The following is a 113381-nucleotide window of genomic DNA, read 5'->3' as shown; positions in this document are numbered from 1 at the left end:
CACGTGTCGATCGGCATCAGGTGCCGCCGCGCGGCAAAAGCAATGTCCCCTATCGGGTCTTCCTGCACGACGAGACCGGCGAGCTGACGCTGGTCTTCTTCCGCGGCCAGGCGGCATGGCTGGAAAAGCAGCTGCCCATCGATGCGGAGGTGACGGTCAGCGGCAAGATCGACTGGTTCAACGGCCGCGCCTCGATGGTGCATCCCGACTATATCGTCAAAGCGGAGGAGGCCGAAAGCCTGCCGCTCGTCGAGCCGATCTATCCGCTGACGGCGGGGCTTTCGCCGAAAACGCTGCGCAAGATTATCGACGCCGCCCTGCCGCGCTTTCCGGAGATGCCGGAATGGATCGACCTGACGCTGACGCCGAAGCAGGGTCTGCCGTCGATCCGTGACAGCTTTCATATGCTGCACGAGCCGCGCGATCCCGCAGATGTCGATCCACAGGCCCCTGCCCGAAGGCGGCTTGCCTATGACGAATTTCTGGCCGGCCAACTGTCGCTCAGCTTGGTGCGCCAGAGGCTGCGCAAAGTGGCGGGCCAGCCGGTGCATGCCACCGGTGCGGTCAGCAGTAAGATCGTGAAGGCGCTGCCCTTCTCGCTCACGTCAAGCCAGAACGATGCGATCGCCGAGATTCTGAAGGACATGGCCGGTCAGGAGCGGATGCTGCGGCTGCTGCAGGGCGATGTCGGCTCCGGCAAGACGCTGGTGGCGCTGATGGCGATGGCGGCGGTGATCGAGGCCGGCGGCCAGGCCGTGCTGATGGCGCCGACCGAAATCCTGGCGCGGCAGCACCACGCGACAATCTCGAAATTCGCCGCCTCCGCCGGCCTCGGCATCGAAGTGCTGACCGGGCGCACCAAAGGGCGCGAACGCGAAGACATCCTGGAACGCATCGGCTCCGGCGCAGCGCAGATCATCATCGGCACGCATGCGCTATTTCAGGAGAGCGTCAGTTACGCAAACCTGATGCTCGCCGTCGTCGACGAGCAGCACCGTTTCGGCGTTCACCAGCGCCTGCGGCTGACGGCGAAGGGCATCTCGCCGCATATGCTTGTCATGACCGCGACGCCTATCCCTCGCACGCTTGTGCTGGCTGCCTTCGGCGACATGGACGTTTCCAAACTCACCGAGAAGCCGGCCGGCCGCAAGCCGATCCAGACAATCACCGTGCCGATGGAACGAACAGGCGAAATCGTCGGACGGCTGCGGGGGGCGGTCGCTGAAGGCAAGAAGGCGTACTGGATCTGCCCGCTGGTCGAGGAGTCCGAAGAACTAGACCTGATGTCGGCGGAGGAGCGGCATGCGACGCTCGTCTCCGCGCTCGGTCCCGATATCGGCCTCATCCACGGTCGTATGAGCGGCGCGGAGAAGGATGCGGCGATGATGGCCTTCAAGAACGGCGAGACCCGCCTTCTCGTCGCCACCACCGTCGTCGAGGTCGGCGTCGACGTGCCGGATGCGACGATCATGGTGATCGAACATGCCGAACGCTTCGGCCTGGCGCAACTGCATCAGCTGCGAGGCCGCGTCGGGCGCGGCGATGAGGCTTCGACCTGCATCCTGCTCTATAAGGGGCCGCTCGGCGAAACCGGCCATTCCCGGCTTTCGATCATGCGGGAGACGGAGGACGGTTTTCGCATCGCCGAAGAGGATCTGAAGCTGCGCGGCGAAGGCGAATTGCTCGGCACAAGGCAATCCGGCACGCCGGGTTTTCGCATTGCCAGCCTCGAGGCGCATGCCGATCTGCTTGAGATTGCTCGTAAGGATGCGGCCTACCTCATTGAGCGCGATCCGGAACTGACCAGCGAAAGAGGACAGGCGATCCGCACCCTGCTCTATCTCTTCCGCCGAGATGAGGCGATCCGGTTTCTGAGAGCAGGATAAAGCGCGCCACTACGCGCCATGCATGGCGTTATCGCAAAACCGCTAAACACTTTTGGGCGACATGCATCAATCAGCCTTGGAAACCGCCACCGGCTTCGGCCGCGGCAAATGCTTCGGCTTCGGCTCGGACTGAGGGATTTCAGGAGCCACGAGCCCGCCTGAGATCAGGAATTTGGCCGCGTCTTCCGGCGACATGTCGAGCAACACGATCTTCTCGCGCGGCACGAAGACGAGGAAACCGGCGGTCGGCACCGGAGTCGGAGGCAGGAAGACCGCGACCATATCCTGGCCCATGGCGTTGAACTTCGAAGCGATCTCGCCCTTGGCATCGGTGGCCACGAAAACCAGCGCCCAGAGGCCGGGACTGGGATATTCGATGAGGCCGACTTTCTTGAAAGAGTTCGACTGCTCCTTCAGCACCGTTTCGAAAATCTGCTTCACGCTTCTATAGATCGTGCGCACCAGCGGCATGCGCTGGACGACCGATTCGCCGAAACCGACGATGCTCTGGCCGATCAGGTTCTTGCCGAGAAAACCGACAACGGTGATCAGCACGACGGCCGTCAGCAGGCCGAAACCGGGAATGGCGAAATTGAGATAGCTTTCCGGATTCCAGCGCGCCGGAATATAGGGCCTGACCCAGCTGTCCGACCAGTGGATGAAGGTCCAGGTCAGCCAGATGGTAATCGCGATCGGCGCGCAGATGATCAGGCCTGCGAGAAAATTATTCCTCAGCCGGGTCGCGACCGGCATTCTGGGGGTGTTGTCGGTCATCTCTCCTGATGAGCTCCATCTCAGTCGTGGACAGGCCGGAACGCCGGCCTTTCCCCCTTGTCCGCACACCAAAATTGCCAGAATTCGAGGGTGCGCACAATATGTTTCGCAGCGAAGACAGCGGCCTTGCAGGCTTATTCCACTGTTACAGATTTCGCCAGGTTGCGCGGCTGATCGACGTCGGTGCCCATGAAAACGGCAGTGTGATAGGCGAGCAGCTGGATCGGCAGCGAAAAGATCATAGGCGCGATGATTTCGTCGACGACAGGCAGGGTAATCGTTGCCATGGTCGGCATTTTCGAGGCGGCCGCACCCGCGTCGTCGGTGATGAAAATGATGCGGCCGCCGCGGGCTGCGACCTCCTGCATGTTCGAAACGGTCTTTTCGAAGAAGCGGTCGTAAGGGGCAATGACGATGACCGGCATGTTCTCGTCGATCAGCGCTATCGGCCCGTGCTTCAACTCACCGGCGGCATAGCCTTCGGCGTGGATATAGGAAATTTCCTTGAGCTTCAGCGCGCCTTCCATGGCGAGCGGGAAGCTGGTGCCGCGGCCGAGATAGAGCACGTCCCTGCATTTCGACAGTTCACGCGACAGGCTTTCCATCTGCGGCTGGATAAGATTCAGCACCCTGCTCATGATGCGCGGCATCTCGGCGAGATGGCGCACCAGCGCCCTCTCCTCCTCAGCACTCACCGTGCCGCGCGCCTTGCCGGCGCCGATCGCCAGTGACGCCAGCACGGCGAGTTGGCAGGTGAAGGCCTTGGTCGAGGCGACGCCGATTTCGGGACCGGCCATGATCGGGAAGACGGCGTCGGATTCGCGGGCAATCGTCGATTCGCGCACATTGACGACAGCGCCGATCTTCAAGCCGTTGTCGCGGCAATAACGCAGCGATGCCAGCGTATCGGCGGTCTCGCCCGACTGGGAGATGAAGAGTGCGGCCTGCGATGGCGAGAGCGGCATTTCGCGGTAGCGGAATTCGGAGGCGACGTCGATCTCAACAGGCAGGCGGGCATAACGCTCGAACCAGTATTTGCCGACAAGGCCTGCGAGATAGGCGGTGCCGCAGGCCGAAATCGCAAGGCTGCTTGCCGCCTTGAAATCGATCGCGGCGGCATTGGCGCCGATCGTGTTCTCGGCGAAATCCACATAGTGGCTGAGCGCGTGGGAGATCACCTCCGGCTGCTCGTAGATTTCCTTTTCCATGAAATGGCGGTGATTGCCCTTGTCGACGACATAGGCGGTCGCCTGCGAGATCTGGCGGGCTCGTTTGACCGGCTTTCCGGCAAAATCGAGCACGGCGACGCCGTCGCGCGTGATGAGGGCGCAATCGCCGTCGGCCAGATAGGTGATCTCGTTGGTGAAGGGCGAAAGCGCAATCGCATCCGACCCCAGGAACATCTCGCCACGGCCGTAGCCGACGGCAAGCGGCGGGCCTGAGCGGGCGGCCATGATCGTGCCGGGATCGGCCTTGAGCATGACGGCCAGCGCATAGGCGCCGGTCACCCGGTTCAGCATCTTCAACATGGCGGCGCGCGGCTCGAGCCCCTCGCGCAGATATTTCGCCATCAGCTGGGCAACGACTTCGGTATCGGTCTGAGTGTCGAAGACCGCGCCCGCTTCGGTCAGTTCATCGCGAAGCTCGGAGAAATTTTCGATGATGCCGTTATGAACGACGGCCACGCCTTCAACGAAATGCGGATGGGCATTGGTCTCGTTGGGCACGCCGTGTGTTGCCCAGCGCGTATGGGCAATACCGACCGCACCAGGCAACGGTTCGGCGTCGAGGCGCTTTTCCAGATTGAAGAGCTTGCCCTCGGCGCGACGGCGATCCATCACGCCCTCGTGGATGGTAGCGACACCGGCAGAATCATAACCGCGATATTCCAGGCGCTTCAGCGCATCGACCAGGCGCCCGGCGACAGGCTGAGTTCCGACGATCCCCACAATTCCGCACATGCAATATCCCCATAAGGCTTCAATATTGAGGCCAGTCCTAAAGATTTCCGCTTATTTCTCAATCGGCTCCGCGGTCACTTTGAATTTCCGCCGGTTACGCAAAGCGGGCTTAAACCTTGGCCTTCTTCGCCGCCTTTATGGCGAGCGCACGCTCGCGCAACAGCGTCGCGCGGCCGGGCTTGATCTCCTGGCGGGCGCGTCCGAGCGCCAGCGCATCGGCCGGCACGTTGGCGGTGATGACGCTGCCGGAGGCGATATAGGCGCCGTCACCGATCGTCACCGGCGCGACCAGCGAGGAATTGGAGCCGACGAAGGCGTTTTGCCCGATCACCGTTTCGCTCTTGTTGACCCCGTCATAATTGCAGGTGATCGTGCCCGCACCGATGTTGCTGCCGGCACCGACCACGGCATCGCCAATATAAGTCAGATGGTTGACCTTGGCGCCCTCACCGATCCGGCCGTTCTTGACCTCGCAGAAATTGCCGACCTTCGAACCGTTGGCGAGATCGGCACCCGGCCGCAGCCGCGCAAAGGGGCCGACGGTCGCGCCTTCGCTGACATGGGCGCCCTCGATATGCGAGAAGGAGTGGATGATGGCGCCGCTGTCGATCACGGCTCCGGGTCCGAAGACCACGTTCGGCTCAATCAGCGCGTCCTGGGCGATAATGGTGTCGTAGGAGAGGAACACCGTTTCCGGCGCGATCATCGTAACGCCGGCCAGCATCATCTCGCGGCGGCGGCGCTCCTGCCAAAAACGTTCGATGACGGCGAGTTCGGCGCGGTTGTTGCAGCCGGTCATCTCGATTTCAGGAGCGTCGACAGCGGTGACGCGGCCACCGAGCGAACGGGCAATCTCGACGAGATCGGTCAAATAGAATTCGCCCTTGGCATTGGCATTACCGATGAGCGAGAGAAGATCGAGCGCCTTGCGGCCGTTGATCGCCATCAATCCGCTGTTGCACCAGGTCACAGCCCGCTCGGCGTCGGTCGCGTCCTTCTCCTCGCGGATGGCGATGAGTTCGCCGTCCTTGACGAGCAGGCGGCCATAGCCGGTCGGCCGGTCGGTATGAAAACCGATGACGACGATGTCGCTGCCGTCGGCGAGTCCCTGGCGGGCGGCCTTGAGCGGCCCGTCGGTCTGGAGCGGCACGTCGCCATAGGTAACGAGGATGTCGTCATAGCCTCTGGCGATGGCCTCGCGCGCCGCCAGCACCGCATGGCCAGTGCCGAGGCGTTCCTTCTGCAGACAGGCTTCGATGCCGACACCGTCTATGCTTGCGGCCTTTGCCACCTCCTCGGCATTGCGGCCGACGACGAGGGCGACGGAGGAAATGCCGGCGGAGGCGACCGCCTCGACCACATGGGCGATCATCGGACGGCCGGCGACTGGATGCAGCACTTTCGATTTCGAAGATTTCATCCGCGTGCTGTCACCGGCGGCAAGGATGACGGCAAGACAAGTACGTTCCATGATCTGCTCCGCGAATCCGCGTGATGAGGCGGCTTTTCTGCCTCATACTGCATAATTCCTGAAATCGGAAATCCATTTCAGGGTTAGATTGCGGGTGAAATCGGCCCCAGGACAACAGGAGAGCCGTGGGCCGCGAAGGCCTCGTGCACGTGATCGCGGCCATCCACGATCACGACCTCCATCGCACGCCGAGCCGCGGCACTGTCGCCCGAAACGATGGCATCGACGATGCGCATGTGGGTATCGGCGATATTGGCGAACCCGTTCTCGGAGGGCGGCGTGCTGATGCGGAACATGCCGACCAGGGCCGCTTCGATGAGGCTGCCGAGGGTGCGCATGAAAGGATTGTGCGAGGCTTCGGCTATCGCCAGGTGAAAGCGCAGGTCGGCGAGCGCCAGGCTGTCGGCCGTATGCCCGCTGGCCGCCATTTCCTGCGCCAGTTCGCGAAGCGTCTCGATTTCCTCGGTGCTGGCGCGCTCGGCGACGAGACCTGCGGCGAAGGGTTCGACGGCAAGGCGGATATCGTAAAGATGCAGCAGGAATTCTTCCGTCACGCCATTATCGAAGTGCCAGGCGATGATTTCGCTGTCGAACATGTTCCAGAGGGTTTTCTCGGTCACGCGCGTGCCAACCCGCGCCTTGGCGACAACCATGCCCTTGGCTGCGAGCGTCTTCATCGTTTCACGCAAGACGGTGCGCGACACCTTGAAGCGTTGAGCCAGTTCGGTATCGCCGGGCAGGATCGAGCCGACCGGATAGGTGCCGGCGACGATTGCCTTGCCGAGCTCGTCGACCACCTGTGCATGGCTCGTCCGGGTTCGGCGCCCTGTCTTGCGTGCCTCGATGAATTTGTTGCGCAAAGGACCCGCCCCCCTCAGGCATACCTCTTGTTCAGGCTGGAAAGGAACAGGATCGCCTTCTGCATCAGAATAAATGCAAATAGCAGCAGACCAATCAGAATCTTCGTCCACCAGCTCGACAGCGTGCCGTCGAAGGTGATGTAGGTCTGAATGAGTCCCTGGATCAGAATCCCGATCAAGGTTCCCGCCACGAAGCCCGCTCCTCCGGTCAGCAGCGTCCCCCCAATGACCACCGCAGCGATGGCGTCAAGTTCGACGCCAACTGCCGCAAGAGAATATCCTGCAGAGGTGTACAGCGAAAAAACGATTCCGGATAGACCAGCGAGAAAACCCGACAGTGCGTAGATCTGGATCGTCGTGCGGCCGACCGGCACGCCCATCAACCGCGCCGTCTGCGGCCCGCCGCCGAGTGCATAGACGTTGGTACCGAAGCGGGTGCGGTGGGCGATGAAGATGCCGGCGGCAAAGACCAGAAGCATGACAGCGCCGATCAGCGTCAGCCGTCCACCGCCGGGCAGCCGCCAATAGAGGCTCGTCAGCGTGGAATAATAGTCGTGGTTGATCGGAATACTGTCGATCGAGAGCACGAAGGCGATACCGCGCGCCAGGAACATGCCGGCAAGCGTGACGATGAAGGCCGGCATTTCGAGATAGTGGATGATGGCGCCCATGATGGCGCCGAAGGCGGTGGTGATGACGAGGACCAGCGCAAAGGCAAGCAGCGGATGGATCGAGGTGTTCTGCAGGATCACCGCGAGGAACACGCCGGTGAAGGCGATGACCGAACCGATCGACAGATCGATGCCGCCGGAGATGATGACGAAGGTCATGCCGACGGCGGCAATGCCGAGGAAGGCATTGTCGGTCAGAAGATTGCCGATGACGCGCGTCGACAGCATGTTCGGATATTGCAGCGTGCAGCCGGCATAAGCGAGCACGAAGATGACGATGGTCGCAAGCAGCGGCAGATATTTGGAGTTCATTTCGGCTACTCCCTTCCGCCCTGCCGGCGGCTGGCGAAGATGGCGAGCGATTGCACCGCCGGAGACTGAATGACGAGGATCACGATGATAATGACCGCCTTGATGATCAGGTTGAACTCCGGCGGAAATCCGGAGGACAGGATGCCGGTGTTGACCGCCTGGATGATCATTGCGCCGATCAGCGAGCCGACAATGCTGAATCTTCCGCCGAGCAGCGAGTTGCCGCCGACGACGACAGCGAGGATGGCATCAAGCTCCAGCCAGAGACCTGCATTGTTGGCGTCGGCGCCCTTGATGTCGGCCGCGACGATGATACCCGCGATCGAGGCGCAAAGCCCGCTCAGCATATAGACCGCCATCAGCAACACCGGTGTTTGAATGCCGGAAAGCGTGCTGGCGCGGCGATTGATGCCGACAGCCTCGAGCAGCATGCCGAGCGCCGTGCGGCGAACGAGCAGGATGACGAGAAGACCGACGAGCAGCCAGATGACAACGGGCATCGGCAGGAGCGCCATGGAGCCGCTGCCGAAGAAGATCAGGCCGTCATCGTTGAACGTCAGGATCGCGCCCTCGGTGATGAGCTGGGCAATGCCGCGGCCGGCAACCATCAGCACCAGCGTGGCAATGATCGGCTGGATGTTGAGGATCGCCACCAAAAAACCGTTCCAGACGCCGCAGGCAAGCCCGATCGCCAATGTCAGCAAAATCGTGTAGGTCACTGAATTTCCAGACACAATCGACGAAGCTGCAACGGCGCCGCAGATGGCGATGACCGCGCCGACCGACAGGTCGATGCCCTTGGTAGCAATCACCAGCGTCATGCCGATCGCCAACAAGGCCACCGGCGCGCCGCGATTGAGCACGTCGATCAGGCTGCCATAGAGGCGTCCATTTTGAACAACAACATTAAAAAACTGCGGCGACGTTATGAAATTCAACAGAAGAATGACTACGAGTGCGATCAGTTGTGGCGCCAGGCGATAGGCCAGCCCATTGCGAGAGGATTTCATGCATCCTCCTTCTTGTGCTCGGCGGCGGCGATGGCATCGACGATACCGGCTGCGGTGATGCGCTCGCCCGTCAATTCGGCGATATGCTGCCTGTCGCGAAGTACGATGACACGTGAACTATAGGCGACAAGCTCTTCAAGTTCCGAGGAAATTACAATCAATGACATGCCTTCGGCGCAGAGCTGTTCGATGAGCCGGATGATCTCCGCATGGGCGCCGACATCGATGCCGCGGGTTGGCTCGTCGAGGATGAGAAACTTGGGATTGGTTGCCAGCCAGCGGGCGAGGATCGCCTTCTGCTGATTGCCGCCGGAGAGCAGCCGGATCGGCTTTTCACGGTCGGTGGTGCGGATATCGAGCGCTTTGATATAGCGGTCGGCGAGCGCGTTCTGCTCGGCGCGCGACAGCGGCCGGGTCCAGCCGCGGCGAGCCTGCAGCGCCAGCGCGATATTTTCCCTGATCGAAAGGTCGCCGACGATGCCATCGGTCTTGCGGTCCTCCGGGCAGAAGCCGAAACCTTTTTCGATTGCGGCGCGCGGGCTGGAAAGGGTGACGAGCTGGCCGTCGATCGTCGCACTGCCGCTATCGGCATGTTCGACGCCGAAGAGCAGCTCGGCGGTTTCGGTGCGCCCGGAACCAAGCAGCCCTGCCACGCCGACCACCTCGCCGGCGCGCACATCGAGATCGAAGGGCTTGACCTTGCCGCGTTTGCCGTAGCCGGAAAAGCGGTACCGGACCTCGCCCGCCGCGATGCTGCGTTCCCCGACCGCCTCTTCGGCCTGGGCAAGCTCGCGGCCGAGCATCATGGCGATCAGACCCTGGCGCGGCAACTCGGCGGCGTCGCGGGTGCCGACGAGCTTGCCGTTGCGCAGCACGGTGATGCGATCGCTGATCGCATAGACCTGCTCGAGGAAATGGGTGATGAAGACAATGCCGAGGCCACGCTTCTTCAGGTCCTCAATGATGCGAAAGAGCAGCGCCACTTCCTGGTTGTCGAGGCTCGCCGTCGGCTCGTCCAATATCAGCACCTTGCCGGAGAGATCGACGGCACGGGCGATGGCGACGACCTGCTGGACGGCGACGGAGAAACGGGCGAGTTCGGCGGTGACGTCAATATCGATGCCGTAACCGGCGAGCAGTTCGCGCGCCTTGCGGTTCATCGCACGCACGTCGGTCATGCCGAAACGCCTCGGCTGGCGTCCGAGAAAGAGGTTTTCAGCGACACTCAGATTGGCGAGGAGGTTGACCTCCTGATAAACGGTCCCGATACCGAGTTTCTGGGCAGCGAGCGTATTGGCCGGATTGATTTCCAGGCCGTCGAGCATCAGGCTGCCGCCGTCGCGATGATAGGCGCCGGTGATGCACTTGATCAGCGTCGATTTTCCGGCGCCGTTCTCGCCGAGAAGCGCATGAACCTCCCCGCGGCGCAGCGTGAAATCAACCTTATCAAGGGCGACGGCGCCGGGAAAAAACTTGGATATAGCCGAGGCTGCGAGAATATTCTCGTTATTGTGAACCATGAGGGCTGCTGTGTCCTGATATTGCGCCGTGCGCCCGCGCCAAGACCGGGCTGCCGCCCGATCCGGCACCGGCAGTTCCGCACCGGCCCATTGTGGGCCAGTGCGGTTGCAGGTTCAAATCAGTAGCCCTGACCCTTCTTCTCTTCGTAGACCTTCATCGGATTGTCGGCCGGCGTGTAGAGCTTGGACTCGGTCTGGATCCACTTCGGCGGAGCCTTCTTGTCCTTCAGATAGGCTTCGAGCGCGTCGAAGGCAGGACCAGCCATATTCGGCGTCAGTTCGACGGTGGCGTTGGACTCGCCTTCCGACATCGCCTTGAAAATATCCGGCACGGCGTCGATAGAGACGACAAGGATATCCTTGCCGGGCTTCAGGCCGGCTTCCTTGATCGCCTGGATGGCGCCGACGGCCATGTCGTCGTTGTGGGCATAGAGCGCGCAGATGTCCTTGCCGCCATTTTCGGCCTTCAGGAAGCTTTCCATGACTTCCTTGCCCTTGGTGCGGGTGAAGTCACCGGTCTGGCTGCGAACGATCTTGAGGTTGTCGTGGCCGGCAAGAGCTTCTTCGAAGCCCTTCTTGCGGGCGATCGCCGGCGAGGAACCGGTGGTGCCCTGCAGTTCGACGACATTGCACTTCTTGTCGCCGACGGTCTTCACCAGGAAGTCGCCTGCGACCTTGCCTTCATGAACGAGGTCCGAGGTCACGGCCGTCAGGTAAAGATCGTCCGGAGCCTTGATGGTACGGTCGAGAAGGATGACCGGGATCTTGGCTTCCTTGGCTTCCTTCAGAACGTCGTCCCAGCCGGTTTCAACAACCGGAGCGATCAGAATGGCATCAACGCCCTGAGCAATGAAGGAGCGCAATGCCTTGATCTGATTTTCCTGCTTCTGCTGCGCGTCGGCAAACTTCAGATCGATGCCGCGCTTCTTGGCCTGTTCTTTGGTGACAGTGGTTTCAGCCGCACGCCAGCCCGATTCCGAGCCGATCTGCGAGAAGCCGACCGTCAAGCCGCCGGCCGAAGCCGAACCGAACATGCAGGCAGCAAGAACCGTGGCACTCAAAAGTGCAGTCTTCAATTTCATGATATCCTCCCAATGCCGCTCCTTCGCGGCGCAGGGTCAAAAAATCATATAGTATTACTTTTGGCAATCACTTTTTTTAGCGTTCCAGCAGAAAAAAGGGCGCCCGCCAGGACGCCCTTGGAAGTTGCAGAAGCCGGGGGAATTATTGCGCCGGCAGCTTGTCGTCGACACCTTCGACATAGAAGTTCATGCCGAGCAGGGTGGCGTCATCTGCCTTCTCGCCCGCCTTCAGCCACGGCGTGCCGTCCTGCTTGTTGATCGGGCCGGTGAAGGGATGCAACTCGCCCGATTTGATCTTGGCTTCGGTTTCCTCGGCCATCTTCTTCACATCGTCAGGCATGTTGGTGTACGGCGCCATCTTCAGAATGCCGTCCTTTAGGCCGTCCCAGCTCTGTTCCGACTTCCAGGTGCCGTCGAGGAGCGCGTGAACGCGTTTGGAGTAGTAAGCGCCCCAGGTGTCGACGATCGCTGTCAGTTGCGCCTTCGGGCCGGCTGCGATCATGTCGGACGCCTGACCGAAGGCGTGGATGCCGCGTTCTTCGGCAACCTGCATCGGCGCTGTCGTATCGGTGTGCTGCGTCAGGACGTCGACTCCCTGGTCGACCATCGCCTTGGCCGCATCGGCTTCCTTGCCGGGGTCGAACCAGGTGTTGACCCAGATGACCTTCAGCTTGAAGCTCGGATCAATCGACCTAGCGCCCTGCTCGAAGGAGTTGATGCCCATCACCACTTCGGGAATCGGGAACGAAGCGATGTAGGCGGCGCCGTGATTCTTCGAGGTCTTGGCGGCGATCTGGCCGAGGATGTAGCGGCCTTCATAGAATCGCGAGTTGTAGGTCGCGAGATTCGGGCCAGTCTTGTAGCCGGTGCCATGCTCGAACTTGACCTTCGGGAATTTGGCTGCGACCTTAACCGTCGCATCCATGAAGCCGAAGGACGTGGTGAAGATCAGCTTGCAGCCGGAGCGGGCCAGACGTTCGATGGCGCGCTCGGCGTCCGGACCTTCCGGCACGTTTTCGAGATAAGGCGTTTCGATCTTGTCGCCGAATTCGGCCTGGACCTGCTGGCGGCCGAGATCGTGGGCCTGCGAATAGCCGCCATCGGTGTGCGAACCGACATAGACGAAGCAGACCTTCGTCTTCTCCGCGGCCTGAGCGGCGGAGGAAATGCCGATCAGGGCGGCGGCCGAGGCGGCGAGTGCAAATGCGAACTTCTTCATGGTTACCCCTGTTGGTTTGAAGTTATTGCGGAAACCCGTCCTTGTGTCGTTGTCTATCGCTCCGGCACGAAGGCCTTCCCAAGCGATGCGGGCGTGTTGATCAACGTCGTGCGCCGATTATGGGAAATGATGATGAGAACCACAATAGTCGCGGCATAGGGCAGCATCGAAAGGAACTGCGCGGGAATTCCGAGACCGAAGGCCTGCGCGTGCAACTGCAGGATGGTGACCGCGCCGAAGAGATATCCGCCGGCAAAAACCCGCCATGGCCGCCAGGAGGCGAAAACGACAAGCGCCAGGGTGATCCAGCCGCGGCCGGCCGACATGTTCTCCGCCCATTGCGGCGTGTAGACGAGCGAGAGCTGCGCGCCGGCAAGACCGGCGCAGGCGCCGCCGAACATCACCGCCAGGTAACGCGTGCGGATGACACCGATGCCCAGGGCATGGGCCGACGTATGACTGTCGCCGATCGCTCTCAGTTTCAGCCCGGCCCGGCTGCGGAACAGGAACCAGCTGACGCCGATCACAAGTGCAATCGACAGGTAGAAGATCAGATCCTGCCTGAACAGAACATGGCCGATGACGGGAATATCCGACAGGACGGGCATGACGATCTCTTCGAGGCGAATGCCGGGAACGCTGACATAGGGCTCGCCGAGCATGCCCGATGCGCCGAGGCCGAGAAGCGTAAGCGCCAGTCCCGTCGCCACCTGATTGGCCACCAGCGTCAGCGTCAGGAAGGCGAACAGCAGCGAGAACAGCGCACCCGTCGCTATGCCGCAGATGATCCCGACATAAGGCGAGCCCGACGTCTGCGCGCCGGCAAAAGCGGCGACTGCGCCCATAATCATCATGCCTTCGACGCCGAGGTTCAGAACGCCGGAGCGCTCCGTCACCAGTTCGCCAAGCGCGGCGATGACCAGCGGCGTCGAGGCAGTGATAACGGTCAGCAGAATGGCTTCGAAGATGCTCATGCTCCCACGCCCCTGACCCGCGACCAGACGATGCGGAGTTTGTAGTAGATCAGCGTATCGCAGGAGAGCACGAAGAAGAGCAGCAGGCCCTGGAAGACGCGGGTGACCTTGTCGGAGACGCCGAGCGACAGCTGCGCCGCTTCGCCGCCGAGATAGGTCAGCGCCAGCACCAGGCCGGACGCGATGATGCCGAGCGGATTGAGCCGGCCGAGGAAGGCGACGATGATGGCGGTGAAGCCGTAGCCCGGCGAGATGGCGGGCTGCAGGTGGCCGATCGAACCGGAGACCTCAGAGATTCCGGCAAGGCCGGCAAGCGCGCCCGAGAAGAGGAAACTAAACCAGATCATCTTCTTCGACGAGAAGCCGGCAAAGCGCCCTGCCCGCTCCGACTGGCCGAGCACGACGATCTCGAAACCTTTGAGCGTATAGCGCAGCATGAACCAGACGCCGATCGCCGCGATGATGGCAAAGATGAAGGCCCAATGGGCCCGACCCGATTCCTCCCAGATCGCCGGCAGCACCGCTTCCGGCGCGAAATCCCGTGACACCGGGAAGTTGAAGCCCTGCGGATCGCGCCAGGCGCCGCGCACCAGCCAATCGAGGAAGAGCTGGGCAATATAGACCAGCATCAGCGATGTCAGGATTTCGTTGGTGTTGAAATGGGCCTTCAACAGCGCCGGAATGGCGGCAAAAAGTGCGCCGCCCAGCGCGCCGAGCAGCAGCATCAACGGCAGGACGAGAGGCGAATGCCAGTCGTAGAAAACGATCGGCAGATAGGACCCGGTGATGGCGCCGATGGTGAACTGCCCTTCGGCGCCGATGTTCCAATTGTTCGAGCGGTAGCTGACGGCAAGGCCAACGGCGATCAGGATCAGCGGCGCTGCCTTGATCGCCAGTTCGTGCAGCGACCAGACCTCGAGCAGCGGCTCGACAAAGAATGCATCGAGCGCCTCGACCGGATCCTTGCCGAGCATGGCGAACATGATGGCGCCGAAGGCAAGCGTCAGGGCAAGCGCCAGGAGCGGCGAGACGAAAGCAAAGAGCTTCGAGACGTCGGGACGTTTTTCCAGTTCAATGCGCATGGGCAGTCTCCGCGGCAGAACTGCCTTCATGCAGGCCGCCCATCAGCAGGCCGATCTTTTCGCGGGTCAGTTCGCCGGCCGGATAGGGCCGGGAAAGGCGCCCCTCGGAGATGACGGCGATATCGGTTGCCACTTCGAAGATTTCGTCGAGGTCCTGGCTGATGACGACCACGGCGGAGCCGGCCCTTGCAAGATCTACAAGCGCCTGGCGGATGCGGCTTGCCGCTCCCGCATCGACGCCCCAGGTCGGCTGATTAACGACGAGGACGGCCGGCTGGCGGTCGAGCTCGCGGCCGACGATGAATTTCTGCAGATTGCCGCCGGAGAGCGAGCCGGCGGCGGGATCGTCACCGCTCTTGCGGACGTCCATCGCTTCGGAAATGCGCCGCGCCGCAGACTTGACCGCGCCCTGCCTGATGATGCCGAGCACGCCCAGAAAGGCTTTGCGATCCGACTGGCTGCGGGCCAGCACCAGATTGTCGGAAAGCTTCATGGCGGAAACGGCAGCGTGCCCGTGTCGCTCCTCCGGCACGAAACCGGCGCCAAGCAGGCGACGCGCGGTAATGCCCTGAGTGCCCACCGGCTTCTTGCGGATGATGATCGCTTCGGCTGAGGCAACCGGATACTCGCCCGACAGCGCGTCGAACAACTCGCTCTGGCCGTTGCCAGCGACCCCGGCAATTGCGAGGATTTCGCCCGCACGCACCGTCATGGAGACGTCGCGCAGCGGCATGGCAAAGGGCGTGCGCGGGGAAACCGACAGGTTCGAAACGGCAAGCTGCACCTCGCCCCTGTCGCTGCGCTCGGGATGGGTGACCGTCGGCACCTCGCTGCCGACCATCATGCGGGCCAGCGAGGCCGGCGTTTCCTGCCTGGGATCGCAGGCGCCGGTCACCCGGCCATGGCGCAGCACGGTGGCGCGATCGCAGATGCGCTGCACCTCCTCCAGACGGTGGCTGATATAGAGAACCGAACGGCCTTCGGCGCGCAGCTTGAACAGCGTCTCGAACAGCCTGTCGGCCTCCTGCGGCGTCAGCACCGAGGTCGGTTCGTCGAGAATGATCAGCTTCGGGTTCTGCAGCAGCGCCCGGACGATCTCGATGCGCTGGCGCTCTCCGACGGAGAGATCGGCGACATGGGCATGCGGATCGAGCGGCAGGCCGTAGGTGACCGACAGCGCCCTCGCCTCCTCGGCGATACGGTCGATCGGGATGGCGTCATCGAGCGATAGCGCGATGTTTTCGGCCACCGTGAGGGCCTCGAAAAGTGAGAAATGCTGGAAGACCATGCCGATGCCGTGCTTGCGGGCTTCTCCCGGCGAGGCGATGACGACGGGACTGCCTTCCCAAAGGATCTGCCCGTGCGTCGGCTCGAGAACACCGAACAGCATCTTGACCAAGGTGGACTTGCCTGCGCCATTTTCGCCGAGAAGCGCATGAATTTCGCCCGGCGCTATGTCGAGATCGATGTCATTGCAGGCGGCAAAGCCACCGAAGAACTTCGTCAGCTTTTGGACGGATAACAACGCACCGGGATCCGGCACATTCAATGCAGACACGTTCCCCTCATTTCTTCTGCCAACCGGTCCGTTCGGATCTCATGGAATCAGCAGCGTCGTTCCTGTCGTTTTTCTTGCTTCCAGATCCGCGTGAGCCTGCCCAACCTCACGCAGCGGATAGGTTTGGTTGACATTGATACGCACTTTGTTGCTTTGCACAACATCAAATAGCGCCTTTGCACTATCGTCCAATTCCTGACGCGTGGCGATATAGGTGAAGAGCGTCGGGCGCGTCGCAAAGAGCGACCCTTTCTGAGCCAGCATGGCGAGGGTGAAATTCTCGATCGGCCCGGAAGATTGGCCGAAGGAGGCAAAAAGGCCGCGCGTCTTCAGGCAATCGAGCGACTGTGGAAAAGTATCGCGACCGATCGAATCATAGACGACATCGACACCCTTGCCGCCCGTTATCTCGCGGACGCGGCCGACGAAATCCTCGCTCTTGTAGTTGATCACATGGTCGTAGCCGTGGGCGAGTGCCAGCTCGACCTTCTCCTTGGATCCAACCGTGCCGATGACCGTAGCGCCGAGCGCCTTCGCCCACTGGCCCGCGATCAGACCGACTCCGCCGGCTGCGGCATGGAACAGAAGGACGGTCTGAGGGCCGACCTTGAAGGTGCGGTTCAGGAGATATTCGGCGGTCATGCCTTTCAGCATCATCGCTGCCGCCGTTTCGAGCTCGATGCCGTCAGGCACATGCACCAGATGGCGTGCCTCGATATTGCGCTCGGCGCTATAGGCGCCGTCGGCGCTGGCATAGGCGACCCGGTCGCCAGGCCTGAAATCCGTAACACCGGGGCCGACTGCCGTGACGGTGCCGGCGCCCTCCTTGCCGGTGACAAAGGGAAGGTGCGGCACCTTATAGGAGCCGTTGCGAAAGTAGACATCAATGAAGTTGAGGCCGATCGCCGCCTGCCGGATCTGCACCTCGCCTGCCGCCGGCTGGGGAAGATCGATCTCGACATAGTTGAAAACCTCAGGTCCGCCCGTTTGCGAAAATGAAACCGCCTGCGTTTTCGTCATATTGTCTGTCCTTTAAGCTTCGCGTCCAAGGGCGGGGAAAAATTGCAGCACCGCGCCGATGACGTAAAGATAGAGCCCGGTCACAATGAAGAGAATGAGCGCCCATTCCGGCGTTTCGAAATGCATCAGCAGCGAATAGACGCCGAGCGCCGACCACAGGAAAAAGACGCCGAGATTGAGCGGGCGCAGCCTCTTCACTCTGACCGGGTGGAGAAAATTGATCGGGAGGAAGGTCAGCACCACCGATATGGTGACGACGACGAGCGCCGTCGTCGCGCTCGCATCGATGACAAATAGGGTGAAGACGATCATGTTCCAGACGACGGGAAAGCCGGAGAAGAAATACTCGTCGGTCTTCATGCCCATGTCTGCGTAATAGATGGCACTGGAGACGACGATCATGCCGGCGGCGGCGAAGGACCAGGGCTCGCCGATCATGCCGCTCTGGTAGAGCGCGAAGGCCGGCAGGAGCACATAGGTAACGTAATCGATAATATTGTCGAGCGTATCGCCCGACCAGTTCGGCAGCACCTCCTTGACACGCACCTTGCGGGCAATCGGCCCATCGATGCCATCGACCAGTAGAGCCAGACCCAGCCACCAGAACATGTCGATGAAGCGGTGCTCGGCGGCGGCGACCACGCCGAGGAAGGCGAGGAAGGAGCCGGAAGCCGTCAGGATATGAACGGAAAAGGCGCGCATTTCCGCGTAAGGAACACGCTTGTAATTGAAAATCTTCATAACCCCCCGACCGCCTGTCGCGCTCGCCCTGGCAAGCGTGTTTTATCGCCATCATCACCTGACCCTGTTCCTGAATCGGGCTCGACGGCGTAGGTCTTTGTTGTCGCACCGCTTTTGCCGAAATCAGCATCCAATTGCGGCGCGCCGCTCTAATATGCATCCTTTGGCGGGCTTCGCCAGCGGGAAATATGACATTCCCCGCCAACCATTGAATCCTGACAGGGACACGCATATTTCCTTTCATGAGCGCTGCGTGGAATGGAATGCCTTTAATTCCGGCCGGATATGTAATATCTGCCTCGCATCCGATAAGTTCATCCGACGAAACGGGATCCTCTACCGCAATGAACGCGCCTGCAAAGACCGAAGACTTCGCATCGTCCATCCCCGCCGGCGTCTATGCCGAGACGGTGCTCAGCGTGACGCATTACACCGACCGGCTCTTCCGCTTCACGATGACCCGGCCGCAGGGCTTCCGTTTCCGTTCCGGCGAATTCGCGATGATCGGCCTGATGGTCGAGGGCAAACCGGTCTTCCGCGCCTATTCGATCGCCAGCCCCGCCTGGGCCGAAGAACTCGAGTTCTTCTCGATCAAGGTGCCGGACGGTCCGCTGACGTCGCATCTGCAGGCGATCAAGCCGGGCGACCAGGTGCTGATGCGCAAGAAGCCGACGGGCACGCTGGTGCTCGATGCGCTGACGCCTGGCCGCCGCCTCTACATGCTTTCGACGGGAACCGGCGTTGCGCCTTTTGCCAGCCTGATCCGCGATCCCGAGACCTATGAAAAGTTCGAGGAAGTGATCCTCACCCATACGACGCGCGATGTCGCCGAGCTGAAATACGGTTTCGACCTCGTGCATGAGATCCATAATGACGAACTGCTGAAGGAAGTGGTCGGCGACAAGCTCCGTCATTATGCGACTGTTACGCGCGAGGATTTCGAATATCGCGGCCGCATCACCGACCTGATCTCTTCGGGCAAGCTGTTTACCGATCTCGGCGTGCCGCCCCTCGATCCGGCAATCGACCGCGGCATGATCTGCGGCTCCTCGGCCATGCTGAAGGATACCAAGGAACTGCTGGAGAAGGCCGGCCTCAATGAGGGCGCCAACAGCAAGCCCGCCGAATTCGTCATCGAACGGGCCTTCGTCGGCTGACACTCTTTCGACAATCCGATCTGAGAACGGCTCCGGAAACGGGGCCGTTTTTATGCGCGGGCGAGATAGTCGATCAATGCCGCCATCGCCGCATGCGCCTCATCCGGTCTGCCCTGCTGAATGGCCCGAATAGCGCCGACATGCAGCGCGATGGCGCGGTCCATGCGTTCCGGGCTTGCGGTGGAATACCAGAGGCGACGCGAATGGGTCTGCACTGGGCCAAGCGCCGCCATGATGAAGCCGTTCGGGCAGGCATCCTCGAGGATCTCGTCGAAAGCCTTGTCGGCGGCGAAGAAGCCGGCGAGATCGCCCGTGGCGGCGCATTCCTCCATGGCGCGAGCGCAGTCGCCCAGGCGATCGCGCTGTTCGCCGCCCGCATGTTCGGCGACCAATGCCGCAGCAATCGGCTCCAGTTCGCGGCGCACCTGCATGACATTGCCATGATCCTCCGGCGCGATCTCGGCAACCTGCAATCCGACACGTGGCTTCACCAGGATCAGCCCCTGCCAAGCGAGTTTCTGAATCGCCTCGCGCACCGGCGTGCGTCCGTGGCCCGCCATATCGATCAGCTGCTTTTCGGTGACGAGCGCACCGGGTTTCAGCACCAGCGTGACGATCAGATGCTCGAGCGCGAGATAGGCAAGGTGGCTTTGTGACGTCAGCATGCCGATAATTCCGTAGCCCACCTGATATATCACATCCTGGCACGGCGAAGATTCGAAGACAAGGGGATGCCAGACAAGAAGTAAGAACCCAATTCGCAGGTCCGTCCGAACCGCGCGTCGGCCCTTCACTCGTGCCGCAACGCCTCGATCGGATTGAGCTGTGCTGCCCTTCTTGCCGGGAAATAACCGAAAATCATGCCGATCGCCGCTGAGAAGAGGAAGGCGACGGCGACCATCATCGGGCTGAAGACGAAGGGGACTTTCAGGAGGGTGACCGCCACCAGACCGAGGCTCAGGCCGAGCACGATGCCGGTGATGCCGCCGAAGAGCGAGAGCGCCACCGCCTCGACCAGGAACTGAGTGAGCACCTGGTTTTCGAGGGCGCCGATCGCCAGGCGAATGCCGATTTCGCGGGTTCGCTCGGTGACGGAGACGAGCATGATGTTCATGATGCCGATGCCGCCGACGAGGAGGCTGATGGCGGCGACGGCACCGAGCAGGCCGGTCAAGAGCGTCGTCGTGCCGGTCATCGCCTCGGCGATCTGTGTCATGTCGTTGACATTGAAATCGTCCTGGCGGCCGGGAATGATCTTGCGGCGCTCACGCATTAGATTTTCGACATCGGCCTGCACCTTGGCCGTGGAGACGCCGTCGCGCGCCGAAATGATGATCTGCGGCACGTTGCTGTTGCCGCTGATGCGCCGCTGGAACACCTTGACCGGCATGATGACGACGTCATCTTGATCGGTGCCCATCCCGGACTGACCGCGCTTGGCGAGCACGCCGATGACCGGGCAGGAAACCTTGCCGACGCGGATCTGCTGGCCGAGCGGGTCGGCGGCGCCGAAAAGCTGCGAGCGGACCGTCTCGCCGATGATGCAACGGGACTGGCCGCGCTCCTCGGCCGGGGTGAAATTGCGGCCGAGCGCCAGGTTCCAGTCCTGCGCGACGAAATAATCGTTGGTGGTGCCGTAGACGCTGGTCGAATGGTTCTGACCGCCAAAAATCACCGTTGCCGTCGATTGGTTGAGCGGCGCCACCGCCCTCAAGCCGCCGATCTGGTCACGGATGGCGGCGACATCCTTGACGCTGAAGCGTTTGGCCTCGGAGCTCGCCCGGCCGGGACCGAACTGGCCGGGACGGACGAACAGCATGTTGGTGCCGAGCCGCGACAGTTCGGTCGAAACCTGGGCGGTCGTGCCGTTGCCGATCGTCACCAGTGCGATGACGGCGGCAACGCCGATGACGACGCCGAGCACGGTGAGGAACGAACGCAGCATGTTGCGGCTGATGGCGCGCAGCGCGAGCTTCAGCGTCTCAAAGAACATGATCCGCCCTCCTCCGATGCTCGGCCTCCGTCTCCAGCTTGCCGTCGACGAAACGCAGCAGCCGCTCGGCATAGGCGGCGATATCGGGCTCGTGCGTGACCATGACGATGGTGATGCCCTGCTCACGGTTCAGCCGCGTCATCAGATCCATGATCTCGACGCTGGTCTTGGTGTCGAGATTGCCCGTCGGCTCGTCGGCGAGCAGCAGCGCCGGTTCGGTGACGATGGCCCGGGCGATGGCGACGCGCTGCTGCTGGCCGCCCGACAGCTCCTGCGTCTTGTGATGCTCGCGGCCGGAGAGGCCGACCAGCGCCAAGGCCTCGCGCGCCCGTTCCCGCCGCTCGCGCACCGCCATGCCGCGATAGATCAGCGGCAGTTCGACATTCTCGGCCGCCGAGGTGCGCGACAGAAGGTTGAAGCCTTGGAAGACGAAGCCCAGCATGTGGCGGCGCAACAGCGTCAGCTGACCACGGTCGAAGCCGCTGGTCGGAATGCCCTGGAAGATGTAATCGCCCGATGTCGGCACGTCGAGGCAACCGAGAATGTTCATCGCCGTCGACTTGCCGGAGCCAGACGGCCCCATGATCGCGACGAATTCATGGGCATCGATCGCCAGATCGACATGGTCGAGCGCACGGATTGCGGCCTCGCCCGCGCCATAGATCTTCGAGACCTTCTTGAATTCGATCAGCGGCGGGTTTGTCATCCGTCTCTCCGCCTAGTTCGTCCGCACCGTGGCGTCGGTCACCAATGCGTCATTCTCCTTGAGTTCACCGGAGACCACCTGGGTGAACTGGCCGTCCGACGAACCGACCTGAATGACGGCGGGCGTGGAGCGACCGTTGCGCAGCACCCAGACGCGGCGCTGCGCTCCGGTCAACACTTCACCGGAATTGCCGCCGCGCCGGCGTGGCGGCCCAAAAATCCCAAGAATACCGCGGCCGCGCCGTTCTGCCTGCGGCGGGGCATAACGCAGCGCCGCGTTCGGCACCATCAGCGTATCCTTGACGGCCTCGACGGTGATATCGGCGGTCGCGGTCATGCCGGGGCGCAGCAGCAGGTCGGCATTGTCGACCGAGAGGACCGCCTTATAGGTCACCACATTGTTGACCACTTCGGAGGCGAAGCGGATCTGCTCGATCTCGGCGGGGAAGGACCGGTCGGGATAGGCATCAACGGTAAACTTCGCCTTCTGGCCGACGGCGATCTTGCCGACGTCTGCCTCGTCGACATCGACCTGCAGCTCCATCTTCTTCAGATCGCCGGCGATGGTGAAGAGAATGGGCGCCGAAAGCGAGGCGGCGACGGTGGCGCCCGGATTGACGGAACGGGTGAGGATCACGCCGTCGATCGGCGAGACGATCTTTGCCTTGGCGAGATTGACCTCGGCAAGCTGCAGATCGGCCTCCGCGGCCAGCACCTCGGCTTCGTTGATCTGTTTGGCAGCGACGGCGGAATCATATTTGTAGGTGGCGTCGTCGAGGCTCTGCTGTGTGGACACATTGCTCCTGACCAGGCTCTTCAGCCGCTCGAGCGAGGTGCTCGCCGATTCGAGATCGGCATTGGCCTTGGCGACATTCGCCTTGGCCGAATTGACTTTGGCGCGCGAGCTCTTCACATCCGCCTCGAGCTTGTTGGTGTCGAGCAGCGCCAGCACGTCGCCCGCCTTGATGGTGCTGTTATAGTCGACGTTGACGTCACGGACGGTGCCGGAAAGTTCGCTCGAGATGTCAACTTGCTCGGTCGGCTGCACCGAACCGGTGGCGGTGACAAGCACCGTCAGGTCGCCGCGTTTTGCCGGCTGCGTGGTGTAGCTCACCTCGCTTTGCCCCCGGCCGACATAGAAATAGGCGGCAGCTGCGGCGGCAACGAGGATGATCAGCAGAACCAGCAAACGCCCGCGCCAGCGGCCCCGCTTGTTCTGCCTTGCCGACGCGGCAAGTACCGCAGCGAGGTCGGGCGTCCCGCCGGCCTTTGCTCCGGTTTCTTCGCCGCTTACGATTTTGTTCATGTCATCCTCGATCAGTCAGTGGCCGCATCGGCCTGCAATGAAATAATCACACCGCAGATGAACCGGGAATTAGCGTTGCCGCCGAACTGGCACGGAATTGCGGACGGGTGAAATGAAATACTGGTAAGAAAACTCAAGTTTCAGTACCGCGGAGCTTATAGCGCCAAAATCCCCAGCGTTTCGCGCTCCTGACAGGCAGAAATTGCCCACCATCAATCGGGATCCTCGGTAAATTGCCCGGCACCCGGCAGCGGATGCAGCCAGGCTTCGCGCCGCTTGATCCACACTTCATGGTTCGGCTCAAGATCCGTCGGCGGACCGTCGAGAGAGCCGAGGCGGATTTCCACCGTCGCCTCCTGAAGGCAGAAGAGCCTGCTGCCGCAGGCGGGGCAAAAGCTGCGGCCGGCGAATGTGGCAATCTCGCCGCTATGGGAAAATGCCGGTCGGGGCCAAAGCGCAAAGAACACGAAGGCGGAACCACTCGATTTGCGGCAATCAGCGCAGTGGCAGAGGCCTACGCGAAGCGGCTCGCCTTCCACTCGATAGGCGACCGCTCCGCAAAGGCAGCTTCCCGTTCTGATCCTCATTGACGACCGTCAGGAGTCGAGCTTGGTGGGGAGGCCCGGCGGACGGCGCTTTGCCGCCATCAGCAGATCGAGCTCGGTGGCGGAGGGGCCAAACTTGTCATAGAGGCGCTTAGCCTCCTTGTCGTCCAACCGGTATTTTCTGGCAAATTCGCTCATGCTGTAGGGGCGGCCACGCAACACTCTTCGCGCCGGGGTCGCCGTTTTCGGTGCGTCGGTCATGGTTTTCTCCTTTCATCAGCTTCCCTGTAAGTTAGAGCGGCCCATCTATTTGAAAAGACTCGAGCGGCCTCGGCAGGGCCATCAACCGAAGCGGATGCGGCTGATTTTCCTGAAACCTTTTTGCCGAGAGACGGTTTTCGAAGCGAGGCTGCGGGCCGCTGGAGAACATCAGGATTTTTCCGCTTTCTCCCGATGGCCGACGAACTGGCAGGCGAGCTCCCTACCCGCCCGGTCCGCTTCCTCATCCTCATTTTCCGGCGAGATCACGAAATATTAAAATGCGGAACGCATGCGCCGGGGCGAGGTTCTCAACACGAGGTCGACGTGGCCTCAGTTCAAAACCAAGGAGAAACCAAATGGCAAACCAAGGTGGAACCCATGAACAGCACGTCAAGGCTGGGCAGCAGAGTCACAAGAATGACTCCAATACCCGCAGCGCCTCTTCAGGCGGCCGCGACGCGCAGTCCAGCGGAACCCGCGGCGGCAGCCATGAGCAGCATGTAAAGGCTGGTCAACAAAGCCACAAGAACAGCCACTAAAGCTGTCATGACATGAAACTCGGCCCGCGCCCTCCATTCCGGCGCGGGCTTTTTGTTTCAAGTCAAACGCCGGCCGTCCTCGCCGAAAAGGTGCAGAACCTCGGGATCGAGATGGAGCGGCAGGCTGTCGCCGGATTGCATCTTCTGCTGGCCGGCAAAGACGGCGATCAGCTTCTTGCCGGCCGCTTCGGTGTGAACGACGGTTTCAGAACCCAGCTCTTCGACAAGGGTGATCCGCGTGTCCAGCCTGCCTGCGGCGGCTGCATCGGCGAGACTGATGTGTTGTGGCCGTATGCCGAGGCTGACCCTCTCGCCTGCCGGACGCACCTCTCTGGCAATGACGGAAAGACGGTGGCCGCCGACGGTTTCGACTTGCACGAAACCACCCTCGTGACCGACGATCGAGGCTTCCAGAAAATTCATGTGCGGCGCGCCGATGAAGCCGGCGACGAAACGGTTTGCCGGTTTATTGTAGAGTTCCAGGGGTGTTCCCACCTGCTCGATCCTGCCGCCTCTCAGCACGACGATGCGGTTTGCGAGCGTCATCGCCTCGACCTGATCATGGGTGACGTAGATCATCGTCGCCTTCAGGCGAGCGTGGAGCGCGGCGAGTTCGGCACGCATGCTCACCCGGAGCTCGGCGTCAAGATTGGAGAGTGGCTCATCGAGCAGGAAGGCATCCGGCCGGCGCACGATGGCGCGGCCGATCGCGACGCGCTGACGCTGGCCGCCGGAGAGCTGGCCCGGACGCCGCTGCAGAAACGGCTCGATCTCCAGCATGCGGGCGGCATCAGCGATGCGGGCTTCGATCTCGGCCTTGGCCACCTTGGTGTTCTCCAGGCCGAAGGCAAGGTTTTCGCGCACGCTCATATGCGGATAAAGAGCATAGGACTGGAAGACCATGGCAAGGCCGCGGTCGGCCGCACCGATCGCAGTGACGTCCTTGCCGTCGATGGCGACACTGCCGCCTGTGGGCTTGTCGAGTCCGGCGATCAGGCGCAGCAACGTCGATTTTCCACACCCGGACGGGCCGACGAAAGCGACGAACTCGCCGTCATTGACCTCAAGCGAGACATCGCGGATGACCTCGACGGCGCCGAAATTCTTGACGATGTTCCTGAGCTCGAGTCCGCTCATGCACTCTCCTGTTTCATATTATTTCAGCCCCGAGCCGGCGATACCAGTCGTGATGAAGCGCTGCAGAAAGACGAAGATCAGCACAACCGGGATCATCGAGACGACGGTCATGGCGAGGATATAGTGCCATTGCACATTGAGCTCGCCGGCATAGACGTTGAGGCCGACCTGCAGCGTGTAGAGTTCCTTGCGCGACAGCACGATCAGCGGCCAGAGGAAGTCGTTCCAGCGCCAGACCACCGAGAAGATCGCCAGCACCGCCAGCGCCGGGGCCGACAGCGGCAGGATGATGCGCCAGTAGATCTGCCATTCGCTGGCCTTGTCCATGCGCGCGGCGTCGATCAGTTCATCGGGGATCGTCAGCATGTATTGGCGCAGCAGGAAAACGCCCGTCGGGGTGGCGACGGTCGGCAGGATGACGCCCCAGAGGCTGTCGAAGAGGTTCAAGCTGCCGATGACCGAATAGAGCGGTACGACGATGACCGAGAGCGGCACCATCAGCGTCGCCAGGATCATCAGCATGACGGCAGTGCGGCCGGGGAACTGGTATTTCGACAGCGCGAAAGCGGCCATCGAATTGACCAGCAGCGTAATGGCCGTCGCCACCACCGTCACGAAGACCGAGTTGCGCAGGAACAGGAAGAAGTCGAAGCGCTGGAAAGGCTCGGTGTAGTTGTTGGTCGCGAATTCGACCTCACGCACCGGCGTGCGGTCCTTGATATTGACCTTGACGATTTCGCCCGGTTGTTTCGGATCGACCATCTGGCCCATGATACCGATGCGGCGGACTTCGGCGAGCACACGGGTGCTGCCATCCGGCATCGTCACATTATAGAGCGGCAAAGGCTTGTCGTAACCCGGCACCACGGTCTGTTCGGTGACGTAGGGCAGGACGGACGGCGGGAACTCGGCAAGAGCGGCTGGCGTCTTGAACGAGGAGAAGACCAGCCAGATGGCCGGGCCGAACATCAGGATGACGCCCGAGATCAGCCAGATCCAGGTGACCACGTCGGTCCAGTGCCAGCCACGGCCGCGGCGGCGAAGCAGGAAGGTGGCGACGGCGCTCATAGACGTTTGCCCTTCTTCTCGTTGCGGCTGCTTGCGGCGAGCTGGACCAGCGTCAGGATGACGAGCACGATGCCCATCAGGATCGAGGCGGCCGATGCGAGCCCCGGATTGCGCAGCGAACTGGCAAAGCCGGTCTCGTAAATGAACTGGGTGATGTACATGGTGCTGGTGCCGGGCCCGCCGCCGGTGAGCACGAAAACCTCGTCGAAGATCTGCACGGCGCGGATCAGCGCCAGAACCAGGACGACAATGAGGTTCGGCATCAAGAGCGGCAGGGTAATCCGCCGGAAGATGCGGGTGGGGCTCGCCTTGTCCATTGCCGCCGCCTCATAGAGATCCCTCGGGATCGCCTGCAGGCCGGCGAGCAGGATCAGCGCATAAAAGCCCATATGCGCCCAGACCGAAACAAAGACGGCGAAGAAGAAGGCCCAGAAACGATCGCTGAGCCAGGAGAAGGGTTCGAAGCCGAAAGGACTCAGCGCATAGTTCAACAGGCCCTCGCGCTGAAGGATCCACTTCCAGATCAGGCCGACGACCACGGGCGACAGCAGCACCGGAAAGAAGAAGACAGCGCGCCAGAAGCCGCGATTGGAAAGCTCGCGGTTGAGGATCAACGCCGTTGCGAGTGCCGCGACCAGCATTGCCGAGACCTGGAAGACGACGAAGACGGCGGTGTTGCGCACGGCGGCCCAGAAGGTGTCGGCAGCACAAGTCGAGGGGTCGAGATAGGAGCGGCAATCGAAGAGGATGCGGTACTGCTCAGCGCCGACATAAGTCCTGTTCGGCAGGAAGATGGCGCCGCCGCTCGTCGTCGAATAGATGAAGTTGATGACCAGCGGCAGGAGCACGAAGACGGAAAAGATCAGCATGTTAGGCGCCAGGAAGACGCCCGCCATGCCGTTCAGCCCCGTCAGCTTCTGCCAGGCTCGCATCGGGATGTCGATCATCCCCATGGCGAGCCTGACAGGCGCAAGGAGCGCCTGCCGCAGACCGGCTTTCGCCGGTGGTTCGGAAGAAACCGTCTTCTCCGCCATCCGCTCTTCCGTCAGTTGCCGCCGACCTTGGCCTTGATGTCCTCGTCGATGCGGGCATAGGCATCGTCGAGCTTCATTTCGCCGGCGATCACCTGGCTGATGCGGGCAACGATGGCGCTGTAATAGGCGTCCGACCACTTCCAGCCCGGCAGCTTCAGCGCAGCCGGGGCCGTCTGGCCGGCCGATTCAACGAAGGCCTTCAGCGCCGCCTTCACATGCGGATTGTCGGTCTTGAAGTCCACCTGGCCGGCGGCTACGCCCTTATGCGCCGGGATGAACAGGCTGCGCTCGGCGAATTCCTTCTGCACGTCGGCGCTTGCCAGGTAGTCCATCACCTTGGCGACGTCCTTCGGGTTCTTGGTGTATTTGACGGCGACCAGACCGGCGCCGCCCTGCATGCCGCTGCAGGCCACCGTGCCGCACGGGCTTCCGGCCATGACCCAATCGAAACCGTCGCCGATCTTCTGCGCGAAGCCTGAAACCTGCCAGCTGCCGGAATAATAATAGGCGAGACCGCCATTGATGAAGTCGTCGGCGGCAGCGCGATAGGTGCTGCCGGCAGCACTGACCCAGACGTCCTTGTTGACGGTGCCGTCCTCGTTCCACTTGACGAAGCGGCTGAGGAATTCCTTGGCGCCCTGGTCGATGGGCGCCGGCTTGCCGTCGGCGGCGATATAGTTGGCGCCGTAGGAGATGTTAGGGCCGGAGACGCGGTGACCGGAGCGGTCGATCGCCATGGCGAAGACCTTCTGGCTGTCGGCAACCTTCCTGGCCGCCGCCGCCCAGTCGTCCCAGGTTGCCTTCGGGCCGGGAATTTCGACGCCGGCCTGCTCGAACAGCGTCTTGTTGACAAAGCCGCCGGTGAGCGTCAGCTGGGTCATGAAGCCGGTGATGGCGTTCGAGCCGTCGGGACGCATCCAGTCAGCCTGGGCGCCGAAATTCTCGTCCCAATATTTCGCATCGGTGATGAGCGGGCGGAGATCGAGCCAGTGCTGCGACTGCGCCTTCAGATTGGTGACGCGGGCGATATCAGGCCCCTTCCCGGCTTCCAGCTGTACCGGCAGCTGTTCCTTGACGACGTCATAGGAGACTTCATCGAGGATGACGTTGACATCGGGATTGGCCTTGGAGAAGCGCGCCATCAGATCCTTGATCACCTCGCCTTCGCCGCCGTCGGAATACCACATGATGCGCACATCGCCGGCATGGGCGGCAACGGAACTCAAGAGAACCGCAGCAAAGGCCGCGGCGATCGATTTCATTCTGGTCATAGTCTCCTCCTCTTGACCGATGAACTTCTGCATCCGGCCAGGTCCTCCACCTGTCCGGACATGTCATTTACGAAGCAGCGCGCCGCTGCTGCCTGCCCGCTATCTCCAGATGTACCGCGTCTCCTCGCACTGACCAGTCTGACGGCTTGAGAATACGGCCTTCGGCGCGCACGGTGCCGTCCTCTTCGAAGACAACCTGACCATAATCCGGATCGACGATGATCAGTGCACCCTCGTTTTCGCGGCGGGCAGCAAGCGAGGCGAAACGCGACCGCATGCCGTCGAGGCCGTCTTCCCGCCCGAGATCGGAAAGGCGGACGATCCAGCAGCCGTTGCGGCCGGCCAGGCGCAGCTCGACATCCGTCGTCGGGCCGTGTTTCACCGGTTCGAGCACGCCGTTGCCGATCAGCATCGCCAGACCGTTGCCGGAACGGGCAAGCGCCAGCCTGCCGCTGACAAAGGTGTCGTCGAAGGCTTCGAGCGGGAACCAGGCATGGGTGAAATCCGGCTGGCCGTCGTGGATTTCGAAATCGAGAATGGCGAGGTCACGATATTGATGGACGCGCGGCAGCGTTCCGCAGCCGCCCCAGAAACTGGGCCGGCCGTAGCCGAACTGGATGGTTTCGCCGGGATGGTTGATCCAGATCTGCGCTTCCGGCCGCTCGCCCAAACGCAAATGCAACACGGTCTCCTGATAGCCCCAGGCGCCGGGGCGATAATGGGCGATGGTGCCGAGTGCGGTGTCGCGCGTCTTGTAGTGATAGAGGGCGGCGAAACGGTTCTCGCCCTGGGAAAAGGTCCATTCCTGCGCGTCGTCGGACTGGTGCGCCGCGATCGCCGCGAGCTCATCGGGAAAACGCAGGCCGTGATCGCGGATGCAGACGGCCAGCTGCGGCAGTGCGTGGACGCGACGGCCGTACCAGCCGCGGCCCCAGAGCAGCCGAGCAATGGCCGACAGCTCGACCGAGCGGCCCGGGCGCAGCGTGTGTTCGTAGGAGCGGCCCTGGCTGCCGGTCAGCATGCCATGATGGGCCGAACGGGCGACAATTTCCATCAGGCGGACGATGCTGGCGCTCGCCCGGGCGCGGATCGCTTCATCCGGGGCGCAGGCAGCAAGCGCCGTCAGCCCTTTGAGGTCGATTGGGAAATAGGGAACGGAATTCCACTCAGCCATTTCCCAGCGCTCGAAATGATCGAGCCAGGCGCGGACGCGCTCTTCGCCGACCCTCATCTGCTCGGCGCCGGTGCGGCCGGAACGGATGAAGACGGCGTCGGGGAACAGCCTGCCACCGAGATAGGCGGCGGTGTGGAAGAGCAGCGCGTGATTTTCCGAAAAATACCACTGCACGTCGTTGCCGGGCTCGTCCATCCAGTAGCGGTAGCTGAGAACGGCGCGCTCGATCCTCTGCCGCAGATCCTGCGACAGAAGATCGCTCCAGCGCGTGTAGGCAAAGAGCAGCGGCACCAGCACGAAATCAGCGCAATCGTGACAATCGTCGATAACCGGCAGCATCGCCGAGATCATCGCCTCGGTCTCCTCGCCGCCCTGCCCCAAAGCAAGGCGCGCGAAGGCGCAGACCGTATCAGGCTCGGAATGGGCGGCGACCTCGGCAAGCGCCTCGGCGACGCGATCCTCGAGCGCGGCGGCCGCCGGCCCCTGGCGCTGGGGATGGCAGATCTCGACGCCGAGCGTGCGGCCGAGCGAAAGTTTGCCTGTTTTGAACGTGATGCGGAAATGGCGGAAATCGGCGGGCATATCGGCCGAGGTGCCGAGTTCCAGCTTCATCGCCCCCGCTTGCAGCGCGAATTCATAATCGAAGCGCTCGACCGACATGAAGTCGCCTTCGATCTCGACATGACAGTTCAGCGCCACCGGCAGCGGCGCGGGAAACAGGATCGTCACGTCCTCGCCGAGATAGGCGGTGCGGTCGAAGCGCATGCCTTCGAGGATTGCCTCCAGCCCGTCCGCGTCACCGGCGGCGATCGGAACAGGCACCGATGTTTCGACTTCCGGCCCTACGAGATAATCCAGCTGGAAATAGAAGCGGGCGTCGCGTTCGGCGAGATCGTCGAAATAGACGCGGACCTCGTTGAGCCCAGCCGTCAACTCCACTTCAAATGTCTGCTGAGCTTCCAGATTGCGCTGGTAAGGCGCCATAAAACCCTGATCGCGACCGTTGACGAAGAGGATGGCGCCGCCGCAGGTCGACAGGCGCAGCGTGGCCGGTCCCGCTGACTGCGTATCGAGGAAGGTGCGCGCCCAGCAGCCGATGCGTGTCGGGCGAAACCAGAAGCCGGAGAGATCGACGCGCGGCGATGCGAACGGAAGCCACCAGCGGACGGCCTCGAATTCGGCGGCCGGCTGCGGCCTTCTGCCGGAGAAGGATGCCTTGAACTCGGTGCGGCAGGGATATTCATGGGGAATGAAATTCTTCGTCTTGGTGACGAAGAAAAACGGATCCATGTCGCCTTTCATCGGCTGGTCGGCAACGTCGTAGCGCTCCTGCGAGAGAGAGCCGAGCTGCCAGTAGACGATCGGGCTTTTTTTCGCGGTCTTGCGGCGGAGATAGGATTCTTCGGCGGCCATGCTTCAGCCCGCTTGAATCTTGACGCACCGGGCAAAACGCCGACGCATGGAGTTGCCGTCAAACCGCATCTTCAAAGCCTCCCTGCTCTGCCGCCTGTCGCTGACACGTTAATTGTGCATAGCCATTCCGTTTGCGCAATCTGAAAGATTTTTGCATACTTCAAGAGAGACCGAGGAGATGTGATGGCTGCGGAGCAGAAAAAAGGCAGGCGCACACGCCTCGACGACATCGCCGCACGCTGCGGCGTCTCGATCAGCACGGTGTCGCGCGCGCTCGCCGGAGAAAAGGGCGTCAGGCCCGAGATCCGCAAGCTGGTGCTGGAAACGGCGAGCGCTGTCAGTTATGCGCTGCCGGCGAGTGTCGCCGGCAAGAAGGTCATGCTCGTCGCCTCCGGCGCGGCGATGATCGACTATGTCCGCAACCAGTTCACGCTCCACGTGCTGGAGGGATTGAACGCGCGCGCGTCCGCCCTCGGCATCGAAATGGCGATGCGTCCGGTCGCCGACAAGGCCGATGAAACCCGCGTCATCGCCGAGATGCGCAATGATGCAAGTTTCGGCGGCATGCTGATTCTGACGGTCGACGAGGAGGACATGCTGGCGGCCGCCGCCGATCTCGGGAAGCCCGTCGTACTCGTCAACAGCGACGATCCCTATATGCGGCTTTCGAGCGTGACGCCCTGCAACCGCTCGGCAGCCTTCATTGCCGCCGAGCGGTTGATCGGGGCCGGGCATCAACGCATCCTGTTCATGCTGCGGCCAGGACGGCGGACGATCGAGCGGCGCCTGGAGGGCTGGCGCGACGCGCTGCAGCATCATGGACTGACGGCCGATGCCGACCTGGTGCTCGAGGTTGACGACTGGTTGCCGGAACTCGGCGCCGAGGCGATCACCCGTCTCGTCGGCGACAAGGGTCTTTGCTTCACCGCCGTTCTGACGGCGGGCGACAGTCTCGCCAACGGCGCCGTGCGCGGATTGCAGGCGATGGGTTACGCCGTGCCGCAGGATGTCTCCGTCATGGGCATAGACGACCTGCCGCAATCGGCTTTTCTCAATCCGCCGCTGTCGACGGTGCACATCCCGATGCGCGAACTCGGCGCCACCGCGCTCGACCTCTTGCGCGACATGATGCTCGGCCTTGCCTTGCCGCGCCGCCGTGTCGAGCTTGCCTGCCATGTCGTCGAAAGGGGGAGCGTCGCAGCCGTCCGCCATCCGGTTGCCGTGGATCACATCAAGCCAATTGCGTGAGGTATGCCGGTCATGAAATTCCTGGCGATATCCGGTAGCGCCCGCAGAGCCTCGACCAATACGGCCATGCTATATGCTCTCCGGTCGGCTGCCGGGCCGGCGCATACGCTCTCGGTCTATGATCGTGTTGGCGAGCTCCCGATCTTCTCGCCCGATCGCGAACTTCCCGAGCCTCCTTCCGAAGTGGCGGCTCTTGCAAATGCCATCGCGGAGGCGGATGGACTGATCCTGGCGAGCCCCGAATATATCAGGTCAATCCCCGGCGGGCTGAAGAACGCCATCGACTGGCTCATCTCCCGCGACGAAGTGATCGGCAAACCGATCGTGCTTGCGCACGCGTCGCATCGCGGCGATGAGATGCTGCAGCAGCTTCGCACCGTTCTCGCTACGCTGAGCGAGCGCTTCAACGGGCAGCTCTTCCTTCGCTTCCATCTGATGAAGCTTTCCCCGGAAGAAATTGCCGAGCATCTTTCGGCGCCCTGGCATCAGGAGGAGATGCGTCTTTTCCTCGAGGCCTTCGCACGCTATTGCAGCCCAGCCTGAGGCTCGGCTGCGCAACGCCCCGTCAAGCCTCCATGAAGCTCGCCTCGAATAGCTCCTGCGCATAGGCATCATGCGTCGTGCCGGCCTGCAGATCCGCCTTTGTGAGTTCGTCGACGAAACCGCCGTTCTTCATGATCATCACCCGGTCGCACATATGGGCGATCACTGCGAGGTCGTGACTGACGAGCAGATAGGTCAGTCCCTTCTCCTCGCGCTGGTCGGCAAGCAGGTTGAGGATTTCGGCCTGGACGGAGACGTCGAGCGCCGATGTCGGCTCGTCGAGCAGCAAGACGGGCGGCGACAGGATCAGCGCCCGGGCGATCGCCACGCGCTGCCGCTGGCCGCCGGAAAGTTCGTGCGGAAACCGATTGGCGAAGCTTGCCGGCAGACCCACCTGGACCAACGCCCTTTCGACCTTCGACCAGATGTCGGAATGGCGCATGGCGCGCAACGGTTCGGCGAGCGCGGTGCCGATGCGGTGGCGCGGATGCAAGGATCCGTAAGGATCCTGAAACACCATCTGGGCTGAGGTCAGTTCCTCGCGGGAGCGCTTCTTGCCGATCGGCTTGCCGCGCAGCTCGATCTGACCGGTCCAACCGGCCTCCATGCCGGCGAGGCAGCGCAGCACCGTCGATTTGCCGCAGCCGGATTCGCCGACAATGCCGAGCGTCTCGCCATGGCCCACCTGGAAACTAATGCCCTTGACGACATGGTTGCTTGATTTGCCCGACGTGAAGACAACATCGAGGTCACGGACATTGATCATTGCGCCGCCTCCAGATCGAGTTTCGCCCGGTCGAGAACGGCAAGCCGGCGAACCGGATTCTTCGGATCGGGCAGCGCTGCTATCAGCCCGCGCGTATAGGGATGACGGGCCTCTTCAAGGCTGGTCAGCGTTTCGACGATTCTTCCGGCATACATGACGATGATGCGCTCGCAGAACGCCGCGACCATGCGAATGTCATGGCTGATCAGCAGCAGGCCCGAATTGTTTTCGCGCACCAGCTCATCGAGCAGCAGCAGCACGTCCTTTCGCACACTGACATCGAGAGCCGAGGTCGGCTCGTCGGCAATCACGAGCTTCGGCCGCGCCAGCAGCATCATGGCGATCATCACACGCTGGCCCATGCCGCCCGAGATCTGGTGGGGGTAAAGCGCCATGACCCGGTCGGGATCGGTGATACGCACCCGCTCGAGCATGGCGCGAGCCGCATCCTGCGCCGGCTTGCCGCTGAGGCCGAGATGAAGGCGGGCGGCCTCGGCGATCTGCTTGCCGATCGACAGCACCGGATTCAATGAATAGCGCGGATCCTGCATGATCAGCGCGATATCCTTGCCGCGCAGCGCGCCCATCTGGCGCTCGCTTGTTCCCAACAGCGGGCTGCCGGCGAGATCCATTCGCTCGGCAGAAACGATCGCCGCAGGCGGCAAAAGGTGCATGATCGCCCGCCCTGTCGTCGATTTGCCAGAACCGGATTCTCCGACGATCCCGACTCGTTCGCGGCCGACGTCGAAACTGACATTGGAGACGGCGGGCACGGCGCCTCGGCCGAACCGGACATTCAGCGCCTTGACGGAAAGAATGGGCTGGAGATCACGATCTTGCATGGCGGGGATCCAGAATGTCGCGCAGAGCGTCTCCGGCGATGTTGAAGGCAAGGCTCGTCAGCAGGATGGCGATGCCAGGCATGACCGCGACCCACCAGTAATCGAGCATGAACTTGCGGCCGTTGGAAATCATCGCTCCCCATTCCGGCGCCGGCGGCTGGGCCCCAAGGCCGAGAAAGCCGAGCGAGGCCGCTGTCAGGATGATGCCGGCCATGTTGAGGGTCAGTCGGACGATGACCGAGGGAACGCACATGGGGGCGATATAAAGGAGAAGAATGCGGATCGGCGAGGCGCCATAGAGACGGGCGGCAACGACATAGTCGGCGTTTCTGACGACCAGGGCCTCGGCGCGCGCCAGCCGGGCGATCGGTGGCCAGGCGGTGAGCGAGATCGCGATGATCGCGGTGGTCAGGCCGGCGCCGAGCGCCGCAGCAAAGGCAAGCGCCAGGATCAGCGACGGGAAGGAGAGAACGATATCGGTGGCGCGCATAAGCAGCGCATCGACGCGTCCGCCGAAGAAGCCGGCGACTACCCCGATCAAAAGACCGATCGGCCCGACGATGAGAGAGATCGAAAGCACGGTCTGGATGGTGATGCGCGTGCCGAAAATGAGGCGGCTCAGAATGTCGCGGCCGAACTCGTCGGTGCCGGCCGGATGCGCCAGGCTCGGGGGCTGCAGGGCGTCACCGAGCGATTGGATGATCGGGTCGTAAGGCGCCAATAGCGGCGCGAAGATCGCTATCAGGCAAAGCAGGCCGAGGATGACGAAACCGGCAAGGCCAAGCGGCTCGGCAGCCAGTTTGCGGCCGGCCCGCGCAAACGACGCCGCCATGCGGCTCGGCACGCTTGGAGGACGAATCCGGATCTCGCTGCCGATAACATTGCTCATCGGGCTGGGGCTCATCGCGCCGCCTCCCGCATGCGCGGATCAAATATGGCGTAGGCGACGTCGGCGAGGAAGTTCAACAGCATGAAAATGAATCCCACAATGATGGTGCCGGCCACGATGGCGTTCATGTCGCCGATCATCAGCGCATTCGTCATGTATTGGCCGATGCCCGGCCAGGAAAAGACGATCTCCGTCACGACGGCGCCCTCGAGCAATCCGCCGTAGGAAATGGCCAGGATGGTGATCAGCTGCACGGCGATGTTCGGCAGGACATGGCGCCAGATCGTGCCGAAGGGGCTCACACCCTTGGCGCGGGCCGCAATGACGTAATCCTGGCTCAACTGCTCGAGCGTGAAGCTGCGGGTCATGCGCGTGATGTAGGCCATCGCGGCATAGGCGAGAATGATGGCCGGAAGGATGATATGGCCGAGGGCATTCCAGAAGATTTCCGTCTCGCCCTGCAGGAGGCTGTCGACCAACAGCAGCCCGGTCTGCGGCGTGACGAGACCTTCGTAAAACACATCGATCCTGCCTGGCCCGCCGACCCAGTTCAGGCCGGCATAGAAGATGACGAGGCCGACGATGCCGAACCAGAACACCGGGATCGAATGACCGACGAGGGCGACCACGCGGGCGACCTTGTCGATCACGCTGTCGCGAAACAGTGCCGCGACCAGGCCGAGCGGGACACCGACGAAGGTCGAGATGATCACCGCCAGCGTGGCCAGTTCGAACGTCGCCGGAAAGGCCTGGGCGAGGTCCGAGGAGACAGGATTGCCGGTGAGAACGGCCGTACCGAAATCACCATGGGCGAGCCCGTTCAGATAAAGGAAGAACTGCTGATAGATCGGCAGATCGAGACCCAGACGCGTCCGCATCGCGGCATAGGCGGCGGGATCGGCGAGTTCGCCGACGATCGCGCCGACGGGATCCGTGGGCAGGACGCGGCCGATCACGAAGGTCACACAGAGGAGGATGAACAGGCTGACGAGCAGATGCGCCAGGCGTCGGCCAAATTCGGCTACAGAGAGTTCCTTCATGATCGGCTGCCTCGGGAGTATTACTGGGCTTCAGACTTCGTCACGTTCTCGAGACGCGTCAGCTGCGTCGGATGCCCTACATATCCTTTCACCTTGCTCGACAGGACGATCGGCTCGAAGCGTTCGAACATCGGCAGCACCGCTGGCTTCTGTTCGACGAACATCTTCTGCATCTCGACATAGAGCTCGCCACGCTTCTTGGCGTCCGGCTCCATCGATGCCTTGGCCGTCAGAGCCGTCAACTCCGGGATGTCCCAGGCCGAGCGCCAGACGAAGTTGCCGGCATTGTTGGCTTCCTTAGAGTTGTCGGGATTGGAGGAGAACTGCTCCATCGAGCCGAGCACATTCGGCATATAGGCGCTGGTCTGCGGGATCAGCAGATCGAAATCCCTGGCGCGGTGGGCGGCGATGATTTCCGAGCCGTTGCCCTGCTGGATGTCGATCTTGATGCCGACCTGGGCAAGCGATGCCTGGATGGCGGTGGCAAGGTCGATGCGCGGCGTCTGCGCTATCGTCTTCAGCGTCAGCGAGAAGCCGTCCTTGAACCCTGCTTCGGCCAACAACTGCTTGGACTTTTCGACGTCGAGATGCCAGTCGGGGTTCGGGATCGCAGATTCGAAATTCTCCGGGACCGGAACGTTTCTCGCCCGCCCGTAGGGACCCATGATCGTCTTCTCGATGCCCTTATAGTCGATGCCATAGGCAATGGCCTCGCGCACCTTCGGGTTGGACAGGTACTGGTTGCCGGCATTCATCGACAGCACGTAAAAGCCGCCTGTCGGAATGCGCTGGATAGTAAAGCCCTGCTTGTCCTTGAAGGTCGCGAGGTCGGCGGCGGTCATGGCGCTGGCGATATCGATGTCACCGCGTTCGAGCATCAGCCGCTCGACCTGGCTTTCCGGAACATGCCGGACGATGACGCGCTTCATCTTCGGAGCGCCGGTGACATAATCCTTGTTGGCGTCGAGGATCACGAGTTCGTTCGGAGACCAGCGGTTCAGGGTGAATGGGCCGGAACCAGCCGAATGCGTGCGCATCCAAGCATTGCCGTAATCGTTGTCGACGACGTGCTTCTCGACTTCGAGGCTGTCGACGACGCTGGTGGTCGAGGTCGTCAGTCGGTAGAGCAGCATCTCGGCGGTCACCTGGCCGGAAAAATCGATGCGCACCGTCTTGTCGTCGACTGCGGTGACGAGCTTGTCGACATTGGTCTTGTCGTAGCCGACGCGTTTGAGGTTCGCGGCGGCAGCCTGGTCGAGCTTCAGAAGCCGCCCAATTGAATAGACGACGTCCTTCCCCGTCACCGGATTGCCGGAGGCGAAATTGGCCTGGCGCAGCGTGAAGGTGATGCCCTTGTCGTCCACCTTCCAGCTTTCAGCCAGCTGCGGCACGATCTTGCCATCCGGTGTGCTGTTGACCAGACGGTCGTAGAGGTTCGACATGATCTCGACCGCCTTGCCTTCGGTCGCCTGATGCGGATCGAGCGACAGAACCTGTGCCAGCGATGTCCCGATCACCAGCTGGTCCTTCGGCGTTGCGGCATGCGAGAGTGGTGCGGCGATAGTCAGCGCGCTGATGACGGCGCCGACGAACAGGCCTTTCGAAAAATGCTTCATTGTAACTCCTCCCTGGATTACTATAAAAGACATATTATGTCGTCCGTATGTCGTATTATGATTTATCGAAGTCCGATTTGAATTGCAAGACCCGTGCGGAAGACATCAGGCAAAGGAACTGGGGAAACGAGAATGACGACACTTGGCCGGGGCCGGCAAAGACTGGCGCAGCAGGTCATCGACCAATTGCGCGCGCAAATCGAGACGGGGAAATTGCGCGTCGGCGACCAGCTGCCGACCGAGCCGCAGCTCGAATCGACCTTCGGCGTCAGCCGCACCGTCGTGCGCGAGGCCATTGCGGATTTAAGGGCCGCTGGTTTCGTCCGTCCGATCCAGGGCAAAGGCGTGTTCGTCGCGGATCCGAAGGTTCATTCGGTCATGTCGCTGACGCCGGTGGAAATCAAAAGCATTCCGGAAACCCTGGAATTGCTGGAGTTCCGCATGGCTACCGAGGGTGAAGCGGCTGCGATTGCCGCCTATCGCCGCACCGCCGAGCAGGAAGCGGCGATCCGCGAAGCCAACCGCCGGATGGCGCAAATGATCGAAAGCGGACAGCAGACGGTCGAGGCCGATTATGCCTTTCATATGGCGATCGCGGCCGCCACCAACAACCGATTCTATGTCGACGTGCTACGCCATTTCGGCCCGCGCGCCATCCCCCGCGGCCAGTTTCCGACGCTCCCGGAGGCCAACGACCGCGAATATCTGCAAAAGGTCTATGCCGAGCATGTGGAAATCCTGTCGGCGATCGCCGATCAGGACCCCGACCGTGCCCGCCAGGCGATGCGCGCGCATCTGATGGCGAGCCAACGGCGTTATCGGATGCTGGCCGAACAGCAATAGGGCTCGACACCCTCGAAAATTCATATTATGTCATATGACATTGTTGGATTTGGAGAGGTCTCTGATGTATCTTGGAACACAGGTGGCAGCGCGCGACGATGATGATTATCGGATCTTCGCGCAATTGGGGGTGAAGCATATCAGTGCCGACCCGCCGGGACAGCCGAGCAGCTGGACGCTTGCCGATATCGAACGCCATCGCGACAAGGTCGAGAGCTTCGGCCTAATCCTCGACATGATCCAGCTGCCCCTGCCCTCGCAGCCGATCGAGAAGGCCTCCTATCCCGACATCCTGCTTGCCGGGCCTGAGCGTGACCGGCAGATCGATGCCGTTTGCCAGATGATCGAAGATGTCGCAGCGGCCGGCATTCCGGCGGTCAAATACAATCTCAACCTGATCGGCATTCCCCGCACGCCGGATGAACCGGGACGCGGCGGGTCGATGAATGCGAGCTTTCGCTGGGAGAAGACCGATCAGCAGGCTGCGCCCGGCCTTGCCGGCGTGCTCTCCGAAGACGAAAACTGGGAACGGATCGATTATTTCCTCGAACGCGTCGTGCCGGTCGCCGAGAGCAATCGCGTCCGGCTCGCCTGCCATCCGCACGATCCCTATACACCGCCCGGCTATCGCGGCGTCACACGCGTGCTCGGCACGGTGGAAGGGCTGAAGAAATTTGTGCAGATGCGCGAAAACCCCTATCACGGCCTCAATTTCTGCCAGGGCTCGGTTGGCGAGATGCTCGAAAATCCCCGCGAGGAGATCGACGACATCATTCGCTGGTTCGGAGAGCGCAACAAGATTTTCAACGTCCACTTCCGCAATATTCGCGGCGGCAAGCTGTCGTTCATGGAGACCTTCCCCGACGAGGGCGATATGGACATGGTCCGCTCGGCGAGGATCTACAAGGAAGTCGGCTACAAATACATGCTGATGCCAGACCATGTGCCGACCGTCAGCGGCAAGGACCCGTCCGCCACCGCATTTGCCTTTTGTTACGGCTACATCGCGGCACTTCTGCAAGTGCTCGAGAGCGCCTGACACCATCGATTTTCAACACCTAAGGAATAGGACGTGATGATGAACCCGATTGAATTGAAGAAGGCCGTCGGCAGCGGTCTGCTCTCGTTTCCGGTGACGCATTTCAACGATGAACTCAAGTTCGACGAAGCGAAATACCGCCGTCATGTCGAATGGCTCGCCGGCTACGACGCCGCAGCCCTCTTCGCCGCCGGCGGCACCGGCGAATTCTTCTCCCTTAACCCGAGCGAGATCCCGCATGTCGTCAAAGCCGCCAAGGCCTCGGCCGGCAATACGCCGATCATCTCGGGAACCGGGTACGGTACGTCGCTCGCCATCGAGATCGCACAGGCGGCCGAGAAAGCCGGCGCGGACGGATTGCTGCTTCTGCCGCCCTATCTGATGTTTGCCGAGCAGGCCGGTCTGATCGCCCATGTCAAGGCGGTCTGCCAATCGGTCGGCATCGGCGTCATCGTCTATAACCGCGACAATGCCATCCTGACCGCCGATAGCATCGCCCGCCTGACGGAGGAATGCCCGAACCTGATCGGCTTCAAGGACGGCGTCGGCGACGTCGACAAGGTGATCGAGATCACCACACGGCTTGGCGATCGTCTGGTCTATGTCGGCGGCATGCCGACCCACGAGGTCTATGCCCAGGCCTATTTCGCCGCCGGCGTGACGACCTATTCCTCCGCCGTCTTCAACTTCGTGCCTGCGCTCGCCCAGCGCTTCTACGGCGCCCTGCGCATCGGCGATCAGGCGACCGTCAACGAGATCCTGAAGAGCTTCTTCTTCCCCTTCGTCGCCCTGCGCAACCGCAAGAAGGGCTATGCCGTCTCGATCATCAAGGCCGGGCTCCGCGTTCTCGGCCAAAACCCCGGCCCGGTTCGCCCGCCGCTGACGGATCTCACCCCGGAAGAACTAGCGATGCTGGAGAAGATCGTCGAGGCCAACGGCGTCGAACGGATCGCGGCGGAATAATACATCGCGAAATAGGCCGCCGGGGTGGCTCGGCGGCTGTCGGTTCGTGGGAATAGCTGCCCCTCACCCTAACCCTCTCCCCGCTCGCAGGGCGAGGGACGTGCCACACGAGACGTGGCGTGGAACGGAGAGGTCACGGCTTGTCCCTTCTCCCCGCGTGCGGGGAGAAGGTGGCGGCAGCCGGATGAGGGGCCGGTTTCGGCGATCTCCTGGGCTGAAGATTCGCTACAGCGCCACACCAGTGCCGCGGTCGAAAATATGCACCTGGTCGCTGGCGATGCTCGCCTCGAACACGGCGCCGTAGCGGGCGGGGTATTCGCCGTCGACGATCGCCGTCACCTGTTGTCCGGCAAGATCGAAGACCACATGGGTCTGGGCGCCTGTGGGTTCCACCAGCATCGTGCGGCCGGCGAGCGGCGTGCCGGCCGACAGGCCGGGAACGAGATGCTCGGGACGCAGGCCGATAGTGACGGCCTGGCCGCGCCTGACCTTTCGGTCGGGCGCGATGCGGATCGCAGTGCCGTCGTCGAGACGAGCAGCCGGTTCACCGTCTTCGCCATCCACCGTGCCGTCGAGCATATTCATCGCCGGCGAACCGATGAAGGCGGCGACGAAAAGATTGGCCGGCTTCTTGTAAAGTTCGAGCGGTGTACCCGCCTGCTCCACCCTGCCCTGGTTGAGGCACGACGATGCGGTCGGCGAGCGTCATCGCCTCGATCTGGTCGTGGGTGACATAGATCGAGGTGGTCCGAACCTTCTGGTGCAGCGTCTTGATTTCCGAGCGCATTTGCACGCGGAGTTTCGCGTCTAGGTTGGAGAGCGGCTCGTCGAAGAGGAAGACGGCCGGATCGCGCACGATGGCGCGGCCCATGGCGACGCGCTGGCGCTGGCCGCCGGAAAGCTGCGCCGGCTTGCGGTCGAGCAGTTTGGCGAGGTCGAGCATGCGGGCCGCTTCAGCGACGCGGGCCTCGATCTCCGGCTTGGTAACGCCGGCGAGCCTCAGATTGAAACCCATGTTTTCGGCGACCGTCATATGCGGATAAAGCGCATAGGACTGGAAGACCATGGCGATGTTGCGCTCGCGGGGCGTCATGCCGTTGACGACCTTGCCGCCGATGGCGATCTCGCCATCGGTAATCTCCTCGAGGCCAGCGATCATTCTGAGCAGCGTCGATTTTCCGCAGCCGGACGGTCCGACCAGTGCGACGAATTCGCCGTCCTCGATGTGGAGCGAGATGCCGTGGATGACGTCGACGGCGCCGTAGGCCTTGCGGATGTCGTTCAGTTCAACAGATGCCATGATTGCACCTCCAATGGGTCGGCTCAGGACTTCACCGCGCCGGCGGTCAATCCGGCGATGATATGTCTCTGGGCGACGAAGAAGACGATGATGGTGGGAAGGATGGTCAGCGTGATGAAGGCCAGCACCAGCTGCCACTCCGTGCCGAATTCGCCGCGATAGACCATGATGCCGAGCGGCCAGGGATATTTGGATTCGGAGTTCAGCATGATCAGCGGCAGGATGTAGCTGTTCCAACTGCCGACGAAGGAAATGATGCTGACGGTGGCGACGATCGGCCGGGAAAGCGGCAGCGAGATATGCCAAAAGAACTTGAGGTAACCGCAGCCGTCGACGAAGGCCGCCTGAAACAATTCTTCCGGAAGATTGCGGAAATAGTTCCTGAACAGAAGGATGCTCATGCCGAGGCCGAAGGCGACCTGCGGCAGCACCACACCCCAATAGGTATTGAGCAGGCCGAGGTCGCGAATGCGGATGAAGAGCGGCAGGATCGCGGTGGCGGCCGGAAACATCAGCCCGAGCAGGAAATAATTGAGGAGGAAGGACGAGCCGAAGAAGCGGACATGGGCAAAGGCGAAAGCCGCCATCGACGAGACGATCAGCGTCAAAAGCACGGTCAGCGCCGCAATGACGAGCGAATTACCGATCTGCAGCCAATAGCGCTCGCCGAAGAGGATGTCGGTGTAGTTCGCCCATTGCCATTCCGTCGGCAGGCCGAAGGGATTGGTGCGCAGGTCGCCCAGGGTCTTGAAGCCGCCGAGCGCCGTCGTCAGCAGCGGCACCAGCACGATCGCCGCGATCAGACTCAGCGATACGTAGAGATAGATGCGGGTGGATGTCCTCATGCGGATGGAAGAGCTCATATCAGTCATGGCGCATGAAGATCCTTTTGTAACCGAAGGCGAGTGTCACGCAGATGATGAAGAGCACCACGCCGACGGCGCTGCCCAGACCCACCTGCATGCGCATGACACCGTAGGTATAGAGGAAGGTGACCATCGTCTGCGTCGAGTTCGACGGCCCGCCGCCAGTCAGCGGCATGATCATGTCGAAGAGCTGCAGGGAGCCGACGACGGCGAAGAAGATTGAAAGGCGCAGGGTGGAGCCGAGGAGCGGCAGCGTGACGTAGCGGAATTTCTGCCAGCCGGTGGCGCCGTCGATCTCGGCCGCCTCCAGCACGCTCTTGTCGACCGATTGCAGGCCGGCGATGAACAGCATCATGTGGAAGCCGAAATATTTCCAGACGATGACCCCGAGGATGGCATAGATCGCCAGCTCCTTGTCGGCGAGCACGTAAGGATTGGCGAAACCGAAGAAGTTGGAAATGGCGGCAAACAGGCCGTAGTCGCCATCATAGACAAAGCGCCAGATGAGGCCTGCGGCAACATCGGCCAGCACATAGGGCAGGAAGAAGATCAGGCGGTAAGCGACGACACCGGGAATGCGGTGGGCCAGCATGGTGGCCAGCCAGATGGCGAGCGGCACCTGGATGCAGATCGAAATGACGATGATCAGGCCGTTATTGACGAGCGCCTGGGTGAAAGCCGCGTTGCGGAACAGGACCTGGAAATTGCGGAGGGCGATGAACTCCGTCGGCGTGCCATAACCGTTCCACTTATAGAGGCTGTACCAGGCCGCCTCGCCCATCGGCATGATGACGAAGAGCGTGAAGAGCAGCAGCGCCGGCGGCAGAAACAGCAACAGCACGGTCAGGCGGTCGTGGGCGACCGAGCTCTTCCGGTTTGCGGCTCGTCTTGCCGGCCTTGCGGCGCTCGGTGTCGATAGGACTGAGATATTGGCCATGGTTCCTGCTTTCGCATCTCGTCGGCAGCGATGCCGGCGCTCCCGATTGACAGGAGCGCCGGAAGGTTCTGCGGGCGCAGGTTATTGTTCCAGTTCGAAAGCATCCTGGATCATCTGGGCGCCGTCCTTGGAGTTCATCTGTCCGGAGACGATTTCCACCGAGACGTCGTTGACGACACGGCCGACGGCCGCACCGAGATCCTGGTCGAAGAAGTTCTGATGCCAGGTCGAACCCGCAAGCTGTTTGGCCGATTCGGCGAGCAGCGGGTTGACGACACCGTCATCGGCGCCGACGGCAACAGGCAGGAGCATCCCGGCCTTGGCCATGGCCCGCTCGTTGTCCGCATTCGTCAGGAAAGTGAGGAAATCGATCGCTTCCTTGGAGGCCTTTTTGGTGAGCGCCCAGCCGTTCAGGCCACCAAGCGTATCGGTGGGCTTTCCGGCGCCGCCTTCAACCGTCGGGAAGACGAAACGGCCGATATTGTCGGGCGAAAGCCCCTTGCCGTCGCCGGCATTCTTGCGCTGGTTGGCCTCGGTCGCCTCGAAGCCGAGGATCATCGCCGCCTTGCCGTCGCCGAAAACGCCGAGCGTCTGCGGCCAGGTTGCGCCGAGATAGCCGGGCTGGAAAGGTTCGAGCTTGCCGAGCTCGGCGAGATCTTCGCCGGCCTTGATGATGGCCGGATCGAGGAAGCCTTCGCCCTCGCCCTTCTTGGCCGCGTCAAAGACCTTCTGGCCGCCTTCGCGCATGACGAGATAGCTCCAGTAGAAGTGGATCGGCCATTTCTCGCCGCCGCCGCCGGCGATCGGCACGATACCGGCCGCCTTGATCTTCTTCACCGCCTCAAGAAAATCGGTCCAGGTCTTGATGTCTTCGGCCTTGACGCCTGCCTTGGCAAACAGCGCCTTGTTATAGAAGAAGCTCACCAGGCCAACCTTGTAGGGGATCGCCCAGGTCTTGCCGTCGAAGGTCAGGCCGTCGACCGAGGCGGGCGTATAGGCCTTGCGCAGCTTGCCGCCATCGGCATCGAGAGCTGCCGTCACATCCTGCAGCGCGCCGGTCTCGGACTGCTGCTTCAGGACGCCGCCGCCCCAGCTGAAAAAGAAATCCGGGACGTCGTCAGACTGCAGCAGCGTGGGAAGCTTGGCCTTGAAGGCCTCGTTTTCGAGAAACTGCATCTGGATGTCGACGTCGGGATGCTGGGCTTCGTATTTCTTGACGATGTCTTCCCAGGCGGCGACGTTCTTCGGATCGGTTTCAAGATGCAGCCACTTGACCACCGTCGCCGCCGAGGCGGCCCCGGCTCCGGCCAGCAACATGCCGGCTGCCGCGGCCATGGATACAATGCGCCTGCCGCCGAGACCGGCGTTCTTCAGCATGAAATGCATGATCTTCCTCCCAGGGGACCTATCCTCACAATTTTTCCCCAATGCGGATTAATTCAGCGGACCTTGTGCCGGATGTCAACCCAACGCGTTAATTTTTGCCAAATTCGCTTGACAGCCCCGTGGAATTGCCTGCTATTTAATTCGTAACCCGTTATAAATATTGGTTTCAGCCAACCAAACGACTGCCGGCACATTTTCATGAAGACTGCAGATCCAGAATTGATGCGCGCGATCAATCGCTTGAACGTGCTCGATACCATCCGGCGCCATGGCCCGATCTCGCGCATCGAAATCAGCGAGCGGACGGAGCTGTCGACGACAACCGTCTCGGCCATCACCGCGTCGCTGCTCGATGACGGGCTGATCCTGCCGCGGCATGAGGGCGATATCCGCAATGAGGCGGTGCGCGGCAGGCCGCGCGTGGCGCTGGAACTCAATCCCGACGCCGCCCGCGTCGTTGGCGGCAAGATCGCCGCCAGCCGCATGGTGTTCGTCGTCACCAATTTCCGCGGCGACGTGCTGTCGAAGCTGGCTTTGCCGATCCGCATTGACCGGCAGCCGATCGGCGTTATCGCCGACCTCGTCGAGGACGGCGTCCGTCGTTGCGTCGTCGATGCCGGCCTGTCGCTCGAAGATATCGACAGCATCTGCCTCGGCTTTCCCGGCGTCGTCGAGCACCGCACCGGTTACATCAGAAGCAGCCCGATCTTTCGCGACATCAATGTCGATTTCGCCGCCGAGATGTCGACGCGGCTGTCGACGCCGACCATCGTCGAAAGCGACGCCCATGCCATTACGCTCGGCCACCACTGGTTCGGGAAGGCCCGCGATCTTGAGGACATGGTGCTGATTTCGCTGGAACAGACACTCGGTCTCGGCGTACTGCACGGCAACCGCCTGTTCCGCGGCGCCGGCGGCCTCAGCCATAACCTCGGCGATCTTGTCCTCGGCATGGGACCGAACGGCGTGGTGCGGCTCTTCAGCCAGGCCGGCGAAAGCGCTATCCTCGGCGAACATCAGGCCGACGGCCGTTTTGCCGAAGCCATCCGCCTCGGGCGCGGCATGACCCATGCCCAGGCGCTGATCAAGGCCGACGACGACCGGCTGATCGCCTCTGCCATCCGCGCCGGCGAAGCTATCGGATTAACCATCGCCAATATCGTCACGCTGTTTGCGCCGCCGCGGGTCATTCTCGTCGGTTCCAGCCTGGCGCTCGGCGCCCCCTTCTTGAACAGCCTGCGCGACGCCTATGCGCTTGCCATTCCGCCCTCGCTGAGGGGCGTCAGCGAACTCGTCTTCGACGATTCGAGCGATGATTTCTGGGCGCAGGGCGCTGCTGCAGTAGCGCTCTACGAACTCTATGAATCGCCCTGGAGCACCACCGGGCCGGCGCTCTGAGGAGCGCATACTCAAGATCAATGGAGGAATTCATGGACAAAGTCGGTATCGGCATCATCGGATGCGGCAATATTTCGGGCGCCTATCTCACGGCGATGGCATCCTTCCCCATTCTCGACATTCGCGGCGTCGCCGATCTCAACCGGGAACTGGCAGAGGCGAAGGCTGTCGAATTCAACGTGCCCGTCAAGTCCGTCGAGGAACTCCTCGCCGATCCCAAGGTCGAAATCATCGTCAATCTGACCATCCCGAAAGCCCATGTCGCCGTCGCGCTGCAGGCGCTCGATGCCGGCAAGCATACCTATTCGGAAAAGCCGCTCGGGATTAATTTCGCGGAAGGGAAAAAATTGGCGGACGCCGCCAAGGCGAGAAATCTGCGCATCGGCGCGGCGCCCGACACCTTCCTCGGCGGCGGCCACCAGACAGCCCGCGCCCTGATCGACCAAGGTGTCATCGGCCAGCCGGTCGGGGGCTCGGCAAGCTTCATGTGCCCGGGGCATGAGCGCTGGCATCCGAACCCGGCCTTTTTTTACGAAGTCGGCGGCGGGCCGATGCTGGACATGGGTCCCTATTACATCACCGATCTTATCAATCTGCTCGGACCGGTATCGCAGGTCGCCGGCTTTGCGACGACGCCGCGGGCCGAACGGCTGATTACCAGCGAGCCGCGCAATGGCGAGCGAATTCCGGTGCATGTGCCGACCCATGTCGCCGGCATGATGGCTTTTTCCAACGGCGCCGTCGTGCAGATCGTCATGAGCTTCGATGTCGCCGGCCATAAGCATGTGCCGCTCGAAGTCTACGGAACCGAGGGCACGCTTATCGTCCCCGACCCCAACAAGTTCGCCGGCCCTGTCGAATATCTGAAGAAGGGCGGCGCCTTCGAGGACCAGCCGATTATCGCACCCTATGCCGACGGCAATTATCGCTCGCTCGGCGTCGCCGACATGGCGCATGCGATCCGCTCCGACCGTCCGCACCGCGCCAACGGCGACCTTGCGCTGCATGTGCTTGAAGTCATGGAAGCCTTCCATACAGCGTCCGAGACCGGCCGGACGGTGACGATATCAACGGCGGTCGAACGCCCTGCCCCCTTGTCCGATTCGATCGTCGACGGACGGCTGGCGAAATAGTTTCAGGAGGAAAGAGAATGCGTGAAGCACTGATCGTCTGGGGTGGCTGGAGCGGACACGAGCCGCAGGAATGCGCCGAAATCATCAAGACCATGCTCGAGGAAGACGGCTTCAAGGTCTATCTCGAACACGGCACCGAGGCGCTTGCCGACCCTTCGGTCCATGATCTCAGCCTCGTCGTGCCGATCATGACGATGTCGAAGATCGAAAAGGAGGAGGTCAAGAACCTCGCCGCCGCGATCGAAAGCGGCGTCGGCATCGCCGGCTACCATGGCGGCGCCGGCGATGCCTTCCGCGACTCCGTCGACTATCAGTTCATCATCGGCGGCCAGTGGGTGGCCCATCCTGGCAACATCATCGACTACACCGTCAACATCACCCGCCCCGACGATCCGCTGATGGAGGGGATTGCCGACTTCCCCTATAGGTCAGAGCAATATTACATGCATGTCGACCCCTCGAACGAGGTCCTGGCGACGACCAGGTTTAGCGGCGAACACGCCTACTGGATCGACGGCGTCGTCATGCCGGTCGTCTGGAAGCGCAAATACGGCAAAGGGCGCGTGTTCTATTCCTCGCTCGGCCACCAGGCCAAGGAGTTCGACGTGCCCGAGATGAAGACCATCTTCCGCCGCGGCGCCAATTGGGCAGCGCGGTGAGATAAGGCTGTTCGGTTCGTGGGTTTGTCCTGCCCCTCATCCGGCTGCCGCCACCTTCTCCCCGCTTGCGGGGCGAAGGGACCATGCCGCAACCTCCCCATTCCTCTCCGACCTCTCGCGAGGCAGGTCCCCTCGCCCCGTTTACGGGGAGAGGGCTAGGGTGAGGGGCAAGCGGCGATCTCAGCGCAAAATCAACGCCGTACCATAAAGTCCTAATGCAAAAACCGTATGCGCCAGCAGATTGAAACACCGCACCTTCATCGGCTTTGGATGTTTCGAAGCAGCCCAGCCTAGGCCGAGGCCCGGCTGCAGCAGGAACCACCCTGCCCCGACGGTGACGATGCCGAAGATCCAGGCGGGAAGAAATGTCGGTGCGGCGAACCATCCCTCTCCCATGATGAGCGCAAAGATCACCCCATAGAGGATGCCGACGACGTAATGGCTGATCCAGCCGAGAGCGAGTTCATTCGCGTAAGGCGCAGCATCGGCAATGCTGTCATGAAAGACCTTGCCGCGGCCGAGATGCCAGAACCAGCGGCCGACCGGCGCCCAATTGGCGGGCGGCTGACCGAAGAACTTGGCAAGCACAATTGCCCAGAGGTCCATGAGGATGGTTGCGCCGGCGCCGATCGCCAGGCCGCGCCATAAAATATCGAACATCGGGAATCACCGGAGAGCGTTTTGATAGAGGCGCCAGAGAACCATTGCAGAGGCGCTTGCGCAATGGTTTCGGCATGACATTCGCCGAGACATTGCGGCCAAGAGGCGCCGTCGATGGGGCAACTGCTCCATCATCCGCAAAAAGGCATCGGTGCGGCCGCAAATTGATGCTTTTCGCAGGTAGCGTTATTCCCTACTCACTGTCTCGAACGGCAATGAGAGGCGAACGGCAATGACAGTGCCATTTTACTGGAACGAACTGGTCAGCGACGACTTCGCGGGATTGTCTGCGGACACCACGATCGCCATCCTGCCGATCGCCTCGACCGAGCAGCACGGGCCGCATCTACCAGTTGCTACCGACGTCGCTATCGCAACCGGCATGCTTGCCGAGTTGCGGAAGCAGAAGCCCGCCGATCTCGATTGCCTGGTGCTGCCGACGCAGGAAATCGGCAAGGCCAATGAACATATTTACGGGCCGGGAACCCTGTCGCTTGGCGCCGAACTGCTCATTCCGGTTTGGACCGCGATCGGCTCAAAGGTTGCCGAAGCAGGCATCCGCAAAATGGTGATCGTCAATTCGCATGGCGGCAATGTCGATATCATGAGCATCGTCGCGCGCGAGCTGCGCGTGCGCTACGCGATGGCCGTCGTCTCCACGCAATGGGGCCGCTTCGGCCATCCCGAGGGCATGATCGGCGACCATGAGCTGAAATACGGCATCCATGGCGGCGAGGTGGAAACCTCGCTGATGCTCCATTTCCGACCTGATCTGGTGCGAATGGAGAAGGCGCAGAATTTCACCTCCAAGGCGGAATGGATGCGCGACCAATCGAAATACCTTCAGCCGCTGCCGCCGCATTCGCTCGCCTGGATCGCCCACGACCTCAATCCCAACGGCGTCGTCGGCGACGCGTCGCTCGGGACGTCAGAAAAGGGCGAAGCAATCTGCCGCCATCAGGTCAGGGGCTTTATCGAGCTGCTCTACGACCTGAAGCGTTACCCGCTTTCCAATCTCTACTCGAAGTAAGGCGATGCGGTGGCTCACATGGCGGCGGAAGCATAGGCCGCGATGTGACCCTTGGCCTGCAGCTCCTGCACCAGGCCGGCCAGTTCGGCCAGGAGGTACTCGACGAACAGGCTGGTGGCGGAATCAAGCGGCGCACGGGCGCGGGCAAAAAGCTTCATCGGCTGATGGCGCGCATGCGGCTCAGCGATCGGCCGGAAGACCAGTTCGCCCTGCCGGCATTCGGTGATGACGTCGAGCGGGTTCAGGATCGTCAGCCCCGCCCCCGATTTGACCAGTTTCTTCAGCATCTCCGAGGCATTGGTTTCGAGCACCGGTTCTACATGCACGTCGAGGCGCGCCAGGGCCAGATTGATCACGTCGCGCAGGCTGGTCCCCTGCTGCGCCAGCACCAGGCGCTCCTGGACGATATCCGCAAGGTTGATCGGGCCGGGGCCGATCAGATGATGGCCGGGCGGCAGGACCACGCCGATCGGTATGTCGAAATTGCCGAGGGTGCGGATGCCGGGCGTTGCCGGAATATTGAAGCCGAGGCCGATATCGACCTCGCCCGACAAAACAGGATTGACCGTCATCGTGCCGGCGTCGTTGCGCAGTTGCATGAAGACGCGCGGATGTTCCGACTGGAACCGCGCGATGATCTCAGGTAGCGGCCCGGCCGCAAGGCCGACCGTCGTCACCAGCCGGACCTTGCCCGCCTGCTGCATCTTCAGGCTGCGAATGCGTCCCTCCAGCCGTTCGTAATTCTTCAGCACCTCGCGAATATGTTCGATGCAGAGCTCGCCGGCGGCCGTCAGGCGCAGCCCGCGCGGCAGGCGCTCGAACAGCGGCGCACCCATTTCCTCCTCCAGTGCGAGAATTTGCCGGTTGATCGCCGAAGACGCCACATTCAGCCGTGCCGCTGCCTTGCGGATCGAGCCCGATCGCGCGATCTCATTGATATAGAGAAGCTTTCTGGAGTGCAGCATCAGGACCTCGTTGCACAAAAATCAAGCACGCAGCGTAAATTAGGCACAGGCTTTGGGTGAGATGCCGAAAAGGCATCGTTGCGCACGAAATTTGATGCTTTTCAAAGAGCAAAGCAACCGCTCCTATGAAGAAAATCCGACGTCATCGCAGACGCCGAGAACTCCGAAGGGGAACGCTGATCATGCCCAATGTACTGAAGAATACGGTTTCCGCACTCATCGGCCTTGGCGGCATGTTCGCCGCCGCCGTCTCGGCCCATGGCGCCGACAAAGTCAGCTATGGCACGAACTGGCTGGCGCAGGCCGAGCATGGCGGCTTCTACCAGGCCGTGGCCGATGGCACCTATGCCAAATACGGCCTCGACGTCACCATCGTGCAGGGCGGTCCGAACGCCGCCAACAGCGCGCTTCTGATCTCCGGCAAGATCGATTTCTACATGGGTGGGCCGCAGGGCGAGATCTCGGCCGTCGAGCAGGGTATTCCGCTCGTCGATGTCGCGGCAATCTTCCAGAAGGATCCGCAGGTGCTGATTGCACATCCCGATGCCGGCATCGAGAAATTCGAAGATCTCGCGAAGCTCAAGACTCTGTTCCTCGGCAAGGACGGCTATCTCACCTATTTCGAGTGGATGAAGGCGAACTTCAAAGGCTTCAGGGACGAGCAGTTCAAGCCCTACAATTTCAGCCCGGCGCCCTTCCTTGCCGACAAGGATTCGGCACAGCAGGGCTACCTTACCTCGGAACCCTACGAGATCCAGAAGCAGGCCGGATTCGAACCGAAAGTCTTCCTGCTCGCAGACAACGGCTACTCTCCCTATTCGACGATGATCACCACCACGCAAGCGATGATCGACAGTAAGCCGGATGTCGTCCAGCGCTTCGTCGATGCCTCGATCGAAGGCTGGTACCACTATCTCTATGGCGACAACGCGAAGGCCAATGAGCTGATCAAGAAGGACAATCCCGAAATGACGGATGGTCAGATCGCCTACTCCATCGCCAAGATGAAGGAATACGGCATCATTGAATCCGGCGACAGCCTCGACAAGGGCATCGGCTGCCTGACCGAGGCGCATTACAAGGCCTTCTTCGACGAAATGGTAGCGATCAAGGTGTTCAAGCCGGAGACGGATTACACCAAGGCCTTCACGACGAAATTCGTCTGCAAAGGCACCGGAATGGCGATGAAGAAGTAAGCCGCAGACGCCGCCTGCGATCCGCCGCGAACACGGCGGATCACTCCCCTGCATGAACGAGACAGGCAATGCCCCCAGCAGAAGCTCAGGCCCAATCACCGAAAGAGATGCGCAAGCGGCCGCTGGCCGTCATGCAATCGGTTTCCAAAGTCTTCTCCAGCGGAACCGTAGCCCTTTCGAACATGTCGCTGACCGTGGAAAGCGGTGAGTTCATCAGTCTGCTCGGTCCGTCCGGCTGCGGCAAATCCACCGCGCTGCGCATCATTGCCGGCCTCGGCAATGTGACCTCGGGCGCGATCGACTGGCCGAGTTCGCGCATCAACTCCAAGGGTCTCCCTGAGGGCGACATCAGCTTCGTCTTTCAGGAGCCGACGCTGATGCCCTGGAAGACCGTCTTCGATAACGTCCATCTGCCGCTGAAACTGAAACATGTTTCGAAGGCTGCGGCGCACGATCGGATCCTGGAGACGTTGAGCACCGTCGGGCTTCAGGATTTCGCCAGCGCCTATCCGCGCGAACTCTCCGGCGGCATGAAGATGCGTGTGTCGATCGCTCGGGCGCTCGTGACCAGGCCGAAGCTCCTGTTGATGGATGAGCCCTTCGCAGCACTTGATGAGATCACCCGCCAGAGGCTGAACGACGACGTGCTGCGCCTCTGGAAGGTGACCGGCATCACCGTCATCTTCGTCACCCATTCGGTCTTCGAATCCGCCTATCTCTCGAACCGCATCGTCGTGATGAAGGCAAGGCCCGGGCGCGTTCATGCCGACCTGCCGCTGACGACCAGCCTGGAACGCGATGCCCATTACCGCACTTCGGAAGAATACCGCAGAGCTTGCGAGACGGTCTCGCATTCGCTGATCGGGGCGATCAACGCGGTGGAGGACCATCGATGAGTGACGAACCGGCCGCAGCGCCGCTGCTTGTCAAAACCACTGCAAGCGCCCGGAGCCGCGATCTGGCGTTGCGCATCTTGATCCCCCTGCTGGTGATCGCGGCGCTGATCCTGATCTGGTCTGCCTATGTCAGACTGTCCGGCGTGCCGCCCTATATCCTGCCGGGCCCGGCCGCGGTCGCAAATGCCTTCGTGACCGATTGGGGCACGCTTGCCCCTGCCCTCTGGGTCACCACCAAGATCACGCTGGTATCGCTGATGCTGGCGCTCGTCGGCGGCGTCGGTTTTGCGATCTTCCTCGTGCAATCGCGCTGGATAGAACTCGCCTTCTATCCGCTCGCGGTCATTCTTCAAGTCACCCCGATCGTGGCGATCTCGCCGCTGATCCTGATCTATGCGCCGTCGACGCAGGTGGCGCTTCTCATCTGCGCCTTTCTCGTTGCCTTTTTCCCGATCCTTTCGAATATGGTGCAGGGGCTGAAAAGCGTCGACCATAATCTCATCAACCTGTTCGAGCTCTACGGCGCCTCGCGCTGGCAGACGCTGCTCTTTCTCAAGCTGCCGGCCGCCCAACCCTATTTCATGACCGGTCTCAGGATCGGCGGCGGCCTGGCGTTGATTGCAGCCGTCGTCGCCGAGTTTGCCGCGGGCTCGGCGGGCGCCGGCTCTGGCCTCGCCTTCCGGCTCCTCGAAGCGCAATACCGGCTCAATATTCCGCGCCTCTTTGCGGCGCTGCTGATGCTCTCGCTGCTCGGCGTGGCGATCTTCGCCGTAACCTCCTTCATTTCGTGGCTTGCCCTGCACCGCTGGCACGAGAGCAGCCTGAAACGGGAAAACTGATGACCTATTCCTTCATTTCACCGCCCAATGCCGGCCGCTTCGTGCTGAGCAATGCGACTCTGCCTGCAGCTGCCGTCACCGGTTATGACGCACCTGCCGTCGAGGGGCTCGTGCGGGCCGATATCGTCATCGCCGACGGTGTGATTTCCGCCCTGTTGCCGCCCGGCGGAGCGCCCGCCGAAATTGCGAAATCCGACCTCAAGGAAGGCATGGTCTGGCCCTGCTTCGCCGACATGCATACGCATCTCGACAAGGGCCACATCTGGCCGCGCAACGCCAATCCGGACGGCACGTTCCCGGGGGCATTGGAGGCCGTGCGCGCAGACCGCGAGGCAAACTGGTCGGCCGCCGACGTCAAGAAGCGCATGGAGTTCTCCCTGCGCTGCGCCTACGCACACGGCACCAGCCTCATTCGGACCCATCTCGATTCCCTTGCGCCGCAGCACCGCATTTCATTCGAGGTCTTTGCCGAAATGCGCGATGTTTGGAAGGACAGGATCGCCTTACAGGCGGTGGCGCTGTTTCCGATGGAAAACATGGCGGACGCCGCCTATTTCGCCGATCTCGTCACTGTGGTCTGCGAAAAGGGCGGGCTGATCGGCGGCGTCACCCGGATGAGCGGCGATCTCGACAACCAGCTCGACATGTTGTTCAGGGCTGCGGCTGATAATGGCCTCGATGTCGACCTTCATGTCGACGAGACCGACGATCCGGCTGCGGAAACCCTGAAGGCGATCGCGCAAGCCGTGCTGCGCAACCGCTTCGGCGGCAAGGTGACGGCCGGCCATTGCTGCTCGCTCGCCCGCCAGGACGAGGAGACGGCAAAACGCACGGTCGATCTCGTCGCAGAGGCCCGACTCGCCATCGTCTCGCTGCCGATGTGCAACACGTATCTGCAGGACCGCTATTTCGGCCGCACACCGCGCTGGCGCGGCGTCACACTTTTCCACGAACTGGCGGCAGCCGGCGTCGCAACGGCGGTCGCCTCCGACAATACCCGCGACCCCTTTTATGCCTATGGCGATCTCGACCCGGTGGAAGTGTTTCGCGAGGCGGTCCGCATCCTGCATCTCGACCATCCGCTGGATACGGCCGCACGGGTTGTAACCACCTCGCCCGCCGATATTCTCGGCCGACCGGATATGGGACGCATCGCCGTCGGCACTGCAGCTGATCTCGTGCTCTTCAGCGCCAGGCGCTGGAGCGAATTTCTTTCCCGTCCGCAGTCCGACCGCGTCGTCCTTCGACGCGGCAAGGTGATCGACCGCAGCCTGCCGGACTATCGTGAACTCGACAGCGTCGTTGGAGCCTGACATGCCGGATTATCAGACGATCAAAAAGGAACTCGAAGGCATCGCCATAGAAGACAATCCGGCGCTGGTGCGCCAGAAGAGCCGTGATTTCTACTGGTATTCGCCGATCCTGAAGGCGCAGCTCGACAATGTGACGGCCGATCTCGTCGTCACGCCGAAAAACGAAGAAGAGGTCATCCGGACGCTGAAGGTCGCCTTCGCGCATGGCGTGCCGGTCACGCCGCGCGGCGGCGGCACCGGCAATTACGGCCAGGCGATGCCGCTTTCCGGCGGGATCGTGCTGAACCTTGCCGCCATGGACAAGATCAAGGAAATTCATCCCGGCCGGGTGATCTGCGAGCCGGGCATCATCATCGCCCAGCTCGACAAGCAGACCAAAACTCATTCCGGCCAGGAACTGCGGTTCCATCCCTCGACGGCGCAGATGGCGACGGTCGGCGGCTTCATCGCCGGCGGCTCCGGCGGCGTCGGCTCGATCACCTGGGGCGGCTTGCGCGATCTCGGCAATATTCTGCGCCTGCGCGTCGTCACCATGGAGGCCGAGCCGCGCGTGCTCGATCTCACCGGCTGGGATCTGCAAAAGGTCAGCCATGCCTACGGCACCAACGGCGTCATCACCGAGATCGAAATGCCGCTGGCGCCCGCCTATGATTGGGTCGATGTTCTCGTCGGCTATGACGACTTCATGGCCTGCGTGCGCTTCTCCGATGCGCTTGCCAAATGCAACGGCATCCTCGTCAAGGAGATCGCCCCGATCGCCGCACCGATCCCGTACGACTATTTCACCCGCCACAAGCCCTATATCCGCAAGGGGCAGTCGGTGGTGGTGCTGATGATCGCGCCGCATGCGATGGATGCCTTCCTCGCCTTCACCTCGGCCCACAAGGGCGAAGTGATCTTCCGCTCCGACAAGGTCGAGAGCATGAAGGGCATTCCGCATGCCTATGAACTTGCCTGGAACCACACGACGTTGCGGGCGCTGAAGGTCGATCCTGGGTTCACCTACCTGCAGGTCCAGTACCCGGGGCCGGATCACGTGGCCAAGGTCGCCAAGATGGTGGAGATCTTCGGCGACGAAGTTCCGGGGCATCTTGAGTTCATCAAATTCGACGGGCAGATCCAGTGCTCCGGCCTTCCGCTGGTGCGCTATACCACAGAGGAGCGCCTTGAAGAAATCATCCGGATCCACCAGGATCACGGCTGCCCGATCTTCAACCCGCACCGCTACACGCTCGAGGAAGGCGGCATGAAGCGCACCGACAAGGTACAGCTTGCCTTCAAGCACGAAACCGATCCGAAAGGGCTTCTGAATCCCGGCAAGATGATCGCCTGGGAGAACCCGGACTTCGATTTCAATGCCGGCAAGAACTATCTCTTCCCCGGCCTTGCGGGCCTCATGGAGGCCTCATGAGGGTGCTCGTGCTGCATTCGCATCCGGTGGAGGAAAGCTACGGCAAAGCGCTCTATAAGCAGACGCTGGAAAGCCTGCGCAAAGCCGGCCATGAAGTGGACGGATGCGATCTCTACGCCGAGAATTTCGATCCCGTTCTCTCCCGGCATGACCGGCTCGCCTATCACGACTACCCCGACAATATCGCGCTGGTGAAACCCTATGTCGAGCGGCTGAAACGGGCGCAAGGGCTGGTCCTGGTCACGCCGGTTTGGAATTTCGGCTTCCCGGCGATATTGAAAGGTTATTTCGATCGCGTCTGGCTTCCAGGCGTTTCCTTCGAGCTGATCGACGGCAAGGTGGAATCGCGGCTGCGCCATATCGGCAAGCTCGCCGCCGTGCTGACTTATGGCGCGACGCCGTTCCGCGCCTTCGTGGCTGGCAACCCGCCGAGGAAGATCGTCAAGCGCGTGCTGCGAGCGCAGATCAACCCGCTGCGGCCGGTCACCTTTCTTGCCCATTACGACATGAATAATTGTACCGAGGAAACGCGGACACGGTTCCTGCAGAAGGTGAAGAGCGCGATGGAGCGTTTCTGAGCATGCGGAAGGACTGTCCGCCGAAACACCTGGTTCAGGCAGGGATTTCCGATGAAGAAGGTTTTTAACCCGATCTCCGTCCGCCGCCCATTCGGGCATTACAATCACGGGCTGCTGGTGCCTCCGGGCGCCTCCCTGCTCGTGACCTCGGGCCAGCTCGGCATCGCCCCCGACGAGGCGGTACCGGAGGATATCGGCGCACAGGCGGAACTCTGCTTCGAAGCCATCAAGGCAATTCTCGCCGAGGCCGAGATGAGTTTTGCCGACGTTATCCGCATCTCCGCCTTCGTGACGAAGCGAGAGGATTTCCCAGCCTACATGGCCGTGCGTGATCGTTACACGCTCGATCCGAAGCCGGCCTCGACGCTGATCATCGTCGGCGGATTCACCCGCCCGGAATTCCTCGTGGAAGTCGAAGTCACGGCCGCCAAGGTGTTTTGCTGAAGCGAGCCGAACGCCTGCCTCCCCGTCAGTCGCTGCTTCAGTTGCCTGCGCCCGATTGTCTAAAGCGCGTCGCGCTCGTAACGCGGCGTCCAGCCGCGCGCCATGCCGCGGCTCATCAGTCGTTCGGCCAGCGCCAGTTGCCGGCGCAGATGCTTGCAGTCGTCGAGCAGCGAACGGATCGCCGCCTTGGCATCATCGTCATGCCAGGCGAGCACGGCTTCCACTTCCCAAGCATCATCGGGTTCCAACTGATCAGGCTTGGCCTGACGGGATTTCAAAACCGGCCGCATCAGTTCAGCGCCAGCGGCAATTGGACCGGGCGCGGCAGAGGCGGCAGCGGACGGCTGAGTTCCACCTTTTTCTGCCAAGCGGCGCGGCGCTGCTGATCCCGCTCGCGGGCGGCGCGAGAGGCTTCGACGAGGGCAAGGGCGTCGGCGATCACCTGTTCCGCATGTGTCATGACCATCTCCAATGTTCCTGTTTTGTTCTAATTTAGACTTTTAGCTGAAGAAGTCAAGTGCGACGACGAGCGTGTCTTGGAAACGGGAACTAGGATGCGCCGCTGGTCAGAATGCGGCCGCTGGTCAGTCGGCGGCTTCTATGACGGCGATGCCCGCCTCCTGCGCAGCCCTGATGAAGACGGCGCGCACATGATCCGGCGAGAGATCGCCGGTAATCGCATCCAAGCAGGCCTTGACCGCTTCGAAATATTCTTCGCCGTCATCCACCGGCCAGTCACGGAGCAGCGTTCGCGCGGCATCCCACACTGAGTTGATAACGGCATAATGGCCGAGCCCCATGGAGGCCAGGCCTACCGGTCGAAAATTTGCCGTCTGTCTCACTTTGCTACAGCTTTTCCTCATTTCGGCGAGCTAACCGATACTTTGCAATTAGCATGCCGTTGGCAGCGGCCTTCGATCCTTGGCACCATGACCGTGAAAGACACGTCTCTCCCGGCGGGATCCGGCAGGCGACGCTTGAAACGGGAAACGTCTGAAGCTTCTCGAGGGGTTCCGGAACTCTCGCTATCAGCATTAAACGACCGATTATGGTAAATATCAGACTGAACTCATTACACCCACTCATTAAAATGACCAATATCCATGCATATTCTATCGGGCGTGCAGCAACGCGTTGCTTCTCGGAAGCAACGCCTGGCAACGATCAGGCATTGATTGTCCCGAAGGTGGACGGGAATGAATCCAGATCGTACAATGCCATCTCTTGCACGCGGCGGATCTGGGAGGACGCGCGATGCCTATCTTCATGGACCGGCACTACCTCGAAGGAACGTCAGCCGCCGAGGTTGCCCAGGCGCATCGCATGGATATCGACATTCAGGATCGATACGGCGTCAAGTTTCTGACTTATTGGTTCGACGAGCGGCGCGGTACGGCCTTCTGTCTGGTGGATGCGCCCGATGTCGAAACCGTCCACTGCGTACATCGCGAAGCGCACGGTTTCGTCGCTAATGAGGTCGTCGAGGTGGCTCTGTCGGCTGTCGAGGCCTTTCTCGGTCGCATCAATGACCCCGATCCGGCGCCGGGCCAATCCGCGCCGCGGATGGATCCTGGCCACCGGGCGATCCTGTTTACCGATATTGTCGGCTCGACCGAGATGACGGCGCGCCTCGGCGACCGCATGGGGACGGAGCTGGTCAGGGCGCATGACGCGATCGTGCGCCGGTGCCTCGGCAAAAATTCCGGCCGCGAAGTGAAGCACACCGGCGACGGCATCATGGCCGCCTTCGCGGAGACGACCGCAGCCGTCGAATGCGCCATGGCGATCCAGCAGGAATTCCAGCATTACAACGGCAGCAAGGCCGAGCCGATCCATGTTCGCATCGGGCTCGATTGCGGCGAGCCGGTCGAGGACAGCAACGACCTCTTCGGCTCCACAGTGCAGCTCGCAGCCCGCCTCTGCGCGGCCGCAGCCAGTGACCAGATCCTCGTGTCGGAGAATATATTCCGGGAATTTGGCGCCGGCGACCTCTTTGCCCACGCTACGCGCCGGCGCATCAAGGGATTTTCGAAGCCCGTGCTGGTCTTCCGCTGCGATTGGGCGGGTGCCAGCCTTGGCTAAAGCGCGTCGCGACGGGGGCGACGCGCATAGAGCCGGTGAAATCCGCTGAGACTGTTGCGGCATTCCGCGGCGCCGCGGTCGGTTATGACCGAAGATTCGGGACGCGCCGCTTATGACGTGGCAGCACGCCAGCTCAGATCGCCACGAACAGACGTGGCTCTTCAAGCATTGCCGACATTTCGATCGCCCATCCCCTCGAATTTGGGGCCACTGTCGAGCATGCCCGACATCTTCAGAAAACGGCGGAAATTCTCGCGCGCGGCGCTGAGAGGAAATGCCCCCTTGGCGGTATCCCTGCACGCCTTCAGCAGAGTGTCATATGCCAGACCTCGCTTGTCCTGCGGCCACTCATCCAGAAAATCGAAGATTTCGTCGAGACTTGTGATCTCGGCGACGAAATGCTGACGATGAAGAAAAACCGGCTCGAACCGAGCTTCCGACATAGTAACCTCCCATTTATATTACTTTTTTATAGAACAATATTACTGAAAATCGCCGATTTGTTCAAGGCGAAATCGGGATTAGTTCGCTAGAGAACACTATGAACTTCCTTCCATAATCGCAGAATAGCTCGAGCAGATTATCGGGATTGCAGGATCACGAGGGACGATCGCTCGATGATCGAAGCCATTTCCTATCAGATCAGCGTGATCACTCTCGCCGGTCCTCGCATCTGGTTGTATCGGCATGATAGATTGCCGAGACAAACCTCAGGAGAAGCTCGATGCCCCGATTCCTCACCTTGTTCGCGACCAGCGTGATAATCGGCTTGTCCACGCTCACGGCTTCCTGCACCTCGCCCGCAAGGCCGGAGAGGGAGGATTTTCAATATCAGCTGGATACGTCCAGGAACCCGGCCTGTGCGGGCGGTTTCAGACCCGGCAATGCTCGCTCGTGCAGCTATTGAAAGACCGGTTTGCCGATCAGAGGTTTGGCGCATCAGGAGGCCTGGAAACAGCCATTGCCGAGCGGTCGATCTCCTGCATAGCCAACAGAAACATTGGAAACACCGTGAATTCCATGCCGAATAGAGACTTCCTCGAGTTCCACGCGTTGCCGCTGGACACCATCACTGCGATTATCGACAGAGCCGGCCAGCTTGCGAAGCATTGGGCGGACCGCACGATGCCACAGTCGCTGCTGGGCAAGCGAGTTGGTGTTATCGCCGACGACACGGGATGGCGGAACACGGCGGCCTTCGATCTCGGCGTCAAGGCCATGGGCGGCGTCTGCGTGCAACCGCCGATCAGCTTCAACACCCGCGAGGCCACAGCGGACCTTGCGGGCTATCTCGATAACTGGTTCGATCTTCTCGTCGTCAGGACGAAGGAACTCGCTACCTTGCAAGAGCTCGCGGCAGTCATGGATGCGCCTGTCATCAATGCCCGGACAAGACTAAATCATCCATGTGAAACGCTCGGCGATCTCGCCTATATCAAGAGCGTCAGGGGATCACTGGAAGGCCTCAAGGTCGCCGGGATCGCGCCGGATGCCAACATTCTTCGTTCCTGGGTCGAGGCATCGAAATCCATGCCCATCCGCGTCGTCCAAGTCTATCCGGAGCGCTGGCAGGTGACCGATCCCAATCTCCTGAACCAGAATTTCGAAACCAGCCGGGATATCCGGGATGCCCTTGCAGCAGACGTCATCATCACGGACTCGTGGCCGAAAGACGCGAGAGAAAACGAGCTGATCGAGTATCAAGTAACGGCAACGCTCCTCGATAAGGGACAGCGCGACATGATCTTTTTGCCATGCCCGCCAGTCGCAAGAGGGCAGGAAGTAACCGTCGACGCCATGTTGCACCCTGCCTGCCAAAGTTGTCCCGCAAAAGCATTCCTGCTTCACGCCCAGAATGCGCTGATGGAGTGGGCGACATCTTGACGATCGGGGGTTGCGCCTCGACGTGATCCGGCTCGCGACCCTCAGCGCGCACGAATTTTCCCAGTCTTTCAATTGTGTCGTTTTCGCATCACTTTCCGTAGGGTTGTAAATTCCCTCTTGGCAAGGGCGAATTGCTTCGCTACAAAACGCTACCGCTTCAGATCGAACATAAGGGAGGCGTTGAATGACATCAGCAATCATCGAAGCCTTCCCGTGCGGTATGTCCCGACGCTAGGTCATATCCATTCGCGGCTCGCCCCTAGCGCGCGCGATATGCGGTTTTTTCTCCCTTCACAGCCCGATTGATCTGACGGGATCACTTCGTCTTCCGCGTGGCTGCCTTTTAACTCTCGATTTTGAGGACCGGTTTCCGATACCGGCCGGGCTGGTTAAAATGACTCGCAAGAAGCTCGATTTCCGCGCCGACGCCTATCGTCACGTGCTCGGCTTTGTTTTTCATCATTGGCGCCACCGTGCTGTTCTGGTGGGCGTTATCATTGTGTTGGTTGCGGCCAGCACGCTTGCCGAGGTCATGGTGCCGGTGTTTTCGGGCCGGATCGTCGATGCCATTGCCGGCGGTCACGCCGCCGACGGTGCGCTCAGCGCCTTCGTCGTCGTCGTGGTGCTCGGCCTCACCAGTGTCGTGCTGCGCTGGTTCATTTTCGACGGCATTATCCGGCTGACGCTGCGCATCATGGCCGATGTGGCCAATAACGGTTTCCACAAGGTGCAGCGCTTCTCGACCGACTGGCACGCCAACAGCTTTGCCGGTTCGACGGTGCGTAAGATCACTCGCGGGATGTGGGCGCTCGACTTGCTCAACGACGTGCTGCTGGTCGCGCTGCTGCCGTCCCTCGTAATGCTGGTCGGCGCCAGTATGGTGCTCGGCAGCTACTGGCCGGTCATGGGCCTGATCGTGGCTGCAGGGTCGCTGGTCTATATCGGCGTGACTGTAGCGCTTTCCATGGGCTTCGTGTCGCCGGCGGCAAGGCTTGCCAATGCCTGGGACACCAAGCTCGGCGGCGCGCTCGCTGACGCCATCAGCTGCAATTCGGTAGTCAAGGCCTTCGGGGCTGAAAACCGCGAAGAGGCCCGCTTGCGCCACGTGCTGGGCAAATGGGACAGCCGCACGCGGCGGACATGGAAGCGCGGCACCTTGAGCGGCACGATCCAGGGCATCATGATGGTATCCATGCAGGCCGGCATTCTGGGGACGGGCCTGATCATGTGGCGGCAGGGGCTGGCGAGCGCCGGCGACATCACCTTCGTGCTGGCGATGTTCTTCGTTCTGCAAGGCTATCTGCGCAATGTCGGCCAGGACATCCGCAACCTGCAGCGCGCCGTCAACGACATGGAGGAGCTGGTACTGCTCGACAGGATGCCGCTCGGCATCGAGGACAAGCCGCACGCCAAGCCGATCACGATCGGCGCGGGCGAGATCGTCTTCGATCGCGTCACCTTCCAATATGGCGCTCATCCCGACCCGCTTTACGAGGATTTTTCGGTCACCATAAAACCCGGTGAGCGCGTCGGCCTGGTCGGGCATTCGGGCTCGGGCAAGACGACTTTCGTCAAGCTCATCCAGCGCCTCTACGACGTGAACTCGGGCGCCATTCGCATCGACGGCCAGGAAATCGCCGAGGTCAGGCAATCGAGCCTGCGCGGTCAGCTCGCCATCGTGCAGCAGGAGCCCATCCTGTTCCACCGGACGCTTGCGGAAAATATCGCCTACGGCAGGCCGAACGCCTCGCGGCGCGAGATCGAGCAGGCGGCGAAACAGGCCAATGCACACGGCTTCATCATGGACCTGCCCAAGGGCTATGAGACGATGGTCGGCGAACGCGGCGTCAAGCTGTCGGGCGGCGAGCGACAGCGTGTCGCCATCGCCCGCGCCTTCCTGGCTGATGCCCCGATCCTGATCCTCGACGAGGCGACGTCGAGCCTCGACAGCGAAAGCGAGGTGCAGATCCAGCAGGCTATGGAACGGCTGATGGACGGCCGCACGACGCTTGTCATCGCCCATCGGCTGTCCACGGTGCGGGCGCTGGACCGGCTGCTGGTGTTCGACAAGGGCAGAATCGTCGAAGAAGGCGACCACCAGGCGCTGATCCGGCTCAACGGCGGCATCTATCGCCGGCTGTTTGAGCGGCAGGCGCTGGAACTGACCAAGGGCCTGGTGGCATAAACCGCCTTCTCCTTCGATATGTGCCTCAGTTGTGCGCTTAAGCGCCGATGACTACCCTCTCCCCGTTTCAAGGGGAGAGGGAACGTGCAAACGCAGCGTCGAAGTCGGGAGAAGCCGATGCGGGAGGCTCAATGCTCCGCAGCGAAGCCCGCCATCAGCGGATGAGGCTCAGGACAGAGCGAAGATCCTGACCTCTCTGCCGATGCCCTGAAGCTCCGCCATTCGTGAGGCCGATGTGACGCCGCTGTCGCGCAGTATCTCCGAGACATTGGCGTCTTCGACGATCGCCTCGGTCGTCATGATCACATTCGGGTCGGCAAGGCCCTGGACGCGGGAGGCGATATTGACCGTCTGGCCGAAATAATCCTGCCTGTCGTTCAGGTTGACGGCGAGGCAGGGTCCCTCGTGGATGCCGATTTTCAGCAGGAGGTCTTCGCTGCCGTGTTCGGTGTTCAGCCGGCGCATCGCCTCCCGCATCCTGAGCGCCGCCGCCACCGCCCGGTCGGGGCTCGGAAAGGTCGCCATCACCGCATCGCCGATCGTCTTGACGACGGCGCCGGCCTCGGTGGCGACGATCTCGTGAAGGACCCTGAAATGCGCCCGCACCAGATCGAACGCGGCAAGATCGCCGACGCGCTCATAGAGCGCGGTCGAGCCCCTGAGATCGGTGAAGAGGAACGTCAGGCTGGTGATCTTCAGGCGCTGGTCGACGTCGAGTGTATCGGTCCGGTAGATGTCACGGAAACTCTGGTTCGTCAGCAGGCGCTTGGCCGTCAGAAATGGCCGCCTGCGGCCCAGGAGGTCGTGCAGCTCATCGCCGGCAATGCAGACATTCGGCACCACCCGGCGATCGGTGTGGTTCTCGAGGGTGAGCCGCAGGGTGCCGGGACGTAGCGTCACGGTTTCGTTCAGAGCATGCCCGCGGCTGATGACCATCGAGAGGTTCTGGCGTTCGTCGGCGGGTTCCCCCTGCACATCGATGAACTGGGCCGAATGGGTCACCGCATCGAAGATAATGACGAATTGCGCCGGCAACTGCAGCGACACGAAGGCCTTCTCGCCCGGGGCCAGCTCGATCAGTTCCAGCAGGATGCGGTCGAACCTGGCTTCAAGGTCCTCCGGCAGGTCGACGCCGGAGCTGAAGAAAATCTGGCGGTAATATTCGAGAGGCGGCAGCCGGTCTGGCTCGTGGGCGGCAATCCTGCGCACGCGCGGACTGACCGTGAAGGTGACCTCGACCATCTCGTCGAGGGTCGGTTCGTATCCGGCTGCGCAGAGGGCGCAATGATAGGTGTCCTGATTGACCCCCTTGAGGGTTGCGCCGCTGTCAAGGACGCCGCCGCATCCCGGGCAAAGCACGTTCCAGGTCATCTCAAAGGCGCCGATTCGGGCTGCATGCAGAAAGGCGGCGATGGTCTTTTCTTCATCGAGATGATGCTTATCGGCGAAAGCGAGCGCATTGATGCGATTGAGATCGCGATCATGGCCATGCTTCACGACATTTTCGATGCGCTCGACCGTCTCAGGGTCAGCCGCCTGTCGCAGGCTGGCAAAAAGCACGTCCATTTCGCTCATCGGACAAGTCTCTGTGCTGACAATACGGCTCATGACGTCAGTCCAGGAATGATAACACGGGACATTCCCAATAGAAATCGACCGGGCCGGGTGCCGCTCGCCACCGACAGGCCGGGTCCGGCGGCGCCCGAAAACCGGACGGGATCGTCCGTTTTGCAGTTGCGCCACCACCCGCGAAAATCGGTGGATCTCGCGCACAAAAAGCGAGCTTCACCGCCCCCGCTTCCGCTACAGTCACTCGTTTCGGCCTCTCGGGCCTGGTCGCAAAGGAGAAACGATGGATCGTCTCGTCGGCGCGGATGAAGAGGCTGAATCGGCAGATCGAGTTGACGAGGCCGATCGTGCGGCTGGTCTTGCGCGCGATATAACCGCGATCAAGATCGGCGACTGTCTCCTGGGTTACAAGGCCGTGCAGCGCCGAATGCGAGGCGGCCGCTGGAACCATTTCCGCGGCCGGATGCGCGAGATCGAGAAATTGATCCGGCATCGTCATGGCGAGATCGTGCCCGAGGCGGATGACGCCCTGATCTATGTCGAGGTGATCGCCGGTCTTGCCTTTGTCGAGTTCGGGGAAGGCTTTGTCGAGGTGGTTCTCGGCTGGGCGGCGCGGTGGCTGCCGTGGGCTCAAAAAGCCGTGATCGAGGAAATCATCTATGAGCGGACGAGAGTGCGCTTTTCTCCCCTCACCGCCGATGCACTCGGTCACGCCCTGCATCTGAGCTACGCCGAACGCAGCGCGCTCGACATTCGCACCATCGGCGCCTTCGACGTGCCGAAGGCGAAAAGAGCAAAACTGCAGAAGGAAAAGCGGCGCCAGCGCGAACGAAGCCGAAAGGAAGAGCAGCGGCGGGCCGCCGGCGCCGTTTCCAGGGCCGAATATCTCGACAACTCCCTCAGCGCAGCCCGCCCCTGGGAGGCCTTCGGCATCAGCCGCCGCACCTGGGAGCGCCGCGGCAAACCGATGCCGGAGCCAATGCCAGACGGCGCGCCGATTTCGCTGGCCGCTTAGCGCTGCGGCATTTCCCCTATTAGCGAGGCGGCCCGAACCAGGTGCTCATCGCTGCGTCGAGGCCATTCCCGGATCCCTCGCCCACCCATGCCACGTATCCGTCAGGCCGGATCAGCACCGCAGTCGGCGCCGCAACCGCCCCCAGCGCCGGCAGCACCCACGGCCCATCATAGCTGGCCTCGACCAGAGGCACGCGGCTTGACCATGGCCCGGTGTCGAGGCTGCCGCGCGAGGCGAGGTTCAACAGCACCGGTTTCGCCTCTCTCAACAGGGTAAAGAGATGCAAGGGGCCGTCCGGCGTGACCAGATCGAGATCAGGGATGCGGCGGCCGAGCAGCGGATGCCCCTCGCCGAAGTCGTATCGGATGCCAAGTCCGGACATTTCGGCAGCGATCTTCTTGCGCGCCTCCTCCAGCCCAAGCAGTTCCAGCACGACCTCTCTGAGAGCCTCGGTGCGATCATCGGTCCGTTGCAGCGCGACCTGGGCCATCGTCGTGCGCAGCACGCGGGCGGCGACCGGATGGCGCTCCGCGTGATAGGTGTCGAGCAGGGCTTCGGGCGATATGCCCTTCACCACCTGGGCAAGCTTCCAGCCGAGATTGACGGCATCCTGCACACCGGTATTGAGGCCCTGCCCGCCGACCGGCGAATGCACATGCGCGGCATCACCCGCCAGCAGCGCCCTGCCTTTGCGGTAGACCTCCGCCTGGCGCGACATATCGGTGAACCTTGATATCCACTTCAGGCCGTGGATCCCATAATCGGTTCCGCAGGCGGCGATCAGCGCTTGCTTGAGATCGTCAAGCGTCGGCTCGCCTGTGCCCCCGGCAGTCTTTTCCGTGACCATGACATTGATCGGACCTTCGCTGGCGAAGACCACCTTGCCGTCGCGGATTTCATATTCCTCGCGGCCGAAGGCATGCATGCCGAGCGCCGTGCGATGGACGCCGAGCGGCGGCTCTTCCTCCATCTCAGCCTCGGCGAGAATATTGCTGGTCGTCGCGTCCCATCCCGGAAAGGCAATGCCCGCCAGCTTGCGAACCAGGCTGCGGCCGCCATCGCAGCCGACGAGATAGCCTGCGTGCAGCGACGTACCATCGGAGAGTTCGAGGGTGACGCCGGCCTCGTCCTGCTCGAAATCAGTCAGTTCGCGGCCGCGATAGATCGTCACCGGCAGTTCGCCGACCCAGCCGGCGAGGATGCGCTCGATATGCTTCTGCCGCAGGGCCAGCCCATAATTGTGCCGCGTCGGGAAATCGCTGATATCGAGCCGCGTGACCGCAAAGCCAGTGACCTGGGCGATCTGGCCTTCCGCCAGGAACCGATCGACGATGCCGCGCTGGTCGAGAACCTCGAGCGTGCGCGAACTCAGACCGCCGGCACGCGAACCGACGATCTCCTGGTTCTCGCGCCGCTCGACGACGGCGACATCGACACCCGCCAGGGCCAGTTCACCCGCCAGCATCAGCCCCGTCGGCCCTCCTCCCGATATGATGACCGCATGTTCTTTCATCCGTGAACTCCTCTGTTCACACTTCCGAGCGCAAAATCCGCCATAGCGGGCCGACCCGGCGCGTTGACCTTTCCCGATTTCGTGATCCCGGTTCGGGTGCCGATTTCCCCTGTCGCAGGTTGTTCCCCCTATAAATATAAGCTCTCTAATGGTGGGAAGGACTTGCGACAGAATTTCTGCCTTGCTTCCAAAGCCCTGTTGGTTGCCGCTTGCGCGCTGTTTCGCGGTGGAGCGCGGGCGTTGAAACACGACCGGACCGGGTAGGCGCCGGATCCGACAGAGCGCCCATCTTTCACCATTCGTTCCGGAGGACGACCGATCAAAAAGCTGTCGTGACGCCTCTCACTGCGGAGCTGTCGCCTTTTGCGGAATGGTCTCAGTCGCCGGTCGCTCGGACGGATCGGCGGGATGGCCATAGAGCGTATAAACGGCGCCCGCCAGGATGCCGAGGACAAGAAGAACAAGCACATACGACATCATTCCGCGGATGGCCGTTTTCGGTGTTCTGTCCATCAGGGGGACCTCCAAGATAGATCAGGGTCAAAGTCGATGCGGGTGCTTTTGGTTCCGAGAATGAAAGTCTGGGGCGGCCCGTCTGCATTTGCACGGAAGGCGATTCAGATCACCAATCTCGATTCTGATTTGCAGCGCTTGGAAATCCTTCCGATCCGAGGGAAGATCATCCCGCGCTAACCTGGGGGTTCTCATGGAAAATCACGAGCCGTTTCTGCGAGAAGCGATTGCGCTCTCGAAATCCGCGATGGCAAACGGCGACGAACCGTTTGGCTCCGTCCTTGTAAAGGACGGCAAAGTCATCCTGCGCGCCGAAAACAGTGTCTTCACCGGCCACGATATGACAAACCACGCCGAGATGAATCTGGTTAAACTGGCGGCGCGGCACCACGACCCTGCTTTTCTCGCCGACTGCACGCTCTATACCAGCACTGAGCCCTGTGCGATGTGCTCCGGGGCGATCTACTGGTCGGGCATCGGCCGCATGGTGTTTGCGTGCTCGGAAACGCGGCTCGGCGAGATTGCCGGGATCGGGTTGAATGTACCCAGCCGGGCGGTGTTGCAGACCGGAGCGCGTTCCGTCACGGTGGTTGGCCCGACGAACCTCGAAGACGAAGCCGCCGAAGTTCACCAGGAATTCTGGCCGAAGCATCTGGGCAAGGTTTAGGCCCAGGGCTCATTGATTTGCGCCGGAAGATGACGGCGGCTGCGATTCATTTGGACGAAAAGAAGATGTGGGCGCATCTGTTCTGGCGGGTGGCAAGCCGACGCCCATCCTTGACCGTTGCAAAGGCTCGCTCAGCAAAAACACATCACCGATCGCAGCCTCCTTTGGGAGGGAGCGTCGGGGTTCGTGGGCTCGATGAGCGAAGTCAGGAGAACGGGAGCGGCGAAAGATCACCGCCAAACGGAGATCTACCCCGCCACAGTGCCGCCATAGAATTCGGCCCAATCATGGTTGTATAACAAGCGGATGCGAAGAATGAGATTGCTGGTTCTCCTTGCTGCGGCCCTGTTCCTGACAGTGGTGCATGCCCAAGCCCAAGTTTACACGCCGTATGATGGATACGATGAATACGACGGCTATGGCTATGATGAACCTTACAGCCCCTATCCCCCTCCTCCATACTACGAGCCAGAACCTGGTTATCGGGAACCCTTTCCAGAACGTCGGGAACCATCGACGCGCCTTGGCAGAGGAACCATCGTCATCGCCACGCGTGAGCACACCCTAATCTACACGACGTCAGCGGGTGAGCAGTTTGCCTACCCCATCGCCGTCGGCCGCGAAGGCAAACAATGGTACGGAACAACGCGGGTCGTGTCGAAACGACTGCATCCCGAATGGCGCCCAACAGCCAGCATGCGCCAGAAGAACCCAAGGCTCCCGGCAGTGGTGAATCCCGGGCCCGCAAATCCGCTTGGAACTCGCGCGATCTACCTTGCCGACGGACTGCTGCGCATCCATGGCACCAACGATCCCTCCTCCATCGGCACCAATGCATCAAGCGGGTGCTTTCGGATGTACCGCGAGGATGTCGAGGAGCTTTACGATATGGTGCAGCCGGGGACCCGCGTGATCGTCCAGCGGTGACGGAGCCTTCCCGAATTGTTTCATCTGACGTGGGCTTAGGCTCGTCTCACTCCCGGCCACAACACAACCTGTACTATAGCGTACAATCTCGCGAGTGTGTCCTTGTTGCTACAGCCTTTTGTTGAGATGTCGCTATACCCTGTGGTTGCAATCAATGCCATGGGGTACACAAATGAAGTTTACTATCGCCACCGCCTTACTCGCACTTGTCGCCACGACCGCGTTCGCGGCCGATGTCGTTCAGGACGTTCCGACCGCGCCTGTTGCGGCGGCACCCGTCTTCACTTGGTCGGGTCCGTATTTCGGTATCGATGGCGGCGCGGGATGGCTCGACGGTGATTTCAGCGCCGGCGGCCTCAGCGCTTCTGAGGACTTTAACGGTGGTGTCTTCGGCGCATTTGCCGGTTACAACTTCCAGTTCGACAGCATTGTCGTCGGCATCGAGGGCAACCTGGAATACAACTGGAATGAAGAGGAGGCACTGGGGGCAGATGTTGGAACCGATTGGGCGGGCGCTGTTCGCGGTCGTGTCGGTTACGCCTTCGACAAGGCACTCATCTACGGCGCAGCTGGTTGGACTGCCACACGCGGTTACGTCGACGTCCCGGGATTCGACAAGGAAACGGAAACCTTCAACGGCTACACCGTCGGCGCCGGCGTTGACTTTGCCTTTACCAACAACATCTTCGTTCGCGGCGAATATCGCTTCAACGACTTCGGCGAAAAAGATGTCCTGGGTGTTGATGTCGACCTCGACCAGCACGAACTGAAATTCGGCATCGGTGTGAAGTTCTAAAAACAGTCCCTCAGATCGTTAGCATCAGAGCCTCGCCGTGTTTCGGCGGGGCTTTTCAGTGACTCCGAACCAGGTCACGGTTCACGCGGCATATGGGGCTAGACTGTGTAGCAGTGAGCCGCGGCGGTCGGGAAACTCATTACCCTCAGTCGCACTGGCGCCGCTTCGCTTCCGTGTCGGCGCCTTCTCCGAGGGAGTCGTCGGCGCCGTAAATGGAGAAGGAACAGCATGCCGCTGAACGGCGATGCGCTGCTGCCCGCAACAGGAGACGCTATCATCGTGCTGAGCCGTGAGGTTATCGAGAACTAGTCGGCCGAGTCCCAGGCGTGTGAGCCGCCAAGTTCGCCATGCTGTCGCCAAGGCACTCGATGTCGGGGCTTTCGACCGGCTCGTCACTAGCAGCACGCCGTCCTTCACCTCTACAGGTGGCTAGCCCTCCAACCTCACGACCATGTAAGATCGTTTTTATTCATAGTCGTACTCCGTCTTTTTCACGCGTATCCACAAAGAATCTCTAGGTATTTCCTTCGTATTCAAATCAATCCAAAAATCAGAAACCAATTCTTCATTCGAGAACCTGAACATGTCAGACATTTTACCAATCTTATACCATCGGAAACGAGGAGAACTCGTCGCCACAGCGCGAATTGCCTCAATATCGCAGGGCCCCTTGGGTAATTTTTGCTGCAAGCGCTTGCTGTAGCCGGAAATATCTGCCTTCTCTCGTGACATCACTGCGTCGATCGCTGCGATGACGCCTGCCATTTCGTTGTAGCACCTGCCGGGCTCAACTGTTTGGGTCGAGGCGGTCTGCGTCGCCAAGCTCATGTAAAATGCGACAAGGTATTTCGGAACATTGAACATGCATGATCCCTCAAGGCTGGCTAACTGTGAGCGATTGACCTGCGGTCCGCAACGGCTTGAAGGCTGACCAAATTTGCGGAAGGGCACCTTCTTTTGAAGGGGGCGAATAAACCCGCCAAGGCAGGCAGCTCATCTGGAGAATTTTTTTGACGCCGACTAAACATCAGGTGGGCTGTATTCCGAAGGAATAGCGACTGCCCGAAGTCAGTTATCCTCGTGCTGCAGCGGTGATGTAACTTGGATCTGGGATGCCCGTTGCATTTTGACCTCATGACGATTCCAGAGCGCCAGACACAAGGTCGCCACGATGAAGAAAGCGAGCGCTGCCAGATGGATTTTGCCGGTGCGGCGCGCGAAATAGGACGTGGCCTTGGCCTCGACAGCCTGGGCCATGGCCCTATTCCGCCTGTCGCCTTCGAGGAGATGCCGGACTATGCGTCCATGTGACTGATCCTGCGCGCGGAACCGATCATCGTCCTTCGGTTCTGCATTCAACGCATGACGCACAGCGCTAAAGAGCAGGATTACCAGCAACACCCAGAGCATCAGGAAGGACAGGCCAAAAAGCCGTTCGCTGAGGGTGGTCATATCCATCGCAGTCTCCGGGCTACAGAGCGATAATCGCCCCTGCATGATTTCAACCTCGGGCGCAACCGTCACTTCGGGTAACCTAAATAAGCATTCACGCGCCATGCCCATCGGGGATTGATGGATCGCGCAGCGGTCGGAGTTCCCCTTTGCGATCGGCTCCTCAACGCATTAAACCCGGCTTTGTTGGAGCGGAAGCGGCGGCTGGAATCGACCCATTTCTGTCAATCGGAGCTAGTTCGTGGATTCCAGAAAGCTGCCGCTTATCACAACAGAGCGATGCCAGCTCGCTACCGGCGCTGTTCCGAGCCGGACAGCCCCTGCGGCGAGGCAGGTTTTCCGCTTACGGGGCTTATGCCGCACTTGGCCTTGGCAGCTTGCCACGCGCGTTGGACGAAACGGATTTCTGTGGCGATGGTTTCGCGGAACGGATCGGTTTGGTTGAAGTAGTCGCGGTCCAGACCGAGCTTTGCACCGTCTGCATCGCCCTTGTAATAGGTTCCGAACAAATGATCCCAGATCGGGAAATAATTGGCGAAATTCTTGTCGTGATGTTCCCGCACTCGGGAGTGATGGATGAAGTGGTCGCGTGGTGACTGGATCACGTATTTGCCAAACCAGCCATGCCAGGGAATGGCACTGTGCTTGACCAGACCAATGGCGTTAAAGGTGATGGTCACGACGGCGAACTCGGCCGTTGGCAGACCAATAAACAGCGCCGGAACGACCATAATGGCCATGTTTATGGCCTTCTCCAGCGGATGCTCCCGCGACGAAGTCAGCCCGTTGAACTCTTCCGCTGCGTGGTGAAATTCGTGCAGCCGCCATAGCACGGGCAGCCGGTGCATCAACCTATGCTGCCAATAGCTCAAGAAGTCTGTCAGCACTAGGAACAAGAGGACATGTGCCCAGCCTGGCAACCTCCGGCCAAGGTCCAGGTGGGGGGCATCCTGAGCCGCGCGGGTGATGGCATAGGACAGACCAAAAGATGCGAGCGCTGCAAATAGCGTAATCATTCCCGTCGCCTGAAGGACGAAATAGACGATGTCGGTGATTGTGGATTTGCTGCGTTCGAAGAAAACCCGACGGAACCCGGAATTGCCGAACCCCACATAAGTGAGTTCCACCGCGAAAACCGTCAGCACCAGACCAATGGAAATGGCGAAACTGAGCGCCATTGCCTTACCATTCAGATAATAAGTATTGTAAAAAAAGCTTCCAAGCTTGTGCAGGCAGTATTCGACCAGCACCATGGCACTGCTCCAAACACGAACCCGTACAGCTTAGTCCTGACGATGCGCTTTTGGCAGATTGCTCAAAGGACAATCGGGGCGTCCTTTTTATGTATTACCAGTGGTGGAGGTGCAGTCCCGGGAGGCATGCAAGAGGGTAGAGGAGCACTGCGAAAAATTTCAACTGGCCGAAAGGCTCATAATAAAGAACTATCATGACGGGAACAAAAGGCTATGTACGGTTCGATGCGCATTAGCATAGGGATCGAGGGTAAGTTGATGCTGTGTGGGTCACGCTGGCTCCTCGCTGAACTCATCGCCTGCGCCACGCTGACGGCCATCGACGGCGACACGCCAAGCGCGATGGGCAAAACATGCGATTGCTGGGGGGAAGGCGTTCCATTCGTCAGCGGCATCGACACGCCGGAGATCGGGAGCCACGCAAAGTGTCTCAAGGAACGGAAGCTGGCGTTGATTGCCAAGGGGAAGGCTGAAAGAACTTTTGGCTAATTCACCGGCGCGGTGGACCGGACGCCATCGCACCGACCGCTCGTCAGCATCTATCGACCGAATGGAAAGAGATCGGAGCCAAGATGCTCCGGGAGGCATTCGCCCGGACATGGAGCCCCGCTCAACGAAACGATTGGTGTGATTAATCCACGAAATACTTCGTGTTTGCGATCCTGCTTGATCAGGCGCGCTTCAGCCCTACCCTTCGCTTGCCAGGGAAATGAGGCTGTCATGATCCCATCGCCAATAGCACAGGCGCAGAACGTGCTGAATGAAGCCGAAGTGGCCCTTTGCCAGCGGGTCTTCGATCACGTCGTATCGGTGAAGAAGATCACCTCGGACCCGCAGCGCCAGGACCTCGCCTCTCGGATCATTCAGTCCTATCAGCACGGCGTGAAGGATGAGGACAGTTTGTTGAGCCTGCTTATCGATGTTCGATCGTAGAACCGGACCACCGACCCCACACCCCCTTCAATCTTGCCGGTCTTTGATCGTCTGACGGCGGATACCCAAGAAGCCGTTCGTACTCGGCTTCCGGAGCGCCGTAACAACCATCGGCAACATCGAGGAGAATCTGGCGGTCCAAAATCTTGACGTTCCCTCGCGTCGACTTGATGGCGCGCATGCCCTCCAGGATATGCAGATGGTCGGTGACCCCGGATCGCCTCACGCCAAGCATCAACGCCAAAAACTCGTGAGTAACAGGCATATCGTCCACGAGAAGACGGTCATGGCACATAAGCAGCCATCTCGCGAGACGCTGGTGCATGTTGTATCGGCCCGCCGCCAATGCCGAGTAAGCCAGTTGCAGCTCCCGCGTGTGGACATAGCGGAGAAACATTAGACGAGTTGCTTCGTCGCGCAAAAGCCTCAGGAAGCGGCTGGCGGGCAGTTCTAGCCCGACCCCTGAAATCTGCATGAAAGCGCGGTTTGGCATCCGATCGACGCCGAGCACCACCGGATATCCGCTCATCCCCTCGTATCCAATCTGACCTACCTCGATGCCTATCCCGTTCGAAGCCGCGGCCACCATTGAAGCCAGGCCGCTCTCGATAAAACAAACGTGCTCAATGGGTTGATTAGGTTCAACTAACGACCGGCGGGCTGGAAGATCAACACGCTTCAGGTCTGATGCGATAAGATCAAAAGCCTCCTCTGGAAGCCTTCGCAGCAACTTGTTCCTGGTATCTTTCTGCACAATTTTTGTCACAGCGTCGCCTCCGTGTGACTGCGTTGGCATACGTCCTTTGCCGATTCAGGCCATTCGCCCTCCTAAACGCACGAGCGAGGAAATCGATACGGTTGTAATCCAAATTGCTAATATGCTCCACCCAGCGGAACCTGCATGTGAAAACTTGGTTTGGCTACAACTGCGGGGGATGCCAGCTGTGTAGCCAGGCCTGGAAAATGCCTCGTTCTCAGTCGCCAACCTGCAGGTGATTGCCAGACGCGGGAGCGGCTGGAGATGGGGAGTGCAGGCCGTTGTCGACCTACTATTTTCATATCAAACACGCTGATCACGTCGTGACTGATCCAGACGGTGAGACATTCCTGGACTTGGAAGCAGCAAGAGAAGAGGCCGGTGAAGCTCTCAGAGAGCTCGTTGGCAGGGCCATCTTATCCAATCAGAAAGAACTCCCGCAGGCGATCGAGATTCGGGACGCCCATGGTCAACTGGCTGCCGAAGTTCATATCGATGTGGCGATACCCCAGATCGCGCATCGAAACAGAGATCGATAGCGCCGCTATCCCAATTATTAGTTGATCTTCAAGGGAATACCGATTGCGTCTGGAACGGTTTTGCGCCGTCCGTCCGTTGCTATCTCGCCCGCGCCTCAGCCGCGTCAGATTCATCCGCGAGGCGGCGCTTGGCGGCGGCCTCGATCTAAGTCGATCGGCGGCCGAGGAAGCTCCCGTTTCATATTTGAGCGGCTGGTCAGGGCCAATAGGCAACGTCCTGATCGGCGCATTCCTCCGGGCTCAATTCATTCCCCAACTCGCGCCAGTAGATTGGAGCGATCTTGTCGCAGTAGGTCTTGGGGTCCAGCCCGAACGGCCTGCGGCCCGAACGGCAGTGGAACCTTATGCGTTGAAAGAACCGTTCGCAGAATTCCTCTTTGGTCATGCAAATAAACTTCGCGGGGCCGAAGATCGTTTCAACTGAAGGTGCAGCAGCGCGGAACCTACCGGGCGGCCCCACACGCGCGAAGTTCGGCACGGAGCATATTCCCGGCCTTGCCGATGAAACGCGCTGACGGCCCCGTGGGCGGCAAGGCGGAGTATGCGGGCGTCATTGAAACCGATGTCGGCGGCGGTCGCAGCGTTCCAATTTGTAACGGTGCCTTCGACCTTTGGACCGACAGTTTTTCCGGCCGCCGAAGCTATCCGCTTATGTTTCTTGGAGTTTTTTGGTGAGAGCGTCGGGGTTCGAACCCGAGACCTACTGATTAAAAGTCAGTTGCTCTACCGGCTGAGCTACGCTCTCCCTCTCCGCGGGTGTGAGGCACCCCGGCTGGAAGTGGGCGGAACATAGGCAGGTGACCGATTGCGGTCAACCGAAAAATTCGGCTTTTGCAAAGGTGGGGCACATTTCTCTGGCGCGCAAAGGCAGATTTCTCGCCCACGCAAAAAGGTGATTGGCAATCCCGCGCCTGCGACGCTAGGAACGGGACGCATATTGCAGCCGGAGAGAATGCGTGTCGATTGCCGATATTTCCCTGTGGAGCGCGTTGTTGGCAGGGGCGCTTTCCTTTCTTTCGCCCTGCGTGCTGCCCCTCGTTCCGCCCTATCTCTGCTATATGGCCGGCATATCGGTCGAGCAGTTCCGCGGCGGCGGCGCGGTGGCGGTCTCGCCCGATATCAGGCGCGGCGTGCTGTTTTCGGCGCTGCTCTTCACGCTCGGCTTTGCCACCGTCTTCGTGGCGCTCGGCGCCGGCGCTTCGAGCATCGGCATGGCGCTTCGCCAGCATCTCGACCTGCTCTCCAAGCTCGGCGGGCTTGTTATCATCGTCATGGGGCTGAATTTCCTCGGCCTCTTCCGAATCGGTCTGCTCGCCCGCGAGGCGCGCTTCCAGGCCGGCGGCAAGCCGGCGACGCTGACGGGCGCCTATATCATGGGCCTTGCCTTCGCCTTCGGCTGGACACCCTGCATCGGACCGGTACTCGGCGCCATCCTCGGCGTCGCCGCCTCGCGCGAGACGGTCGGCTCCGGCGCCGGGCTGCTGGCCATCTATTCGCTGGGTCTCGCGATCCCCTTCTGGATCGCAGCGGGCTTTTCCGGGGCCTTCATGCGCTTCCTGTCACGTTTCCGCCGCCATCTCGGTACCGTCGAGAAGGTGATGGGCGTCCTCCTGATCCTCACCGGCCTCGCCTTCCTGTTCGGCTGGGTCAGCGATGTGGCGATCTGGTTCCAGCAAACCTTTCCGATCCTGATGCAAATCGGCTAGAAGAGATTCTTCCCCGCCAACCATCCCGCGCAACCGGACTTTTCCTTGGCCGACATCATCAGCCTGCTGCTGCCGTTCTTCGGCCTGATCCTGATCGGTTATGCCGCCGCCAAGGCGACGAAGCAGCCGGCCGAGGCGCTCGGCTGGCTGAACACCTTCATCATTTATGCCGCCCTGCCCGCTTTGTTCTTCAAGCTCGTCTCGCGCACGCCGATCGAAGAACTGACGCGGATCGATTTCATCGTCACCGATATCGCCGCGACCTATGCGGTCTTCATCCTGCTCTTTGTTATCGGTCGTTTCGTGCGTGGCAATCCGCTTGATGAATGCACCATCCAGTCCTTTGCCGGCGCCTATGGCAATATCGGTTATATGGGGCCGGGGCTGGCGCTGCTGGCGCTCGGCGAAGGCGCTGCAGTGCCGGTGGCCCTGATCATCTGCTTCGAGAACGCGCTGCACTTCATCGTGGCGCCGGCACTGATGGCCGCAGCAGGCGACGACAAGCGTTCGGCTGGCCGGCTTGCCGCCGACATTGCCCGCAAGGTGGCGCTGCATCCCTTCATCCTGTCGACCGCGGCAGGTTTTGCCGTCGCCGCCTTCCACATCGATCAGCCGCTGGCGTTACAGCGCCTCGTCGACTACCTCGCCCAGGCGGCCGCGCCCTGTGCGCTGTTCGCCATGGGCGTGACGCTGGCTCTGAGGCCGCTGAAGCGGATTCCGGCGGAGATTTCCTATATTGTGCCGGCGAAGCTGATCCTGCACCCGATTTTGGTTTTTGTGGCGCTGACTGTTATCGGCGGTTTCGAGCCGGTCTGGATCCAGGCGGCCGTGCTGCTCGCCTGCCTGCCGACGGCCACCAATGTCTTCGTCATCGGCCAGCAATATGGCGTCTGGCAAGAGCGTGCCTCGGCGACGATCCTGATCACTACCGTGCTTTCGGTGGCCAGCGTTTCGCTCTGGCTGATCGCGATCCGCTCAGGCCTTCTTCCGCTTCAGCTTTTGCTTTAACGAATCCGGAATATCGCGAAAGCCCCGGCCGGGCTCGATGCCCTCGCGCATGACCAGGTTGCGCAGCGGCGGAATGGCCGAGAGAATATGAAGGCCGGCAGCGCGCAGCATCTGAACGGGGAGGAAATCCGAGAGCAGCGAGCGGTTGAGCAGATCGACGCTCGCCGTGCGCGTCATGATATCGGCGCGGCGACGGCGGTCGAAGCTTTCGCCGGCATCGGCCGGCAGCGGCAATTCCGCCCGGTCGCAGAGGATATCGGTGAGCGCCATGATATCGCGCAGGCTGAGGTTCAGCCCCTGCGCCCCGATCGGCGGGAAAACATGGGCGGCCTCGCCGATCAGCGCGATGCGCCCTTTGCCGAAACGATGAGCCATCATGCCAGAGAGCGGCCAGACCTGCACACCTTCCTCAACGCTCACCTTGCCCAGCATGGACTGCATCTGCGCTTCGACGAGAGAGCCCAGTTCGGCCAGCGGCAGTTCCATGCGGGCGGCCGCCTCGGCGGGATCCTGCACCCAGACAAGGCTGGAGCGGCTACCCGGCAGTGGCACCTGGGTGAAAGGGCCATGTTTGGTGTGGAATTCACTGGAGATATTCTGGTGCGGTAGCGTATGGGCGAAATTCAGCACCATCGCCGATTGCGGGTAGGACCAGTTGCGCACGCCGATACCTGCCGCCTCGCGCAGCTTCGAGCCGCGGCCGTCGGCGCCAACGGCAAAATCGGCCGTCAGCACCTCGCCGCCGGCAAGCGTGAGCGACACTCGCTCGGCGGAGATGTCGATCGACTCGGCCATATCGGTGAAGCGGGTGATATTGCCCTCGCCGGCCGTGGCCGCTTCGAGGATGTCGGTCAGCACCTTATTGGGGAAATTGTAGCCAAAGGCATCAAGACCGACCTCGGCGGCGCGGAAGGTGGTGGTCGGCGCGCGCAGCAGCCTGTCGGTGCCCTCGATGATTCGCATGCTGGTCAGCGGGGCTGCCGCCGACCTCAGTTTTTCCCAGAGCGTCAGGCGATCGAGGAAGCGGATCGACTGATCCATCAACGCCGTGGTGCGCTGGTCCTCCTTTGCCGCAACAGGAGCCACCAGCGCCACGCTGCGGCCGCCGCGGCCAAGCGCAATGGCGGCGATCATGCCGGCGAGCCCGCCACCGATCACCGCGATTTCGAATGTCTTCATGCTATATTCCGCCATCGTAAAACGGCGGACCCGTCGCTTATGCGGCCGGCTTCGCCTGACGGCGCCAACTATAGCCCTTGCCGGCTTCGGCGTCACGCACCGCCGGCTGATAATGATGGGGAATGGCGGGCAGACGGTTTTCTGCAAGCCGCTTCAGCGCCGTGGCATTGGTGACGGCAAAGCTGTCGATGCCGACGCGCAGCATCAGCGGCACCTGATCAATCAGCACGTCGCCGACGGCGCGCAACTCGTTGCCGTAACCGAGCCGCTGGCGCAGCAGCGAGGCATGGCTGAAGGCGCGGCCGTCGTTGAAGGCGGGAAAGGCGACCGCCACGATTGCAAGGCGGTCGAGGTAGGGCTCGAGCCGGCGCACGTCGTCTGCCGGCTTGATCAGCACGCCGAGGCCGACATCATTGCTTTCACCGGCCCTGGCGATCAGTTCGTCGAGGCCGAGCAGCGGCTTCTGCGCGCCTGATGCCTTCACCTCGTCGGTTTCGATCACCCAGGGATCGTTGTCGACAAAACCGGTTTCTCTCCAGATCTTCGTCATCATTCCCTCCTTACGCCGCTTCGGCGGCCGAGCCGTAGAGTGCATCCTTGAAAGGCTGCGGCCCCACGCGGCGATAGGCGGCGAGGAAGGTTTCGGACGGATCGAGACGCAGGCCGAGATAGGTGTCGACGATCGTCTCGATCGCATCCGTCACCCGGTCCGGCTCGAAGCCGCGGCCGATGATTTCGCCGATCGAGGTATGTTCGTCGCCCGAACCGCCTAGCGTGATCTGGTAGAGTTCGGCGCCCTTCTTCTCGACACCGAGCAGGCCGATATGGCCGACATGGTGATGGCCGCAGGCATTGATGCAGCCGGAGATCTTGATCTTCAGTTCGCCGATCTCGGCCTGGCGTTCGGGATTGCCGAAACGGCGGGAGATTTCCTGCGCGACCGGAATGGAGCGCGCATTGGCTAGCGCGCAATAGTCCAGTCCCGGACAGGCAATGATATCGGTGATCAGGCCGGCATTGGCTTCGGCCAAATTGATGGCGACGAGGCCGCGATAGACCGCTTCCAGATCGGCCAGCGCCACATGCGGCAGGATCAGGTTCTGCTCATGGCTCACGCGGATTTCGTCGAAGGCATATTCCTCGGCAAGATCGGCGACCGCATCCATCTGCGTGTCGGTGGCATCGCCCGGGATGCCGCCGATCGGCTTCAGCGAGATCGTCACCATGCCGTAATCGGGGTTCTTGTGCGGCTGCACATTCTGCCGGACCCAGCGGGCGAAAGCCGGATCGGCCTTCTTCCAGCGGGCGAGGTTTTCCCAGCCCTCGGCGCGGGCGGGCAGATCAGGCGGCGCGAAATAGGCGGCGATCGCCTGCACGTCCTTTTCCGGCAGCTTGAGTTCCGTATCCTTCAAGGCCGCGAATTCGGCCTCCACCTGGCGCGTTAGTTCCTCCGCACCGGTCTCATGCACGAGGATCTTGATGCGAGCCTTGTACTTGTTGTCGCGCCTTCCGTGCAGATTGTAAACGCGTACGATCGCCGTGGTGTAGGAGAGCAGGTCTTCCTCGGGCAGGAAGTCGCGGATCAGCTTGGCGATCATCGGCGTGCGGCCCTGGCCACCGCCGACATAGACGGCAAAGCCGATCTCGCCCTTGTCGTTCTTCTTCAGGTGCAGGCCGATATCATGGACCTGAATGGCGGCGCGGTCGCGCTCAGCGCCTGTGACGGCGATCTTGAACTTGCGCGGCAGGAAGGAGAATTCCGGATGAACGGACGACCACTGGCGCAGGATTTCCGCATAGGGCCTGGGATCGGCGATCTCGTCGGCGGCAGCCCCGGCGAAGTGGTCGGCGGTAACGTTTCTGATGCAGTTGCCCGAGGTCTGCAGCGCATGCATCTCGACGCTTGCCAGATCGGCCAGCGCATCGGGAATGTCAGACAGCTTCGGCCAGTTGAACTGCAGGTTCTGGCGCGTGGTGAAGTGGCCATAGCCACGGTCATAGGTGCGGGCGATATGGGCGAGCATGCGCAGCTGGCGCGCGCTCAGCGTGCCGTAGGGAATGGCGATGCGCAGCATATAGGCATGAAGCTGCAGGTAGACGCCGTTCATCAGGCGCAGCGGCTTGAACGCATCCTCGGCCAGCTCGCCGGAAAGGCGGCGCTGAACCTGGTCGCGGAACTGCTCGACGCGCTCGCTGACAAAGGCATGATCAAATTCGTCGTAACGGTACATCGTCTTCCTCAGACTGCAATGAATTCGGGATCGGCAGGAGCGTAGCCCGGTGCGTATTCCATGGTCGGCCCTTGCGCGCGGATGCGCTCGCGAAGGCGAAGCGGCCAGAGAATGCCGTTGGTTTCCTGGACGTCGACGACGGCCACGTCAACGACCTCATTATCGGCATAGGACTTTTTGCCAATGGCTTCCAGTGCTTCGACGGCTTCGTTGTGACGGGCGACAAGCGCCTCCTGCAGCGAGGTCGACCATTTGCCGTTGGCATCCAGCCAGACGGCAATGCCGTCCGTCAGCCGGTTGGCGGTCAGGACCTTGTCACCCATATTCAGCTCCTTGCAAGTTCCTCGAGCCGGGCGTTCTCGCGCATCAGCGGCTCGGACAGTTCGAAATTGGCGCCGGCGACCGCATCGCCGATAATGACCATCACAGGGCCAGTCAGTTCGTTGCGGTGCTGCAGATCGGGCAGATCGGCGAGCGTGCCATGCAGCAGCCGGCGCTCGGTGCGGCTGGCATTCTCGATGACGGCAACAGTGGTCTCCGCGGGAATGCCGGCCTGCATCAGCCGCTCGGCGACCGAGGCGGCAACCGTGCGACCCATGTAAACGGCGATCGTCGCGCCGGAGACGGCGAGGCTTGCCCAATCCGGCAGCACGTCGCCGGTGAGATCGTGGCCTGTCGTGAAGACCAGCGAGGAGGCAACGCCGCGCAGCGTCAGCGGCAACTCGAAATCGGCAGCGGCAGCGAAGGCCGAGGTGATGCCGGGCACGACCTCATAGGTGACGCCGGCGGCGCGCAACGCGGCCATCTCTTCGCCTGCCCGGCCATAGACCAGCGGATCGCCTGACTTGAGGCGGACAACGCGCTTGCCCTGGCGGCCTAGCTCGACGAGCAGTTCATTGATCTCTTCCTGCGACTTCGAATGGCAGCCCTTGCGTTTGCCGACGGAAAGCCGCTCGGCATCGCGGCGGCCCATATCGACGATTGTCTGCGGCACGAGCGCATCATAGACGATGACGTCGGCTTCCATCATCACGCGCTGAGCGCGCAGCGTCAGCAGATCTTCGGCCCCCGGACCGGCGCCGACAAGCCAGACATGGCCGGCGACCTTGTCCATCGAGCGCAGCAACCGGTCGGCGGCATTCTGCGCCTGCGGCAGGTTGCCGTTGGCGACCGCATCGGCAACGGGACCGGAGAAGAAGCGGCGCCAGAAGACGCGGCGAGAAACACCGCGGGGAACCAATTGTTCGACCGCCCTGCGATAGCTTGTCGCCAGACCGGCAAGTCGACCGAGGGAGGGTGAAAGCAGCTGATCGATCTGGGCGCGGATCATCTGCGCCAGAACCGGCCCTGCCCCTTCAGTGCCGATCGCAACGGCGACCGGAGCGCGATTGACGAGCGCCGGCGTGAAGAAATCGCAGTAATCGGGCTGATCGACGGCATTGGCCGGGATTTTCGCGGCACGCGCGGCGTCGACGATGCGGCGATCTTCGGCCTCATCGCCGGTGGCGGCAAAGACCAGGGCCGCACCCTCGACCTGGCCGGCGGAAAAGCTGGCGCGCACCGTCTCGATGCGATTGGCGATCAGGAAAGCATGATAATCGGCTTGCGGCCGGTCGGTATAGGCGACGATCCTTGCCCTTGTGTTCAAGAGCAGCCGCACCTTGGCGAAAGCCTCGTCGCCATTGCCGAAGACAGCCGTCTTCTGGCCTTCCACGCGAAAGAAGGCTGGAAATACCGAAAGCTGCTCAGTCTTGGGAGACATTACCAATCCACTTCGAAGTTGCCAGAATATGCCCGTGATCGACAAGCGATTGAAGGAACAGAAATCCGAAAGCCCCGGCAAGCGCGTATTCTTTTGCTCGCCTCATCGGCGATTTGAGAAAAGTCAACCGTGCTGACGACAACCACCTGTTCCCACTCTCTTTGTTGCGGTGCAGTGTAAAGCCTGTGACAAACAACGTCCACCGGCGTTTGCCGCATTTCGCTCGTGCCGCCAAGACGATAGACTGAAAGAAAAACCGGAGACATCAATGGCTGACAAGACCATCGCCGCCCGCCTGCTATCGGTCATCGAGGACGATATCCTGCCGCTGACTGAACGCGGCGTCTCCTTGGGCAACAAGGTGTTCGGCGCGGCGATCCTGCGCAAATCCGATCTGTCGCTCGTCGTGGCCGAGACCAATAACGAGCTCGACAATCCGCTCTGGCATGGCGAGGTGCATACGCTGAAGCGCTTCTACGAGCTTGGCGACAAGCCGGCGACCAAGGAGCTGATCTTCCTGTCGACGCACGAACCCTGCACCATGTGCATGTCGGCGATCACCTGGGCGGGCTTCGACAATTTCTACTACTTCTTCAGCCACGAGGACTCTCGCGATGCCTTCGCCATTCCGCATGACCTGAAGATCCTGAAGGAAGTCTTCGGGCTTGAACCCGGCGGCTATCGCAGGCAAAACGCCTTCTGGAACAGTTTTGCAATCGCCGATCTGGTCGAGACCGAGGAGGTTTCTCGGAAAACGGCGCTGAAGGCGCAGACCGCCCGCATCAAGGCGCGCTACGACACGCTGTCTTCCACCTATCAATCGTCGAAGAGCGACAACGACATTCCCCTGAACTGAGGCCGCCAACCGAGGCAACATGGAACCTTCGAAAGATATTTCGCGACTGATCGATATCATGGCAGCGCTACGCCATCCCGAGACCGGTTGCCCCTGGGACATCGAGCAGACCTTCGAAACGATCAAGCCCTATACGATCGAGGAAGCCTATGAGGTCTCCGACGCGATCGAGCGCGGCGATATGGACGATCTTTGCGACGAACTCGGCGACCTGCTGCTGCAGGTGGTCTTCCACGCCCGCATGGCCGAGGAAGCCGGCGAATTTTCCTTCGGCGACGTGGTCAACGCCATCACCACCAAAATGATCCGCCGCCACCCGCACGTCTTTGCCCGCTCGGCCGCCGATACACCTGATGCAGTGAAGATCCAATGGGACGAAATCAAGCAGGCCGAAAAACGCGAGCGCGCCGAGCGCCGGGCCAGGCGCGGCATCACCGAGGATTTCAAGGGTGGCTTCCTTGGCTCGGTGCAGCGCAGTTTTCCGGCTCTGACCGAGGCGCTGAAGCTGCAGGAACGCGCCGCCAAAGTCGGCTTCGACTGGTCGGCCCCCGAGCCGATCCTCGACAAGATCGAGGAAGAGATCGGAGAATTACGAGCTGCACTTCGGGAGGGAGACCGGGCAAAGGTCAGCGACGAACTCGGTGACCTGATTTTCGCGGTGGTCAACATAGGACGGCATGTGAAGGCCGATCCGGAACAAGCGCTGCGGGGGACCAACACGAAATTCCGCCGGCGCTTCAATCATATAGAACAGGTTCTTGAAGCGGAAGGCGAGACGCTTGAAGATGCGACGCTGGAGCGGATGGAGGAGATCTGGCAGGCGGCCAAGGCGATCGAGCGGGCTGTTATGGCTGGGGTGGGTGAAGGTTCGCGGGATTTCGGCTGATCGCCGAAATCTGCCCCTCATCCGGCTGCCGCCACCTTCTCCCCGCTCGCGGGGCGAAGGGAGATAGCCGCAACCTCTCGGTTCCTCGCCACCTCTCGCAGGGCACGTCCCCTCGCCCCGTTTACGGGGAGAGGGCTAGGGTGAGGGGCAGCCAATCGGCACACCAACAGCAGTGGCATAGCGCCAGGCGCCAACCTCACCGCTCCCAATCTTCCTTCGCAGGCTTCGGGCCGTTGCCGATGCGGCGTTCGAGTTCGGCGGCCTCGGTTTCCGACAGGCGCAGGTCGAGCGTGATGGAGCCGTCCTCATTGTCCTCGCGGCCATCGACGATCGCGTGGTCGTAAAGCCAGGGCAGCAGCGCCAGCTTGTCGACGGGAAGGCGGATCGTCGTTTCGGTCATCACGCCGGAGAGCCGGCGGCTGATCTCTTCCATGAGCGTGTCGACGCCCTCGCCGCTGACGGCCGAGACCGCGACGACGTTGCTGGCGCCCGCCGCCCTCTGCACCATGGTATCGTGAACCTCAGGCTCCAGCCGGTCGATCTTGTTCCAGACCTCGATCAGCCGCTTCTCCGCTTCGGCCTCGTCAATGCCGAGGTCGCCGAGAATGCGCATCACATCGGAGCTCTGCGCCTGATTGTCGGGATCGGACATGTCGCGGACGTGCAGGATGAGGTCGGCTTCCAGCACCTCTTCCAGGGTGGCACGGAAGGCGGCGACGAGATGGGTCGGGAGGTCCGAGATGAAGCCGACTGTGTCGGACAGAATCACGGTGCGGCCATGCGGCAGCTTCATGCGGCGCAGCGTCGGGTCGAGCGTGGCAAAGAGCATGTCTTCGGCCAGCACGCCGGCGCCGGTAATGCGGTTGAAGAGAGTCGATTTGCCGGCATTGGTGTAACCGACGAGCGCCACGATCGGATGCGGCACCTTGCGTCGCTTCGCCCTGTGCAGCTGGCGGGTGCGCACGACCTGCTCCAGCTCGCGTTCGAGCTTGATGATGCGGTCCTGCAGCAGCCGCCGGTCGGCTTCGATCTGGGTTTCGCCGGGGCCACCCATGAAACCGCCACCGCCGCGCTGGCGTTCGAGGTGGGTCCAGCTGCGGACCAGCCGGCCCTTCTGATAATTCAGATGGGCCAGATCGACCTGCAGCGTGCCTTCCTTGGTGGAGGCGCGGCGCCCGAAGATTTCGAGGATCAGGCCCGTGCGGTCGATAACCTTGGCGTTCCATTCCTTTTCAAGATTGCGCTGCTGTACCGGCGTCAGCGGATGGTCGACGATGACGAGACCGGAATCGCGCTCGTCGAGCAGCGCCTTGATCTCCTCGATCTTGCCGGTGCCGAGCAGCGTCGCCGGTCTCGGATCGTTGACCGGAACGATAGATCCGTTGACGACGTCGAGGTCGATCGCCTGGGCAAGGCCCGTCGCCTCTTCCAGCCGGCTTTCCGGGGTGCGGGTCGAGGCCGATTCGGTCTGGCCGCCGCGGTTGCGCGATTTCAGAACCGGCACGACGACGGTCGCGCGCATATCGTCCCTGTGCTTGGCGACCTCAGGGATGATCGAATCGTTCTTGGTATCGCGTGTCGAAATGACGGCTGATCCTGTTAGGACGCGGCTTCTTCACTCTCGAACATCTGCATCGGCTGACCGGGCATGATCGTCGAGATCGCATGTTTATACACGAGCTGCGAGTGGCCGTCACGGCGAAGCAGAACACAGAAATTATCGAAGGAAGTAACAACGCCGGTGAGTTTCACGCCGTTGATCAGAAAGATTGTCAGGGAAATCTTTTGCTTGCGAACAGTATTGAGAAATAAGTCCTGCAGATTCTGAGAACGTTCCGCCATCGCGCCGCTTCTTTCTTTATTGCCGACCCGAGTTGGCCGGTAGAATATCAATCAACCTCTCCATGCAAGACCGGCAGCACCCTCGTTCCGCCAGTCCAGCAAATCTTGGTATCAAATCGCAATCTTTTCCGCAACGTCGAAAAAGGCTTCGCGGATTTTCTGCGAGACACTGCCCGGATGGCCGTTGGCAATAGGCAGGCCATCGACGGAAACGACCGGAAAACAGATGCTTGTGGCTGCAGTGAGGAAGACCTCGCGGGCCGCGAGCATTTCGGAAACAGAGAAATTCCGCTCTGCGATCGGCAATCCGAGCTTGGCCGCGACATCGATCAAAGTGGTGCGGGTGATGCCCCGCAGGATGCCGTGCTCGGCCGGCCGAGTTATCAGCGTTCCATCCGAATCGACCATCCAGACATTGGTCGCCGCCCCTTCTTTTACCATGCCGTCGCCGTCGACATAGATCGCCTCCTGAGCGCCGGCTTCCTTGGCCTGCTGGCGGGCCATGGCATTCGGCAGCAGGCCGACCGATTTGATGTCAACGCGGTCCCAGCGGTTGTCGGTGACAGTGATCGCCTTGATGCCGTTGGCATTCTTGGCGGCGACGATCTTCGGATCGGTGCTCTTGGCGGTGATGACGAGCGAGGGCGGCGTGCCCTCGGCCGGGAAGACATGGTCGCGGCGGGCGACACCGCGCGTCACCTGCAGGTAGAAGAGCCCGTTGCGGACATGGTTGCGGCGCAGCGTCTCGCGAATAACCTGCGTCAGTGCGGCCCGGCTCATCGGCCAGGCGATGCTGAGTTCCCCAAGCGAACGGTCGAGACGGTTCAGATGGCGGGTAAGGTCGACGATATAGCCGTGGCGAATCTCGCAGACCTCATAGACGCCGTCGGCGAACTGGTAGCCGCGGTCCTCGATATGCACGCTCGCATCGGAATGCTTGACGTAACGGCCATTCACATAAGCGATTCTAGGCATGGGAAACTGATCTTCTGGGAAGCGATAGAGGGATACGGCGCGGCCTCTGCCGCGCCTGCTAGATCAAATAGTCGAGCATGATGTTGCCCGAAAACCGCTGACACTTTTCGGCATCGTGCTCTAGACACCAAGCGATTTCAGCTTGCGGTGCAGCGCGGAGCGCTCCATGCCGACGAACTCGGCAGTGCGCGAGATATTGCCGCCGAAGCGGTTGATCTGGGCGATCAGATAATCCTTCTCGAACATCTCGCGGGCTTCGCGCAGCGGCAGCGTCATGATGTGATAATCGTTCTTGGCCGAAACCTTGGGCAGCATGTCGCCGAGGTCGGTCGGCAGCATGTCGGCGGTGATCGGCGTATCCGGGCCGTCGGTGCGGGCAAGGATCATCAGCCGCTCGATATTGTTGCGCAACTGGCGGATATTACCCGGCCAGTCATGCGCCTGCAGCACCGCCATGGCGTCGTCGCCGATGCGGCGCGGACGAATGCCGGCCTGTTCTGATATCTGGCGCATCAGCTGGTCGACGAGGAAGGGAATGTCCTCGCGCCGCTCGGCAAGTTGCGGCACGCGCACCGGCACGACGGCCAGGCGATGATAGAGATCCTCGCGGAACCAGCCTTCGGCGATGCGGCTTTCGAGATTATAGGCGGTCGAGGAAATGATGCGGACGTCGACCTTGACGCGCTTGGATCCGCCGACCCTCTCGAACTGCTGATCGACGAGCACACGCAGGATCTTGTTCTGGGTCTCGCGCGGCATCTCGCCGACCTCGTCGAGATAGAGGATGCCGCGATGGGCCTCCTCGAGCGCGCCGATCTTGCGCGCCTGGCCGGGCGTGCCCTCGGTGCCGAAGAGCGCCACCTCCATCCGATCGGGCGTGATGTTGGCGGCGTTGAGCGCGACAAACGGGCCGTTGGCGCGGGCCGACTTCTTGTGGATCATTCGCGCTACCAGCTCCTTGCCGGAACCGGACGCGCCGAGGATCATGATGCGGCTGTTGGTCGGCGACACTTTCTCGATCGTCTGGCGCAGCTGCGAGACGGCAACCGAGGTGCCGATCAGCTCCAGGGCGTCGCCAGTGCGCCGCTTCAGCTCGGAAACCTCGCGCTTGAGCTTTGAATTTTCCAGAGCGCGTTCGGCGATCAGGATCAGCCGGTCGGCCTTGAAGGGCTTTTCGATGAAATCGAAAGCGCCGCGCTTGATCGCCGAGACCGCGGTTTCGATGTTGCCGTGGCCTGAGATCATCACGACGGGGAGATCGGGATGACGGGTCTTGATCTCGTCGAGCAGCGACAGGCCGTCGAGCTTGCTGCCCTGCATCCAGATATCGAGGAAGATCAGCCGCGGCACGCGATCTGATATCGCCGCCAGTGCGCTGTCGCTGTCATGGGCCGTGCGTGTCTCATGGCCCTCGTCGGAGAGAATGCCGGAAACGATCTCGCGAATATCGTGCTCGTCATCGACGACGAGAATATCAGAGGCCATAAGCGCTTTCCTTGTCATTGGCTGCGGGAGCGGCGGGCGCTGGCTCCAGGCGTGGCAGATGCACGCGGATCATGGCCCCTCTTCCCCGGTCAAAATCGGCGGGCGCATCGTGCAGCTCGAGCTGCCCGCCATGTTCCTCGATGATCTTCTTGACGATGGCGAGGCCGAGGCCGGTGCCCTTCTCGCGCATCGTCATATAAGGTTCCAGAATGCTGTGGCGGTTTTCCACCGGCAGGCCGCGACCATTGTCGATGACGTCTACGGTGAAACGGTCGCGGGCCGCATCGAGCGCGGCGCGCACGAGGACCTTGCGCTCGTCGCGCTCGTCGCTCGGAACGGCTTCCAGCGATTCCACGGCGTTCTTAATAAGATTGCCGAAAGCCTGGCCGAGCATGCGACTGTCGAACAGGCCCTCCAGCGGCTTATCGCCGAACTCCGAGAGGAAGGTGACGTGATGATTGCCCATCTCGCGCAGGAAGATCGCGTCGCGCAGGATGTCGCGCAGATCGCTCGGCTCCTTGGTCGGCTTCGGCATGCGGGCGAAAGCGGAGAATTCGTCGACCATACGGCCGATATCGCCGACCTGGCGGATGATCGTATCGGTGCACTGATCGAAGACGGTGCGGTCGTCCTGGTTGATCTGCTTGCCGTAGCGGCGCTGAATGCGCTCGGCGGACAGCTGGATCGGCGTCAGCGGATTCTTGATCTCATGGGCAATGCGCCTCGCCACGTCGCCCCAGGCCGTCGAGCGCTGGGCGATGACGAGATCGGTGATATCGTCGAGCGTGATCACGTAGGATTCGCTCATATCGCGCACTTCCTCGCGGGTGACCTGCACGCTCAGCGTTCTCACCGTGCCGCCGCGCACCAGGGCGATCTGCTTGCGGAAATCGCCGCGATGGCGCACCGCCGCCTCGGTCAGCACCTGGTCGACCTCGGGCGCGATGTCGGCCAGCTGTTTGCCGAGCATCTCGTCGGCCGACAGCGACATCAGCGTCTCGGCCGAACTGTTGACGATGGCGATGCGGCGATCCTGTTCGACGCCGATAACGGCGGCGGTAACGCCGGACAAAACCGCTTCGATGAAGCGCCGGCGGTCGTCGACCTCGTCCTTGGCCTCGAGGATCTCGTCGCGCTGGGTGCGGATTTCCGAGATCATCTTGTTGAAGGTGCGCGACAGATTGGCGACGTCGCCATCGACGGCATGCACCGGCACGACGATATCCATATTGCCCGATGCAACGCTGTCGGCCGCGGTGATCAGCAGGCGGATCGGCCGGACGATGCGGTCGGCGACGGCAATTGCCGTCCAGATCGCCGCAAGCAGCACAATCAGCGCGAAGCCGATATAGAGCACGGCGAAGGCGATCTGCAGCGAGAAGCGGTTGGCTTCCATCGAGCGATATTCGGTGGCGTTCTCTTCCATCATGCGCATGGCGCCCATGACCTTGGGATCGACCGCGCGCACCGTATAGAGAAACGTGCCCTGGATGGCGTCAAGCTTGATGATGGCGCCGACGAGGTTGGTGACGCCGGGCGGGATCAGCGTCGGCTGCCCGGCCGCCGCCTTTTGCAACGCGTCCTGCGGAATGGCTGGCAAAGGCTTTTCCGTGGCGATATCAGCCTGGACGACCACCGAACCGTCGCTTTCGACGAGGAAGGCGCCAAGCAGGCCGCGGCCCCTTGCCTGGCGCGTCATCAGTTCGGCGAATCCCGTCCTGTCGAGACTGTAGAGAGCGCGGTTGCGCTCCAGGTCGTTGGCCATGGAGACCGTCTGCCCCTGCAGGTAGCTGGCGTTCTCCATCATATAGGCCTGGCCGATATTGCGCGACGAGCTGACGATCGACTGGGTGCGCAGCGCAAACCAGCGATCGAGGCCGGCATTCAGCGTGATGCTGGCGAAGATGGCGACGAGAATCGCCGGCGTGATCGCGACGATCGAGAAGAGCACGACGATACGGATATGCAGGCGCGCGGCCGCCCGGCCCCGTGTGCGCGCCTTGAGCAGCCTTGCCACCTCGCGGGCGATCAGCGCCAGCAGCGTCAGGACGAAGAAGGAATTGACGATCACCGAAGTGACGACGACATGAGAGGTCGGCGCTATGGGCGTCAGGCCGAGCAGTATGAAGAGTGTAATCGTGGCGCAGAGCAGCGCGCCGCCGGCGAGCACGAGGCCAGGCACGGCGAAAAGGGCGCGGCGATCGGTCACCGTCGTCACCGTCTCGCCCGCCGCCGCCGGCGCTACCCCATCCTGCGTCATTCGGCCTCTCTTCAGACGGCACCCCGCCGTCCCGCCACCCGATCGAAACCAAAGAACGCCGGCTCGGCAGAGCCAGCGTCGGAACGACTCGATCGGGAGCGAAATGTCCAAAACCCTTGCGTGACCTTTAAGCAACGCATTGTGGCGAAAATGCAACGCGGCTTGTCACGTTGTCAAGGCAAGGCACCCGCAGCGTCACAGTTTTGGCGACTCGCCTAGAAGCGACGCGGCCCCTCAGGTTTGTTTCCGGCAATCGCATCGATGCGCTCCAAGACATCGGCCGTGAGCTTGTGCCTGTGCGAAAGCGCCGCGAGATTATCCTGCAGCTGGCTGGCGCGCGAGGCCCCGAGAATAACGGTCGAAACGTGGGGATTGGCGAGGCACCACAAAAGCGCGAGATGGGTGATCGACAAGCCGATCTCGTCGGCGAGTTTTGCGAGTTCGCCGACTTGTCGGAGCTGAGCGCGGCCGGCATCGCTCGACCATCTTTCCTTCAGCCATTCATAGCCGGGCAGGTTCATGCGGCTGTCTGCCGGCACGCCGTTATTGTATTTGCCGGTCAAGACACCTGAGGCGAGCGGCGACCAGATCGTGGTGCCGAGGCCGATCAGGTCGTAGAGCGGGAGATAATCGGCCTCGACCTTCTGGCGTTCGAAGATGTTATATTGCGGTTGCTCCATGGTGGGGGGCGTGATGTGCAGGTCCCGGGCAACGGCGTAGGCTTCGGTCAGCTGCTGGGCGGACCATTCCGACGTTCCCCAATAGAGCACCTTGCCCTGCGCGACGAGATCGTGCATGGCCCGGACCGTTTCCTCGATCGGCGTGTCGATATCAGGGCGGTGGCAGAAATAGAGGTCGAGGTAGTCGACCTGAAGCCGCTTCAGCGCAGCATGGCAGGCATCGGTCACATGCTTGCGCGACAGGCCGCGCTGCGTCGGCTTCTGGCCTCCCCAGAAGACCTTACTGGAGACGATAAAGCTGTCCCGGCTCCAGCCAAGCGACTTAAGCGCCTCGCCCATGACGATCTCCGACTTGCCGCTTTCATAGCCTTCGGCATTGTCGAAGAAGTTCACCCCGTTATCATAGGCAAGCCGCATGAGGTCGACGGCGTCGCCGCCATTCACCTGCTTGCCGAAAGTGACCCATGAGCCGAAGGAGAACTCGCTCACCTTCAAGCCCGATTTTCCCAAACGACGATATTCCATCACGCAGCTCCCGCAGGTTAGAACATGCGCCGACCGTTAACCGAGGCCGGCATCACACGATCGATCGGCGACCGACCGCTCTAATCTATGGCATGAACACCGATATGCGAGCCTGGTGCAACAGTTCCGCTACCGCAGCCGGAAAAATGTCGCCTTGATCAAGGCCAGTGCCTCAGTCGGGCGTGGGTCGGCCCCGAAAAGCGCTCAATGCGGTTTTGATGCCTCCTCGATATGGGCTCTCATTTCCTCAGCCGATTGCGCGCCGGTGAATTTCTTGCCGTTGACGAAGAACGTCGGTGTGCCATCGACTTTGAAGTCTTCCCGCGCCTGAGACGTGAGCTTGCTCAATCCATCGAGGATCGGTTGATCGGAAATCAGCCGGTTGAATGTCGGCTTATCGATACCGGCTGATGCGGCGATATCGCGAAGTTCCTTCTCAATATCGCCGGCCTGAGCAATCTCATCATATTTGGAATAGAAAAGCTTCGTTAGCTCTTGATATTTCGAGCCTTGCTGCCACTCGCACAGCATGAATATCGCCATGTCGACATTGTTGCGAACGAACGGCCTGAAGATCAAACGGGCCTTTCCCCGCTCGACAAACTCTTTCTCGATCTCGGGCGCAACCTGCGTTCGGTAGTCGACGCAATGGGGACAGGTCGGAGACGAATACTCGACAAACGTAACCGGGGCTGAGGCCGAGCCGATCGGGCGATCAATACGGCCGATCGGTTCGAGAAGATCTGCCCCTTGCGAATTTATCGGGAAGAGCGCCATCGCAACAGCAATCGCGGCGACTCCGAGACCTCTGCGCGCTATCTTCGTGGAGAGCACCGAATGTCCTTTCATCATAAACGCGGCAGCAGATACGATTCTCAGTGTTTGAGAATCTGGCCAAGGAACAGCTTCGTCCGCTCGGATCGAGGGGCCGAGAAGAATGCCGCCGGCTCGTTTTGTTCGACGATCTGGCCTTGGTCCATGAAGATCACGCGATTGGCCACGGCCTGAGCAAACCCCATTTCATGCGTGACACAGACCATGGTCATACCGTCTTCCGCGAGCTGGATCATCGTATCGAGAACCTCCTTGATCATCTCCGGATCAAGCGCCGAGGTGGGTTCGTCGAAAAGCATGATCTTGGGATTCATACACAGCGAACGCGCAATCGCGACGCGCTGCTGCTGTCCGCCGGACAGCTGACCCGGATATTTGCGAGCCTGATCCGGAATTTTCACCCGCGTGAGAAAGTGCATGGCAACCTCCTCCGCCTGCTTCCTCGGCATCTTGCGAACCCATACCGGAGCGAGTGTGCAGTTTTCAAGAATTGTGAGGTGCGGGAAGAGATTGAAGTGCTGGAATACCATCCCGACCTCCCGACGCACATTGTCGATATTTTTCAAATCGCTTGTCAGTTCGATACCATCGACGGCAATGCGCCCCTGCTGGTGCTCTTCCAGGCGATTGATACACCGGATCATCGTCGATTTGCCGGAGCCGGACGGGCCGCAGACGACGATACGTTCGCTGCGCCGTACGGTCAGATCGATGTTTCGGAGAACATGAAATGATCCGTACCACTTGTTGAGGCCGCTGATGTCGATTGCGACCGGATTGCGTTCGACACTATTTCGAGCTGCGTTCATCTTCGCCGGCTCCCCTCTTTGTTAACGATGATCGGTCTTAAGCCGATGTTCCAGGTAGACGGAGTAGCGGGACATCCCGAAGCAGCACACGAAGAAAAGTGCACCGACAAAGATGAACAGCTCCCAATAGATTCCCTGCCAGTCTGTCGTTGCCCGGATGGAGTTCGTCAATGCAATCGGATCGAGAAGGCCGATGAAGACGACGAGCGTGGTGTCCTTGAACAGACCGATGAACGTATTGACGATGCTGGGGATTGAAATCTTGAGGGCCTGCGGCATGATGACGAGCCGCTGCGCTTGCCAGTAGTCGAGGCCGAGCGACTCGGCCGCCTCATACTGGCCGCGCGGCAGCGCCGCCAATCCGCCTCTGATGACTTCCGCCATGTATGCCGTTGCAAACAGCGACACCATGATGATCACGCGCAGGATCAGATCGAAATTGGTTCCGGGTGGCAGGAAGTAGTTCAACAGCAGGGAGGCCGTGAAGAGCAGCGTGATGAGCGGCACGCCGCGGACGAACTCGATGAAGATTACGCTCACTGCTCTGATGAAGGGCATGCGCGAGCGGCGGCCAAGCGCAAACAGAATGCCCATCGGGAGCGAAAGGGCGATACCGGTGACGCCGATCACGACGGAGAGCAGGAAGCCCCCCAATTCGTGTGACGGCACAGCGGAAAGCGAGAGCGGGATCGCATTTTCGAGCAGCCTTCCCACAGACGTCGCCGCAACAAGCCACCACAATAGGCAACCCAGAAGGGCCAGGGCTGCCTGAACGCCGGCGTTCAAGCCTTTTGTCGCGTAGCCGATAAGCAGGGCGATAAGGAAACCGGCGTAGACAGAGACCGGGAACCAGACGGAGCCGCCCCAGATCAGGAAGTAAGCCAGCCCAGGAAAAACGATGCTGAACCAAGCCAGCCTTCTGGGAGCACCTGAAAATAGGATCGGCAGAAGGGCAACGAAGAGGAGAAGGAACGCGAGAACCGGGCGCCAGTACATTTGTGCGGGATAGAATCCGAACAGGAGCTGAGGCCAGCGATCACGGATAACACCCCAACAGGCGCCGCCAGAGTCACCGAGGATCTGGCGGCATTCGGTAAGAGAGGTAGCCGACCAGATCGAATTCCTGAGCCAGGGCCCGATCTCGCTGACAAGCCAGAAGATGGTGAATGCCGAGAGGACGGTCAGGCTTGTGTTGATCCAGCCGCTGAACAGGTTCTTTCGCGACCAGCGGATCACGCCCGCTTGGCGTGCCGGTGGCGCCACGGCAGGAAGGATTTCTTGGCGAACAAACGCCACCTCTTGCCGAGCCATCTCATCGCTCCTTCAGTTTGACGCTGTTGTTGAAGACATTCATCACACCGGAGATGGACAGGCTGGCTAGCAGGTAGACGAGCATCATGAGGGTCATTCCCTCCAGCTCTCTTCCGGTCTGATTGATCGTGATGCCGCCGAGCGTCGAGCGAAGGTCCATATATCCCACGGCCAAGCCGAGCGACGTATTCTTCGTGATGTCGAGATACATGGAGATCAGCGGAGGCATGATCACGCGCAGGGCCTGCGGCAGGATGACCAGCCGCATTGTCCGGCCAGGTCTCAGCCCCAAAGCGTGCGCTGCTTCGGACTGGCCCTTGGAGATCGCAAGGATACCGGCGCGGACAATTTCGGCGATGAAAGCGCCGGTATAGATGCTGAGCCCGAGCCACATGGCGATCAGCGCATTCCGCAGCTGAACGCCGCCTTGGAAATTCAGTCCCCGCAGCGCCGGATATTCCCAGTGGAACCCGAGGGTCCAAAGCAGAATGAGCGGCGGCAGGAGAAGTACGGCAATGCTTTTCCACCAGGTTTTCGGCCGCATTCCGGTTTCGCTTTGAACCCGTTGCGCACGGTTCACCAGCGCGCGGTTGAGGAAAAGACAGAGCACGACGACCGCGATAACGGCGAGCAAGCCGACGCTGAGCTGAACAAACCCAAGATCGACGACGCCAAGATCAGCCGCCAAGGCCGGCGACGGGGCGTAGACCCCGCGGTTCGTGACGGCTATTGCACCGAAAATCATGTTTGCCGAGGGATGATCGCCCCGAAACGCGTTCGGCGCAGGCACTGCCTCGGTCATGATTGCACCGAAGACCAAAATCCAGAGGAGTGCCGGGATGTTTCGGAACAGCTCGACGTAAATCGTCATCAGCCGCGCAACGATCCAATTGTTGGAAAGCCTGAGGACGCCGGCAAAAATGCCGATGACCGTGGCCGTCACGCATGACATGGCCGCCAGAATGACCGTGTTCAGAAAGCCGACCAAAGCCGCCCGGGCATGGCTCATCTGGCTGGAATATTCGATCGGGCGTTGATTGATGTCGTAACCGGCAGGAGCCCAAAGGAAGGAAAACGAGTAGTCCTTTCCCATGGCGGCAAGGTTATGAGCGGTATTATCAACCAGCCACGCCACCCCCAGCATCAGGCACATTAGCGCAAAAATCTGGATCGTATAGGAACGGTATCTCCCATCATCGAGCAGCATTCGCAGTCGAAACGGCTCGCTCGGAGCACCAAGATCGGTAGTCACCATTCATTCCTCCGGGGATGACCGCCGCGATCTGTGATCGCGCACACGCTTTGTCGCACCGAACAGGCGCGGGCCCTGGCCCGCGCCTTTGACGTCTCAACGGAATGGCTGGGCGTACTGAAGGCCGCCCTTGTTCCACAGGGCGTTCGGGCCTCGATGCATGGCGATAGGCGTCTTCTCGCCAAGATTGGCCTCGAAGATCTCGCCGTAATTGCCATCAACAGCGATCGCTCGCTTGGCCCATGCACTGTCGAGGCCAAACTGCTTGCCGAGATCGCCCTCGGCGCCCAATATCCGTTTCACTTCCGGGTTGTTGGACGACGTCGCCATCTCATCGACATTCGCCTTGGTAACGCCGAATTCTTCGGCCGCGATCAGGGCGTTCAGTGTCCAATGGACGATATCCGCCCATTGCTCGTCACCTTGGCGAACGATGGGGCCGAGCGGCTCCTTGGAGATCATTTCCGGCAGGATGACATGATCGTCCGAGTTCTTGAAGCTCGAGCGTACGGAGGCCAGGTCGGATGCGTCGCTTGTGTAAACATCGCACGCGCCGGCGATGTACTTCTGTTGTCCCTCAGCGCTCGACTCCACCGGAACGGAATCGTAGGTGATCCCATTGAGCTTGGCGTATTCCGCCAGATTCAACTCCGTCGTCGTGCCGGTCTGGATGCAAATCGTCGCCCCGTTCAAGTCTTTGGCCGAGTTGATGCCGGCGGACTTCGGGACCATGAATGCCTGGCCATCGTAAAAATTCGTCCCGGCGAATGTGAGCTTCAGATCGACGTCGCGCGAAAAGGTCCAGGTCGTGTTGCGAGAAAGAAGGTCGATTTCGCCGGATGCCAGCGCCGTCAGGCGGGTCTGGCCGGTCGTGGGAACATACTTGACCTTGCTCGCGTCGCCGAGCACCGCCGCGGCGACCGCCTTGCAGATCGAAACGTCAAATCCTGTCCATTTCCCGGTGGCATCCGGGGCTGCAAAACCGACGAGACCGGTGTTGACGCCGCAGTTCAATATCCCCCGCGCCTTGACGTCCTCGAGGGTCGATGCCTTGGCCGCCGCCGAAGAGGCGACAACAGCGCAAAGCGTTCCCAATATAAGCTTGTATTTCATTGACTTCTCCCAGTTGAGCCGTCCATCGACGGCGGTTTCTTTGTCCGAGGAGCCCATTGCGGGCGCCTCGCATTCCCCGGATTTCTTCTTCTGGTTTGTTTGTGCGGTCAGCGCTCAGTAGGCGACGGCCTTTGCCGGTTCGGGAAGCTCTATGCCAAACTTCTCCAGGCGGCTCTCGACGGAGTTGATCATGGTCGAATCTCCCCTAGATTGCCGCGACAGCAGAGGTGATACGGCGGATCGCTTCGTCCACGGTGGAGCGAGGGCATCCCAGGTTGATGCGCATGAAGCCGTGTCCTTCGATGCCGAACTTCTGGCCCTTATCGAGCCAAACTCGTCCCCTGGTCAGCATGAATTTGTTCAACGCCTCTGCGTCCATGCCGAGACCACGGCAATCCATCCAGGCCAGATAGAGGGAGTCCGTCGGAAGGACTTTCAACCGAAGATCGGCGGCATTGATGGCATCGGCAAAATGCTTGTGGTTGCCGCGCAGATATTCGAGCATATCCTCGACCCACTGCTCGCCATGGGCATAGGCCGCTTCGGCAGCGACCATTCCAAGCACGTTCACCAGGTGGAAAACATTGCGCTCGTATTGCCGCTGCAATTCGGCGCGGAGTCTCTTGTTGGGCACGAAGACATTAGCGCTCTGCAGGCCGGGCAGATTGAAGGTCTTGCTCGGCGCCGTGCAGGTAATGCTGTTCTGGGCAAAGTCCTCACATAGAGAGGCGAAGGGAATATGCTTCTTCGCCTTGTTGAGGATGAGATCTTCGTGAATCTCGTCTGATATCACCAGCACGTCGTGGCGGGCGCAGATTTCGCCCATCGACCGCAGCTCGGCCTCCGACCAAACATTGCCTGTCGGATTGTGCGGATGGCTCAGGATAAAGATTTTCGTGTCCGGCCGGATAGCGGCTTCAAAGGTCTTCTCGTTGTAGGCGTAGTGCGTGCCGTCGTAGTCGAGTGGTGCGAAAGCAAGGTGCCGCCCGTTTAGAAGCACGTCATTGTGGAAATGGGCGTAAACGGGCGGCTGGATCAAGATAGAATCGCCGGGAGCGGAGAAGGCCTGTATCGCAGTCTTGAGCGTCGTGATTATGCCCGACGTCTGAAGGACCCATTCCCTGGCGACGTCCCAGCCGAACCGCTTCTGCTGCCATCCAACGACGGCATCGACGTATGAAGCGGTGGCTCCGCCCGGATATCCGAAGACGCCGTGCGAAACAGCATCGTGGAGGGCATCGATCACCGCCTGCGGCGCCTTGAAATCGGTGTCGGCGACCCACATCGGCAGAGGATCGGCGGCCGCTTCATCGGCGGCGAGCATGTTGCTGGCATAGGCCCACTTCATGGAATTGCTGTTCTTGCGATCAACGACCTCATCGAAGATCGACGGCGCGAGCGCCTCAGTCGGGTCGAGGTGTTTTGCTACAGCCTGCTGGTTCACGAGCTTCCCTTCAATCATTCGCTCACGCGGTCCGCGGTGAGATTGACGAAGAGGTTAGCCGCAACGCATTATGAGCGGAAATGGTATAAATTCATCAACCAATGAACAGAGATCATAGATGATTGACAGGCATCACCTCTCCATCCTCCGGGAAGTAGACCGTTGTGGTAGCGTCACGGCGGCCGCCGACAAGCTCAACGTGACCCAGTCGGCGCTCAGTCACACCATTGCGAAGTTCGAAGAACGCCACGGCATCAAGGTCTGGATGAAGAAGGGGCGCAGCCTGCGCCTGACCCAGGCTGGCGAATATCTCCTTGGCGTAGCGGAGCGACTGCTTCCACAAATTGACCACGCCGAACGGGTTCTTCGAGATTTCGCCCTCGGCCGGCGTGGGGCGATCCGCGTCGGCATGGAGTGCCACCCGTGTCAGCGCTGGTTGACGAAAATTTCAACGCCCTTCCTTGCGGCATGGCCGGAGGTTGATTTCGAGGTCTGCACGGCATTCCGCTTCGATGGCGTCGCGGCGCTGATCGGGCATGAGATCGACGTTTTGATTACGCCCGATCCGGTCGATTTGCCGGATGTTATGTTCACCCCGGTTTTCGACTACGAACTGGTTCTCATGGTTCATGAAGACCATCCGTTGGCCGCCAAGAGCATTGTCGACCCCCACGACCTTCTCGACGAGGAGCTGATTACCGTTCCGGTGAGTTTGGAGCGCCTGGATATTTATACGCGCTTTCTGGTTCCAGCGCTTTGCCGCCCCCGTCGGCACAGAACGGCGGAAACAGTCGATCTCATGCTACAGCTGGTCGCCGCCAAGCGGTGCGTGACGGTGCTTCCCGATTGGCTGCTGCAAGACGAGGCGGCCAACCTGCCGATCAAAACGCTCCGCCTTGGCGAGGCAGGAATCCGAAAAAGCATAAACCTCGGAATTCGTCGCGGAGAGCAGACCGTCTCCTATATCAGCGGCTTCATCGATGCCGCCCAGCGGCCGCAAAGCTCAGTCTGAGAAAGTTTGGTGCCGGCGCCCGTTGCGACACTTCTGGGCTTTCGAAGATGAGCACCGGCAGGTAATCTCGGATCATGCAGTTCTTGGCAGTCGCGCCGATTGCCATACGAGCGGAACGAGCACCAAGGCGACGGCTGGAAGCACGAACCAGTTCACTGTCTCCCAGCCGGAGCTGAACATCAGCGAGCCCGAAAAGAACGAAGCCATCGCCACGGTGCCGAACACCAGGAAGTCGTTTGCCCCTTGAACTTTGCCGCGTTCCTCAGGGGTGTGGCAGTCAGAAACCATCGCCGTTGCTCCGATGAAGCCAAAATTCCAGCCGATGCCCAGGAGGATAAGCGATCCCCAGAAATGTCCGATATCGAGGCCGGCTAGCGCTACCATCGCCGAACCGCCGATGAGAACCAGCCCGATGGCTGTGACCCTCTCTTTGCCGAAACGCGCCATCAGACGACCCGTCAGGAAGCTCGGGCCATACATGGCAAGAACGTGCCATTGAATGCCGAGCGCGGCATTGTCCATCGAATGGCCGTGACCGACCATCGCGATTGGTGCAGCCGTCATAACGAAGGTCATGAGACCGTAGGAAACCACGCCCGCCGCCACGGCCAGCACATAGCGGGGCGTGGTGAGGATTTCGGATAGTTTGCGTCCGCCATCGCCTCGGCCGGCCTTCGCGGCAGGGCTCGTGCTGCGGTAGGTCAGAAGCAGTGGGATTGCGAGAAGCGCTAGACCAGCCTGGCTGATAAAACTGCCGGCAAAGGTAAAGCCGGGCAATGAATCACGCGTCCAGATAACGAGCTGAGGCCCAATGATAGCGGCAAGCAGGCCACCCACCATCACCCGGGAAATGGCCTTGTCCCGCTGCGCCCCCGACATCTCATCGCCGGCTGCGAACCTGTAGCTTTGAACATAAGAGCCGTAGAAGCCGGCCGCCATTGTTCCCAGGCAAAAGACCAAGAACAGCTTCGCGACGATCCCCACAGCGGCAATCAGACCGCCGGCGATGCCCAGAAAAGCTCCAAGTATATATGCATTGCGTCGGCCAAGACGGCGCATGAAGTATGCGGCTGGAAGGGTGCCGAGCGCCAGACCGACATTGTAGAGACTGACGGGAAGCGTCGCGAGCGCCGGGTTGGACGACAGATGCTGTCCGACCAATCCACCCAGGGAAATTACAATCGGACCATTGGCGCCACCAAAGACCTGGCTTGCCCCCAAGACGTACGTGTTTCGGTTCTTGGCGCGGTCATCGATCATGGTTCACCTGCAATTCGTTAGGCCAGGCAGCTTATTGCGACGCGCTTGCCGGACTTGTCTGGAATAGAAAAACTGACCCATAATGCAAGGAGGGGCGACACCTCCTCAGCCGCCATTGCGGCCGCCGCCATGGGAAGGCCGAGGCAATTTAAAGTTTTGCTCCACGCTGACAACATCGAAAAACTCCGCTCGCGGCAAAGATAAGGTTTCCATGAAATCGCCCGTTTATCTCAATGCTCTCCGCGCGTTCGAGGCCAGCGCCAGGCATGGCAGCTTCGTTGAAGCCGCCGCCGAGCTCCATGTGACGGCGCCCGCCGTCGGGCAGCTCGTGCGCGGCCTTGAAGAATGGATTGGCGCGCCCCTCTTTTATCGAACGGCGGCCGGCAAGACCCGGCTGATGCCGACGGAAGCAGCAAACCGAGCCTTGCCTGACATCCGGCAAGGATTGGATCGACTGAGCCTCGGGCTTGAGCGCCTGAAGGAAGGGGCGGTTGGCCGGGTTCTCACGGTCACAGTCAGTCCCGCCTTTGCGGCAAAGTGGCTGCTTCCGAGAATCGAGCGGTTTCAAGCGAGGGTGCCGGACGTCGATATTCGCCTGGATACCAGCCTGAAGCTCGCCGACTATGCTGCGCAGGGCATCGATATCGGGGTTCGGTACGGCGCCGGCGACTGGCTTGGGCTGGTTTCGGAGAAGTTGATGGAGGAAGAGGTTTTTCCGGTATGTTCTCCGGCGCTGAAGGCTTCCCTGACATTGCGGCGGCCGGACGAACTTGCGGCCTGCACGCTTATTCACGACGTCTCGGTCGATCCGAATTCCGGGTTCATGACGTGGGATTTGTGGTTCAAGACGATGGGCATCGTTCAAACGGCGCAGCCAAGGGGTTTAACGATCAACAATTCGGCGGCCGTGCTCCAAGCCGCCATCGATGGACGCGGCGTCGCTCTGGCCCGGAGCATCCTGGCTCATGATGACTTGGCGGCCGGCCGGCTGGTCAGGTTGTTTCCCGATCGATCCGCCGCTTCGTCACTTGCCTATTACGTCACTTATCGGCCTGATTTTGCAGCACTGCCACGTCTTGCCGCATTCCGGGACTGGCTTTTCGAGGAAGCGCTCGCCGAGCGGTCCTTACCTGAATAGTTTTTCTTTTCCACAGACGAAGAACTTCGCGTTTGCGAGTTCATGAGCTTCGGTCAATTCTGACATCAAAGGCGTGTCTCCCACGCGCATAAGGCGTTGCGTCGCCTGGCAATTGCGCTGTGCGGAGACCGAAAGTTTTTCTTTCGATCAAACCTGTCCTTGTGCGGCCAGGTCTTGGGAAGCGGATATGTTGAACAAAGAGACCTATCTTCGAGGCGGTCGATGAGCCTGCCAGTCGTGATTGTCGGCGGAGGCATTTCGGGGCTGACGCTTGCTCATGCAATGCAGTCGGCCGGCGTCGAGTTCGTTCTCATCGAAGGACGCGACCGGCTGGGAGGCCGGATCCTTTCAGCGGGGATCGATGGATTGCCGTCTGAAGACGGATTCGATCTCGGCCCATCCTGGGTGTGGCCGGAGATGCAGCCAGTCCTCTGTTCTCTGGCGGAAAGTTTTGGCATCCGGCTTTTTCCGCAGAACGACGATGGCGACATCGTCTTTGAACGGTCGGCAAGCGTCGCGCCTCAACGCTTTCCAGCTTTGCAACGCGAACCGCGATCCATGCGGATCATGGGTGGCACGGCCTCTATTATCGCGGCGTTGAAAAGCCGAATTACTCCTGAACATATACGGCTCGGCACTGGAGTCACCGGGCTTGCCCGTATGGGCGGCTTGGTCTCGGCAACGATCGAGAGGCCGGATGGAACGGCCGAGACGATGGAGGCGGCGATCGTGGTGCTCGCAATGCCGCCCCGCCTTATCGATCGTTCGATCAAGTTCGAACCGCCCGTCGATCCTGCGCTGGCCCGGCGATGGCGTTCAACGCCGACCTGGATGGCTCCGCATGCCAAGTTTTTCGCAATCTACGACGAAGCATTTTGGCAAAGAGATGGGCTCTCCGGTGCGGCGCAGAGTATGATTGGCCCTCTCGGGGAAATACATGACGCGACGACATCGTCCGGCAAGGCAGCTCTGTTCGGCTTCATCGGCGTAAATGCCACAGAGCGCCGGCGGATCGGGCCGGAACCAATCATTCAAGCGGCCGTTCAACAGCTCGTCCGGCTGTTCGGAGACAAGGCTCGGACACCGGTGGCGACCTTATACAAAGATTGGGCCGCCGACGCGCTGACGGCGACCGAGGAAGACTTGATTGCCACTGGCCACCCCCTCCCCGATACCCGGCCATGGGTATCGGGAGACTGGGCGCCAGTGCTGATGCTGGCTGGTTCCGAAACCAGCATGACGAACCCGGGCTACTTGGAAGGAGGGGCTGAAGCGGCTCTGCGTGTCGCGGCAGACATCAAACGCATGTGGCAACGCTTTTCCAAGCCCTCGGCATCGGCATCCCACTTGTGAAATCCCTGGAGGTTCAAATGAAACGAATATATCGCGCGATGCAGGTGACGAGCCCGGGCACGCTTGAGCTGGTGGAACGCGCTATTCCGACGCCGGGCGCCGGCGAGGTGCTGATCGAGGTCGATGCCTGCGGAATCTGCGGTGCGGACGCCAAAGATATTGAGGGGCCGGACACCAATGGCCGCTTGCCTCGCGTGCCGGGTCACGAAGTCGTAGGCAGGATTGCTTCAATCGGACGCGGTACGCCCGGCCGATGGAAGATCGGCCAAAGAGTTGGCGTCGGCCGCCTTGGCGGTCACTGCAACGAATGCGATCCGTGCCGAAGCGGCCAATTTCAGCTATGCACGAACCAGCCTGTCGTCGGCGTGACCTGTGACGGCGGTTATGCAGAGATGATGATCGCCCGAAATACCGGACTGGTCTCGATCCCCGACGAGCTCACTGCAGAGGAGGCTGCGCCGATCCTATGCGCGGGTCTGGCGACCTTCAACGCCCTGAAGAAATGCGGCGCGGAAGCGGGTGACGTCGTGGCCATTATCGGCATAGGCGGTCTTGGCCACATGGCTCTGCAATATGCCCGCAAGATGGGCTTCAAAGTGATTGCCGTCGGACGCGGCGATGACATTGCCGACGATGCGAGGTCGCTCGGAGCTTATGACTATATCAATGCGGCCAAGGAAAACGCAGTCGAGCGTTTGCAGAGCCTGGGTGGTGCGAAGGCCGTCGTTTCCACCATTGGAGACCTGCAGATGGTTTCTGCATTAATGCCAGGAATCGCGGCTCAAGGTCGGCTTGTCGTCCTTGGCATCGGAAAGGACCCCTTGACCGTGTCGTCCGGATCTCTGGTCGGTGGTGAGCGCAGTGTGTTGGGCTCGATCACGGGATCGCCTTTCGAGAACGAAAAAACGTTGGATTTTTCGGTCCTCGTTGGCGTGCGTCCGCTGTTCGAAACGATGCCGTTCGAACAGGCTACGCGTGCCTTCGAAAAGATGAAGTCCGGTGACGTCAAGTTTCGGGTGGTGCTGACGATGGAGAAGAACGATGCGTCTCAATGATGATTTCACCAAACCGGTCGTTGTCCATGCTGCGAAACTGGATTGGGTTGCGAGCCCCGCTCGCGGAGTTGATCGTCGGATGCTTTACCGCGTCGGCGAGGAAGTGGCTCGGGCGACATCGATTGTCCGCTACGCCGCAGGCAGCGTATTTCCGTCGCATACGCACACGGGGGGCGAAGAAATATTGGTACTCGATGGGATATTCGAGGATGAACACGGTCGTTTCCCGGCCGGATCATACTTTCGAAATCCCCCAGGTACATCTCATGCGCCGGCATCCGTTGACGGGTGCATTATCTTCGTGAAGCTCTGGCAGTTTCGGGAGGGCGACGACGCGCAAATCCTTCGCAGACCTGGCGAAGGAGAGCCTTTTGTTTCCGAGGATACGGGCTCCGCAACGATCCTGTTCGATGACGGCCATGAGCGGGTCTATCTTCAAAGGTGGGGCAGCAACGCCTCGATCAATCTTTCGAATCCTCGTGGATTGGAAATGCTGGTTCTCGAAGGCGAACTGTCCGTTGGGACGGAGCGACTTCGATCCCAGAGCTGGATGCGGCTGCCTCAAGGTGACGGTCTGGTGGCGAACGCCGGTCCAGAAGGTGCATATGCATGGATTAAAAACGCACCATTGCAGCACGCCGATGTTCTGAAGCTCCCATCTTAGGAGATCACCCCTGTGCTCGGCACCTTTGTGCTGGACGCCGGCCTGCGCGGTCCTGTAAATAGAGCCCGCGCTGGAATTCGCTCGCTTCCGCATTCTGCCGGCGGGCCAGAGGTACTTTGATGAAAAGATGCGAAGTCGCTATCGTCGGCGCGGGGCTCGCCGGGCTCTGCGCGGCACGGGCCCTCAAGTCGATGGGTATCGATTTTCTCTTGCTTGAAGCACGGGATCGGCTGGGCGGCCGCATCCTGACATCAGACGAACATGGAATGCCTACCGACGACGGGTTCGATCTCGGCCCCTCCTGGTTTTGGCCGATGATGCAACCTGATATGGCGGACCTCGTCTCCGAACTGGGGCTCCAGTCGTTCTCGCAAAATAACAATGGCGATGTGATCTTCGAGCGAATGTCGCGCGAAGGACCGCAAAGGTATCGCCCTGTCGAACAGCAAGGAAAATCTCTCCGGCTGACCGGCGGTTCGGCGGCGCTGGTGCGAGCTCTGGAACGAGACATTCCTGCCGACAGAATTCGACTCAACACCCATGTGTCGGCCATGGCGCTTACCGGCGAAGGCGTGGAGATCACCTTGAAGACTCCGGACGGCATGGCTGCGGTGGTCCACGCATCAAAGGTAATTTGCGCCCTGCCGCCTCGACTGCTCGAGGCAAATGTGACTTTCACGCCGCCACAAGAGCAATACACCTTGGCTCGTTGGCGGGATACTCCGACCTGGATGGCGCCGCACGCCAAGTTCTTCGCGATATATAATCGGCCCTTCTGGCGTGACGACGGATTGTCGGGGACGGCCCAGAGCATGGTCGGGCCCATGGTCGAAATGCATGACGCTACCCTCGCCAACGGAAAGGCCGCGCTCTTTGGCTTCATCGGTATTGGCGCTGACCAGCGAGCGGCATTGGGTGACGAGGCGTTGAAGAAGGCCTGCCTTGCTCAGTTCGCTCGAATCTTCGGTGCGGGCGCATCTGAACCGCGCAGCACGCTTTTGAAAGACTGGGCGGCCGATCCATTGACTGCGACAAGCCGTGACCCCCTTGCAACTGGACATTTGTCGGCTGAGGACGCGAACTCGCTCTCCGGACTATGGGGCCAGCGACTGTTTATGGCCGGCAGCGAAACGAGCGCGATTGAAGCCGGCTTCCTCGCTGGGGCCGTTGCCGCTGCGAAGCGGGCCGTGTTGGCGGTCGTTTCGCCAGGCTGATCGCGAGGAACGTCGGCGATAACATTGGAACAAATTGGCAACATGCACGCGGAATTGCGGACGTAATTGGCCGCGACCTCCCTATCTCATCCGCCTGTTATCCACAGCTTATCCACAGGCGTGGCGGCGGCGAATGCAGCAACTTCAATGACATTTCGCGAACGGCAAACAATAGCTCACAAATACTATGTGACCGCCGGATGACACTGCGCTTTTGTTTGCCGGCGCAGATACAAATCGCGACGGAGCTTGGATAGATTAAGTTTTGTTCCCGACCGTGGCGGCGGATACTGGGGAGGAGTGGCGGTGGGCAGACGAGGAGCCCACCGCCTTTTCTTCAGGCGGTGCGGGAGCTTCTGTAGACAGAGACGCCGAGTTCTCTGATTTTCTTGCGCAGGGTGTTGCGGTTGAGCCCGAGAAGATCGGCCGCCTTGATCTGATTGCCGCGGGTTGCCGTGAGCGCGGCGAGGATCAGCGGATATTCCATTTCGGTTAGCACGCGGTCATAGAGGCCAGGCGGCGGCAGGTTGTCGCCGAAACTGGAGAAATAGGTGCGCATGTTCTCCTCGACCGCCTGAGCGATCGTCATCGAACCATTGCGGATCGGCCCCTTGTCGATCGGGCTGTCGGGCACGTCGGAGCGCAGCTCGGCATCGATGATCTCGCGGGTGATGACATCCTGCGGATAGAGCGCCATCAGGCGGCGGATCAGATTTTCCAGCTCGCGGACGTTGCCCGGCCAGGCGTAGGCCTTCATCAATTCCAACGCTTCCTGATCGAAGCGTTTGGAGCCGAGGCCCTCCTTTTCCGCCTGCTGAATGAAATGGCGCACGAGATCGGGAATGTCCTCGGCGCGGTCGCGCAGCGGCGGCAGGCGCAGCGGCACGACGTTGAGGCGGTAGTAGAGATCCTCACGGAACAGGCCCTGGTTGATCGCCTGCTTCAGATCCTTGTTGGTGGCGGCAACGATGCGCACGTCGGTGCGGATCGGCGTGCGGCCGCCGACGGTGGTGTATTCGCCCTGCTGCAACACGCGCAGAAGCCGGGTCTGGGCGTCCATCGGCATGTCGCCGATTTCATCGAGGAAGAGCGTGCCGCCTTCGGCCTGCTCGAATCGGCCGGTCGAGCGGGTCTGGGCGCCGGTGAAGGCGCCCTTCTCGTGACCGAAGAGTTCCGATTCGATCAGGTCGCGCGGGATCGCCGCCATGTTGATCGCCACGAAGGGGCCGTTGCGGCGCTTGCCGTAATCGTGCAGGGCGCGGGCGACAAGCTCCTTGCCGGTGCCGGATTCGCCGGTGATCATCAGCGTCAGATCGGTCTGCATCAGCCGAGCGAGCACGCGATAGATTTCCTGCATCGCCGCCGAGCGGCCGACCAGCGGCATGCCGTCCTGCATGTCCTCCTCGAGCTTGGCGGGCTTGCGCTTCGGCTCGGCCAGAGCCCGGCCGATAATGCCGATGAGTTCTGTCAGGTCGAAAGGCTTCGGCAGATAATCATAGGCGCCCTTCTCGGACGCCTTGATGGCGGTCATGAAGGTGTTCTGGGCGCTCATGACGAGGACCGGCAGATCCGGACGGGCCTTCTTGATACGCGGCAAAAGGTCGAATGCGTTCTCGTCGGGCATCACCACGTCGGTGACGACAAGATCGCCCTCGCCCGCCGAAATCCAGCGCCACAGCGTTGCGGCGTTGGAGGTGATGCGAACGTCATAACCGGCGCGGCTCAAAGCCTGGTTGAGCACGGTGCGTATGGCGGCATCATCATCTGCAACGAGGATCGTGGCTGTCATCGAGAAGGTCCTGTCGAGCTTACGGAAGAGGCATCCTCGAGCGAGGCGTCCTTCGACGCCGGCATGAGAACGCGGAAAGTCGTGCGGCTATTCTGGCTGTCGCATTCGATGATGCCGCCGTGATCGCCGATGATCTTGGCGACCAGCGCCAGGCCGAGGCCGCTGCCGTTCGTCTTGGTGGTGATGAAGGGATCGAAGAGATGCGGCAGCAGATCGGCGGGGACGCCGGGCCCGTTGTCGTGGACGCAGAACTCCAGCGGCAGCGAGATTTTTTCGCGCGTGCCGGCGACCGACAGACGGATGCCGGGGCGATAGGCGGTCGTCAGCATGATCTCGCCGTCCGGCCGGTCGCCGACGGCTTCGGCGGCGTTCTTCACCAGGTTGAGGAAGACCTGGACGAGCTGGTCGCGATTGGCATAGACAGCCGGCAGCGATGGGTCGTAACTCTCGGTGATGCGGATATTGCGCGCAAAGCCCGCCTTGGCGACCGCCTTCACGTGATCGAGCACGGAATGGATATTGACCGGCATGCGGTCGACCGGGCGTTCGTCGGAAAAGACCTCCATGCGGTCGACCAGCGAGACGATGCGGTCGGTCTCGTCGCAGATCAGCCGGGTCAGCGCCCGGTCGTCGTCGATCACCGATTGTTCGAGCAACTGGGCAGCACCCCGGATGCCGGAGAGCGGGTTCTTGATCTCATGCGCCAGCATGGAGGCAAGTCCGGTCACGGAACGGGCGGCAGCGCGATGCGTCAGCTGCCGATCGATCTTGTCGGCCATCGAGCGTTCCTGGAAGACGATGACAACGGCGCCGGGTTCGCTCAGCACCGGAGCGACATAGAGATCGACGAGCTTGTCCTGGCCGAGGCGCGGGGAACTCAGGTCGACACGGTATTCGTTGACAGGCGCCTTGCGCTCACGCACCTGGTCGATCAGGGCGAGCAGCGGACTGCCGAAGGGAATGAAGGTCGAAATCCGATAACGCGCCAAATGCGAGGCGCTGGCGCCAAAGAATGCTTCCGCCTCCCAATTGGCGAAGGCGACGAAACCGGATTCATCGACCATGACCACTGGGTTCTGGATGGCGTTCAGCACGGCCATGGCAACGGTTCCGCCGGCGTGGTCAGGCGGAGATGTCATATCCTTCGTCATGCCGCCTCCCGGCTGTCGAGCGCACCTGCGGCCAATGCGTCATAAAGGCGCGCGGCCACCTCACGCGGGTCACGCGAGGTCATGATGTCTGTCTTCAAGCCACCGACAAGCGCGGGAGCAAACCGCTCAAGATACCAGCCGAGATGCTTGCGGGCATGACGGATCGCCACCGCCTCACCATAAAAATCGAGCATCATTCGGTAATGTTCGACGGCGATATCGGCAATCTCTTCGCGTCGCGGTTCTGCCGCTCCGGCGAGCACGCCGGCATGCCACGGCCTGCCCTGGCAGCCCCGGCCGATCATGACGGCATCGGCGCCGGAGCGGCGCAGGATATCCTGCGCGTCATCAGCAGTCTCGACGTCGCCATTGGCGATCAGCGGAACGGAGATCACCTCGCGGACAGCGCGGATCGCGTCCCAATCGGCGCGACCTTCGTAAAATTGCATGCGGGTGCGGCCGTGGATGGTCACCAGCTGGATGCCGGCCGCCTCGGCGCGGCGGGCAATCTCGGGCGCATTGATGGAATTCTCGTCCCAGCCGAGGCGCATCTTCAGCGTCACCGGAATGTCCACGGCCTGGACCGTCGCCTCTATCAGGCTGAGCGCGTGATCTGGATCGCGCATCAGCGCCGAGCCGGAATAACCGCCGATCACCTTCTTTGCCGGACAGCCCATGTTGATGTCGATGATGTCGGCGCCATGATCGGCCGCGATCTTCGCCGCTTCCGCCATCCAGTGCGCTTCGCGCCCGGCGAGTTGCACCATATGCGGCCGGAAGCCGGCAGCCTTCAGCCGCGACCAGGATTCGGCGGTGTCATTGACCAGCTCGCGGCTCGCCACCATCTCGGTAACGACGAGGCCGGCGCCGAAGCGCCAGGCAAGCTCGCGGAAGGGCATGTCCGTGACGCCGGACATCGGCGCCAGCACAACGCGGTTCCGCACGGACACGGGTCCGATTCGGAAAGGCGCTGCGAGATTCTTGCAAATCAAATGATTATCTTTCAGGCACACCATGGAGCTGCATTATTTTTAGCCACAGATCGCTGCCTTTGCCAAGGGGGCTCGGATCGAAATCGATATTTTTCAGGGCAGATGCTGGAAAAGCTTCCAGCAAGAGGTTAGAGCACTCCGGTCAATTCCGCATAATTTAGGGGATTTATGCTGCAAATGCCGTCCAAGCAACCGATATCGGCTGGAATTGTCATCGTTGCCGCCGGCCGTGGCGAGCGCGCCGGATCCTCCACGGAAGGCCCCAAGCAATATCGCATTATCGGCGGCAAGCCGGTTATCGTCCATACGCTTGAAAACTTCATGACATGGGAAGCTGCCAAACAGATCGTCGTCGTCATTCATCCCGACGACGCGGCGCTGTTTGCCAAGGCGTCTCGCCATATCGTCTCGGCAACGCCGATCGAAACGGTACATGGCGGCGCGACCAGGCAACAGTCCGTGCTTGCTGGCCTGAGATACCTCAAGGACAAGCATGTCGGCCATGTGCTGATCCACGATGCGGTGCGACCCTTCTTCGACCACGGGCTTCTCGACCGCATTGCCGAAAGCCTTGGCGACGGCGCACAGGCAGTGCTGCCGGCCATGCCGGTCACCGATACGCTGAAACGCACCGACGGCGCCGGCACCGTGCTGACGACGGTCTCGCGCGAGCACCTTTATGCAGCGCAGACGCCGCAATCCTTCGCCTTCGCAGCGATCCTCGACGCGCATGAGAAGGCGGCGGCGAGAGGGCGAAGCGATTTCACCGACGACGCCTCGATCGCCGAATGGGCCGGCATTCCGGTGACCATCGTCGAGGGCACGCCCGACAACGTCAAGCTGACGGTCAAGCGCGATATCGCCATGGCCGACGACAAGCTGTCGGCCCCGCTGCTTCCCGACGTGCGCACCGGCAACGGCTATGACGTGCACCAGCTCGAAGCGGGCGACGGCGTGACCCTCTGC

The 113381-nt window shown here is 61.2% G+C and carries 110 protein-coding genes, 1 tRNA gene and 1 pseudogene (2 of these 112 only partly in view); 42 read left to right on the top strand and 70 right to left on the bottom strand.

Annotated elements, in window-relative coordinates; genetic code table 11:
* A protein-coding gene (recG, locus tag NMA58_RS09430; protein ID WP_434713120.1) for an ATP-dependent DNA helicase RecG crosses the window boundary here: on the top strand, positions 1-1886 show its 3' portion. It extends 220 nt beyond the left edge of the window; only the last 1886 of its 2106 coding nucleotides appear in the window; the start codon falls outside the window, past its left edge; the stop codon is at positions 1884-1886.
* 66 nt (positions 1887-1952) lie between these two features.
* On the opposite strand, the gene NMA58_RS09425 is transcribed toward recG, so the two are convergent.
* The 14 genes from NMA58_RS09425 to pcsA form a co-directional block, all read right to left on the bottom strand.
* Entirely contained in the window at positions 1953-2660 is a 708-nt protein-coding gene (locus NMA58_RS09425) for a DUF502 domain-containing protein (protein ID WP_085778152.1), read from the bottom strand.
* Between the two features lie 134 nt (positions 2661-2794).
* Positions 2795-4621 carry a glutamine--fructose-6-phosphate transaminase (isomerizing) gene (gene glmS / locus NMA58_RS09420; RefSeq protein ID WP_434713119.1) on the bottom strand — a complete coding sequence of 609 codons (1827 nt, stop codon included), beginning with the start codon at positions 4619-4621 and terminating at the stop codon, positions 2795-2797.
* 109 nt (positions 4622-4730) lie between these two features.
* Positions 4731-6092 (bottom strand): bifunctional UDP-N-acetylglucosamine diphosphorylase/glucosamine-1-phosphate N-acetyltransferase GlmU, encoded by a 1362-nt coding sequence (gene glmU / locus NMA58_RS09415; protein ID WP_434713117.1) that lies wholly within the window; start codon positions 6090-6092, stop codon positions 4731-4733.
* A gap of 83 nt (positions 6093-6175) precedes the next feature.
* Positions 6176-6952 carry a FadR/GntR family transcriptional regulator gene (locus NMA58_RS09410; protein WP_097601127.1) on the bottom strand — a complete coding sequence of 259 codons (777 nt, stop codon included), beginning with the start codon at positions 6950-6952 and terminating at the stop codon, positions 6176-6178.
* A 14-nt stretch (positions 6953-6966) separates the two neighbouring features.
* Complete coding sequence (gene yjfF / locus NMA58_RS09405) at positions 6967-7935, bottom strand: galactofuranose ABC transporter, permease protein YjfF (protein ID WP_085778148.1); 969 nt, start codon at positions 7933-7935, stop codon at positions 6967-6969.
* 5 nt (positions 7936-7940) lie between these two features.
* Positions 7941-8945 carry an ABC transporter permease gene (locus NMA58_RS09400; RefSeq protein ID WP_085778147.1) on the bottom strand — a complete coding sequence of 335 codons (1005 nt, stop codon included), beginning with the start codon at positions 8943-8945 and terminating at the stop codon, positions 7941-7943.
* Complete coding sequence (ytfR, locus tag NMA58_RS09395; protein WP_434713115.1) at positions 8942-10465, bottom strand: galactofuranose ABC transporter, ATP-binding protein YtfR; 1524 nt, start codon at positions 10463-10465, stop codon at positions 8942-8944. The genes NMA58_RS09400 and ytfR overlap by 4 nt, the downstream gene beginning before the upstream one ends.
* 119 nt (positions 10466-10584) lie before the next feature.
* Positions 10585-11547, bottom strand: a complete 963-nt coding sequence (gene ytfQ, locus NMA58_RS09390; RefSeq protein ID WP_085778145.1) for a galactofuranose ABC transporter, galactofuranose-binding protein YtfQ — start codon at positions 11545-11547, stop codon at positions 10585-10587.
* 142 nt (positions 11548-11689) lie between these two features.
* Complete coding sequence (locus NMA58_RS09385; RefSeq protein ID WP_285195421.1) at positions 11690-12766, bottom strand: BMP family ABC transporter substrate-binding protein; 1077 nt, start codon at positions 12764-12766, stop codon at positions 11690-11692.
* Positions 12767-12819: 53 nt separating this feature from the next.
* Positions 12820-13740, bottom strand: coding sequence for an ABC transporter permease (locus NMA58_RS09380; RefSeq protein ID WP_434713114.1), 921 nt, complete (start codon positions 13738-13740; stop codon positions 12820-12822).
* A complete protein-coding gene (locus tag NMA58_RS09375; RefSeq protein ID WP_434713113.1) occupies positions 13737-14822 on the bottom strand; it encodes an ABC transporter permease in 1086 nt (361 codons plus the stop codon). Before NMA58_RS09375 ends, NMA58_RS09380 begins: the two co-directional genes overlap by 4 nt.
* Positions 14812-16380 (bottom strand): ABC transporter ATP-binding protein, encoded by a 1569-nt coding sequence (locus tag NMA58_RS09370; protein ID WP_434713112.1) that lies wholly within the window; start codon positions 16378-16380, stop codon positions 14812-14814. The genes NMA58_RS09375 and NMA58_RS09370 overlap by 11 nt, the downstream gene beginning before the upstream one ends.
* 39 nt (positions 16381-16419) lie before the next feature.
* Positions 16420-17400: a quinone oxidoreductase family protein gene (locus tag NMA58_RS09365; RefSeq protein WP_434713111.1), complete on the bottom strand. Its 981-nt coding sequence runs from the start codon at positions 17398-17400 to the stop codon at positions 16420-16422.
* A 12-nt stretch (positions 17401-17412) separates the two neighbouring features.
* Positions 17413-18141 (bottom strand): phosphatidylcholine synthase, encoded by a 729-nt coding sequence (pcsA, locus tag NMA58_RS09360; protein ID WP_434713110.1) that lies wholly within the window; start codon positions 18139-18141, stop codon positions 17413-17415.
* Positions 18142-18485: 344 nt separating this feature from the next.
* On the opposite strand from pcsA, the gene NMA58_RS09355 reads away from it, so the two are divergent.
* Positions 18486-19298 (top strand): ferredoxin--NADP reductase, encoded by an 813-nt coding sequence (locus tag NMA58_RS09355; protein WP_434713109.1) that lies wholly within the window; start codon positions 18486-18488, stop codon positions 19296-19298.
* 50 nt (positions 19299-19348) lie between these two features.
* Here the strand turns inward: NMA58_RS09355 and NMA58_RS09350 are convergent, their stop codons facing one another.
* From NMA58_RS09350 to NMA58_RS09325, 6 genes are all read right to left on the bottom strand, one after another.
* Positions 19349-19963, bottom strand: a complete 615-nt coding sequence (locus NMA58_RS09350; protein ID WP_430959980.1) for a GntR family transcriptional regulator — start codon at positions 19961-19963, stop codon at positions 19349-19351.
* Between the two features lie 125 nt (positions 19964-20088).
* Positions 20089-21291 carry an ABC transporter permease gene (locus NMA58_RS09345; RefSeq protein WP_434713108.1) on the bottom strand — a complete coding sequence of 401 codons (1203 nt, stop codon included), beginning with the start codon at positions 21289-21291 and terminating at the stop codon, positions 20089-20091.
* Complete coding sequence (locus tag NMA58_RS09340; protein WP_434713106.1) at positions 21281-21997, bottom strand: ABC transporter ATP-binding protein; 717 nt, start codon at positions 21995-21997, stop codon at positions 21281-21283. Before NMA58_RS09340 ends, NMA58_RS09345 begins: the two co-directional genes overlap by 11 nt.
* A gap of 12 nt (positions 21998-22009) precedes the next feature.
* On the bottom strand, positions 22010-23302 hold the full coding sequence (locus tag NMA58_RS09335) for an efflux RND transporter periplasmic adaptor subunit (RefSeq protein WP_434713104.1): 1293 nt from the start codon (positions 23300-23302) through the stop codon (positions 22010-22012).
* Positions 23303-23514: 212 nt separating this feature from the next.
* Positions 23515-23889, bottom strand: coding sequence for a GFA family protein (locus NMA58_RS09330; RefSeq protein ID WP_085778134.1), 375 nt, complete (start codon positions 23887-23889; stop codon positions 23515-23517).
* Positions 23890-23898: 9 nt separating this feature from the next.
* Positions 23899-24108 (bottom strand): hypothetical protein, encoded by a 210-nt coding sequence (locus NMA58_RS09325; RefSeq protein ID WP_085778133.1) that lies wholly within the window; start codon positions 24106-24108, stop codon positions 23899-23901.
* A 356-nt stretch (positions 24109-24464) separates the two neighbouring features.
* Here NMA58_RS09325 and NMA58_RS09320 point away from each other — a divergent pair, with 356 nt between their 5' ends.
* Positions 24465-24647, top strand: coding sequence for a hypothetical protein (locus tag NMA58_RS09320; RefSeq protein WP_004673791.1), 183 nt, complete (start codon positions 24465-24467; stop codon positions 24645-24647).
* Positions 24648-24704: 57 nt separating this feature from the next.
* On the opposite strand, the gene NMA58_RS09315 is transcribed toward NMA58_RS09320, so the two are convergent.
* The 5 genes from NMA58_RS09315 to NMA58_RS09295 all read right to left on the bottom strand — a co-directional run bounded on the left by NMA58_RS09315 (position 24705) and on the right by NMA58_RS09295 (position 31744).
* A complete protein-coding gene (locus NMA58_RS09315) occupies positions 24705-25784 on the bottom strand; it encodes an ABC transporter ATP-binding protein (protein ID WP_434713102.1) in 1080 nt (359 codons plus the stop codon).
* A gap of 18 nt (positions 25785-25802) precedes the next feature.
* The gene (locus NMA58_RS09310) at positions 25803-26852 is read right to left on the bottom strand and encodes a carbohydrate ABC transporter permease (protein WP_434713100.1); all 1050 of its coding nucleotides are present in this window, start codon (positions 26850-26852) and stop codon (positions 25803-25805) included.
* The gene (locus NMA58_RS09305; protein WP_434713099.1) at positions 26849-27886 is read right to left on the bottom strand and encodes a carbohydrate ABC transporter permease; all 1038 of its coding nucleotides are present in this window, start codon (positions 27884-27886) and stop codon (positions 26849-26851) included. The genes NMA58_RS09310 and NMA58_RS09305 overlap by 4 nt, the downstream gene beginning before the upstream one ends.
* Positions 27887-27897: 11 nt before the next feature.
* Entirely contained in the window at positions 27898-29157 is a 1260-nt protein-coding gene (locus tag NMA58_RS09300) for an ABC transporter substrate-binding protein (RefSeq protein WP_434713098.1), read from the bottom strand.
* Positions 29158-29224: 67 nt separating this feature from the next.
* Positions 29225-31744, bottom strand: a complete 2520-nt coding sequence (locus NMA58_RS09295) for a hypothetical protein (RefSeq protein WP_434713097.1) — start codon at positions 31742-31744, stop codon at positions 29225-29227.
* A 183-nt stretch (positions 31745-31927) separates the two neighbouring features.
* On the opposite strand from NMA58_RS09295, the gene NMA58_RS09290 reads away from it, so the two are divergent.
* The gene (locus NMA58_RS09290; protein WP_434713096.1) at positions 31928-32992 is read left to right on the top strand and encodes a LacI family DNA-binding transcriptional regulator; all 1065 of its coding nucleotides are present in this window, start codon (positions 31928-31930) and stop codon (positions 32990-32992) included.
* 12 nt (positions 32993-33004) lie between these two features.
* Positions 33005-33535 (top strand): NADPH-dependent FMN reductase, encoded by a 531-nt coding sequence (locus NMA58_RS09285; protein ID WP_434713095.1) that lies wholly within the window; start codon positions 33005-33007, stop codon positions 33533-33535.
* Positions 33536-33557: 22 nt separating this feature from the next.
* Here the strand turns inward: NMA58_RS09285 and NMA58_RS09280 are convergent, their stop codons facing one another.
* Genes NMA58_RS09280 through NMA58_RS09260 form a run of 5 tightly spaced genes read right to left on the bottom strand, consistent with a single transcriptional unit; the run spans position 33558 to position 38688 of the window.
* The gene (locus NMA58_RS09280) at positions 33558-34301 is read right to left on the bottom strand and encodes an ABC transporter ATP-binding protein (RefSeq protein ID WP_434713094.1); all 744 of its coding nucleotides are present in this window, start codon (positions 34299-34301) and stop codon (positions 33558-33560) included.
* Entirely contained in the window at positions 34298-35143 is an 846-nt protein-coding gene (locus NMA58_RS09275; RefSeq protein ID WP_434713093.1) for an ABC transporter ATP-binding protein, read from the bottom strand. Before NMA58_RS09275 ends, NMA58_RS09280 begins: the two co-directional genes overlap by 4 nt.
* Positions 35130-36032 carry an ABC transporter permease gene (locus tag NMA58_RS09270; protein WP_434713398.1) on the bottom strand — a complete coding sequence of 301 codons (903 nt, stop codon included), beginning with the start codon at positions 36030-36032 and terminating at the stop codon, positions 35130-35132. Before NMA58_RS09270 ends, NMA58_RS09275 begins: the two co-directional genes overlap by 14 nt.
* A gap of 11 nt (positions 36033-36043) precedes the next feature.
* Complete coding sequence (locus NMA58_RS09265; RefSeq protein ID WP_183703213.1) at positions 36044-37072, bottom strand: ABC transporter permease; 1029 nt, start codon at positions 37070-37072, stop codon at positions 36044-36046.
* Between the two features lie 20 nt (positions 37073-37092).
* Positions 37093-38688, bottom strand: a complete 1596-nt coding sequence (locus NMA58_RS09260) for an ABC transporter substrate-binding protein (protein WP_434713092.1) — start codon at positions 38686-38688, stop codon at positions 37093-37095.
* A gap of 132 nt (positions 38689-38820) precedes the next feature.
* Here NMA58_RS09260 and NMA58_RS09255 point away from each other — a divergent pair, with 132 nt between their 5' ends.
* From NMA58_RS09255 to kdgD, 3 genes are all read left to right on the top strand, one after another.
* Positions 38821-39531, top strand: a complete 711-nt coding sequence (locus NMA58_RS09255; protein WP_221112382.1) for a FadR/GntR family transcriptional regulator — start codon at positions 38821-38823, stop codon at positions 39529-39531.
* Positions 39532-39595: 64 nt separating this feature from the next.
* On the top strand, positions 39596-40570 hold the full coding sequence (locus NMA58_RS09250; protein WP_085778121.1) for a mannonate dehydratase: 975 nt from the start codon (positions 39596-39598) through the stop codon (positions 40568-40570).
* A gap of 36 nt (positions 40571-40606) precedes the next feature.
* Positions 40607-41533, top strand: coding sequence for a 5-dehydro-4-deoxyglucarate dehydratase (gene kdgD / locus NMA58_RS09245; RefSeq protein WP_221112380.1), 927 nt, complete (start codon positions 40607-40609; stop codon positions 41531-41533).
* Positions 41534-41758: 225 nt separating this feature from the next.
* Here kdgD and NMA58_RS09240 read toward each other — a convergent pair whose 3' ends face one another.
* The 5 genes and pseudogenes from NMA58_RS09240 to NMA58_RS09220 all read right to left on the bottom strand — a co-directional run bounded on the left by NMA58_RS09240 (position 41759) and on the right by NMA58_RS09220 (position 46022).
* Positions 41759-42118 (bottom strand): TOBE domain-containing protein, encoded by a 360-nt coding sequence (locus tag NMA58_RS09240; RefSeq protein ID WP_434713091.1) that lies wholly within the window; start codon positions 42116-42118, stop codon positions 41759-41761.
* Positions 42078-42743: pseudogene (locus tag NMA58_RS09235) on the bottom strand (ABC transporter ATP-binding protein); the annotation flags it as partial. The gene NMA58_RS09240 and the pseudogene NMA58_RS09235, both read right to left, overlap by 41 nt.
* A gap of 113 nt (positions 42744-42856) precedes the next feature.
* Positions 42857-43705, bottom strand: a complete 849-nt coding sequence (locus tag NMA58_RS09230) for a carbohydrate ABC transporter permease (RefSeq protein ID WP_221114878.1) — start codon at positions 43703-43705, stop codon at positions 42857-42859.
* Positions 43698-44636, bottom strand: a complete 939-nt coding sequence (locus NMA58_RS09225; protein WP_430959995.1) for a carbohydrate ABC transporter permease — start codon at positions 44634-44636, stop codon at positions 43698-43700. The genes NMA58_RS09230 and NMA58_RS09225 overlap by 8 nt, the downstream gene beginning before the upstream one ends.
* Before the next feature lie 81 nt (positions 44637-44717).
* The gene (locus NMA58_RS09220; RefSeq protein WP_221114876.1) at positions 44718-46022 is read right to left on the bottom strand and encodes an extracellular solute-binding protein; all 1305 of its coding nucleotides are present in this window, start codon (positions 46020-46022) and stop codon (positions 44718-44720) included.
* Positions 46023-46220: 198 nt separating this feature from the next.
* On the opposite strand from NMA58_RS09220, the gene NMA58_RS09215 reads away from it, so the two are divergent.
* The 3 genes from NMA58_RS09215 to NMA58_RS09205 are packed head-to-tail and all read left to right on the top strand — an operon-like array spanning position 46221 to position 49212.
* A complete protein-coding gene (locus tag NMA58_RS09215) occupies positions 46221-47420 on the top strand; it encodes an ROK family protein (RefSeq protein ID WP_434713090.1) in 1200 nt (399 codons plus the stop codon).
* A 32-nt stretch (positions 47421-47452) separates the two neighbouring features.
* A complete protein-coding gene (locus NMA58_RS09210) occupies positions 47453-48553 on the top strand; it encodes a Gfo/Idh/MocA family protein (protein ID WP_434713089.1) in 1101 nt (366 codons plus the stop codon).
* A 17-nt stretch (positions 48554-48570) separates the two neighbouring features.
* Positions 48571-49212, top strand: a complete 642-nt coding sequence (locus NMA58_RS09205; protein WP_097598550.1) for a ThuA domain-containing protein — start codon at positions 48571-48573, stop codon at positions 49210-49212.
* 180 nt (positions 49213-49392) lie between these two features.
* Here NMA58_RS09205 and NMA58_RS09200 read toward each other — a convergent pair whose 3' ends face one another.
* Positions 49393-49872 carry a DUF2938 domain-containing protein gene (locus NMA58_RS09200; protein WP_097598551.1) on the bottom strand — a complete coding sequence of 160 codons (480 nt, stop codon included), beginning with the start codon at positions 49870-49872 and terminating at the stop codon, positions 49393-49395.
* Between the two features lie 232 nt (positions 49873-50104).
* Between NMA58_RS09200 and NMA58_RS09195 the strand changes: the two genes are divergently transcribed.
* On the top strand, positions 50105-50902 hold the full coding sequence (locus tag NMA58_RS09195; protein WP_183703182.1) for a creatininase family protein: 798 nt from the start codon (positions 50105-50107) through the stop codon (positions 50900-50902).
* Between the two features lie 14 nt (positions 50903-50916).
* Here the strand turns inward: NMA58_RS09195 and NMA58_RS09190 are convergent, their stop codons facing one another.
* Positions 50917-51867 (bottom strand): LysR family transcriptional regulator, encoded by a 951-nt coding sequence (locus NMA58_RS09190; RefSeq protein WP_085778110.1) that lies wholly within the window; start codon positions 51865-51867, stop codon positions 50917-50919.
* Positions 51868-52049: 182 nt separating this feature from the next.
* Here NMA58_RS09190 and NMA58_RS09185 point away from each other — a divergent pair, with 182 nt between their 5' ends.
* The 7 genes from NMA58_RS09185 (at position 52050) to NMA58_RS09155 (ending at position 58544) form a co-directional block, all read left to right on the top strand.
* Positions 52050-53063, top strand: coding sequence for an ABC transporter substrate-binding protein (locus NMA58_RS09185; RefSeq protein WP_434713087.1), 1014 nt, complete (start codon positions 52050-52052; stop codon positions 53061-53063).
* Positions 53064-53131: 68 nt separating this feature from the next.
* A complete protein-coding gene (locus NMA58_RS09180; protein ID WP_434713086.1) occupies positions 53132-53959 on the top strand; it encodes an ABC transporter ATP-binding protein in 828 nt (275 codons plus the stop codon).
* Positions 53956-54798 carry an ABC transporter permease gene (locus NMA58_RS09175; RefSeq protein WP_434713085.1) on the top strand — a complete coding sequence of 281 codons (843 nt, stop codon included), beginning with the start codon at positions 53956-53958 and terminating at the stop codon, positions 54796-54798. The genes NMA58_RS09180 and NMA58_RS09175 overlap by 4 nt, the downstream gene beginning before the upstream one ends.
* Entirely contained in the window at positions 54798-56111 is a 1314-nt protein-coding gene (locus NMA58_RS09170; RefSeq protein ID WP_434713084.1) for a cytosine deaminase, read from the top strand. Before NMA58_RS09175 ends, NMA58_RS09170 begins: the two co-directional genes overlap by 1 nt.
* Before the next feature lies 1 nt (position 56112).
* On the top strand, positions 56113-57522 hold the full coding sequence (locus NMA58_RS09165) for an FAD-binding oxidoreductase (RefSeq protein WP_434713083.1): 1410 nt from the start codon (positions 56113-56115) through the stop codon (positions 57520-57522).
* Positions 57519-58100 carry an NAD(P)H-dependent oxidoreductase gene (locus NMA58_RS09160; RefSeq protein WP_097598558.1) on the top strand — a complete coding sequence of 194 codons (582 nt, stop codon included), beginning with the start codon at positions 57519-57521 and terminating at the stop codon, positions 58098-58100. Before NMA58_RS09165 ends, NMA58_RS09160 begins: the two co-directional genes overlap by 4 nt.
* 51 nt (positions 58101-58151) lie before the next feature.
* Positions 58152-58544 (top strand): RidA family protein, encoded by a 393-nt coding sequence (locus NMA58_RS09155; RefSeq protein ID WP_183703167.1) that lies wholly within the window; start codon positions 58152-58154, stop codon positions 58542-58544.
* Between the two features lie 59 nt (positions 58545-58603).
* On the opposite strand, the gene NMA58_RS09150 is transcribed toward NMA58_RS09155, so the two are convergent.
* From NMA58_RS09150 to NMA58_RS09140, 3 genes are all read right to left on the bottom strand, one after another.
* A complete protein-coding gene (locus NMA58_RS09150) occupies positions 58604-58834 on the bottom strand; it encodes a hypothetical protein (protein ID WP_183703164.1) in 231 nt (76 codons plus the stop codon).
* Positions 58834-59004: a hypothetical protein gene (locus NMA58_RS09145; protein WP_176536259.1), complete on the bottom strand. Its 171-nt coding sequence runs from the start codon at positions 59002-59004 to the stop codon at positions 58834-58836. The genes NMA58_RS09150 and NMA58_RS09145 overlap by 1 nt, the downstream gene beginning before the upstream one ends.
* A 124-nt stretch (positions 59005-59128) precedes the next feature.
* The gene (locus NMA58_RS09140) at positions 59129-59386 is read right to left on the bottom strand and encodes a DUF982 domain-containing protein (protein ID WP_085778099.1); all 258 of its coding nucleotides are present in this window, start codon (positions 59384-59386) and stop codon (positions 59129-59131) included.
* 412 nt (positions 59387-59798) lie between these two features.
* Between NMA58_RS09140 and NMA58_RS09135 the strand changes: the two genes are divergently transcribed.
* Positions 59799-60626 (top strand): nickel-binding protein, encoded by an 828-nt coding sequence (locus NMA58_RS09135; RefSeq protein ID WP_085778098.1) that lies wholly within the window; start codon positions 59799-59801, stop codon positions 60624-60626.
* Positions 60627-60787: 161 nt separating this feature from the next.
* Here NMA58_RS09135 and NMA58_RS09130 read toward each other — a convergent pair whose 3' ends face one another.
* On the bottom strand, positions 60788-61069 hold the full coding sequence (locus NMA58_RS09130) for a DUF982 domain-containing protein (RefSeq protein WP_434713082.1): 282 nt from the start codon (positions 61067-61069) through the stop codon (positions 60788-60790).
* Between the two features lie 577 nt (positions 61070-61646).
* Here NMA58_RS09130 and NMA58_RS09125 point away from each other — a divergent pair.
* Both NMA58_RS09125 and NMA58_RS09120 read left to right on the top strand, forming a co-directional pair.
* Complete coding sequence (locus NMA58_RS09125) at positions 61647-62510, top strand: ornithine carbamoyltransferase (protein ID WP_434713081.1); 864 nt, start codon at positions 61647-61649, stop codon at positions 62508-62510.
* 394 nt (positions 62511-62904) lie between these two features.
* On the top strand, positions 62905-64695 hold the full coding sequence (locus NMA58_RS09120; RefSeq protein ID WP_434713080.1) for an ABC transporter ATP-binding protein: 1791 nt from the start codon (positions 62905-62907) through the stop codon (positions 64693-64695).
* Between the two features lie 168 nt (positions 64696-64863).
* Here NMA58_RS09120 and NMA58_RS09115 read toward each other — a convergent pair whose 3' ends face one another.
* Entirely contained in the window at positions 64864-66270 is a 1407-nt protein-coding gene (locus NMA58_RS09115) for an adenylate/guanylate cyclase domain-containing protein (RefSeq protein ID WP_434713079.1), read from the bottom strand.
* A gap of 277 nt (positions 66271-66547) precedes the next feature.
* Between NMA58_RS09115 and NMA58_RS09110 the strand changes: the two genes are divergently transcribed.
* Complete coding sequence (locus NMA58_RS09110; protein ID WP_434713078.1) at positions 66548-67279, top strand: hypothetical protein; 732 nt, start codon at positions 66548-66550, stop codon at positions 67277-67279.
* A gap of 19 nt (positions 67280-67298) precedes the next feature.
* Here the strand turns inward: NMA58_RS09110 and NMA58_RS09105 are convergent, their stop codons facing one another.
* Positions 67299-68792: an FAD-dependent monooxygenase gene (locus NMA58_RS09105; protein ID WP_434713076.1), complete on the bottom strand. Its 1494-nt coding sequence runs from the start codon at positions 68790-68792 to the stop codon at positions 67299-67301.
* Between the two features lie 342 nt (positions 68793-69134).
* Complete coding sequence (locus NMA58_RS09100; RefSeq protein ID WP_434713074.1) at positions 69135-69305, bottom strand: hypothetical protein; 171 nt, start codon at positions 69303-69305, stop codon at positions 69135-69137.
* A 193-nt stretch (positions 69306-69498) separates the two neighbouring features.
* On the opposite strand from NMA58_RS09100, the gene NMA58_RS09095 reads away from it, so the two are divergent.
* From NMA58_RS09095 to NMA58_RS09085, 3 genes are all read left to right on the top strand, one after another.
* Entirely contained in the window at positions 69499-69972 is a 474-nt protein-coding gene (locus NMA58_RS09095) for a nucleoside deaminase (RefSeq protein ID WP_434713073.1), read from the top strand.
* 315 nt (positions 69973-70287) lie between these two features.
* Entirely contained in the window at positions 70288-70899 is a 612-nt protein-coding gene (locus tag NMA58_RS09090; RefSeq protein WP_434713071.1) for a L,D-transpeptidase, read from the top strand.
* Between the two features lie 172 nt (positions 70900-71071).
* The gene (locus NMA58_RS09085; RefSeq protein WP_097598567.1) at positions 71072-71695 is read left to right on the top strand and encodes an outer membrane protein; all 624 of its coding nucleotides are present in this window, start codon (positions 71072-71074) and stop codon (positions 71693-71695) included.
* 465 nt (positions 71696-72160) lie between these two features.
* Here NMA58_RS09085 and NMA58_RS09080 read toward each other — a convergent pair whose 3' ends face one another.
* The 3 genes from NMA58_RS09080 to NMA58_RS09070 all read right to left on the bottom strand — a co-directional run bounded on the left by NMA58_RS09080 (position 72161) and on the right by NMA58_RS09070 (position 74400).
* The gene (locus NMA58_RS09080; protein WP_434713070.1) at positions 72161-72559 is read right to left on the bottom strand and encodes a hypothetical protein; all 399 of its coding nucleotides are present in this window, start codon (positions 72557-72559) and stop codon (positions 72161-72163) included.
* Between the two features lie 204 nt (positions 72560-72763).
* Positions 72764-73153, bottom strand: a complete 390-nt coding sequence (locus NMA58_RS09075; protein WP_434713069.1) for a hypothetical protein — start codon at positions 73151-73153, stop codon at positions 72764-72766.
* Between the two features lie 284 nt (positions 73154-73437).
* Positions 73438-74400, bottom strand: a complete 963-nt coding sequence (locus tag NMA58_RS09070) for a sterol desaturase family protein (protein WP_434713067.1) — start codon at positions 74398-74400, stop codon at positions 73438-73440.
* A gap of 213 nt (positions 74401-74613) precedes the next feature.
* Here NMA58_RS09070 and NMA58_RS09065 point away from each other — a divergent pair, with 213 nt between their 5' ends.
* A complete protein-coding gene (locus NMA58_RS09065; RefSeq protein WP_434713066.1) occupies positions 74614-74889 on the top strand; it encodes a hypothetical protein in 276 nt (91 codons plus the stop codon).
* 231 nt (positions 74890-75120) lie between these two features.
* Complete coding sequence (locus NMA58_RS09060; protein ID WP_434713064.1) at positions 75121-75333, top strand: hypothetical protein; 213 nt, start codon at positions 75121-75123, stop codon at positions 75331-75333.
* Here NMA58_RS09060 and NMA58_RS09055 read toward each other — a convergent pair.
* Positions 75314-76099, bottom strand: a complete 786-nt coding sequence (locus NMA58_RS09055; protein WP_434713063.1) for a Crp/Fnr family transcriptional regulator — start codon at positions 76097-76099, stop codon at positions 75314-75316. The genes NMA58_RS09060 and NMA58_RS09055 overlap by 20 nt on opposite strands.
* A gap of 272 nt (positions 76100-76371) precedes the next feature.
* Between NMA58_RS09055 and NMA58_RS09050 the strand changes: the two genes are divergently transcribed.
* From NMA58_RS09050 to NMA58_RS09040, 3 genes are all read left to right on the top strand, one after another.
* The gene (locus NMA58_RS09050; protein WP_221113329.1) at positions 76372-76629 is read left to right on the top strand and encodes a DUF6894 family protein; all 258 of its coding nucleotides are present in this window, start codon (positions 76372-76374) and stop codon (positions 76627-76629) included.
* Between the two features lie 43 nt (positions 76630-76672).
* A complete protein-coding gene (locus NMA58_RS09045) occupies positions 76673-77053 on the top strand; it encodes a hypothetical protein (RefSeq protein ID WP_434713062.1) in 381 nt (126 codons plus the stop codon).
* Between the two features lie 77 nt (positions 77054-77130).
* Positions 77131-77304, top strand: coding sequence for a hypothetical protein (locus tag NMA58_RS09040; RefSeq protein ID WP_434713061.1), 174 nt, complete (start codon positions 77131-77133; stop codon positions 77302-77304).
* On the opposite strand, the gene NMA58_RS09035 is transcribed toward NMA58_RS09040, so the two are convergent.
* Positions 77299-77374, bottom strand: a tRNA-Lys gene (locus tag NMA58_RS09035). The two genes, NMA58_RS09040 and NMA58_RS09035, sit on opposite strands and share 6 nt — an antisense overlap.
* 211 nt (positions 77375-77585) lie before the next feature.
* On the opposite strand from NMA58_RS09035, the gene NMA58_RS09030 reads away from it, so the two are divergent.
* Together NMA58_RS09030 and NMA58_RS09025 are read left to right on the top strand one after the other, a co-directional pair.
* Positions 77586-78335 (top strand): cytochrome c biogenesis CcdA family protein, encoded by a 750-nt coding sequence (locus NMA58_RS09030; RefSeq protein ID WP_434713060.1) that lies wholly within the window; start codon positions 77586-77588, stop codon positions 78333-78335.
* A 45-nt stretch (positions 78336-78380) separates the two neighbouring features.
* Complete coding sequence (locus tag NMA58_RS09025) at positions 78381-79343, top strand: AEC family transporter (protein WP_430959903.1); 963 nt, start codon at positions 78381-78383, stop codon at positions 79341-79343.
* Here NMA58_RS09025 and NMA58_RS09020 read toward each other — a convergent pair.
* The 5 genes from NMA58_RS09020 to cysG are packed head-to-tail and all read right to left on the bottom strand — an operon-like array spanning position 79311 to position 84515.
* Positions 79311-80522 carry a UbiH/UbiF family hydroxylase gene (locus tag NMA58_RS09020; RefSeq protein ID WP_434713059.1) on the bottom strand — a complete coding sequence of 404 codons (1212 nt, stop codon included), beginning with the start codon at positions 80520-80522 and terminating at the stop codon, positions 79311-79313. The two genes, NMA58_RS09025 and NMA58_RS09020, sit on opposite strands and share 33 nt — an antisense overlap.
* A 37-nt stretch (positions 80523-80559) precedes the next feature.
* Complete coding sequence (locus NMA58_RS09015) at positions 80560-81072, bottom strand: DUF934 domain-containing protein (RefSeq protein WP_434713058.1); 513 nt, start codon at positions 81070-81072, stop codon at positions 80560-80562.
* Positions 81073-81082: 10 nt separating this feature from the next.
* Complete coding sequence (locus NMA58_RS09010) at positions 81083-82753, bottom strand: nitrite/sulfite reductase (protein WP_434713057.1); 1671 nt, start codon at positions 82751-82753, stop codon at positions 81083-81085.
* 8 nt (positions 82754-82761) lie between these two features.
* Positions 82762-83076 carry a DUF2849 domain-containing protein gene (locus tag NMA58_RS09005; RefSeq protein ID WP_010014500.1) on the bottom strand — a complete coding sequence of 105 codons (315 nt, stop codon included), beginning with the start codon at positions 83074-83076 and terminating at the stop codon, positions 82762-82764.
* Between the two features lie 2 nt (positions 83077-83078).
* Positions 83079-84515, bottom strand: a complete 1437-nt coding sequence (gene cysG / locus NMA58_RS09000; RefSeq protein WP_434713056.1) for a siroheme synthase CysG — start codon at positions 84513-84515, stop codon at positions 83079-83081.
* Positions 84516-84783: 268 nt separating this feature from the next.
* Between cysG and NMA58_RS08995 the strand changes: the two genes are divergently transcribed.
* A complete protein-coding gene (locus tag NMA58_RS08995) occupies positions 84784-85371 on the top strand; it encodes a deaminase (RefSeq protein WP_434713055.1) in 588 nt (195 codons plus the stop codon).
* A 19-nt stretch (positions 85372-85390) separates the two neighbouring features.
* The gene (gene mazG / locus NMA58_RS08990) at positions 85391-86257 is read left to right on the top strand and encodes a nucleoside triphosphate pyrophosphohydrolase (RefSeq protein WP_430959897.1); all 867 of its coding nucleotides are present in this window, start codon (positions 85391-85393) and stop codon (positions 86255-86257) included.
* 196 nt (positions 86258-86453) lie between these two features.
* Here the strand turns inward: mazG and hflX are convergent, their stop codons facing one another.
* The 12 genes from hflX to NMA58_RS08930 all read right to left on the bottom strand — a co-directional run bounded on the left by hflX (position 86454) and on the right by NMA58_RS08930 (position 100787).
* Positions 86454-87779 carry a GTPase HflX gene (gene hflX / locus NMA58_RS08985; protein ID WP_434713054.1) on the bottom strand — a complete coding sequence of 442 codons (1326 nt, stop codon included), beginning with the start codon at positions 87777-87779 and terminating at the stop codon, positions 86454-86456.
* Between the two features lie 77 nt (positions 87780-87856).
* Positions 87857-88099 carry an RNA chaperone Hfq gene (gene hfq / locus NMA58_RS08980; RefSeq protein ID WP_003539403.1) on the bottom strand — a complete coding sequence of 81 codons (243 nt, stop codon included), beginning with the start codon at positions 88097-88099 and terminating at the stop codon, positions 87857-87859.
* A 111-nt stretch (positions 88100-88210) separates the two neighbouring features.
* Complete coding sequence (locus NMA58_RS08975) at positions 88211-89074, bottom strand: D-amino-acid transaminase (RefSeq protein ID WP_430959895.1); 864 nt, start codon at positions 89072-89074, stop codon at positions 88211-88213.
* Between the two features lie 120 nt (positions 89075-89194).
* On the bottom strand, positions 89195-90559 hold the full coding sequence (locus NMA58_RS08970; protein ID WP_011425228.1) for a sigma-54-dependent transcriptional regulator: 1365 nt from the start codon (positions 90557-90559) through the stop codon (positions 89195-89197).
* Positions 90549-92819 (bottom strand): ATP-binding protein, encoded by a 2271-nt coding sequence (locus tag NMA58_RS08965; RefSeq protein ID WP_434713053.1) that lies wholly within the window; start codon positions 92817-92819, stop codon positions 90549-90551. Before NMA58_RS08965 ends, NMA58_RS08970 begins: the two co-directional genes overlap by 11 nt.
* Positions 92820-93034: 215 nt before the next feature.
* Positions 93035-94024 carry a potassium channel beta subunit family protein gene (locus NMA58_RS08960; RefSeq protein ID WP_434713051.1) on the bottom strand — a complete coding sequence of 330 codons (990 nt, stop codon included), beginning with the start codon at positions 94022-94024 and terminating at the stop codon, positions 93035-93037.
* Positions 94025-94228: 204 nt separating this feature from the next.
* Positions 94229-94858, bottom strand: coding sequence for a DsbA family protein (locus NMA58_RS08955; RefSeq protein WP_434713050.1), 630 nt, complete (start codon positions 94856-94858; stop codon positions 94229-94231).
* A gap of 41 nt (positions 94859-94899) precedes the next feature.
* Positions 94900-95667, bottom strand: coding sequence for an amino acid ABC transporter ATP-binding protein (locus tag NMA58_RS08950; RefSeq protein WP_430959891.1), 768 nt, complete (start codon positions 95665-95667; stop codon positions 94900-94902).
* A 21-nt stretch (positions 95668-95688) separates the two neighbouring features.
* Positions 95689-96978, bottom strand: a complete 1290-nt coding sequence (locus NMA58_RS08945) for an amino acid ABC transporter permease (RefSeq protein ID WP_434713049.1) — start codon at positions 96976-96978, stop codon at positions 95689-95691.
* Between the two features lies 1 nt (position 96979).
* Positions 96980-98233 carry an amino acid ABC transporter permease gene (locus NMA58_RS08940; protein ID WP_430959889.1) on the bottom strand — a complete coding sequence of 418 codons (1254 nt, stop codon included), beginning with the start codon at positions 98231-98233 and terminating at the stop codon, positions 96980-96982.
* A gap of 93 nt (positions 98234-98326) precedes the next feature.
* Positions 98327-99343 (bottom strand): amino acid ABC transporter substrate-binding protein, encoded by a 1017-nt coding sequence (locus tag NMA58_RS08935; protein WP_434713048.1) that lies wholly within the window; start codon positions 99341-99343, stop codon positions 98327-98329.
* A 205-nt stretch (positions 99344-99548) separates the two neighbouring features.
* Positions 99549-100787, bottom strand: coding sequence for a MalY/PatB family protein (locus NMA58_RS08930; protein WP_434713047.1), 1239 nt, complete (start codon positions 100785-100787; stop codon positions 99549-99551).
* A 118-nt stretch (positions 100788-100905) separates the two neighbouring features.
* Here NMA58_RS08930 and NMA58_RS08925 point away from each other — a divergent pair, with 118 nt between their 5' ends.
* Positions 100906-101799 (top strand): LysR substrate-binding domain-containing protein, encoded by an 894-nt coding sequence (locus NMA58_RS08925; protein ID WP_434713046.1) that lies wholly within the window; start codon positions 100906-100908, stop codon positions 101797-101799.
* A 72-nt stretch (positions 101800-101871) separates the two neighbouring features.
* Here the strand turns inward: NMA58_RS08925 and NMA58_RS08920 are convergent, their stop codons facing one another.
* On the bottom strand, positions 101872-103059 hold the full coding sequence (locus NMA58_RS08920; RefSeq protein WP_430959885.1) for an MFS transporter: 1188 nt from the start codon (positions 103057-103059) through the stop codon (positions 101872-101874).
* A gap of 211 nt (positions 103060-103270) precedes the next feature.
* Between NMA58_RS08920 and gcvA the strand changes: the two genes are divergently transcribed.
* The 5 genes from gcvA (at position 103271) to NMA58_RS08895 (ending at position 108483) form a co-directional block, all read left to right on the top strand.
* Positions 103271-104197 (top strand): transcriptional regulator GcvA, encoded by a 927-nt coding sequence (gcvA, locus tag NMA58_RS08915; RefSeq protein ID WP_434713045.1) that lies wholly within the window; start codon positions 103271-103273, stop codon positions 104195-104197.
* Positions 104198-104293: 96 nt separating this feature from the next.
* Entirely contained in the window at positions 104294-105550 is a 1257-nt protein-coding gene (locus tag NMA58_RS08910) for a flavin monoamine oxidase family protein (RefSeq protein WP_434713044.1), read from the top strand.
* Positions 105505-106605 (top strand): alcohol dehydrogenase, encoded by a 1101-nt coding sequence (locus NMA58_RS08905; protein ID WP_434713043.1) that lies wholly within the window; start codon positions 105505-105507, stop codon positions 106603-106605. Before NMA58_RS08910 ends, NMA58_RS08905 begins: the two co-directional genes overlap by 46 nt.
* On the top strand, positions 106592-107269 hold the full coding sequence (locus tag NMA58_RS08900; protein ID WP_434713042.1) for a cupin domain-containing protein: 678 nt from the start codon (positions 106592-106594) through the stop codon (positions 107267-107269). The genes NMA58_RS08905 and NMA58_RS08900 overlap by 14 nt, the downstream gene beginning before the upstream one ends.
* Positions 107270-107388: 119 nt before the next feature.
* A complete protein-coding gene (locus tag NMA58_RS08895; protein ID WP_434713041.1) occupies positions 107389-108483 on the top strand; it encodes a flavin monoamine oxidase family protein in 1095 nt (364 codons plus the stop codon).
* 337 nt (positions 108484-108820) lie between these two features.
* Here the strand turns inward: NMA58_RS08895 and ntrC are convergent, their stop codons facing one another.
* From ntrC to dusB, 3 genes are read right to left on the bottom strand one after another with little or no spacing between them, the layout of a single operon-like run.
* A complete protein-coding gene (ntrC, locus tag NMA58_RS08890) occupies positions 108821-110272 on the bottom strand; it encodes a nitrogen regulation protein NR(I) (protein ID WP_430959879.1) in 1452 nt (483 codons plus the stop codon).
* Positions 110269-111423 (bottom strand): two-component system sensor histidine kinase NtrB, encoded by a 1155-nt coding sequence (locus NMA58_RS08885; protein ID WP_434713039.1) that lies wholly within the window; start codon positions 111421-111423, stop codon positions 110269-110271. The genes ntrC and NMA58_RS08885 overlap by 4 nt, the downstream gene beginning before the upstream one ends.
* The gene (dusB, locus tag NMA58_RS08880; RefSeq protein ID WP_434713038.1) at positions 111420-112439 is read right to left on the bottom strand and encodes a tRNA dihydrouridine synthase DusB; all 1020 of its coding nucleotides are present in this window, start codon (positions 112437-112439) and stop codon (positions 111420-111422) included. The genes NMA58_RS08885 and dusB overlap by 4 nt, the downstream gene beginning before the upstream one ends.
* A gap of 144 nt (positions 112440-112583) precedes the next feature.
* Here dusB and NMA58_RS08875 point away from each other — a divergent pair, with 144 nt between their 5' ends.
* Positions 112584-113381, top strand: partial view of a bifunctional 2-C-methyl-D-erythritol 4-phosphate cytidylyltransferase/2-C-methyl-D-erythritol 2,4-cyclodiphosphate synthase gene (locus tag NMA58_RS08875; protein ID WP_434713037.1) — the 5' portion only. The gene runs 423 nt beyond the window's last position; the window shows 798 of its 1221 coding nt (coding positions 1-798); its start codon is at positions 112584-112586; its stop codon lies off the right edge, out of view.

Origin of the sequence: Rhizobium sp. YTUHZ045, assembly GCF_051124255.1 — a bacterium.
Taxonomy (GTDB): Bacteria; Pseudomonadota; Alphaproteobacteria; order Rhizobiales; family Rhizobiaceae; genus Rhizobium.
This window is presented reverse-complemented; position numbering and strand designations above follow the sequence as displayed.

Coding starts and splice junctions, on each gene's coding strand:
- NMA58_RS09425 (WP_085778152.1), bottom strand. CDS start 2,660: ATGACCGACAACACCCCCAGAATGCCGGTCGCGACCCGGCTGAGGAAT.
- glmS (WP_434713119.1), bottom strand. CDS start 4,621: ATGTGCGGAATTGTGGGGATCGTCGGAACTCAGCCTGTCGCCGGGCGC.
- glmU (WP_434713117.1), bottom strand. CDS start 6,092: ATGGAACGTACTTGTCTTGCCGTCATCCTTGCCGCCGGTGACAGCACG.
- yjfF (WP_085778148.1), bottom strand. CDS start 7,935: ATGAACTCCAAATATCTGCCGCTGCTTGCGACCATCGTCATCTTCGTG.
- NMA58_RS09400 (WP_085778147.1), bottom strand. CDS start 8,945: ATGAAATCCTCTCGCAATGGGCTGGCCTATCGCCTGGCGCCACAACTG.
- ytfR (WP_434713115.1), bottom strand. CDS start 10,465: ATGGTTCACAATAACGAGAATATTCTCGCAGCCTCGGCTATATCCAAG.
- ytfQ (WP_085778145.1), bottom strand. CDS start 11,547: ATGAAATTGAAGACTGCACTTTTGAGTGCCACGGTTCTTGCTGCCTGC.
- NMA58_RS09385 (WP_285195421.1), bottom strand. CDS start 12,766: ATGAAGAAGTTCGCATTTGCACTCGCCGCCTCGGCCGCCGCCCTGATC.
- NMA58_RS09380 (WP_434713114.1), bottom strand. CDS start 13,740: ATGAGCATCTTCGAAGCCATTCTGCTGACCGTTATCACTGCCTCGACG.
- NMA58_RS09375 (WP_434713113.1), bottom strand. CDS start 14,822: ATGCGCATTGAACTGGAAAAACGTCCCGACGTCTCGAAGCTCTTTGCT.
- NMA58_RS09365 (WP_434713111.1), bottom strand. CDS start 17,400: ATGACGAAAACGCAGGCGGTTTCATTTTCGCAAACGGGCGGACCTGAG.
- pcsA (WP_434713110.1), bottom strand. CDS start 18,141: ATGAAGATTTTCAATTACAAGCGTGTTCCTTACGCGGAAATGCGCGCC.
- NMA58_RS09355 (WP_434713109.1), top strand. CDS start 18,486: ATGAACGCGCCTGCAAAGACCGAAGACTTCGCATCGTCCATCCCCGCC.
- NMA58_RS09350 (WP_430959980.1), bottom strand. CDS start 19,963: ATGCTGACGTCACAAAGCCACCTTGCCTATCTCGCGCTCGAGCATCTG.
- NMA58_RS09345 (WP_434713108.1), bottom strand. CDS start 21,291: ATGTTCTTTGAGACGCTGAAGCTCGCGCTGCGCGCCATCAGCCGCAAC.
- NMA58_RS09340 (WP_434713106.1), bottom strand. CDS start 21,997: ATGACAAACCCGCCGCTGATCGAATTCAAGAAGGTCTCGAAGATCTAT.
- NMA58_RS09335 (WP_434713104.1), bottom strand. CDS start 23,302: ATGAACAAAATCGTAAGCGGCGAAGAAACCGGAGCAAAGGCCGGCGGG.
- NMA58_RS09330 (WP_085778134.1), bottom strand. CDS start 23,889: ATGAGGATCAGAACGGGAAGCTGCCTTTGCGGAGCGGTCGCCTATCGA.
- NMA58_RS09325 (WP_085778133.1), bottom strand. CDS start 24,108: ATGACCGACGCACCGAAAACGGCGACCCCGGCGCGAAGAGTGTTGCGT.
- NMA58_RS09320 (WP_004673791.1), top strand. CDS start 24,465: ATGGCAAACCAAGGTGGAACCCATGAACAGCACGTCAAGGCTGGGCAG.
- NMA58_RS09315 (WP_434713102.1), bottom strand. CDS start 25,784: ATGAGCGGACTCGAGCTCAGGAACATCGTCAAGAATTTCGGCGCCGTC.
- NMA58_RS09310 (WP_434713100.1), bottom strand. CDS start 26,852: ATGAGCGCCGTCGCCACCTTCCTGCTTCGCCGCCGCGGCCGTGGCTGG.
- NMA58_RS09305 (WP_434713099.1), bottom strand. CDS start 27,886: ATGGCGGAGAAGACGGTTTCTTCCGAACCACCGGCGAAAGCCGGTCTG.
- NMA58_RS09300 (WP_434713098.1), bottom strand. CDS start 29,157: ATGACCAGAATGAAATCGATCGCCGCGGCCTTTGCTGCGGTTCTCTTG.
- NMA58_RS09295 (WP_434713097.1), bottom strand. CDS start 31,744: ATGGCCGCCGAAGAATCCTATCTCCGCCGCAAGACCGCGAAAAAAAGC.
- NMA58_RS09290 (WP_434713096.1), top strand. CDS start 31,928: ATGGCTGCGGAGCAGAAAAAAGGCAGGCGCACACGCCTCGACGACATC.
- NMA58_RS09285 (WP_434713095.1), top strand. CDS start 33,005: ATGAAATTCCTGGCGATATCCGGTAGCGCCCGCAGAGCCTCGACCAAT.
- NMA58_RS09280 (WP_434713094.1), bottom strand. CDS start 34,301: ATGATCAATGTCCGTGACCTCGATGTTGTCTTCACGTCGGGCAAATCA.
- NMA58_RS09275 (WP_434713093.1), bottom strand. CDS start 35,143: ATGCAAGATCGTGATCTCCAGCCCATTCTTTCCGTCAAGGCGCTGAAT.
- NMA58_RS09270 (WP_434713398.1), bottom strand. CDS start 36,032: ATGAGCAATGTTATCGGCAGCGAGATCCGGATTCGTCCTCCAAGCGTG.
- NMA58_RS09265 (WP_183703213.1), bottom strand. CDS start 37,072: ATGAAGGAACTCTCTGTAGCCGAATTTGGCCGACGCCTGGCGCATCTG.
- NMA58_RS09260 (WP_434713092.1), bottom strand. CDS start 38,688: ATGAAGCATTTTTCGAAAGGCCTGTTCGTCGGCGCCGTCATCAGCGCG.
- NMA58_RS09255 (WP_221112382.1), top strand. CDS start 38,821: ATGACGACACTTGGCCGGGGCCGGCAAAGACTGGCGCAGCAGGTCATC.
- NMA58_RS09250 (WP_085778121.1), top strand. CDS start 39,596: ATGTATCTTGGAACACAGGTGGCAGCGCGCGACGATGATGATTATCGG.
- kdgD (WP_221112380.1), top strand. CDS start 40,607: ATGATGAACCCGATTGAATTGAAGAAGGCCGTCGGCAGCGGTCTGCTC.
- NMA58_RS09240 (WP_434713091.1), bottom strand. CDS start 42,118: ATGAATATGCTCGACGGCACGGTGGATGGCGAAGACGGTGAACCGGCT.
- NMA58_RS09230 (WP_221114878.1), bottom strand. CDS start 43,705: ATGACTGATATGAGCTCTTCCATCCGCATGAGGACATCCACCCGCATC.
- NMA58_RS09225 (WP_430959995.1), bottom strand. CDS start 44,636: ATGGCCAATATCTCAGTCCTATCGACACCGAGCGCCGCAAGGCCGGCA.
- NMA58_RS09220 (WP_221114876.1), bottom strand. CDS start 46,022: ATGCATTTCATGCTGAAGAACGCCGGTCTCGGCGGCAGGCGCATTGTA.
- NMA58_RS09215 (WP_434713090.1), top strand. CDS start 46,221: ATGAAGACTGCAGATCCAGAATTGATGCGCGCGATCAATCGCTTGAAC.
- NMA58_RS09210 (WP_434713089.1), top strand. CDS start 47,453: ATGGACAAAGTCGGTATCGGCATCATCGGATGCGGCAATATTTCGGGC.
- NMA58_RS09205 (WP_097598550.1), top strand. CDS start 48,571: ATGCGTGAAGCACTGATCGTCTGGGGTGGCTGGAGCGGACACGAGCCG.
- NMA58_RS09200 (WP_097598551.1), bottom strand. CDS start 49,872: ATGTTCGATATTTTATGGCGCGGCCTGGCGATCGGCGCCGGCGCAACC.
- NMA58_RS09195 (WP_183703182.1), top strand. CDS start 50,105: ATGACAGTGCCATTTTACTGGAACGAACTGGTCAGCGACGACTTCGCG.
- NMA58_RS09190 (WP_085778110.1), bottom strand. CDS start 51,867: ATGCTGCACTCCAGAAAGCTTCTCTATATCAATGAGATCGCGCGATCG.
- NMA58_RS09185 (WP_434713087.1), top strand. CDS start 52,050: ATGCCCAATGTACTGAAGAATACGGTTTCCGCACTCATCGGCCTTGGC.
- NMA58_RS09180 (WP_434713086.1), top strand. CDS start 53,132: ATGCCCCCAGCAGAAGCTCAGGCCCAATCACCGAAAGAGATGCGCAAG.
- NMA58_RS09175 (WP_434713085.1), top strand. CDS start 53,956: ATGAGTGACGAACCGGCCGCAGCGCCGCTGCTTGTCAAAACCACTGCA.
- NMA58_RS09170 (WP_434713084.1), top strand. CDS start 54,798: ATGACCTATTCCTTCATTTCACCGCCCAATGCCGGCCGCTTCGTGCTG.
- NMA58_RS09165 (WP_434713083.1), top strand. CDS start 56,113: ATGCCGGATTATCAGACGATCAAAAAGGAACTCGAAGGCATCGCCATA.
- NMA58_RS09160 (WP_097598558.1), top strand. CDS start 57,519: ATGAGGGTGCTCGTGCTGCATTCGCATCCGGTGGAGGAAAGCTACGGC.
- NMA58_RS09155 (WP_183703167.1), top strand. CDS start 58,152: ATGAAGAAGGTTTTTAACCCGATCTCCGTCCGCCGCCCATTCGGGCAT.
- NMA58_RS09150 (WP_183703164.1), bottom strand. CDS start 58,834: ATGCGGCCGGTTTTGAAATCCCGTCAGGCCAAGCCTGATCAGTTGGAA.
- NMA58_RS09145 (WP_176536259.1), bottom strand. CDS start 59,004: ATGACACATGCGGAACAGGTGATCGCCGACGCCCTTGCCCTCGTCGAA.
- NMA58_RS09135 (WP_085778098.1), top strand. CDS start 59,799: ATGCCTATCTTCATGGACCGGCACTACCTCGAAGGAACGTCAGCCGCC.
- NMA58_RS09130 (WP_434713082.1), bottom strand. CDS start 61,069: ATGTCGGAAGCTCGGTTCGAGCCGGTTTTTCTTCATCGTCAGCATTTC.
- NMA58_RS09125 (WP_434713081.1), top strand. CDS start 61,647: ATGCCGAATAGAGACTTCCTCGAGTTCCACGCGTTGCCGCTGGACACC.
- NMA58_RS09120 (WP_434713080.1), top strand. CDS start 62,905: ATGACTCGCAAGAAGCTCGATTTCCGCGCCGACGCCTATCGTCACGTG.
- NMA58_RS09115 (WP_434713079.1), bottom strand. CDS start 66,270: ATGAGCGAAATGGACGTGCTTTTTGCCAGCCTGCGACAGGCGGCTGAC.
- NMA58_RS09110 (WP_434713078.1), top strand. CDS start 66,548: ATGGATCGTCTCGTCGGCGCGGATGAAGAGGCTGAATCGGCAGATCGA.
- NMA58_RS09105 (WP_434713076.1), bottom strand. CDS start 68,792: ATGAAAGAACATGCGGTCATCATATCGGGAGGAGGGCCGACGGGGCTG.
- NMA58_RS09100 (WP_434713074.1), bottom strand. CDS start 69,305: ATGGACAGAACACCGAAAACGGCCATCCGCGGAATGATGTCGTATGTG.
- NMA58_RS09095 (WP_434713073.1), top strand. CDS start 69,499: ATGGAAAATCACGAGCCGTTTCTGCGAGAAGCGATTGCGCTCTCGAAA.
- NMA58_RS09090 (WP_434713071.1), top strand. CDS start 70,288: ATGAGATTGCTGGTTCTCCTTGCTGCGGCCCTGTTCCTGACAGTGGTG.
- NMA58_RS09085 (WP_097598567.1), top strand. CDS start 71,072: ATGAAGTTTACTATCGCCACCGCCTTACTCGCACTTGTCGCCACGACC.
- NMA58_RS09080 (WP_434713070.1), bottom strand. CDS start 72,559: ATGTTCAATGTTCCGAAATACCTTGTCGCATTTTACATGAGCTTGGCG.
- NMA58_RS09075 (WP_434713069.1), bottom strand. CDS start 73,153: ATGGATATGACCACCCTCAGCGAACGGCTTTTTGGCCTGTCCTTCCTG.
- NMA58_RS09070 (WP_434713067.1), bottom strand. CDS start 74,400: ATGGTGCTGGTCGAATACTGCCTGCACAAGCTTGGAAGCTTTTTTTAC.
- NMA58_RS09065 (WP_434713066.1), top strand. CDS start 74,614: ATGTACGGTTCGATGCGCATTAGCATAGGGATCGAGGGTAAGTTGATG.
- NMA58_RS09060 (WP_434713064.1), top strand. CDS start 75,121: ATGATCCCATCGCCAATAGCACAGGCGCAGAACGTGCTGAATGAAGCC.
- NMA58_RS09040 (WP_434713061.1), top strand. CDS start 77,131: ATGAAACGCGCTGACGGCCCCGTGGGCGGCAAGGCGGAGTATGCGGGC.
- NMA58_RS09020 (WP_434713059.1), bottom strand. CDS start 80,522: ATGAAGACATTCGAAATCGCGGTGATCGGTGGCGGGCTCGCCGGCATG.
- NMA58_RS09015 (WP_434713058.1), bottom strand. CDS start 81,072: ATGACGAAGATCTGGAGAGAAACCGGTTTTGTCGACAACGATCCCTGG.
- NMA58_RS09010 (WP_434713057.1), bottom strand. CDS start 82,753: ATGTACCGTTACGACGAATTTGATCATGCCTTTGTCAGCGAGCGCGTC.
- NMA58_RS09005 (WP_010014500.1), bottom strand. CDS start 83,076: ATGGGTGACAAGGTCCTGACCGCCAACCGGCTGACGGACGGCATTGCC.
- cysG (WP_434713056.1), bottom strand. CDS start 84,515: ATGTCTCCCAAGACTGAGCAGCTTTCGGTATTTCCAGCCTTCTTTCGC.
- NMA58_RS08995 (WP_434713055.1), top strand. CDS start 84,784: ATGGCTGACAAGACCATCGCCGCCCGCCTGCTATCGGTCATCGAGGAC.
- mazG (WP_430959897.1), top strand. CDS start 85,391: ATGGAACCTTCGAAAGATATTTCGCGACTGATCGATATCATGGCAGCG.
- hflX (WP_434713054.1), bottom strand. CDS start 87,779: ATGCGCGCGACCGTCGTCGTGCCGGTTCTGAAATCGCGCAACCGCGGC.
- hfq (WP_003539403.1), bottom strand. CDS start 88,099: ATGGCGGAACGTTCTCAGAATCTGCAGGACTTATTTCTCAATACTGTT.
- NMA58_RS08975 (WP_430959895.1), bottom strand. CDS start 89,074: ATGCCTAGAATCGCTTATGTGAATGGCCGTTACGTCAAGCATTCCGAT.
- NMA58_RS08970 (WP_011425228.1), bottom strand. CDS start 90,559: ATGGCCTCTGATATTCTCGTCGTCGATGACGAGCACGATATTCGCGAG.
- NMA58_RS08965 (WP_434713053.1), bottom strand. CDS start 92,819: ATGACGCAGGATGGGGTAGCGCCGGCGGCGGCGGGCGAGACGGTGACG.
- NMA58_RS08960 (WP_434713051.1), bottom strand. CDS start 94,024: ATGGAATATCGTCGTTTGGGAAAATCGGGCTTGAAGGTGAGCGAGTTC.
- NMA58_RS08950 (WP_430959891.1), bottom strand. CDS start 95,667: ATGAACGCAGCTCGAAATAGTGTCGAACGCAATCCGGTCGCAATCGAC.
- NMA58_RS08945 (WP_434713049.1), bottom strand. CDS start 96,978: ATGGCTCGGCAAGAGGTGGCGTTTGTTCGCCAAGAAATCCTTCCTGCC.
- NMA58_RS08940 (WP_430959889.1), bottom strand. CDS start 98,233: ATGGTGACTACCGATCTTGGTGCTCCGAGCGAGCCGTTTCGACTGCGA.
- NMA58_RS08935 (WP_434713048.1), bottom strand. CDS start 99,343: ATGAAATACAAGCTTATATTGGGAACGCTTTGCGCTGTTGTCGCCTCT.
- NMA58_RS08925 (WP_434713046.1), top strand. CDS start 100,906: ATGATTGACAGGCATCACCTCTCCATCCTCCGGGAAGTAGACCGTTGT.
- NMA58_RS08920 (WP_430959885.1), bottom strand. CDS start 103,059: ATGATCGATGACCGCGCCAAGAACCGAAACACGTACGTCTTGGGGGCA.
- gcvA (WP_434713045.1), top strand. CDS start 103,271: ATGAAATCGCCCGTTTATCTCAATGCTCTCCGCGCGTTCGAGGCCAGC.
- NMA58_RS08900 (WP_434713042.1), top strand. CDS start 106,592: ATGCGTCTCAATGATGATTTCACCAAACCGGTCGTTGTCCATGCTGCG.
- NMA58_RS08895 (WP_434713041.1), top strand. CDS start 107,389: ATGAAAAGATGCGAAGTCGCTATCGTCGGCGCGGGGCTCGCCGGGCTC.
- ntrC (WP_430959879.1), bottom strand. CDS start 110,272: ATGACAGCCACGATCCTCGTTGCAGATGATGATGCCGCCATACGCACC.
- NMA58_RS08885 (WP_434713039.1), bottom strand. CDS start 111,423: ATGACGAAGGATATGACATCTCCGCCTGACCACGCCGGCGGAACCGTT.
- dusB (WP_434713038.1), bottom strand. CDS start 112,439: ATGGTGTGCCTGAAAGATAATCATTTGATTTGCAAGAATCTCGCAGCG.